A 109,903-nucleotide genomic window follows, 5' to 3' on the forward strand; every position below is an offset into this window, starting at 1 on the left:
CGGCAAAACGCTCCGGCCACCCGTCCCATAATCGCCCTCAGCGAAGGCAACGACCCCCGCATCACAAAAGGGGCCATCAACGCGCAGAGGGCCAATCTGGCCGATATCATTCTGGTTGGCCCGTACGCCGAGGTCGAAGCAGCCCTGAAAGATCAAGGGGCTGCTGCCTCTCGGGGCGTTGAGATCCATGACCCCAAGACTTCGGACCTGACCGAAGAGTTTGCCGAGGCCTTTTTCGAACTGCGCCGGCATAAAGGCGTCGATCGGGCCAAGGCCCGTGCCGCCGTTGAAACACCCCCCGTCTATGCCGCCATGCTGGTGCGCAGCGGACGTGCCACCGGCACCGTAGGAGGGGCCGTTCACACGACCGGCGAAATCGTCCGTGCGGCGATCCAGGTGATTGGCATGGCCCCCGATGCAGGAATGGTGTCGTCTTTCTTCCTGATGTACCCGCCGGAAAACGCTCAGCCCGGGGCGCGGGCGATGCTGTATTCCGATTGCGGGCTGGTCATCAATCCGACCGCGAGCGAGCTGAGCAAGATCGCCATCGCATCCGCCACATCGGCCCGGACGCTGCTGCAGGTCGATCCAAAGATCGCGATGCTCAGCTTTTCCACCAAGGGCAGCGCCAAGCATCCCGACGTGGACAAGGTGATCGAGGCCACTGAGGCGCTGCGCCAAGCCGCGCCGGACCTGAATGTCGACGGTGAATTGCAATTTGACGCCGCCTTTGTACCTTCGGTTGGCGAGCGAAAATCGCCGGGATCGTCTGTCGCCGGGCAGGCCAACGTGATGATCTTTCCCAACCTTGATGCTGGTAACATCGGCTACAAGATCACCCAAAGGTTGGGGGGCTACACCGCTATCGGTCCGGTTTTACAGGGACTGGCCAAACCCGCCAACGACCTGTCCCGCGGATGCAGCGCCGAGGATGTGACCCAGATGATCGCCGTGACCGCGCTACAGGCAAATGGACTGTAACACTGAATTTACGCACCGCCACCGGAACGATGTTCTAAAATACCGAGGAAACTGACAATATCCTCCCGCAATAACCAACTGGACCCGCAAATGACCCATCAGCAGCCGATCCTTGATACGTCACCGAAAGTCTCGGACGAAATCCGCAGGACCACCTGCTACATGTGCGCTTGTCGATGCGGCATCAACGTCCACATGAAAGACGGCAAGGTTGCCTATATCGAAGGCAATCGCGACCACCCGGTGAACAAGGGTGTCCTGTGCGCCAAGGGGTCTGCCGGGATCATGCAGGTCAACGCCCCCTCGCGCCTGCACAAGCCACTGAAACGGGTCGGCCCGCGTGGCTCGGGTGAATTTGAGGAGATCAGCTGGGACGAAGCGCTGGAACTGGCGGTCAGCTGGCTGGAGCCAATCCGCAAAGACAACCCGGAAAAGCTTGCCTTTTTCACCGGCCGGGACCAAAGCCAGAGCTTCACCAGCTTCTGGGCGCAAAATTTCGGAACCTGCAACTATGCGGCGCATGGTGGCTTCTGTTCGGTCAACATGGCTGCGGGCGGCATTTATACGATGGGTGGCGCATTTTGGGAATTCGGCCAGCCTGATTGGGATCACACCAAGCTGTTCATGCTGTTTGGCGTGGCCGAAGACCACGACTCCAACCCGATCAAAATGGGTATTGGCAAGATCAAGGCGCGCGGTGCGCGCGTTATCGGCGTCAACCCCATCCGCAGCGGATACAATGCCGTCGCCGATGATTGGGTCGGCATCACACCGGGAACTGACGGGCTGTTCATCCTGTCGTTGATCCATGTGCTAATGAAAGCCGGAAAGATCGATCTCGACTATCTCAGCCGCTACACCAATGCCCCGGTTTTGGTGGACGCGTCCGAAGGCGCCGGAAAGGGCTTGTTCCTGCGCGACGATGACGGAAAGCCCCTGGTCATCGACCGGAATACAGGCAAGCTGACGGCTTTCGACACGCCTGGCGTTCGCCCGGATTTGTCGGCGGTCTACGAAAACGACGGTGTCGTTCATCGCCCTGTATTTCACTTGATGGCGGAAAAATACCTGTCCGAGGAACACGCGCCCGAAGCTGTTGCCGAAAAATGCGGTATCCCCGCCAATCGCATTCGCGCGATTGCAGCGGAACTGGCGCGCGTCGCCTTTGACGAGGCGTTTGAGCTCGATCACGAATGGACCGATTTCCGGGGCGAGAAACACACCAAGATGGTTGGCCGCCCTGTTGCAATGCATTCGATGCGCGGCGTTTCGGCTCATGCCAATGGTTTCCAGACCTGCCGCGCGTTGCACGTGCTGCAAATCATCCTGGGCACGGTCGAGGTTCCCGGCGGCTTCCGCTTCAAGCCCCCCTACCCCAAACCGGTCGAGGCGCATCCGACACCGCATTGCAAGGTGACGCCCAATTCTCCGCTGGATGGGCCGCACCTAGGGTTTGTCCGCGGCCCGGAACACCTTGCACTGAAGGAAGATGGCAGCCCCGCGCGGATCGACAAGGCGTTCACCTGGGAAAACCCGATGTCCAGTCACGGGCTGATGCATATGGTGATCTCGAACGCACATGCGGGCGACCCGTACAAGATCGATACGCTGTTCATGTACATGGCCAACATGTCGTGGAACTCGACCATGAACACCAAGGGTGTTATCGAGATGCTGACGGACAAAGATGAAAACGGCGATTACGTGATCCCGCGCATCATCTATTCGGACGCCTATTCTTCCGAGATGGTGGCCTACGCGGACCTCATCCTTCCGGACACGACCTACCTCGAACGCCACGACTGTATTTCGCTGCTGGATCGCCCGATTTGCGAGGCGGATGCGGCCGCTGACGCAATCCGCTGGCCTGTGATCGAACCGGACCGCGACGTGCGCGGGTTTCAATCAGTATTGATCGATCTCGCTAACCGCATGAAACTTCCGGGTTTCACCCATGAAGACGGCAGCACAAAATGGGTCGATTACGCCGACTACATCGTCAATCACGAACGCAAACCGGGTATTGGCCCGCTGGCCGGATTCCGCGGTGAAAACGCCGACAAGGAAGGGCGCGGAGAGGTCAACCCGGATCAGTTGAACCGCTATATCGAAAACGGTGGCTTCTACGTGGCGCATATCCCGCAAGGCGCGGATTACTACAAACCGTGGAATGCAGCCTATCAGGAATGGGCCGTGGGCATGGGGCTCTATGACAGCCCGCAGCCATACCTATTCCAACTCTACTCCGAACCGATGCGCAAGTTTCAGCTGGCAGCCGAAGGCCATGGCGACCGACAGCCGCCTGATCATTTGCGCCAGCGGATCAAAGACACGATGGACCCGCTTCCGATCTGGTACGAAACCGATCAGCACGGCAACGACGGCTTCACGGTCAACGCGCTGACCCAGCGCCCGATGGCGATGTATCACAGCTGGGGCACGCAAAACGCCTGGCTGCGGCAGTTGCACGGGCGAAACCCGCTCTATGTTCCGACCTGGCTGATGCGCAAGCACGGCCTGAACGACGGAGATTGGGCCAAAATCACATCCCCTCATGGTGAGATTACGGTCCCTGTGATGGAAATGGCCGCGCTGAACGACAACACCGTCTGGACATGGAACGCCATCGGCAAACGCAAAGGCGCCTGGGCCCTGCAAGAGGACGCGCCCGAGGCCACCAAGGGTTTCCTGCTCAACCACCTGATCCACGAATTGCTTCCGCCAAAAGGCGACGGGCTACGTTGGGCCAATTCCGACCCCATTACTGGTCAGGCCGCATGGTTTGACCTGAAGGTGAAAATCGAAAAGGCCGACGCGCCCGCCGATGCCCAAAGCCAGCCTCATTTTGACCCGATCAAATCACCGGTAGGAACCGGCCCTGCGAATTTGGCGTGGAAGGTGGGCAAATGACCCGGATCCGCACTTCATCTGGCCACAAATATCCCGGGGGTGAATTGAGCCGCAGGCTCAAGAGGGGGCTGGCCCCCTCACCCGTCCTCAACAGCACAGGTACCCTGACATGACCCAGCTACCGAACTCCACCGAGCGCAAGATGGGTCTGGTGATCGACCTGGACACCTGCGTTGGTTGCCATGCCTGCGTGATTTCCTGCAAAGGCTGGAACACGGAAAATTATGGAGCGCCGCTGTCCGATCAGGATGCCTATGGCGCCAATCCTTCGGGCACTTTCCTGAACCGCGTGCATTCCTACGAGGTGCAACCGGCGGAAGGGCACGCGCAACTGATCCATTTCCCTAAATCCTGCCTGCATTGCGAAGAAGCGCCCTGTGTTACCGTGTGCCCGACCGGGGCCAGCTACAAGCGGGTCGAAGATGGCATCGTGCTGGTCAATGAAAGCGACTGTATCGGGTGCGGCCTGTGCGCCTGGTCCTGCCCCTATGGCGCGCGTGAACTGGACAAGGCCGAGGGGGTGATGAAGAAATGCACACTCTGCGTCGACCGGATCTATAACGAGAACCTGCCCGAGGTGGACCGGATCCCCTCCTGTGTCCGAACCTGTCCGGCGGGCGCGCGGCACTTTGGCGATCTGGGCGATCCGGACAGCGACGTCAGCAAGCTTGTTGCGGACCGCGGCGGAATGGACCTGATGCCCGAAATGGGCACCAAACCCGTCAATAAATATCTGCCGCCGCGCCCGAAAGACACGGTGGAAGATCAGATCGACATCCTGGCCCCCCTGTTGGCACCTGTCGCTGAAGAGCCCAAGGGCTTCCTCGGCTGGCTCGACAAGACGTTGGAGAAACTCTGATGCATCCTGCACCCTCCGTCATCCTCTTCACCACCCTGTCCGGTCTGGGCTTCGGTCTGCTCTTCTTCCTTGGTCTTGGCTTTCCGGCTGTCTCGGGTTGGGTGGCCTTTGTGTTCTTCGCCATTGCTTACGGCCTGGCCGTCGGAGGGCTGATGGCCTCGACCTTCCATCTCGGCCACCCGGAACGGGCCTGGAAGGCTTTTACTCAATGGAAAACGAGCTGGCTCAGCCGTGAGGGCTGGTGTGCCGTGCTCGCCCTGGTCGTCATGGGGCTTTACGCGATTGGCGTGGTGTTTCTGGATCGGCAATGGAGCCTGCTGGGTTGGATCGGAGCGTTGATGTCACTGGCGACCGTGTTCACGACTTCGATGATCTACACGCAACTCAAGACCATCCCGCGCTGGAATATGAACCTGACCCCCGCCATGTTCCTGAGCTTCAGCCTGGCAGGTGGTGCGTTGCTGGCTGGCCAGACACGGGTTGCCATTCCGCTTCTGCTGATCGCCGCTTTGGTTCAAATCCTGTATTGGAAGAAAGGCGACAAAGCGCTGGAAGCATCCGAAACGAATCTGGGCACAGCCACAGGTTTGGGTAACCGGGGTACCGTCAGAGCGTTCGAGCCACCGCATACCGGTACCAACTATCTACTGCGTGAGTTTGTTCATGTGGTCGGGCGCAAACATGCCGATAAGCTAAGGGTGATCTCGTTTGTATTGGCCTTTGTCCTTCCGGTTCTGTTGCTCGTCCTGCCATTCAACCATTTCCTGGCCCTGCTGGCAGTGGCATCGCATCTGGCAGGTGTCGCGGCCTCTCGCTGGCTGTTCTTTGCGCAGGCCGAACATGTCGTGGGGCTTTATTACGGCAAACGCTGAGGGGGCTCTGCCCCCGCCGCGGCAAGCCGCGGCTCCCCCGGGATATTTTTGGCCGGATGAAGTTTGGATCCTGAAAACCAAGAAGGCGGCACTCGGTAGTCGAGGCCGCCTTTTCCGGTTTCTGAAGGCCGGGTTAGATGAGGCCCGCGTGTGCCATTGCCGCATCAATCGCGGCTTTTGTGTTGTCTTCCAGCTCAGTCAGAGGTGAGCGGACTTCGGTGCTGCAGAGACCCAGTTTGCTGAGCGCGTATTTGGCGCCGACCAACCCGGGTTCTATAAAGATCGCTTCGTGCAGCGGCATCAGCTTGTCCTGGTATTCCAGTGCCTTTGCATAATCGCCCGACAATGTGGCCTGCTGGAATTCGGCGCATAGCCTGGGAGCCACGTTTGCGGTGACTGAAATGCATCCGACACCGCCATGGGCGTTAAAACCCAGTGCAGTGGCGTCTTCACCGGATAGCTGGCAGAAGTCCTTGCCACAGATCGCACGCTGCTGGCTGACGCGCGCCAGATCGCCCGTCGCATCCTTGACCCCGACAATACGCGGCAACCGGGCCAGTTCGCCCATGGTGGCCGGGGTCATGTCGATGACCGATCGCCCGGGAATGTTGTAGATGATGATCGGAATATCCGCAGCCTCGTGCAGGGCTTGGAAATGCGCGATCAGGCCGCGTTGAGTCGGTTTGTTGTAGTAAGGCGTGACAACCAGCGCCGCATCGGCACCAACTTTTTCGGCGAACTGAACGAACCGGACGGCTTCGACCGTGTTGTTCGACCCGGCACCGGCAATAACCGGAACACGGCCAGCAGCCGTTTTGACCACTTCTTCGATGACCGTTTCGTGTTCGTCGTGGCTGAGCGTCGGGCTTTCGCCGGTGGTTCCAACAGGCACCAGCCCGGTCGAGCCTTCGGAGATCTGCCATTCGACCAGATGTTTTAGCGTCTTCAGGTCCAACTCGCCGTTGTTGAACGGAGTGACGAGGGCTGGCATCGAGCCTTTGAACATGACACGCTCCTTAAGGTGCATAGTGCGGTTTTTGCGCCTCGGCCTCTCACGTTTCCAGCTTTGTGAGTTGATCCCGCCGGCGCAAGGTTTATCCTCACAGGCTCTATCCTCGGTTGGTTGGGAAATGCAAGGGATGACACGCTTTCTGGTACTGTTGACTGGTGTGATTCTATACGCAGTGACGACACCGCAAGCCGCACGCGCGGATGCGGCCGGTGATTTGCGCGTCGGGCTTTATGAAATGCGCAAGGGCGACTGGAACGCGGCGCTGCGCGTATCGGGCCAGCGCGGCTCGGTCTCGCGCGATGTCATCGTCTGGCACTGGTTGCGTGAGGGGTTTGGTAGCTCGGGCGATGTGCTGGTGTTTCTCGAACGACGCCCGGACTGGCCCGGGCTGGATTGGCTGCGCCGCAAGAGTGAGCCGGTCTTTACCGGGGCCGATCCCGACAGAGTTCTGAAGTTTTACGCTGGCTTGCCCCCTCAGACTGCTGAAGGCGCGCTGAACTATGCGGTGGCCCTTAAGGCCAAAGGGCGCATTGGCGAGGCGGAAGCCGATATCGTGACAGCCTGGCGTACCATGCCGATGGGGTCGGGGTTGCAAAAGGACTATCTGGAGAACTTTGCCAAACTGCTGAAGCCGCACCATGCCGCGCGGCTGGACCGGATGCTGTGGGATGGCCATTTGGTCAGCGCAGAACAGATGCTGCCCCTGGTCAGCACCAACGAGCGCAAGTTGGCCGAAGCGCGGATCGCATTGCAGAAACGCCAGCCAGGCGTAGACGGCAAGGTGGCGGCGGTGCCGAAGCCGCTGGCAGATTCGCCGGGGCTGGCATTCGACCGTTTTGTCTGGCGGGACAAGAAAGAACTGGATGACAGCGCCGTCGACCTGATGCTGGCACGGTCAAACGGACCGGAAGCCCTGGGCGAGCCTGACAAATGGGCCGAGGGTCGCCGCCGTCTGGCCCGGCTCGAGATGCGATCGGGGCGGGCAGCGCGCGCTTATGACGTAGCGGCCAAGCACCATATGACCCCCGAAATGGGATATTCCTATGCGGATCTGGAGTGGCTGGCCGGGTTTCTGGCTCTGCGCAAACTGAATGACCCCGCCACAGCCGTGCGGCACTTCCAGAATTTTTCGAATGCCGTGCAATCGCCGATCTCGAAAGGGCGCGGCGGCTATTGGCTGGGGCGGGCTTACGCCGAGCTTGGGGACGCAGACAAAGCCTATGAGGCCTACGCCATGGGCGCGGATCATCAGACCTCTTTTTATGGTTTGCTGGCGGCGGAACGGATCGGACGGCCATTTGACAAGGAACTGGCCAATCCGCGTCGCGCCCCGCATTGGCGTCAGGCAGATTTCGCCGATTCCAGCGTTCTGGAAGCCGGGCTGCTGTTGCTCAAGGCCGGCGAAGACAACTTGTCCGAGAGGTTCCTGACCCATCTTGTCGAAGGTCTTGACCCTGTGCAGGCCAATCAGTTGGGCGACCTTGCGATTGAGCTGAAACAGCCGCATCTGGCCGTGATGATCGCCAAGCGGGCAGCGACCACGGGCACCGTTTTGCCTGCGGCCTATTACCCGGTTCATCCAGTGGCCGACATGCGTCTGCCAATGGCCAAGGAAATGACGCTGGCCATCGCGCGGCGCGAAAGCGAATTTGATCCGGTTGTCGTCAGCGGCGCGGGGGCGCGCGGCCTGATGCAAGTGATGCCTGCAACAGCCAAGCTGGTGGCCGGAGAACTGGGGATACTCAGCGGCCATCAGACCGGTCGGTTGACGTCGGACTGGCAATACAATGCCAAGCTTGGCGCCAACTATCTTTCGGGCCTTGCAACCGAGTTCAACGGGAATGTCGTCATGATGGCGGCCGGATACAATGCCGGTCCAAAGCGCCCGATCTCGTGGATGGAACGCTATGGTGATCCGCGCACCGGTGAGGTGGATATCGTAGACTGGATTGAGACCATTCCGTTCAATGAGACGCGCAATTATGTGATGCGCGTGACCGAAAGCCTGCCGGTCTACCGCGCCCGTCTGGGGCAGCCCGCCCTGCCGGTTCCGTTTTCACAGGAACTGATCGGATCATCGCTGGCGGCGTTCGCGCCATAAGGTAAACAGACCTGCGGCCACAACAATCGCTGCGCCCGTGACAACTTCGGGGCGCAGTTTTTCACCAAAGATCGAAATCCCCAGAATCGCGCTCCAGACCAGGTGGAAATAGGCGAAGGGTTGGACGGCGCTGGCTTCGGCCATCTCATAACATTTGATCAGCAGCCAGTGCCCCGTTGCCCCGCTGACGCACAGCAACGCCATCCACAGCCAGTCGCTGCGGGCCATTGGCTCCCAGAACCACATTCCAAAAAGGGTCATGGCGATGGCACCAACAACGCCGGTCCAGAAAAAGCTGGTGGCCGTGCTGTCCTGACGTGCGACATAGCGCGTCAGCAGGCCGTAAATCGCAAACAGAAACGCCGAGATCAGCGGTATGACGGCCCAAGGATCAAAAACACCAACGCCCGGCTGCAGAATGATCAGAACACCAATGCAACCGACACCGATCGCAACCCAGCGCCGCCATCCAACCTTTTCACCCAGAACCGGCCCGCTCAGCGCGGCGACAAGCAGGGGATAGCTTATGAAAACGGCCATACTGTCGATCAGACCGAGCACTGTGAAACCGAACACGGCGACGCAGATCTCGGTGGCCAGCAGCAGGCCCCGCAGTATCTGAAGCCCCATCTGGTTCGTCTGCATGGCCGCCCTTAACCCGCCGGAAGATCGCGCCGCCAGTGCAATGACAAAGGCCGCAAAGAACCAATAGCGGATCATCACCACCATGTAGGTGTTATAGGTTCCGGCCAAATGGCGTGAGATACCGTCCTGCAAGGCAAAGACAATCGTCGCGCCCACCATCAGGGCGATACCCGCACCTGCATTGTTTTTCTGCGTCATGCCTTGAGCGCCCGCGTCATGTGCCGCTTGCGGCCATAGCCGGATGTACGGGTGACGGTGAAACCGGCATCCTGAAGCCCGCGTCGAACAAACCCGGCGGCTGTATAGGTCGCTGCCGTGCCATCGGTAGCGGTATGCGCCGCCACTTGCTGCATCAGCTCTGCCCCCCACAATTCAGGGTTCTTGGCAGGAGAGAACCCGTCAAGGAACCAGACGTTGGCCATGCCTGCCCATTGCGGCAGGCTGTTGCGCGCATCGCCGATGATCACTTCGCATTGAAGGGTTTCAAGATTGCAGGCGTGACCTGTCCAATGGGCCAGAAACCGGCTGCTCCACGGGTGTAACTCGGGGAAGGCCTCAAGCGCGCGACGCATATCATCCGTGGCCATGGGAAAGGCTTCGAAACTGGTGAACCGAAGCGGGCCTGTTTGGCCGGATTTCTCCCATTCAGACCAAACCGTCAGCAGGTTCAGACCGGTCCCAAAGCCCAACTCGGCAATATGAAACCCCGGCGCAAAGCGTTCTGGCAGACCATTGCCTGCCAGAAACACATGGCGCGTCTCTTCCAGCCCGTTTTGCAACGAGTAGTAGGGATCGTCGAAACGGTCCGAGACCGGTATCTGATCCTCGGTCCACGTCAATTCGGCATGCTGGTCTGCCATCGGGGAATCCTGTAGCTAAGCGGCGCGACACTGAACAAGGAAAAGGGAATTGGCAATGGTCGATGTGACGGTTCGCGGGGCAGGAATTTTCGGCCTGTCCATCGCCTGGACCAGCGCCCGGCGGGGCGCGAAGGTACAGGTTGTCGATCCTTTTGGGCCGGGCTCCGGGTCCAGCGGCGGCCTGGTGGGGGCCTTGGCCCCGCATGTGCCTGAAAACTGGAATGCCAAGAAAGCTTTTCAGTTCGACAGCCTGATCATGGCCGAACCCTTTTGGCAGCAGGTCGAGGGTACCGGCGGCGTTTCCCCCGGCTATGGCCGTCTGGGCCGTCTTCAACCCATTCCTGACGCCCGCAGCCTTGATCTGGCCCGGCAACGCGAAGGTTCAGCCGATCAGCTTTGGCAGGGGCAGGCAGAATGGCGGGTGATCAAAACATCGCAGGCCGGATCGTGGTGCCCGCCCAGCCCCACCGGCTTTGTCATCCGCGATACACTGACAGCGCGCATGCATCCCCGGCGGGCCTGCGCTGCGTTGGTTGCAGCCCTTGAGGTAATGGGCGTTCACGTTGTCAGTAACGCTGATGATAAAGGACAGGTTGTCCACGCCACGGGCCTAGCAGGATTACTGGAACTTAACGACGCCTACGGAAAGACCGTCGGAAACGGTGTCAAAGGTCAGGCCGCCCTGTTGCGCTTTGATGCAGGAGAGATGCCACAGCTATTCGCAGATGCGGTCCATATCGTGCCACATGCGGACGGAACGCTGGCAATCGGATCAACGTCTGAACGGGATTATGACGACCCGACCAGCACAGACGGTGCTTTGGACGATGTCATAGACCGCGCCACGCGCGCACTGCCGCTTTTGCACGGGGCCGAGGTGATCGAACGTTGGGCCGGGGTGCGTCCCCGCAGCAAAAGTCGCGCCCCGATGTTGGGCCTGCATCCGTTGCAACAGGGCCAGTTCATCGCCAATGGCGGCTTCAAGATCGGATTTGGCATGGCTCCGAAAGTGGCAGAGGTCATGGCCGATCTGATGTTGGAGGGTCGGGATTCGATCCCCGATGACTTTCGCCCCGAAGCCTCACTGTGATAGGGCCACAGCCTTCATGCATTGCCGCCCGTCCGGGCCGCGCACCCACATGTCCTGACCGTTCCGGCACAGCTGGGCAGTCTCGAAATGCATCAACGGTGAGGTCGCACGGAAAGAAAACGACTTGAGTGGTCCGCCAAGATCAACTGCAAACAGCATCAGAAGCTGCGCCAGAAGTGGCCCGTGCACAACCAGCCCTTCATATCCTTCCACATCGCGCGCATAGTCCAGATCGTAGTGAATGCGATGGCCGTTGAAGGTCAGCGCCGAGTAGCGAAACAGCAGGGTGGTATCGAACGCAACCGCGCGGACATCCGTTTCATCCGTGCGCGATCGGGGCGGCGTTTGAGTCATCACACCCGGCGTGGGGTCTTCACGATAAACAAGATCCTGCCATTCGGTCAGACAAAGTTGGCCACTTTGCCGTATCTCGTGCCGCAAAGTGACAAAACCCAACGGGCCGGACCGCCCCTCTTTTGTGCTTTGGTTATCAAGAACCGATGTCCTGTCAGCAGGTATACCCGCGATCAGCGGTGCATGAAATTCCAATTGCCCACCGGCCCACATTCTGCGGGGCAATCCCATATCCGGGATCAGGCCACCCACCTTGGGATGCCCATCCCGCCCCAGCGCAGCAGGCGGTTGCGGCGCCCAGAAATAGAGCTGATGGAAGAATGGCGGCAGAGCTGAACCATTGGCAATTGTTGGCTCAGAGCCTAACGCAACCTGAAGCGATGCGGCACGGGCCGGATCAAGGATATCGCTTTGACGCTGTTCCAACATATGGGCAGTCCAAGCTTAGAAACCGGCCTCGGCCCTGAGTTTCTGCATCAGCATGTGCAGCGAGTTTTCGTATCGCTCGGACAACAACCTACCCTGATCGTCGAACTCATTCGAGCTGTCAGCAAGGTGAATTTCCGGACCCTGCAAGATACGGGGCTGAAAGGGCACCATGCAGGCGCGCAGGATCATCTGTGCCCTTTCCCCGCCGGCGCGGCCACCCGCAGCCGACATTACAGCAACCGGCTTGCTCGCCCATGGATTGCCTTTCGTCCGGCTGACCCAGTCCAGAGCGTTTTTCAGAACACCCGAAGGCCCTTTGTTGTACTCGGGCGTCGAGATGATCACCGCATCCGCCTGCCCGATCTGGTCGGCCAGCATCTGAACAGGTGCCGGTATCCCTTCGGCATCCTCCAGATCGCCATCATAAAGCGGCAGGTTCAGGTCTGCTTCGGTATAGCTGACAGGGTCGAACAACCGGGCCGCTTCGCGCAGCAGTTTGCGGTTCGTCGCGCCCTTGCGCAGGGAGCCGGACAGGCCAAGCAGGGTCGGTTGAGACATCAGGGACAACTCCGTTTCAGTGTTTCCCAATAGTTAGACCGAGATTGACCCTGACCAAACCCCCATTGACGCACAGTCATTGCGCAACAGGGGCCGGGCCAGACCGGTCCTGCGTTTCAGGATCACGCGTTTCCGCTGGGGACCACAACAATCTCAACTCGACGGTTTTGCGCTTTTCCTTGCGGCGTCAGGTTGGACGCGACCGGGTTGTTTTCACCCTGACCGTAGGTTCTGATACGGCTGTAGCTGACACCATTGGCTTGCAGGATATCCGCGACCGCGTTTGCGCGACGCTCGGACAAACCCTGATTATAAGACGCGTCACCATCGCTGTCGGTATGACCGATGATCTGAACGTTCGAGTTGGGATAGTTGACAAGGTTCTGGCCCACTTTCACCAGATCCGCCCGCAGCGCCGGGCGCACGGTCGAGCTGTCTGTGTCAAACGTAATGTCATTCGGGACAGTCACGATCAGCCGGTCACCCGCATTGACGATTGTAATCCCGTCATTCGCCAGTTGTTGGCGCAACTCGGCAGCCTGCTTGTCCAACTGGTTGCCGATCAGACCGCCACCGGCGGCACCAATGGCGGCGCCGGCCAGCGCCCCAAGACCCGGGTTCGAATTATTGGCAATCGCGCCGACACCCGCACCGATAAGGCCGCCCAGAACCGCACCCTGCTTGGTATTTTTGTTGGGGTCGTTCTGAACGGTCAGGGTGCCCGGATCGGTACAGGCCGTCACGGCCATGATTGAACACAAGCCTGTCGCCAGGAAAAACTTTGAAATCGTCATGATATCACCTTCTGCTCCGGTACCCGTTCTTCGGGCTTGATCCATTTCACCCAGTATATCACTGCGCTTGCTCACAGGCTCAAGCAACAATGCGGTGAAATCGGCGAATACCCGCCAAAGGTCATTCATACCGGTTCCGCAAAGGTGCCCGCGAGTTGTTGCTCCTGCCAGAGATCGCGCAAAGATTTACCTTGCCCCAGAAATCCTTCGTCAGTGAATTCACTGGACCAGATGCGATCGGTTCTGAAATGGCGAAAGCCGTTTCGCATCTCGCACCACCCTGCCAGCAACGTACATTCGACATGATAGATCAGCGCCAGTGGGCGCACCACGCGGATGGTTTGTTCGCCTTCACCATCTATATAGGTGATACGGATTTTCCGTTCTGCCCGAATAGCTTCGCGGTAATGCGAAACAGAAACACACCCCTTCTCGGGATCATCCGCCGGAGCCCCCCAGGGTGAAACCTGCAACCAATCGGTCGGGCTATGCAGAGCATCGATCTTCTGACAGATCCGACTGGCGGCGCGCTGCAGGTGGCTGTCACCGGTGCGCGCCAGAAGAGACAGGCCAACCCACAGGGCTTCAACCTCTTCTGCGTCGAAATTCAGCGGCGGTAGATCGTAACCGCGCCGCATCATGTAACCGACACCGGCCTCACCTTCGATGGGTGTTCGCTGGGCCTGCAATTCGGCAATGTCACGATAGACAGTGCGGATGGACACCTCTAGCCGGGTGGCCAGTGCTTCTGCCGTGACCGGCGCACTTGCGGCCCGCAAGATCTGGATGATTTCAAACAAACGGGTCGAACGGCGCATCGCATTCTCCTGACACTCTGCTGACACCCTAGCACACCCCACTGACAACATGCTGTCAGCGGTGACGCGCGATAATGGGTGGATATCACACAAGGAGCCAAGAAATGCCGCACCTCGACAACCACGTCATGATGACACTGAAACTTGGCCAATGGTCACAGGACCACACACTGCGTGCCTTCGAGATTGAAGGTGAGATCGCGCAGGAGCGCCATCGCCGCCAATCGGTTTCGACGAAACGAACAAGACGCATTTCGCTGGGCAACCTGAAGATGCTGTGGGCCAGAATTGCCTGAGATCAGAAATCGGGCTGGGCGCGAAACTTCATCGAATGCCCGCCCTCAGGATGCTTCAGGCGCAATTCTTCGGAATGCAGCATCAATCTGGGAAACTCCCTCGCCGCACCTGTTGCATAGAACGGATCGCCCAGGATCGGGTGACCCAATGCCTGCATATGAACGCGCAGCTGATGAGACCGCCCGGTTTTGGGAAACATACGCACGCGAGAGGTCTCGCCCTCATGTTTCACAACGCGCCAATCGGTGACCGCAGGTTTGCCCGTATCATGACACACCATTTGTCTGGGTCGGTTGGGCCAGTCCACGATCAACGGCAGGTCAACCGTGCCGGTCTTTGGCTCCATCCGCCCCCAGAGACGGGCAATATAGGTTTTCCGGGTCTGCCGCTTTTCGAACTGCATACTCAGATGCCTTTGCGCATGAGGTGTTTGGGCAAAAACCATGACACCTGATGTGTCCCGGTCCAGTCGATGCACAAGCAACGCCTGAGGGAAAGCCGCCTGCACGCGTGTCAGAAGGCAATCAGCCAGATGATCGCCCCGCCCCGGCACGGAAAGCAGGCCCGACGGTTTGTTCACCACAATCAGCTGCGCATCTTCGTGTAGTACGTCCAGCGCGGTTTGCGGGGGGGCATAGGTTTCGCTCATGCGGGCCTGCCTATCTCAGCGCGCACCTTCCCGCAACGTCGTCCTTGCGCGCCCGGTCATGTTCGGTGAACTTCTGCGCAGGAGGACAGGACATGCACCCGACAATTGAACGACTGCAAGAGGTTGTCGCCAAGGGCGATGAGGCGCTGATCCACGATCTGCTGGCCGAAGATGTGCAGTTCCTGCCACCAACCTATTACAGCACGTGGACCGGGCGCGCACCTGTCGCGGCCGTACTTGGCCATGTCGGGCAGGTCTTTTCCGACTTCCGGTATCGCCGGATTATGGGCGCTGGCAACGATTGGGCGCTGGAGTTTCAATGCAAGATTGGAGATCTGGACGGCATTGGCGTCGACCTCATTACGCTGAACGAGGACGGTTTGATCCAAATCTTCGAAGTCGCCATGCGCCCCTACAAAACAGTCGGCGCTTTGCGCGAGGCGATGATGGCGCGCGTGATGACTGACGCTCGTTTTCTGGAATTCAAAAACTCCCTGACGTGACCTGATGATGCGCACCCTGATAGCACCCGACCAGGTTCTACGTGTGCCCTTGTTGCCCGTTCTGGCCACGCAAGCCCTTTTGGTGCGCCGCAACGCCCGGCTTTTGCCAGAGCCAACTGGCCCGCGAGAGGGCCGAACAGGGCGTGGCCCCCGCCTGCGTCTGCTGATCACCGGCGATAGCTCGGCGGCCGGAGTGGGCGCGGGAACTCAGGCGCAGGCCTTGTCGGGGCAGCTTGCGGACCGGTTGGCCAGACATCACACGGTTGAGTGGCAACTTGAGGCCACCACAGGGTACACGACGCTGGATACGATTGACCGCCTGAGGGGCATAAAGGGCGAATTCGATGCGGTGGTCACGGCTTTGGGGGTGAATGACGTCACCCGCGCCGTCTCTTGCCGCACATTTACGGATCGTCAGGCGCAGCTTATCAACATCCTGTCAAACGAACTGGGGGCGCGGCGTATAATCATCACCGGCGTTCCGCAAATGAACAGGTTTCCGGCCCTGCCACATCCATTGGCCTGGGTGCTTGGCCGTCAGGCTGCACGGCTGGATAATGCGTTGCAACAGGTTGTGTCCGTCCATCCCCATGTGCAGCACCTGAGGCTTGATCTGCCCGACGACCCGGCCCTGGCGGCACCGGACGGCTATCACCCAAGCCCCCGGGCCTATGCGCTGTGGGCAGATGCCGCAGCACGCCTGTTGCTTCAGGCCTGAGCCCGCGCCTGCCGGATCAATGGGATCGAGTAAATGACCAAAGCCACCCAGATCAGAGGGAATGCGATCATACGTCCTGTGTCGATCTTCTCACCGAACAGAGTGATGGCTGTAATGAAAATCATAGTCGGCGCAATGTATTGCAGGATGCCCATGGTCGACAGGCGCACCAGCTTGGCTCCGTTCGCATAGACCAGCAATGGCACCGCCGTGACGATACCGGCGCAGGACAACAATGCGGTATCGGACATCGCTGCGCCGAAATGGCCTGTGCCTTGCACGCCCAGCCAGGTGACATAGGCCAGGGCCGGGATCAAAAGGATCAGGACCTCAAGCAGGAAACCTTGGTTTGGTCCAATCGGCAGTGAACGTTTGAAAAACGCGTAGAACCCCCAGCTTACCATCAAACCCAGCGCCGCCCAGGGAAGTCGCCCAGCCTCAAGCACAAGCACAAGAACGCCCAGTGCGGCAAGCCCCACCGCAAACAATTGGGTCCGCGTCAGGGGCTCACGCAGCAAAATCGCGCCCAACGCGATACTGAACAGCGGGTTGATGTAATACCCCAACGCCGCGTCCAGCGCGTGCCCTGTCGAGATCGCCCAAACATAAATCGCCCAGTTCACGGAAATCAGCGCCGCCGTCAAAGCCGCCATGGCCAGCATCCGGGGATTGCCCAGTGCAGCTTTCAAGTCCCGGGTGCGCCCCAGCGCGACCAGCAGCAAACCTGCAACCGGAACAGACCAGATAACCCGATGCGCCACCACCTCGACAGGTCCAATGTGATCCATCGCCTTCATATAAAGCGGCAGGAATCCCCACATGACGTACGCTGTGACAGCCAAAGCCAAACCTTTGGGAGTATCCACATTCTGAGGTGGTAATGGCGTGGGTGTCACGAAGGCTCTCCGGTTGATACCGGTTCCGTTTACGGCAGAACTGAACGGATTGAAAACTCTGAAAACAGTGAAGTGTCACATAACGATTTGTGATAAGTTTGCTGACCGCAGCTGTTGCCGCCAAAATTGCGAGGCTCTGCCTCGCGCTCCGGGATATTTAGAGCCAGGTGAAGCAAGGGATCCGCACTTCATCTGGCCCAAAATATCCCGGGGGTGTTGCCCGGCACGGGCGGCGGGGGCAGCGTCCCCTACCCTGTCTGTCAGACCTTCACCCGTTCGGATTTCGGGTCATACATCGGTTTAAGCGATGCTTCGGCTTTGACCTTCACGCCGCAAACATCGATCTCATAGGTTGAAGCCAGAACGTCTGCGGCCTTTTCACCTTCGCACGGGACATAGCCCATTCCGATGGCACCACCGAGGCTATGACCGTAATTGCCGGAACTCAGGTAGCCGACATATTCGCCATCACGCACGATCGGCTCGTTGTGGAACAACAGCGGTTCAGGGTCGGTCAGACGGAACTGTACCAGACGGCTTTTCGGGCCGCTTTCTTTTCGTGCAATCACCGCCTCACGCCCGATGAAATCACAGCCTTTGTCCACCTTGACGGCAAAGCCAAGACCAGCATCAACCACATGATCCTCACAGGTGATATCGTGGCCGAAGTGCCGGAAACCTTTTTCGATCCGGCAGCTGTCCATCATGTGCATACCACACAGCTTCAGCCCCATGTCCTGACCAGCCTCATGCAGGGTCTCAAAGACGTGGCCCGCCATGTCTGAGGAAATATAGATTTCCCACCCAAGCTCACCTACATAGGTCACGCGATGTGCACGGGCCAGGCCCATTCCGATCTCGATCTGCTGGGCAGTACCAAAGGGGTTGGTCGCGTTTGTGAAGTCGTTGGGCGAGACCTTTTCCAGCAGAGCCCGAGCGTTTGGCCCCATGACAGCGAGAACGCCTTCACCCGCTGTGACATCTGTAATGACCACGTTGAAATCCCCGACATGGCGCATCATCCATGTCTGATCCGCCAAGCGCGTGGCTGCGGGGGTTACGACCAGATAGGCGGTTTCGGTCAGGCGGGTTGCGGTGACATCCGCTTCGATCCCGCCTGTGCGGTTCAAAAACTGCGTATAGACGATCTTGCCGACAGGGACCGAGTAGTCACCCCCGCCGATGTAGTTCATGAACTTTTCGGCATCAGGGCCTTCCACACGAAGCTTGCCGAAGGAAGACATGTCATACATGCCCACATTCTCGCGCACGGCTCGGTGCTCGGCAGCGGAATTCTCGAACCAGTTCTGGCGCTTCCAGCTGTACCGGTATTCGCGCTCCTGCCCTTCATTCGCGTACCAATTGGCCCGTTCCCAACCTGCGATTTCTCCAAAAACGGCGCCCTGTTCTTTCAGGTGATGGTGGAACGGGGTTCGGCGCACACCGCGTGCAGTGGCTTTCTGGCGATAGGGGTAGTGGTCGGCGTAGAGCAATCCCAACGTTTCTTTTGAGCGTTCAAATAGGTACTTCTTATTACCCTGAAACGGCTGCATCCGACCGATATCTACGTCGCCCAGATCAAAGGGCTTTTCACCGGTATCCATCCACTCGGCCAGCGACATGCCCGCGCCACCGGCGGACTGGATACCGATCGAGTTGAACCCGGCCGCGACCCAAAAATTGTCCATCTCGGGCGCCAGACCCAGGTGATAGGCGTCGTCGGGAGTAAAGGATTCGGGGCCGTTGAAGAAGGTGTGAATACCCGCCTCGGACAGCATTGGCATCCGGTTGCACGCCGCTTCGAGGATCGGTTCGAAGTGATCGAAATCCTCGGGCAGTTGGTCGAACTCGAAGTTGTCGGGAATACCGTTCATGGCCCAGGGTTTGGCATTGGGCTCGAATGCGCCCAACATCATTTTGCCCGCGTCTTCCTTGTAGTAGGCGCATTCATCTGGCACCCGCAGAACCGGCATTTGGCTCAACCCTTCAATGGGTTCAGAGACGATATAGAAATGTTCGCAGGCGTGCAGCGGCACATTCACGCCGGCCATCTTGCCTACCTCGCGCCCCCACATTCCCGCGCAATTGACAACCATATCACAGGCGATATGCCCTTGGGATTGCCCGTCATCACTGACCCAGTCGACACCGGTCGCGCGCCGTCCGTGCCGGGAAATCCCGGTCACCTTCACCCGTTCCTTGATCACCCCACCGCGTTGACGCGCACCCTTGGCCAACGCCAAGGCAATATTAGCAGGATCCGCCTGGCCATCGGTTGGCAACCAAACGCCACCTGCCACGCCGTCGAGGTTGATATGCTCATATCGCTCTTTGACTTCGGTCGGAGAAAGCTCTTCGACCGGCACGCCAAAGGCGCGGGCCATTGCCGCATTTCGGTGAAGCTCCTCCAACCGCTCACTGGTCAGGGCGACCGAAACGGACCCGACCTGACGCAGGCCGGTGGCGACACCGGTCTCTTCCTCAAGGCCCAGATAGAGCTCTGCGGAATAGCGCGCCAATTTGGTCATGTTGGAAGACGCGCGCAGTTGCCCGATCAGGCCCGCCGCGTGCCAGGTGGTGCCGCTGGTCAGTTGCTTGCGTTCTAGCAGAACAACATCGGTCCAGCCCTTCTTGGTCAGATGATAGGCGACCGAACATCCGATGACGCCGCCACCGATGATGACCACTCGGGCCTTGCTGGGAAGATCAACCATCCTGAAATCTCCGCTGTGTCAGGTTTGGCGTAAACTGCCACGGAAGATCGACAACAAATGCACCAAAAACGTCACAAGATCAGCAGTTTTCACCGATGTGTCGAGGCCCGCTTTTCCCGCCGAACGACAAAAGGCGTGACCCCGAAGAAGCTTTTGTAAACAGAGGAAAACCCGTTCGGAAAACCACAGGCCAATCCGATTTCGCGAACGCTCATAGTGGTGTTCAGAAGCAGGTTATTGGCCTTCGCCAGCCGCATTTCGCGATAGAATCCGTTGGGCGTGGTGCCAAAGAAGGTTTTGAACTTACGCTCAAGCGAACGGTTCGACAGTTGTAGCGAATCGACGATCTGATTGATCGGCAGAGGGTCTTCGATATTGGCCTGCATGAGCTTGATGCACTGATCCAGCTTCACATCTCCGGTCGCGGTCAACTTTACCCCCGAAAATGGCTGCATCGAGGCGAAATCCCGGATGTTTTCATGCAACATGATGTCCGCCACGGTCATCTTTGCAGGCCCTGAGATATGGCGACCGATCACTGCCAGCGCGATATCTGTTGTCGCCTCCATTCCGGCACAGGTCACAACAGCGCCCTGTTCGGTTGCAATCGACAGCTTGGCTTCAAACCGGGCCCCGCGTTCCCGCAGGAACGAGGCATTCTCCCAATGGGTTGCCAAATCGTCTGAACCCTGTTCGTCGATATACCGGCTGGCCGCTTCCGCCAGCAGAAACACCTTGGCATCGCGGAAAGTATAGTCCGACACCACCCGCCCCAAAGACAAGTCTGGGTGATCCGGGTCAGAATTGCCGATCACGAAAAGATAATTCGCCTTGGGCTGGTTCTGCACGGGTTCCGTTTGCACCACCGCGTCGCTGCTGCTGGAGATCGGGCCACCTCTGAGCGACCGATAGGCAAAAGTGAACGGCGGCTTCGGACACACACGATTTGCCAGCCTGAGAACCTCGACCAATGAGGCCAGTTCAAGCAGCACAAATCCGGGTGCGACCAGAATATCGAAATGTTGCTGTATCGCCTGCGGTGATTCAAAAGCAACTTTCCTCATCGTTGTCACCTTAGACGATCTCGTGCCCGGCAGCACGCAACCGCTTGGCCAGCGCTTCGATGTGGTCCGGGCCAATTTCGCAGCACCCGCCGACAATCGTAGCCCCCTGATCGACCCAACGCATGACGTGATCCGCATAGGCATCGGGACCAAGATCATGGCGTTGATCCAACGCATCCACTGTCGGCGCGTCCTTTAGAAACTCATCCGAAATATGTGTAAAGCCGTTGGCGTAAGCGCCATAGGGCTTGTTCATGCCGGACAGGATGCCCAGAGCAGCCGGGATCGCTTCGGGGCGCGAACAATTGATCAGCAGCGCGTCAGGCGAAAACTCTTCAACCAATGGCGCGACATCCCTGAGCTGTTCGCCGGACCTGAGGCGACTGCCATCGTCGTCATTGACCGTGAATGACAGCCAGACCGGTTTGCCACATCCGGTCGTTCCACGCAGCGCGCCCTCGGCCTCCTGCACCGAGGACACTGTCTCGATCAGAAACAGATCGACGCGCGCAGCCATCAAAGCCACAAGTTCAGCAAACTTTTCCGCCGCGTCTGCCGGGTCCGGGTTCAGGTCGGGTCGGTAAGATGCCAGAAGCGGCCCCAGAGACCCGGCGATCCGCCCCCCGGTCGAAATACGGGCACGTTCGGCCTGTGTCAGGGCAGTGTCGACAAGGGCGGGCATCTGGTCCTCCATCCCCACCCGTACAAGGCGTGAGCGGTGGACTGCATAGGTATTGGTGGTGGCAACCGTGGCACCACAACGGAAATAGTCGCCATGCACCGCGCCGACCAGATCAGGGTGGTCGATCATCACACGCGTGGACCATAGCGGCGTCGCCCGGTCTCCGCTGCGTTTGACCAGTTCCTGTCCGATTGAACCGTCCAACAGAGTGATCTTTGTCATGTCCTTACTCCTTAAGGCAGCAGAACGAGTTTACCCGGAAGGGTCTTTGCCTGAAAATCAGCCTGTGCGCGGGCGATATCCTTCAACGGGTAGGTTCGGGAAACCAGTGGCTTGATCCGTCCGGAAATCATCAACTCCACAAGGCGGCCAAAGACTTCGGGTGCCTGATGCGTGCAGCCGTGAATGGTGATATCGCGCAAATAGATGTCCCGCAGATCAGCCTCGACAATCGGCCCGGCGATTGCCCCCGAAACGGCGTAGTGCCCGCCGGGTTTCAGGGCAAGGATCAGCGATGCCCATGCGGGCCCGCCAACCACATCTATGACCGCGTCGAACATATCCTGCGGCGGCAGCTCATCCCGGCCAAATGTGCCCAACGCGCCTTGGGATTTGACGACCTCTGCCTTCGCTGCCGCTGTCGCACCCCAAACCGACGCCCCGCGCAGCGCAGCAAGCTGCACCGCCGCCAGACCGACGCCGCCTGACGCACCGGTGATCAGAACCTTTTGCCCTGCCGTCACGCCCGCGCGCGTCAGCAGGTTTTCGGCAGTACCAAAGGCACAGGGAATGGCCGCAATTTCCACGTCTGAAAGGGGTGAAGCACTTACGTCATACAGGTCATTTGCTTCAACCAGACAGTATTGGGCAAAAGCCCCATCAATCTCAGACCCAAGCGCCATAAAGCCCTGTGGGTAGCCAGGGCACGGACGCGGTAAATTGATCGGGCAAGTCACACGCTGGCCCTTTTTGAACCCCGTGTTTGACCCGACCTCTTCAACGATCCCGCACAGATCGCCGCCCTGAATGCGGGGAAAGTTCAGTGCACCGCCCCACCCTCCGGCTTCAACATCCTGATCGACGGCATCCGTCCCGCCGGTGACATTCGATGAATACCAGCCGATCCGCGTGTTGATATCCGTGTTATTGACACCTGCCGCGGCGACCCGAACAAGCACCTGCCCCGGCCCAGGGGCCGGGACTGGGATATCGTCGCGCCATTCAAGCGCCTCTGGCCCGCCATGGCCGGTCAGATAGACGCCGGACATGGTCGCCAAACGCGTCACGCCCGCAACCGCTCGTTCTCGGGATCCCAGAGCGGTTGATCCAGCTCTACAACAGCGCGGCATTTCTGACCGTAGATTTCGACCTCAAGCTCAGTTCCGGGATTGGCAAGCTCGGCCCGGATCATGCCCAGCGCGATGGATTTACCAACACGGTAGCCCCACGCGCCGGATGTGGTTTCGCCGACGATCTCATCGCCTTGCCAGATGCAGGACATATACGGCGCGTCACAATCGCCCGCATCAACGGTCAGGGTGACGAAGGACTTTTTCACGCCTTGCTGCTTTTCGTTCAGGATTGCGGCCTTGCCCGGGAAGTCCTGCGGTTTGTCGAGCTTGACGAACCGTTCCAACCCGCCTTCAAGCAGGGAATAGTCGGTCGACAAATCGCCTTTCCAGGCGCGGTACCCCTTTTCGATTCGCAGCGAGTTCAGCGCATACATCCCGAACGGCTTGGCACCGGCATCGATGATCGCGTCGTAGATCGCAGGCATGTGTTCGTTCAGTGCATGCACCTCCCATCCCAGTTCACCGGCAAATGAAACGCGGATCAGATAGGCGGGTTGGCCGGCGACGGTGGCGGACTGATGGGTCAGCCATCCCGACGTCAGATCGGCGTCGGCCATAGACGACAGGATCTCACGCGATTTCGGGCCGGTCACAATCAGAGTGTCGCGTGTGGTGGTGACATCTTCGATTGAGACCCCGGCAGGCAGTGCCTTCATCAAGATATCACGATCATGCCATTGCGCAGTTGCCGCCGTGATCATGATAAACTCTTCTTCTCCCAGCCGGATGCAGGACATTTCGGTCAGGATGCGGCCACGGTCGTCCGAGATATAGATGAGGTTCATCCGGCCAACCTTTGGCAGCCCGCCGGTTGCGAGGCCGCGCAGAGCTTCGGCAGCGCCGTCACCCTTGACCATGAACCGCGAGAAGCCCGGCAGGTCCAACACGCCACAATGATCGCGCACGGCCTCACATTCTTCCTTGATCCGCTGTTCCCACGGACCGGACCGTCCCCAGGTGTGGGTCGCGTCGAGCGAGGTGTCATCACCGGGCTGTGCAAACCAGTTGGCGCGTTCCCAGCCGTTATAGGCCCCCATGACACCGCCGTGCGCGATCACCTTGTCATGCACGGGCGACAGCTTCTTGTTTCGTGCGGCAGGCCATTCATGGTGCGGGAAGTGCATGGCATATTCGTTGCCATAAACTTCCATGCCTTTCTGGTTGCAATAATCCTGATCGGTGTAATCGGTATAGCGGCGCGGATCGACGGCCCACATATCCCATTCGGTCGCGCCATCAACGACCCACTCGGCCAGAACCTTGCCTGCGCCACCGCCCTGCGCGATGCCGAAGGTGAAAGTATGCGCCTCGAACGCGTTTTTCACACCGGGCATCGGGCCGATCAAAGGCAGCCCGTCAGGCGCGTAGGGGATCGGCCCGTTGATGACGCGTCCAACGCCCGAGGTTGCCATCAGCGGCACCCGCTCCATCGCATCGGTGACGATATCTTCGATGCGGTCCAGATCGTCATTCCACAGCTGAAAGCTGAAATCATCCGGCATCGGATCGTCTTCGGTCATCCAGTGGCCCTTGCAGTTGGGCTCGTAAGGACCAAGGTTGAAGCCATTCTTTTCCTGCCGCAGGTAGTACGAAACATCCACATCACGCAGCAGCGGCAGTTTGGCACCGCTTTGCTTGGTCCATGCTTCGATCTCGGGGATTTCATCGGTCAGCAGGTACTGGTGGCTCATGACCATTGCCGGAACGGTGCGGCCACCGAAGGGCTTGAACCATTCGCCCACGCGCTGCGCATAGTACCCGGCTGCGTTCACAACATAGTCACAGGCTATATCGCCTTTGTCCGTGTGCACGGTCCAGGTGTCGTCATTATGCTGCGTCACGCCAGTCGCCGGGCAGAAACGGATGATCTTCTGCCCCATATCGCGCGCGCCCTTGGCCAGCGCCTGGGTCAGCTGCGCCGGATCGATATCACCATCCGTCGGGTCGTAGAGAACACCCTCAAGATCGTGCGTTTCCAGGAAGGGATAGCGCTCTTTCGCCTCTTCCGGGGTCCACATTTCCATCGGGATACCCTGATAGCGGCCCATCGCCATGGCGCGCTCGAACTCCTGCACACGTTCTTTCGAATGCGCCAGTCGGATCGAACCGGTCTGGTGGTAGTTCATCGGGTAATCGACTTCCTCACCCAGACGCGCATACAGCTCGGTCGAGTAGCGCTGCATGTTCATGATCGCCCATGAGGTCGAAAAGGTCGGAACGTTCCCTGCAGCATGCCAGGTCGACCCGGCAGTCAGTTCGTTCTTTTCCAGCAGAACACAATCGGTCCAGCCTTTCTTGGCAAGGTGATACAGCGAGGAAGCCCCCACCACACCGCCTCCGATAATGACCACGCGGGCTTTTGTTGGAAAATCACTCATGCGTTTTGATCCTTGTTACTGCGCCTCTTGAGGCAGATCGTCCGTAATGTCGTAATAGTCGCCCTTGTCAGCCACGAAGATGTGCTTTGAGAGCTTTAAACCTGTGGGTGCGTCCAGCGCGCCCATGGAAATCGAAATCGTGTCCTCTTGGTTGTGTTGCCAGAAGAGGAACGAGCCACAGCTGCTGCAAAATCCGCGCCGGGCGATGTCAGACGCGCGATACCAGCTGAGCGTGTCGCTGGCCGAGAAACTCAGGTTGTCCTGACGGGTCGAAGCCGAAGCCCAGACATGGCCCGACTGTTTGCGGCATTGTCCGCAATGGCAGACCGAAGGCGGCGACATGTCTCCGTTGATCGTGAACGCGACCGAGCCGCAAAGGCAGGATCCCTTGTGCATCTGACTACCCCCTTATTGCGGGTGTGGTGCTGGTTCCCAACAACACACCGTAGATGACAAAACAGGCCGCCATGATCCGGCGCACCCAGATATTGAACACTGCGCTCAGCGCTGCCCTGCCCATCAAGGCACCCAGCGCCGTAAAGCCGGTGTAGCTGAGTGTGGTGATGACCAGCGCGGTCGGCATGATAACCCCCATCTGCTGCCAGATCGGGACCTCGGGCTGAACGAACTGCGAAAACGCGGCCAGGTATCCGGCGACGCTTTTGGGATTGATCGTGGCCACTGCAAGCGCGTGCAGATAGACATGTCGCGCAGGACGCTCGGAGGCTGGTGCAGGTTTTGTCGCATTCATCCAGCCGCGAATCCCCAACCAGATCAAAAATCCCGCACCAATCAACTTGGCGACAAAGAACCCGGTCGACGATGCGGCGATCAGGGCGGTCACACCCAGCGCAGACAGGATCAGAAAGGCGCTGGCCTGCGTGAGAATAGCCAATACGCCTAGCATCGCCTTTGGAAACGGAAGGCTCATCCCGTTCGAGATGCAATTGACCGCGTTCGGACCCGGGGTGGTCACGAAAACCACCCAGAACAACGCGAATATGGTCCAGGCCTCGAACGACATCAATAAACCGGCGGGGCGATAACCCAGATGGCTACAGCGGGCTCATCATAAGGGTTGGCCCATTGATAGGGTTCATGTCGGAATCGAAAGCTGTCACCCGGCCCAACCGTGAACGCGCGTCCCCCGATTGTCAGGTCCAGCTTGCCCGAGATCATGTATCCGACTTCCTGTGTCGGGCGATTGGCCGGTGTCTGCATCTGCGAGTTGGGTTTGAAGGTGGAATGCACCATTTCAAAATCATCGGTCAGATCCGGCGAAAGCAGCTCTTCGATCAACCCTTCCTCGCCCGACCCCATGGGGCGGCGCGAGCCGGCACGCACGACATATCCCTGCTCGTCCGCCGGTGCCGCCGAATGCGCAAACAACATCGACATGGGGACGCCAAGGCATTCCGCGATCTGCCTGAGGTCCGAAATCGACGGCTCGGACATGTCACGCTCAACTTGGCTGAGCCAGCCCACAGACCTGTCCAACCGGATCGCAATATCACTCAGCGTCAATCCTCGCGCCTTGCGCAGCGCGCGGATATCAGCACCGAGTGTCGCACTTTGCGGGGCCTGACTGTTCAAGGATAGCTCCAACGTTCGTGAAAATTTCACCTCTTTTTTCACGATGACTCGATTTCATGAAATTTCCAAGCATTTTTTCACGTGAATCCATATTTCGGATTGGCAATGCCCTGACGGCTCGGTCACTCAGCTAATATGGTAAACATAAATATCGGCGGTGTCCGAGGCGCGCTCCGGCCAAAGCGTAAAGCCTGTTTTTTCCAGAACGCGGGCTGAACCTGGATTGTCACGCCCGACCCCGGCAATGAGACGCACGGCAGGCCCAGGCGTCAATGCGTCCTGCAAGCCTTGCAGCAACTCGGGGGCGTAACCATTCCCCCAAGCGGTTTGAGCAATCAAATAGCCGATGTGAAGGCTTGGAATTGCTTCAGTGTCAGAACTCATGGCCAACACCATGAGGCCGATCAGGTGGTTACCGCGGCTTTGGCGCGCAAGCAGAATATCGCTTTCAGCACGTCTTTCATCAATCCAGTTCGAAATCTCCCGGCCCTGCAACTGCATCGGGGGCGGCAGGTGTTTCAGGACCTCAGGGGTCAGAAGCGCTGCAAGATCATCTTCAAGCCGAACCCGCAATCGCGGATCGGCGAGTTCAACCTTCCAGTTGCGAACCGAGAGGCGCGGAGTTCGGAAATGGCCTGGGACCATGGTTAATCCAATACGGTTCGGGCTTTCCTGTTTTATCAAACCCCGAGCGAAATCGAAAAGAGGAAACCGGTAGACGCACCTTGTACAGACCGAAAATCAATCAGGCTTGCGCGAAGGTCTTTGACAGGATCGCGGACAGGTTATCCGCGTCTTCGGTTGAGAACGCGTCGGGTTGATTGCTGTCGATGTCGAAAACTGCAATCAGCTCGCCCGATGCGTTCCGGACCGGCAGAACCAATTCGGATCGGGTGGACGAGGCGCAGGCGATGTGACCCGGAAACGCATCCACATCAGGCACCAGTTGCACTTCGCCGGTGCGCGCTGCCGCCCCGCAGACGCCGCGTTCGAACGGGATGACGAGGCAGCCATGGCCACCCTGATACGGGCCAATTTTAAGCAAGCCCGGTTCTGTCACCCGGTAAAACCCGGTCCAGTCGAAACGGTCGTCGGAATAGTGGACCTCGCAAGCAACGGTAGCCATCAGGGCAACCTGATCGTTTTCGCCTTCGGTCAATGCTGCAATTGTACTTGCCAGCGCGCTGTAATCGACGGTCATAGGTCCCGAACCCCTTGGAAAACTCGGGGGCGCCGCCCCCGAACCCCCGGAGTATTTCGAAAAAGATGAAGGGTCAAATGCGTTCGATCGCGATAGCTGTTCCTTCACCGCCGCCGATACAGATTGCAGCAACCCCCCGCTTGAGATTTCGTTTCTCGAGCGCGTTCAACAAAGTGACCAGAATACGGGCGCCAGATGCGCCAATAGGATGGCCCAAGGCGCAGGCCCCGCCATTTACGTTTACCCTGTCGCGCGGCAATCCCATTTCGTGCATGAAAGCCATCGGCACAACTGCGAAGGCTTCGTTGACCTCCCACAGGTCGACATCATCCTTGTTCCAACCGATGCGGGACAGAAGCTTTTGCGCCGCCGGAACTGGTGCAGTCGTGAAAAGTCCGGGCGCTTGAGCATGGCTGGCATGTCCCAAAATCCGGGCCCGAACTGTCAGTCCTTGCGCTTCTGCCGTTTCAGCCGATGCCAGAACAAGCGCCGCCGCGCCGTCGGAAATTGACGAGGAATTGGCGGCGGTCACTGTCCCGTCCTTGCGGAAAGCCGGTTTCAGTGTCGGAATTTTCTCGGGACGGGCGGATTTGGGTTGCTCATCAGTGACCTGTACGACCTCACCCTTACGCGTGCGCACTGTGACGGGGACGATCTCGCCCTCGAAAGCACCGCTTTCTTGCGCGGAAAGTGCGTTGGACAAGGATTTCAAGGCATATTCGTCCTGCGCTTCGCGGGTGAACTGATACGCCTCGGCGCAATCTTCGGCAAAGGTTCCCATCAGGCGGCCCTTGTCATAGGCGTCTTCCAGCCCGTCAAGGAACATGTGGTCGATCACCTGACCATGACCGATGCGCGCGCCACCCCGCATTTTCGGCAGCAGGTAGGGCGCGTTGGTCATGCTCTCCATACCTCCGGCGACCATTGTATCTGCATGACCCAATGCGATCTGGTCGAAGGCCATCATCGCCGCCTTCATCCCGGAACCACACATCTTGTTCAGCGTGGTGGCGGGAACCTCCTCACCCAAGCCCGCCGCGAAACCCGCCTGGCGCGCCGGAGCCTGCCCCTGACCTGCGGGCAGGACACATCCCATCAACACCTCCTCAACCGTCTGCGCCCCTGCCTGCTTTAACGCGGCACGAATCGCTGCGCCGCCAAGCTCGGATGCTGCGACACCGTCGAACATGCCCTGAAAACCACCCATTGGTGTTCTGGCAGCACCTGCAATAACAACATCTCTCATCCGGATAATCCTCCTGTCGTCCGGCCCTTGAATACCGAATGGTAAGAATTCGCGTCTAGCGTATTTCTACGACTCATTTTCAGATTGGAGGCAGCCGGACCATGGGGCTGACCAGCACATCAGACGGAACGACACAGATTATCACGGTTCACTCTGACCGGATCGACGCTGCGATGGCCATTCAGTTCAAAGAAGACATGCGCGCAGAGACCGAGGCCTGCGCCGATCGGGTTGTCCTGGACCTTTCAGGCGTCGAGTTCATCGATTCAAGCGGACTGGGCGCAATCGTAGCGTCCATGAAACAACTGGGGCTGAACCGAAGGCTTGATCTGGCAGGCCCGCAGCCCGTGGTGGAAAAGGTCTTTCGCCTGACGCGCATGGATACCGTGTTCAGGTTGTTTGCAACACTGGATGACGCCCTGTCGGAACCAGACAGGTGACAACAGTAGGAGTGCGACAACGTGGAGCCCATTTGTAACGCGACCTGCCTGGAATTGAGCTTTCCCGCAACGGAAACAGAAGCCAGCGCGGGGATTGCGAAACTCAGCGCCGGACTGGCGAAACGAGGGTTGCCGCCGCACAAGGCGGACGATGTCAAGATCGCACTGGCAGAAGCAATCAACAACGTTGTGGAACATGCCTATATGGGCGTGGCCCCGGCCGGGGTTCAGGTGACATGCCGATTGGACAGAAACCAGCTGGACATTCTGATTTCGGACACGGGCCATCCATTGCCCGGCTACGAACCACCAGACGGAACGCCGGCACCACTGGGAACCCGCATTCAGGATTTGCCCGAAGGCGGGTTCGGCTGGTTCCTGATTCATCAACTGACCAGCGATATCTGTTATGAGCGTCGCGACGGGTGCAATCGGCTATCCCTGCGATTTAACTTTGACAAGAACGGGTAATCAGCCGCAATTGGCCACAATAACGCCATTTTCGAAACATTGTCGCGCCGCAAATCGCCGCCATACAGTGACTCGTAGCTCAGATAGCTTCCCTCGGCGCCAATTATCACAGCCCCCACCCAGTGAACGGCGCCGAGGATCTCCCCCCCAACTTGAATTGACTGGACAACCGGCAATCAGAGAATAGCTTTCCCTTGTTTGAAGGAGAAAGAACCCACCATGCGTGATTTGCACAAACCTGGCCGGTCGGAAGTTTTTGCAACGCGGGGGATGTGCGCAACGTCGCACCCGCTAGCCGCTAAAGTGGCAATCGATCTTCTTGAGCGCGGCGGCAACGCCATGGACGCCGCGATAGCAGGCGCGGTTCTGCTTGGCATCTGCGAACCGCAGATGACCGGGTTGGGGGGTGATTGTTTCGTTTTGTTCAGCCGTGCGGGCGAAAACCAGATACGCGCATTGAACGGATCGGGTCGCGCACCGGCCGCCGCGCGGGCGCAGCCCTTGCGGGAAATGGGCCTGTCATCTGTACCGTTGAACGGTCCGGATGCAGTGACTGTTCCCGGTGCCGTGGACGCCTTCTGTCACCTTGCAGAAACCGAAGGGCGATTGGGGCTGGGCGCGATTCTGGAACCCGCAATCCACTATGCCGAGGCTGGCGTTCCGGTGGCCCCTCGGGTTGCTTTTGACTGGAAAACGGGGGCGGCCACATTGCAGGGTGCTGCGCGTGACCATTATCTGATCAATGGGCAGATACCAGCGATCGGGCAGATCTTTCGCGCTCCCGGTCAGGCTGAGGTCTTGCGCAGGATCGCCAGTCAGGGACGCGACGCATTTTATTCAGGAGACATTGCCGAGGATATGATCCAGGCCCTGTCCGCACGCGGAGGTGTCCACACCACCGAAGACTTTCACTGCACCAAGTGCACTGAAACACAGCCCATGCGCGGGGCCTACAAGGGTGTTGATCTGGTCGAACACCCCCCAAACGGCCAAGGTGCGACCGCGATCCTGTTGCTGAACATTCTAAAGCAATTCGATCTGGCCAGTATAGATCCATTTGGAGCGGAACGGGTTCATATCGAGGCTGAAGCCACCAAGCTGGCTTATGACGCGCGCAACCGGTTCATTGCGGATCCCGATCATGTCGCACGGGCCGAGCGGTTTCTTGATTTGGATGTTGCGGTCAGGCTGGCTGCACTGATTGACCCAAAACGCGCAATGCCCGCAGCAGCACCTTTGACGGAAGCCATTCACAAGGACACGATCTATATCACGGTGGTCGATCGCGACCTAATGGCTGTGTCGCTGATCTATTCGATCTTTCATGGCTTTGGATCAGGGATCGCATCCGAGAAATACGGTATCTTGCTTCAGAACAGGGGCGCAGGGTTCACACTTCAGCCGGGTCACCCCAATGAACTGGCTGGCGGCAAGCGCCCGATGCACACGATCATACCGGGGATGTTGACCGAGAATGACCGTGTCACGATGCCATTCGGCGTCATGGGCGGTGCTTATCAACCGACCGGGCACGCGCGTTTCGTTTCGAACCTTAGGGACTTTGGGCTGGAGCTACAGGAAAGCATCAACGCGCCGCGCGCCTTTTTCGATGGGAATGTCCTGAAACTAGAGCGGAGCTATTCCGAAGAGGTAGCGAAACAATTGTCTGAAATTGGACACAATATTGAAATTCCAGAAACGCCAGTTGGAGGAGCGCAAGCGATCCGAATCCGAAAAGACGGTGTTTTGGAAGGTGCCAGCGACCCGCGCAAGGATGGGTGCGCCCTTGGATACTGATCAGCGGCAGTACAATGCCGACCGGTTCGCCAAACCTAATTCAGTTGGAAATGCAGAGGGTAAGCACCGTCTTCGAACGGGCCGAACATGTTGGAGATATCCGGGTGTTCAACCGGCTCTCCAGAATAGTCTGCAACCAGATTTTGTTCTGAAACATAAGCAACATAGAAGGATTGGTCGTTCTCTGCCAACAGGTGGTAGAACGGCTGTTCTTTCCGTGGACGGCTGTCTTCCGGAATGGCCTGATACCATTCTTCTGTGTTCGAAAACTCCGGGTCCACGTCAAAAATCACCCCTCGAAAAGGGTGCTTCTTGTGACGGACCACCTGGCCCAATCCGTATTTCGCGCGTGTCTTTAACATTGTTTCGGCCCCCACCGCATTTACTAACGGTTTTTGGCCCGAAATGCCAATCATTGATGTGAAATTCAGGGAAACAGTCTGTGAACCTAATACTGACAGTGTTCGAAATCGTGGCCCCGGTTTTTCTCTTGGCGGCCATTGGCTTTACGTGGGTCAAACTGGGGTTCGAATACCGGCTGCAATTTGTGACACGCTTTGCAACGACGCTGGCAATGCCCAGTCTGATCTTTGTTGCACTCATGCAAACCGACATTCCGGGCGGAGATTTGTCGCGTTTCACGTCGGCAACTCTGGTCGCAAATCTTCTGCTGGCTGGGGTGTTCTGGTTAATTGTTCGCGGATTGAAACTGGATCAGCGCACGTACCTGTCACCGCTGATTTTCGGCAATACCGGCAATCTTGGCCTTCCGCTATGTATCTTTGCGTTCGGGCAAATTGGTTTGGGTTACGCGGTCATCTTTCTGTCTGTAACCGCGCTGTTTTCTTTCACCTATGGGATCTACCTAGTCGCCGGAAAAGGCGCATGGGGACAGGTCTTACGCCAGCCGATGGCATGGGCGACCATTCTGGGTGCGGTGTTTTTGTGGCAGGGGTGGCAAACTCCGACATTTCTAACCAACACGTTAGAGCTTTTGGGGCAAATGGCTGTTCCGCTGATGTTAGTCACGGTGGGTGTGGCAATCGCCCGCCTGACCTCGCGTAGTCTGGGGCAAGCGCTCTGGCTGTCAGTCCTGAAACTTATCGTCTGCTTTGCGTTGGGCTGGGGGATTGGGGTGTTGTTTGATCTGGACAGTGTCGCCTTTGGCGTTCTGGTATTGCAAATTTGTACACCGGTCGCTGTGACCTCATACTTGTTGGCAGAACGATTTGAAGCCGATTCCGATGCCGTTGCCGGCATGGTCATGGTGTCCACCGTACTTTCCGTGGCGGCGTTACCCATAATTCTTGCCGTTGTTTTATAGCGATTGTGATTTCCTCAGAGCTCAATCTGCGCTAGAATAAACAAAAAAAGGCATGAGGCACATGAGCAGAATTCTTATCGTACTCTTCGGGGTGCTGCTTTTGGCATCCTGTGGCGGCGGGTCAAAACAACCGCCCAGCAAACTGAACGACGCGTGCAGCATTGCGCACGAACGACCGGATTTTATCAAGGCTTTCAAAAGCACCGAGCAGAAATGGGGTGTTCCGGTTCACGTTCAGATGGCCACGATTTATCAGGAAAGCCGATATCGCCACGACGCGCGTACCCCGCACCGTTACGTACTGGGCGTGATCCCGATGGGGCGGCAAAGCAGCGCCTATGGGTTCAGCCAGGCACTGGACGGCACCTGGGATCAATATCAGCGCGAAACCGGCAAGCGCCGGGCCAAGCGGGATCGAATCCGCGATGCCTCGGACTTCATCGGCTGGTATATGAACAAAAGCTATGAGCGCAACGGCATCCACCCCGGCGACACACGCAATCAATACCTGGCCTATCACGAAGGTCACACGGGGTACGCTCGCGGCACCCACAACAGCAAGTCGTGGTTGTTGAGCGTGGCCAATGACGTGGACGCGCGCGCGCAACTGTATCAGGCACAGTTGGCGAACTGCCGGTATTGACCAGCAAAAAGCGGGTCAGCGATTGACTGACCCGCGTCTTTCCTTGTTCGAGAAAAGACCCTGATCAAGACCATTGCTTTCGGTCAACGCACCCAAAAGAACGGTGGTCTGGCTGCCGGCGTTGTCATGGATCACCCATTTGCGCAGCTCGACTGGATTATCGGTGAACATCAGTTCAATCCGGCCTGCTTCAGGGTTCTTGGGGTCTTGCGCGGTGACCACTGTGGCCGTGCCGTCAAAGCTGTGGCCGACAACCATATTGGCCTGATCAAGATTCACGTTGCGTGCCAGCACAATGGATAGAGGCGTGCGCTTCAGCGGGTATTGCTCGGGTGGCTGGTTCGATTTCGGATCGAAGATCTGAACACTGCCTGATCGCGCCAGCACCACAGCGCTGTTGGGCGGGTCATATTCGAACCGCATCTTGCCCGGGCGCTGCATCCACAGCTGTCCGGTGCTCAACGAGCCATCATCGTTCACCTGCGTGAACGTTGTCTGAACCGTTTTCAAACCGTTCAGGTAACCTGAGATTTGCGAAAGCGGCAGTTTTTCCGCCGCCCATGCGGCGGGTGAGGCCAGTGTCAAAGCAAGGGCAAAAGCAATCTGTTTCATACCGTACAGATAGGCTGTCTGCCCTTGTTATTAAATATCCTATTGCTCGGGGACGAGGATTTCGCGTTTCCCGACATGATTTGCTGACGAAACAACACCTTCGTCTTCCATTTGCTCAACAAGACGCGCCGCCTTGTTGTACCCGATGGCGAGTTTTCGCTGAATATAAGAGGTCGAGCATTTGCGATCCTTGATCACAATTGCCACCGCCTGATCGTACAGCGCGTCCTCTCCGGTCGTGTTGCCGCCAGTGTTCAGCCCCAGAACGGCGTCAATGTTGTCGACCTTGTCCTCGGCCGGTCCGTCCAGAACGCTGCCCACGTAATCGGGCGGACCGAATTGTTTCAGGTGGTTGACGATCTCCTCTACCTCTTCATCCGACACAAACGGTCCGTGGCAACGGGTGATTTTGGCGCCACCGGCCATGTAAAGCATGTCGCCCTGCCCCAGCAGTTGTTCGGCGCCCATCTCGCCCAGAATGGTGCGGCTGTCGACTTTCGACGTCACTTGGAACGAAATCCGCGTAGGGAAGTTGGCCTTGATTGTGCCGGTAATCACGTCAACCGAGGGGCGCTGTGTGGCCATGATCAGGTGAATGCCCGAAGCCCGCGCCATTTGCGCCAGACGCTGAATGCAGGCTTCGATTTCCTTGCCCGCGACCATCATCAGATCGGCCATCTCATCGACGATGACGACGATATAGGGCATCGCTTCGGGCGCGAATTGTTCCGTCTCGAACGTTGGTTCACCAGTTTCATCGTCAAACCCGGTCTGCACCGTGCGGCTGAACAACTCGCCCTTGGCCAGCGCGTCCTTCACCCGGCCGTTGTAGCCCGCAATGTTGCGCACGCCCATCTTGGACATCTTGCGATAGCGGTCTTCCATTTCGCCCACGACCCATTTCAGGGCGACAACCGCCTTCTTTGGATCGGTCACAACGGGTGACAGCAGATGCGGGATGCCATCGTAAACCGACAGTTCCAGCATCTTGGGGTCGATCATGATCAGACGGCATTCATCCGGCGTCAGCTTGTAAAGCAGCGACAGGATCATCGTGTTGATCGCCACCGACTTACCCGAACCCGTGGTCCCGGCGATAAGCAGGTGAGGCATCTTGGCCAGGTTCGCCACAACGGATTCACCGCCGATATCCTTGCCCAACGCCAGCGGCAACGCCTGGTTGCCATCGCCAAAGTCTCGGCTGGCGAGGATTTCGCGCAGAACCACCATCTCGCGGTTTTCGTTCGGCAGTTCGATCCCGATCACCGAGCGGCCCGGCAGGGTCGAAACCCGCGCCGACAGCGCCGACATCGAGCGCGCAATATCGTCTGCCAAACCGATCACACGGCTGGCTTTCAGGCCCGGGGCGGGCTCCAGCTCGTACATGGTCACGACCGGGCCGGGGCGTACGCTGACGATCTCACCCTTGACGCCGTAATCGTCCAGAACGTTTTCCAACATCCGTGCGTTTTCTTCCAAGGCCTCATCGCTCAGGTGATGGCGCTGGATACTGGCGGGGTTGGACAACAAGCCCAGAGGCGGAAGTTCGAAGTCAGAGTGCCGTTCCTCGAAGGACAATGCTGGTTGCGCTTCGGCCTGCGCACGACGAGACGGCAACGGTGTCCGGCGCACGGGCTGCGCCACCACAGGCTTGCGCGGTTCAGCCACGGGGATCTTCATCGCCTGACGCGGTTGCGGCGCGGCGTTGGTGACATCCTCAAAAACCGACTCATCATCGATATCCAACTCGGACGCGTAGTCGTACTGTTCTGTCCCGGCCTCATAACCCATCAAAGCAGGCTCTTGCGCCTCTGGAGTGTCACCAGCGGATACCTGCGGCTCGGGGCGCAGCCCATACGCTGTCATCGGCGGTTCGGGGGGCAGTTCGGACGAGGGATGCTGGTTCAGGATCAGCGGATCGGGACGGCGTCCACGACCCTTGGTCAGCGGCAGGTCGGGATCCGGCTCGGGTGTCATTTCGCCCACGGCAACCTTGCGATTTCGCACGGCGGCCGAGATTTTGGAGCGGATGCGATCTTCGCCGGGCATGTCGTCAAAGCCCGCGATCGGATCAGGATCCACCAACTCAGGCTCGGGCATTGGATCAGGGCGCCGGATAAGTGACGGCATTCGTGCCAACAGGCCTGATTTGACCGGAGGTTCAGGGCGCCCCAATTCAGGTTCTTCAAAAACAGTGTCGGCATAGACCAGTTCGTCGTCAAACATCGCCTCAGCCGCTTCAGCGCGGGCGAGCTTGCGTTCTTCCCACTGCGCCCGGCGATCCCGCGCCGCTTGCGCGGCCGAGGCCGCACCACGCCCCATCAGCGTCATCAGCATGTCATAAGACATCACAAGGCCCAGGATGAAGGCGCGGAAGCCGCGTTTCACGTCAGCCTTGGTGAAGCCCAGCACAAAAACACCCAGCGTGGTCATGCCGACGGCCATGGCCAGCGACATCATTTTGACCAGAAAATGCGAAGAGATCGGCACCAGCGTCAGCAACGCGCCCATGACCGTGTCGCCGAACAAACCGCCCAAACCGTAGCTATGCGTTGCACGCCACTCGGCACCGGGAACAAGGGTTGCGGCATAGACCGAGGCTACAGCGATCCAGATCGGGGCAAAGATCAGGCGGGCAATGGCCCGGTCTTCACCGAAATGGCCCGCAAAACGCAGACCCCATCCGACCAGAACAAGCGCGATGCCCCAGCTTCCCCAGCCCACGATCATGAACAAGGGGGCTGCAATAGACGCGCCGACCCGTCCCATCCAGTTTTGCACCGGCGCGTCGGTCGAAACCATCCAATTAGGATCATCGGGCGTATAGGACCAGATCATCGCAGCCGCGGCCAAGCCCAACAGGATCAGCGCGATACCGATCAGTTCCTTACTGCGTCGCTCCAGGGCTGCCTGTGTTGTGCTGTCCAGCAATGGGTCGCGGTTTCGCGCGTTATATGATGCCATTTTGCCCTCGTACCTCACGTATAGATGCAGTCGCGGAGTGTGATCAAACCGCGCTGCAACTCTGTTTTTGGGGCTACCAATGCAACCCGGATAAAGCCTTCGCCCGGGTTATTTCCCGGATCACCTTGTGAAAGATATGCGCCCGGAAGAACCCGAACCCCGGTTTCCTTCCAAACCTTCAATGCTGCGTCCTCGCCATTCTCGACCGGCAACCACAGAAAGAACCCGGCCTCTGGCGACATGTAGCCCTGCACGCCCGCAAACACCTTATCGGCAATGGCGTATTTCTCCTGATAGAGTGCGCGGTTTTGCTCGACATGTGTCTCTTCCGCCCAGACGCGCGCGGCGGCGGCTTGCAAGGGCAAAGGCAGTGGGGATCCGGCATAGGTGCGCAGTTTTTTCACCTGGTTGATGGACTTTCGTCCACCTGCAATCAGGCCCGAGCGCAAACCGGCCAGATTCGAGCGTTTGGACAGGGAATTAAACAGCGTGATCCGTTCGGGATCAGCCCCCAGATCCTGCGCAACGGTCAGAACCCCCGTCGGGGCTTGGTCACGGTAAATCTCGGAATAGCATTCGTCGGCGAAGATGCGGAAATCATAAGCCTCGGCCAGACGGATCAGGTCAGCCCAATAGTCGCGCGACGCGACTGCACCCTGCGGGTTGGCCGGGGAACAGATATAAGCCACCGCGGTTCGGTTCAGCACATCTTCGGGCAGGCCGGAATAATCCGGCAGATGACCTGTCGCGGCGGTTGCAGGAACAAAATAGGGTTGCGCACCCACCGAAATCGACGCGACCATGTAGACCTGATAAAACGGGTTCGGGCACAGGATGATCGGTTGTTTGCCGTTCTTCTGTTCCGGGCACAGCGCCATGGCCGCATTATACAGCCCCTCACGTGTGCCGTTCAGCGCCATGACGTTGGCGTCAGGGTCCATTTCGACCCCATAGCGCCGCTTGATCCAGCCCGAGATTGCACCGCGCAGGTCTTCCGAGCCTTCGTTCGGCGGATAGCCCTGAAACCCGGCCGCGTTTTCCATGATGACATCCGTCACCCAGGCCGGAAAATCATGCGTGGGCGCGCCAATCGTCATATGAACGACGTCACCGCCCGGTTGATGGTGATCCAACAGGGCGCGCAAACGCGGGAATGCATATTCCGGTAGGTTCGAAAACCGCTCGGGAAAATCCATGTTACTGCCTCAATATCGGGGTCATTTGCGCCCCGTTTTTTTGGCAGATTACAGTCCGCATACCTCTTCGTCCAGACAAAGAGGTTCCGAATCAGTGGATTGTGGCATTCAGGCCAATGCCGATTCTGCCGCTGACCCCAACCTCAACAGGGCCTCTTCCGAGTTCGGATACCCCATCATCATCAGCCCGCAACTGGGCGTTCCGGTGGGCAGGGTCAGCGCCGCAAGCCCCATCAGGTTGCCGATCCGCGTATTGCGAAGGGCCAGCAGGTTTTCAGTCACGTAATAGTCGTGATCGGTCATCAACCGGTCCAGATTGGGCGGTAAAATCGGTGCTGTGGGTGCCAGAACCGCATCGAACCCGGCAGTTGCCGCATCCCAGGCACTGCGGCACGCCTTGAGCTTGGCCCAGGCCGCGACATAATCGGGGCCGGAATATCCCATACCAATGCGGAACCGTTCCAGGATTTCGGGATACATTGCCTCTGGGTTGGCCTCGATCACATCGCGCCACAACCCGTAGGCCTCGGTCGTGTAAACGATGCTGGACAGGGTCATCGCCTCGTTCAGCTCGGGCACGTCCAATGGAACAATCTCAGCGCCTGCATCCGCAAGTTTCGCAATGGCCTCGTCATAGGCTCTTCGCGGGGCATCGCGCAGGTCGTCCTTGGCAATGTTCTGCAAATCAGCAAAACGACGGCCTTTCAGCGAAGCGCCTCTCAGGTCCGCAGGTGCCCCGCCCTCTAACAGGGCCAGCATATGTGCTGCATCTTCAACGGATCGCGCCAATGGCCCAACAGTGTCAAACCGCAGGCAGAGCGGTACCACGCCTTCAAGGCTCAGCCGCCCGGCCGTGGTTTTCAACCCTACCAGATCATTCCATGCCGCTGGAATTCGCACCGAACCGCCGGTATCGGAACCGATCCCGCAAGCCGCCAGCCCCCAGGCAACCGACGCGCCCGCACCAGATGAAGACCCGCCCGGCACCGCCGTTTCATCATGGATACAAGGGGGCGTTTCGGTGATCGGGTTCAAGCCAAGGCCGGAAAAGGCCAGTTCGCTCATATGCGTCTTACCCAGACAGACCGTCCCCATCTGCGTTGCGTTGCGTACCACAAGCGCATCCGCATCAGGCACCCGGTCTTTCAAAAGTGCCGACCCGGCCTCGGTCGCGGTGCCGGCAGTGTCGAACAGGTCTTTCCAGCTGATCGGAACCCCATCCAGCAACGATCGCCGCAATCCCATTTTCGCACGTTGCTGCGCGGCTTCGGCTTCGGCGCGGGCGCGGTCATGGGTGACGCGGGCATAGATGCGGTCGCGGTGCGGATGGGCGTCTATTGCGGACAGGTAGGTTTCCGTCAATTCAACCGGATCGATCTGGCCCATCCCAATGCCACGGCCCAAATCACACGCCGTCATGGTCAACCAATCCTGCATCCTGCCCCCTCCTGTTTTTTGGCTTGAAAGAACGGTAGCGACAGGACTGCACATGGACAATCCCGAAAGGGCGCGCATATTGCAGGGCATGACACAGGCATCTGACATTCTGATCGTGGGCGGCGGGTTGAACGGCCCGGCTTTGGCATTGGCTCTGGCACAAACCGGACATTCGGTCACAGTGATTGATGCGCTGGATGAGAAGGTCCGCAAGAATGCGGCGTTCGACGGGAGAGCCTATGCCCTGGCCTTGGCATCACAGCGCTTGTTGGCTGCCATCGGCGTCTGGGACCGTGTTGCGGAACACGCACAACCGATGCTGGAAATCAAGGTCACGGACGGTCACGCAGGTACAGGCCCGTCACCGTTTTTCATGCATTTCGACCATGCCGAAATAGAAGAAGGTCCGATGGGGTATATGGTCGAAGACCGTCACCTGCGCCGCGCCTTTATGGACGCTATGGCCGAAGAGCCCCGCATCACTCAGCTGAGTGGCAAGACTGTTGTGTCGCAACAAGCCGACACCACTGGAGTAACCGTGACGCTGGACGATGGTTCGACGATGAACAGCAGACTGCTGATCGGGTGCGACGGTCGCCGCAGCGGCACTGCGGACCGCGCAGGTATCAAGCGCACCGGTTGGGATTATGGCCAGACCGCACTGGTCTGCGCCATTGAACACGAGTTGCCGCATCACGGCATTGCCCATCAGTTCTTCATGCCGCCGGGCCCCTTGGCGATTCTGCCGCTGACCGGCAATCGCAGTTCCATTGTATGGAGCGAACGCACCGAGGCCGCGCACCAGATCAACGCCCTGCCTGAGGATGAGTATCTGCAAGTGCTACGCCCGCGGTTTGGCGATTTCCTCGGTGACATCCACCTGGCTGGTGATCGTTTCACCTATCCTTTGAACCTGACCATCGCCAATTCCTTTATCGCTGATCGTCTGGCACTGGTCGGGGATGCTGCCCACGGGATGCACCCGATTGCCGGTCAGGGCCTGAACGCCGGTTTGCGTGACGTCGGCGCGTTGGCAGAGGTTCTAACCTTGGCAGGACGGCGCGGCGAAGACATCGGATCGCTTATGGTGCTGGAACGCTATCAGGAATGGCGCAGGTTCGACACCGCAGCTCTTGCGATGGCAACGGATGTCTTCAACAAGCTGTTCTCGAACGACAACCCGTTGCTGCGCATTGGGCGCGACGTTGGTATGGGAATTGTCGGCGCACTGCCGGGGTTGCGGCGCGGTTTCGTCCGCGAAGCCGCGGGTTTGACCGGGGATTTGCCCAAGCTGCTGCAAGGGCAACCAATTTAGTCCAGCTGCCGTGCCTCGTCGACCAGCATGACCGGAATGCCGTTGCGGATGGGAAAAGCCAGCCCAGCGGCCTGTGACACAAGTTCCTGCCTTTCGGCGTCATAGCGCAGGGTCGTTTGCGTCTGCGGGCAGACCAGAGCTTCGAGCATACGGCGATCAAAGGCGTGTTCAGGGTCAATCATTGCAGTTTCTCCTCATTCGATCCGCCTCGCATTGCGAATTCTATCAATGTCATCAGCGTCTCGCGCCGTGTGCGCAGGCAAGGGGCCTCTAACAGGGCCTGTTTATCTTCCGGGTCAAAGTCCAACAGCATGGACAGTGAGTTTACCAGCAATTCATCCTCGGCATCTTTCAGCGAATCCCAGTCAGTGGACAATTGCCGGGACGAAAAGAAGCGTTCCAGCAAAGCCAGGAACTTGGTGCGATTGAACCTGTCGTCGTGTTCGGCCTTGCCAAGATCCCTGTCAAAGCCGTCCCACGAGACTTCGCATCGCCGGTATGGCGTGAAAGCGTCCAGCTCTGACACCACCCGGAACCGGGACACACCGGTCAGCGTGATCAGATAACGGCCATCTTCCGTTTCGGAAAACTGGGTCACGCGCCCGACACATCCGATGCGGTGCAGTTTGTTCTCATCATGGGCCGAAGGATTTGGCTGGACCATCGCGATCAGCCGTTCCTTGGTCTTGAGGGCATCGTCCAGCATCTGCAAATAGCGGGGCTCGAAGATGTGAAGCGGCAAGCGCGAGCGGGGCAACAACAGCGCCCCGGGCAAGGGGAAAACGGATACGGTGTCCGGCAAGTCGGCGGGATGCATCATGTCCCAATTCTAGCTCTGATCAGAAATTAGGCAAATATCATCGAGCTGAGTTTGCGGCGACCGTTCAGAACGATCGGGTCATTGGGCTTGAGCGCGTCAAAGATCGTGAAAAGCTGGGTCTTGGCGGCGCCGTCATCCCACTCACGATCCCGACGGAACAATTCCAGCAATTGCGCCACGGCTTCTTCCACTTCGCCGTTCGCGTGCAAGGCCTGCGCCAGATCAAACCGGGCCTGAAGATTTTCGGGGTCTGCTTCAACGGCCGCTGTCAGATCCGCCACCGGACCTGCATCAGCCGCCTGCTTGGCCAGCTGCAATTGCGCATGCGCAGCCTCGACCTCGGCCGAGTTGGATATTTCGGCGGGTGCACCGTTCAGGATGGCCTCGGCATGTTCCAGATCGCCAGTGGCGATATGTGCCCGCACCAGCCCGCCATATGCTGCCGCGTGGTTCGGGTCTTCGCCAAGAATGGCGGCAAAAGTCTGCGCAGCATCTGCCGCTGCGCCGTCGCTCAGCATTTCTTCGGCGGCTATTACGGCATCTTCCAATTGGCCACCCGGGCTTTCCCCACCTGACGCCTCGATCACGCGGTCCACGAAAGCCTTGATCTCGGACCCCGGCAGCGCGCCCTGAAAACCGTCCACGGGTTGCCCTTTGAAAAACGCGTAGACCGTTGGAATTGACTGGATGCGCATCTGCGAGGCGATCATCTGTGCCTCGTCCACGTTGATCTTGACCATCTTCACCGCGCCTTTGGCGGCGGTAACCGCGTCTTCCAGCATCGGGCCCAGCGTCTTGCACGGGCCGCACCAGGGTGCCCAGAAGTCAACGATAACAGGCGTTTCCTGCGAGGCTTCGATCACATCGACCATGAAAGTGGCCTCGGTCCCGTCCTTGATCAGATCGGTGGCTGGGGCGGCTGCGCCGTTCAGGATGTCCATGGCAATCACTCTTTCGTTCGAACTTGCGCTCTATATGCAATCGCTTGTCGCAGAAACCAAGGGCAGAGTTTCAGTTCAAATGTCGAAAGTCGCAAAGACCGGCGCATGATCGCTGGGCTTTTCCCACCCACGCGCGTCGCGCAAAATGCGACTGGAATGGCCCGCGTTTGAAATATCGGGCGTGGCCCAGACATGATCCAGCCGCCGCCCCTTGTCTGCCGCATCCCAGTCGCGGGCCCGGTAGGACCACCAGCTGAAAAGCTGCCCTTCGGGAATATCCTGCCGGGTGATATCGACCCAACCACCTGCGTCCTGGGTCTCGGCCAGATGTTCCACTTCAATCGGAGTGTGCGAGACGACCTTGAGCAATTGTTTGTGCGACCAGACGTCATCCTCACGAGGGGCAATGTTCAGATCGCCGACGAGGATGGATTTTTCCGGCTTTTCCGCGTGGAACCAATCGCGCATGTCCGTCAGATAGTCGAGCTTTTGGCCAAATTTCTCATTCACTTCACGATCCGGCACATCACCGCCAGCGGGGACATAGAAGTTGTGGATCGTCACACCATTCTCCAACCGACCGGCTATGTGGCGCGCGTGACCGAGATCAGCGAAATCCTTGTCGCCCACCTCTTCAATTGGCAGGCGGGACAGGATGGCGACGCCATTATATCCTTTCTGACCACGGGCAATCATGTGGGTATAGCCCAGCGCCGCGAACCCTTCGGTCGGAATCTTTTCAACCGGAGACTTGCATTCCTGCAAACACAGAACATCCGGCGCTTCTTCTTCCAACAGTTTCAGCACGATTGGTTCGCGCAGTCGGACCGAGTTGATGTTCCAGGTGGCAAGTGTGAAGGGCATGGTCAGGGAATCCTCTGTCGCGGTTGGGCGGAGGTTAGCGTGGTGTAGTTTGGGGCACCACGAGAAAAGGACGCCGAACAGACGCGGAATGTTTATTGTCAGCTTTGCGGACTTTTCAGTCATTCAGTCGAAACGTGTGAAGGCAGAAGAATGGATCAAGTCGTAAGATGGGCAATTTGCTCGCAGTCACAATGGGTGTTGCAAGAGCGATCCTGGCTGAACCTATTCGGGTACACGTAACCATCGAACTGAAGCTTGTCACACGAACCGCAAATAGTGGCCTCAGCAAAGCGCAGAGCTTAAGCGACACTTTCAATCCAAATATTACTCGACCTGTGACCAATTCGTGTCTGGATCATAAGCAGAAATTTCAGATGCAATACTGAGTGTCTCCGGGCCAAAATCTGCCTCGTAGACTATGCCGTTTTCGCCTACCAGAAAGGAATGAATACCAGTTTCTCCGTAGTCTGCCGGTATTGCCAGCAAGGCATGTCCTGCAACAAAGTGATCCCCGACGAAATAGGGGTAGGCACCCCCTGGAGCGTTAGGGCCCTGCTCTTGCAGGATTGTGTAATAATAGCCAAGAAACGGTTCGGCTTCATAGTCAACCTGACCGTCACTCCACCCCGAAGCTGCGGCGCGGGCAAGCGCTGCACCGACAAAGCTGTCTTTTCCAGGCCAGAAGAGACCGTTCTGCTCTTCCGGATCGGAAATGATCGTCTGAGCGAATTCCATAACGCCATTCCCGTTATGGTCCACAAGCCGGAAAGCTGCCTGCAGGTCAACATAGGCCTCAAGCAATTCGATCACTTCCAACTCATTCAAGCCTATTTCACGAGCTGAAAGTTCCTCGATCCCAGCCTCCAGGTCAAAGCGCCAACCGTCATCTGTACGCAGAATTGGGATAGGAAAAGGCCAACCGTCTTCACCTAGAAGAAGTACAACGCCATCGTCCTCAGGCCGGAAACGATACCCCTCGGCATACATGCCAAGCACTTCCTGCCTTCTTTCTTGATCTTCCGTCGGATCACCCGTTCCAACCAGATCCTCGGCTTCAGGCCCGAAAATTTCGATCAGCTTGCTCTGATCATTAGCCTTCAACGCATCAACAAAAGCATCCAGTGCGGTTTGCGGCGTATCAAATCTGGCTCCTTCAGAGAGGGCCGGGCTTGTGGTCGCGGCAAGCAACAAAATTGAAAATAATGATCTACGCATCTTACCGTCTCCGCTTGCCTTTAGCGGCGTGTCCACGCTTGGACGCGCTTTGAGTTCTGCCGCCGGACGCCGTTTTCTTCATCGCTTGCCCTTTGGATGCCGCGGGCTTGCGCTGCGTCGATGCGGCTTTCTTCGCCTGCGGCTTCTTGGCGGTCTGCGGTCTTTGTGCGACTGGCTTTTTCGCTGAATCTGGACGTTTGGTGCGATCAATGGCTTGTTGCTTTGCGGCAGCCTTGTCCCGATTAGCGTTGTTCCGGTTCGCCAAGGCACCGCCTGCTACAGCCCCTGCACCCGCACCGACTGCGGCTGCAGCCGCCCCGCGGTCCCGGCTAATATCTGCAGCACCGGATTCTCGGCTCAACTTTGCACGCAGCTCATCCGTGCGACCGTCAGGACGGTTAACCGGCAAGTCGCTACGGCCACCTTCGGGTCTTTTGTGGTCCGCTATTTTGTTTCGGGCCTCCTGTTGCCGGTCAGGATCGGGGTTCCATCCGATATCCGTTCGGTCACCTAAATCTATATCATTGCCGATATTGACGTTGCCATCCACGTCTATGTCGATGTCTGGATTTCTATAAATCGGACCGCCGCCCCAGCCACCGCAATTTCGGCACCCCCAGTAGTCGTTCCAATCATCGTCGTCGTCAAAAATTTCGTCGATCAGGGCAACAGCGCCAAAAGTCAGTAGTGCGGCGCCCACAACATCCCCGGTTGACGGGCCAGTATAAATCGTCTCGGGATTGTATTGTGGAACGTATACCGTCTCGGGTTCTGTCGGTGTAATTACTACGTTGTCGTCGTCAGACACTTCGACAGTTTGCTCGGGCCCTGAAACAAGAGCGCCGCTGTTAATTGCCTGATCCCGCATGACCTGCACCGCATCCATCACATCGTCGGACTGGGCCAACATGGCAGTGCCAACTGTCTCGGTCCAGTCGATATGGGTGGCCATCTGACCAACAACTTGGGGGAACGCCGTTGCCAACACACTGACAGAAGGATCCCATCCCATTGCATCGATTTCCGGTTCCAGTTCAACAGGGTCGCGGTCGGCGTTATCGAGCAAATACCGTTCAGCCTTAACAATTTCCAATGGCTGGGTTGCCGCGACAAATATCTGTATGAGTAACGTGTCGGGATAAAGAGCAACCGGGGCGACCAATGTCTGCAACTCAGCGTCAGTTAGCAGACTGGACGAGGTCGCCGAGGTGTCATCTTTTGCCGCTACATCTTCAGACGACTCTTGCGTTAACGCTGAAGTAGATACGCAAATACCGAATGCAATTAATAGAAACCTAAACATATTGCGATCCTTCGATTTCTTGAAGGATCACCTAAGACTGCGATTCTGGCAACCGATCAGTCAATAAAACGGTTGTGGGATAATAATCGACACCCAATCAAGATTGAGCGAGTGTCCGCTTTGGGCGGCGGGTTCAATGGGTCGACGCAACACTTCACTTTGAGAGCAAAGATGGAGTGTTGGGATGGGATACCGTCGTCGGATTTATTTCACGGAGCAGCAGAAGGCTGAGATTTGGGATCGCTGGCAGCGTGGAGAGTCGATGCGCTCGATCGGACGGCTGTTCGATCGCGGCTCATCGTCGATCTATCCACTGCTTGCGAGAACGGGCGGTATTCGTCCGCCGGAGCGGCGAAGGTCACGACTGGCGAAGACCCTTGCGGAGCGGGAGGAGGTGTCGCGCAGTCTGAGCGCCGGGCTATCCCTGCGGTGCATTGCGAGGCAGCTTCACCGGGCGCCGTCTACAATCAGCCGAGAGGTACGGCGCAACGGCGGCCGGCATATCTACCGAGCCGCCAGTGCTGACCAAGCGGCCTGGGATCGGGCGCGTCGCTCAAGGCCTTGCAAGCTGGCGAACAGGCCGTGGCTCTGTCAGACAATAGCAAAGAAGCTTGTGTGCAAGTGGTCCCCCCAGCAGATCGCGGGGTGGCTGAAGCGCGAGCATCCCGATGATGAGGACGCGCGGGTGTCGCACGAAACGATCTATCGAAGCCTGTTTATCCAGGCGCGGGGCGTTCTGAAGAAAGAGCTTCTGACGCACCTCCGGGCGACCCGCGCCATCCGCCGCTCTCGGCACGCCAGCCTGAAGCGGGACGGCCTCGGTCAAATCAAGGATGCGATTTCCATCCGGGAACGCCCTGCCGCCATCGAGGACCGCGCTATCCCCGGCCACTGGGAAGGCGATCTCATCGCGGGCTCGAAGAACAGCTTCATTGCCACGCTGGTCGAGCGCCGGACCCGCTACGTCATGCTCGCCAAGGTGAGTGGCAAAGAAACACAGACCGTCGTGTCGGCCCTCGCCAAACAGGTCCAGCATCTGCCGAGAGAGCTTCGGCTCTCGCTGACCTGGGACCGTGGCAAAGAGCTGGCCGATCACAAGAGCCTATCGTTGGCCACCGAGCTCGACATCTACTTTTGCGATCCGCACAGCCCGTGGCAACGCGGCACCAACGAGAACACCAACCGTCTTCTTCGACAGTACTTCCCGAAAGGCACCGACCTTTCCGTGCACACCCAAGAGCATCTTGATGCCGTCGCCCGTGAACTCAACGAGCGGCCCAGAAAGACCTTGAATTACTTCTCACCCGCAGAGAAGTTCGAAGAATGTGTTGCGTCGATCGGTTGAATCGGCAGCTCAAAGCGGACTTCAACTCGCCACCCCTGACAAAAAAAGCCGGGCCATTCGGCCCGGCAGTCCAACAGGGAGGTGCATGTCATAACCCGGACATGCGCGGGTTGGGAGTAACCTAATTATGAGTACAGGGTATCACTTTGATCCAAGTCAATCCACACCCAGTTAAGACACTAGCCTATATCCACCGGATTCTGTGACCAAAAGGCGCGCATTTGACGGATCGGGCTCAATCTTCTGACGCAGGCGGTAGATGTGGGTTTCCAGCGTATGCGTTGTAACACCAGCATTATATCCCCAAACTTCGTGAAGCAGCACATCCCGCGCCACCACGCCGTCGGTCGAGCGGTACAGGAATTTGAGGATGTTGGTTTCCTTCTCGGTCAGGCGGATTTTTCTGTCCTCTTCCGTGATCAGCATCTTCATCGCCGGTTTGAACGTATAGGGGCCAAGTACAAATACAGCGTCCTCGGATTGTTCGTGCTGGCGAAGCTGCGCACGGATACGTGCCAGAAGCACCGGGAACTTGAATGGTTTCGAAACATAGTCATTCGCGCCGGCATCCAGGCCCAGGATCGTATCGGCATCGCTGTCATGACCGGTCAGCATCAGGATCGGGCTTTTGACACCCTGTTTGCGCATGAGGCGGCACAGTTCGCGCCCGTCGGTATCCGGCAGACCCACATCAAGAATGACCAGGTCATAGATCGCTTCGCGCGCGCGCTCCATGGCAGAGTGACCGTCTGACGCCTCGAACACGTCAAAGTCTTCGGTCATGACAAGTTGCTCGCTGAGCGCCTCGCGCAGGTCCTCGTCATCGTCCACCAGCAGGATTTTCTTGAGTTGAGCCATTTCCCGGTCCTCCAAACGCTTTTCCATCACTTGCGCGTGGAATATGCAATCAACAAGATTTGCTGCAACCGTTTCACGCCTTCGTGTCAGAGTTCGCGGAAATGTTTCACATTTCCTTTCGAAAGGGCTAGGAGAAAGATTGAGCGTTATAGGGTAACATTGATGAGTCTCATCCCCGATATCACGGAACTTCTCGCCCGGGCTCGGGCTGATCTGCGCATGGGCGTTCCCGTTGCGCTGACCGATGACAGTGGCTTCAGCGTGCTTGCGGTTTCTGCAGAAACGCTCAGCCCACAGCGTCTGGCCGACCTGAAAAAACTAGGGAATCCGGTGGTGGCCATAACTGGGCGACGTGCTGAAACCCTGAAAGCGCGGGCGTACGACGGGGATCTGGCGCGGGTTTCGATCCCGGCGGATGCAGATATCGCATGGGTACAGGCGGTTGCTGATCCTTCCGACGATCTGAACGCGCCCATGAAGGGCCCGTTGATGACCGAGCGGCACGGCAATGCCAATCTGCACCGTATCGCAATTGCATTGGCCAAATCCGCGCGCATCCTTCCCGCTGTGGTCGTGGTACCTGTCGAGGACGGCAGGGCATTTGCCGCTTCGCACGGTTTGACCTGCATTGATCACACGCGCGCCACGCCTCATCTTGCGGATCGCAGTACTTTGCACGAAGTCGTCGCGGCCCGCCTTCCGATGGAGGTGTCCGAAGCCGGTCGGTTACACGTATTCCGCCCTGAAGACGGTGGTGAAGAGCACTACGCCGTCGAGATCGGGCGCCCGGACCGCGACAAGCCTGTGCTAGCCCGATTGCATTCTGCCTGTTTCACCGGCGATCTGATGGGAAGCCTGAAATGTGACTGCGGCCCGCAACTCCGCGGTGCCTTGGAACAGATGGGGGCGGAAGGCGCAGGCGTTCTTCTGTACCTGAATCAGGAAGGGCGCGGTATCGGTCTGGCGAACAAGATGCGCGCTTATTTCCTTCAGGATCAGGGTTTTGACACCGTTGAGGCGAACCACAGGCTGGGTTTTGAGGATGATGAGCGTGATTTTCGGCTTGGGTCGGACATATTGAAGTCGCTGGGTTTCAACTCTGTCCGCTTGCTGACCAACAACCCGGCCAAAATCGCCATGATGGAACGGACAGGTATCGCAGTAACCGAGCGTGTCCCTCTGAAGGTTGGCGAAACCTCTCACAACCGGGGATACCTGGCGACCAAGGCCAAGAAGTCAGGGCATCTGCTTTGACCCCAAACGATCTTGTTCTAACCCCACGAGGCATCCGGTTTCTTGGCAGGGTGTTTCCCTGTTCCGTGGGCAAAGGCGGGTTGAGCAACGCAAAACGCGAAGGCGATGGCGCGACCCCCACCGGATATCATCGAATCGTCGGCATGCTATACCGGGCCGACCGAATGGCCGCCCCCAGCAAATGGGCCCGTGCCATTGGCCCACGAGACTTGTGGTCTGACGACGTGTCTGAAAGCAGATACAACCACATGGTCAGCGCACCCTATGCATTCAGCCATGAAAAGCTGCGCCGCGCCGACCCGTTATATGACCTGATTCTGTTAACCGACTGGAACTGGCCAAACGCCGTTCCGGGCAGAGGGTCAGCGATTTTTCTGCACCAATGGCGCAGACCCGGTTATCCTACAGAAGGCTGCGTTGCCTTTCGCCGGGACCATCTGCACTGGATATCACAGCGCATTGCACCCGGATCATGGCTGATCATTCCTGAGGTTTAACCCGTTCGCCAAAGATGGCCGAGCCAACACGGACGTGGGTTGCGCCCAAAGCGATGGCCTGTTCGAAATCGTGACTCATCCCCATAGACAATCCATCAAGCCCGTTACGTGCAGCGATTTTGGCCAATAGCGCAAAGTGCAAAGCAGGCTCTTCATCGACCGGAGGAATGCACATCAATCCACGCACGGGCAGATCCAACGACCTGCACTCGGCAATGAAACTGTCCGCGTCCGCAGGAAGGATACCGGCCTTTTGGTCTTCCTCACCGGTGTTGACCTGAATGAACAGGTTCGGGCAGTTTCCCATTTCCTGTGCCAAACGCGCCAGTGTGTTGGCCAGTTTGGGTCGATCTACCGAATGGATCGCATTGCACAGTTCCATTGCGTGACGAGCCTTGTTGGTCTGCAACGGGCCAATGAGGTGCAGATCAATACCCTCGAACTGTTCTTTGAAAGCGGGCCACTTGCTTGCCGCCTCCTGCACGCGATTCTCGCCAAAACATCTGTGCCCTTGCTCTAGAACTGCCTGCACCCTGTCATTCGGCTGCACTTTGGACACGGCAATCAGTTTGACGGAACCCGCCGGTCGGTTCGACTTTGTTTCGGCTTTGGCGATACGTGCGGTGACGTCTTGCAACGACATGGGACCCTCATCCTGTTTTGCGCAGAAAAACACCAAGTCGACACAAAAGAAAAGGGCGAGTCCGAAGACCCGCCCTTAAACCTTGCGGTTCAGATCAGCTTAGAAGTTGAACTGAGCACCGAAGTCAGCAACGAAGGTCGAGTCTGTGCAGCTGTCACAGTCGTTGACACCGATACCACCGCGCAGCGATGCACCGCCGCCCAGGTCGTAGATCGCGCCAAGAGCAACCTGCTGAGTATCAGCAGACGCGTTACCGTCGCCGTAAGCGAAGATCAGGGTTGTTGCGGCGCCAACGTTGTAGGTTGCCGACAGACCCCATGCGGTGCCGTCAGTTGCTGCAACCTGAGTTGCGTCGTCTGCAACAAACAGAGTACCGCCGAAGTCACCCCATTCACCACCCAGGGTCAGAACGGTCAGGCTCGGATCGCTTACACCAGCAACACCAGCGTCGGTCTGGCCGTAGGCCAAAGCAGCTGTGATGTTGTTGAAGGTGTAGGTTGCGCTGATGTCCCAACGGTCAGCGTCAACAGGTGCACCGTTCACAGCTGCAGTCGCTTGGTCGTACGATGCGCCAAACGAGAAGTCACCAACCGAGTACTGGAAGAACACGGCGTTCGAACCCGAACCGGTCGACGAGTAACCCAGGAAGCTGTAGTTAACGCCCGAGTACTGACCTGCGAACAGTTCCAGACCTACTTCGTTGCCGTAGTAGTTTGCCAGGTTGTCGAAGGCACCTGCAACGTTACCGGCGTCAACACGCAGGCCACCGTAGATGACCGAGAAGCGTGCGCCGTTCAGACCGGCAGAGTTTGCTTCGCCGTTGCCGCTGTTTTCGTCAGCTTGCAGACGAACGCGGCCTTCGAAACGAACGCCACCGTCGGTTTCTGCAATGCCGTCGATGTTCAGACGGAAGCGCGAAACCAGGATCGCGTCGTCAGTTTGAACAACAGCAGTACCAACGCCTGTCGCGGTACCGGTTGTCTGGATGTTTACAACGGTACCGCTACGATCTTCAACGTAACCAATACCAAAGCGGCCATAACCGCTGAAGTTAACTTCAGCTGCTGCAACGCCTGCGGTCGCAATCAGCGCCGTCGATGCGAAGAGAACTTTTTTCATCTTGTTTCCCTCGGTTTCAAAAGAGTTATCTACTCGACATATGCCTCGGCACATGTCTCAGCACGGACACCGTTTCGCTCTTTTTGCCCCCTTTGCGCAAGCTTGGCATAAAGACGTCGGCGTCATTGAGGTCAAATTGGTGCAAGGATGCCACAGTCAGTTTTCGCCCCGATGCAGCTGATACACTTACATTTCAGAAGAATGGGCTTGTTGCAGCGGGGGTCCTTGGCTAGGAGTATCCCCTGAATACTGTAGAACAAGTGAAACAGGACCTGTTTGCAATGCGCCTGCCGACGATTTTGGGAATGATCCTGCTGACCGCTGCTCTTTCGGCATGTGGGCAGAATCGAAACGCTTCGACAACATACTCCCCCAACATCGCTGGCGGCAATTCGGACGAACAAGAGCTGAATGACCCCGATCGGGCAACTATCTGGGATATCTTTGACCGCAGCACCGCCGAACAGACCACAAACGTAAACCGGTATCTGTGGGCGGCTTCACTGGATGTACTGAGCTTCCTGCCTGTGCAGGAGGTTGATCCGTTTACTGGCGTAATCGTAACGGGTTACGGCACACCTCCGGGCGGCGGCCGATCCTACCGGGCTACTGTTCATATCAGCGATCCGGCGCTTGCCGCGCGCTCTTTGTCGGTTGCGCTGCAATCGAGCGGAGGGGCCCCGGTAAGCGCTGCAACATCCCGCGCAGTCGAGGATGCGATTCTGTCCCGCGCCCGACAGCTACGCATAGCGGACAACAAGTTCTAGCAACCCGCCGAAAATCACAATATTACCACGCCGGGTTCCTACCCGGCGTTTTCATTCACGAAGGACCGCAAAATGTCGCGCTACTCGGCCACCGAAATCGAAGCAAAATGGCAAGAGGCCTGGGACAAGGCCGGGATCTTCACCGCCAACCACAAGGCGGACAAGCCGAAATACTATGTGCTTGAGATGTTTCCGTACCCGTCTGGCCGAATCCATATGGGGCATGTGCGCAACTATACGATGGGTGACGTCATCGCGCGGCACAAGCTGGCGACGGGCCACAACGTGCTGCACCCGATGGGCTGGGACGCATTCGGGATGCCTGCGGAAAATGCCGCGATGGCTATCGGGGGTCATCCGAAGGACTGGACCTACAGCAACATCGCCGACATGCGCGATCAGATGAAACCACTTGGCCTGTCCATCGACTGGTCTCGAGAGTTCGCGACCTGCGACCCCGAGTATTACGGCCAACAACAGGCGCTGTTCCTCGATATGCTTGATGCCGGGCTGGTCTATCGCAAAAACGCTGTGGTGAACTGGGACCCGGTCGATATGACCGTTCTGGCCAACGAGCAGGTTGAAAATGGTCGTGGCTGGCGTTCGGGCGCACTGGTAGAGCGGCGCGAACTGACCCAGTGGTTCTTCAAGATCTCGGACTATTCCGAAGAATTGCTGGACGCGCTGGAGACTTTGGACAACTGGCCCGCCAAGGTGCGCCTGATGCAGGAGAACTGGATCGGCAAGTCGCGCGGTCTGCAATTCGGCTTTGAACGCACTGATGGCGGAGAGCCGATCACCGTTTATACAACCCGCCCCGACACGCTTCTGGGCGCATCTTTCGTTGGCATCTCGCCCGATCACCCGATCGCAAAACAGCTTGAGGCCGAAAACCCCGAAGTGGCTGAATTTGTGGCCGAATGTCGCAAAGGTGGCACCACGGAAGAGGCCATCGAAACTGGCGAAAAGCTGGGTTTTGACACAGGCATCAAGGTCAAGCACCCGCTGGACCCGAGCTGGGAACTGCCGGTCTGGATCGCCAATTTCATCCTGATGGATTACGGCACTGGCGCAATCTTTGCCTGCCCTGCGCATGACCAGCGCGACCTCGACTTCTGCCGCAAGTACGGCCTGCCTGTGGTCGACACATTCTTTGCGCTGCATGACGACACGCCGGTCGACAAAATTGCATTCGTCCCGCCGAAAACCGAGAAAGTTCGCTGGGTGAACCATTTTGCAGGTTTGACCGAGGCGACAGGTGACGAGGCGATCAACGCCACCGTCGATTTTGCTGAAAAAGCGGGTTGGGGCGAGGGTGTCACCAAATACCGTCTGCGCGACTGGGGCCTCAGCCGTCAGCGCTATTGGGGGTGTCCGATTCCCGTCGTGCATTGCGAAAGCTGCGGTGTGGTGCCCGAGAAGAAAGAAAACCTGCCGGTCCGCCTGCCCGACGATGTGACATTCGACAAACCCGGCAACCCGCTGGATCGACACCCGACCTGGCGCGATTGCGCCTGCCCGTCTTGTGGCGCACCGGCCAAGCGCGAGACCGACACGATGGATACCTTCGTCGATTCGTCGTGGTATTTCGCGCGCTTTACCGCTCCGCGTGCGGAAACACCCACCGATCTGGCCGAGGCCGAATACTGGATGAATGTCGACCAATATATCGGCGGCATTGAACACGCGATTCTGCACCTGCTGTATTCACGCTTCTTCGCGCGGGCGATGAACCTCACCGGTCACTTGCCCCAAAAGGCCATCGAGCCGTTCGACGCGCTGTTCACACAAGGCATGGTGACGCATGAGATCTACCAGACGCGCGACGCCAACGGCCGCCCGGTCTATCACCTGCCCGAGGATGTGACCGACGGCAAACTGGCCGATGGTACTGAGGTCGAAATCATCCCTTCGGCCAAGATGTCGAAATCCAAGAAAAACGTGGTCGATCCAGTCAGCATCATTTCAGCCTTTGGGGCCGACACGGCCCGCTGGTTCGTGCTGTCCGATTCGCCACCCGAGCGAGACGTGGAATGGACGGCGGCAGGGGCCGAAGCCGCCTATAAGCATCTGAATCGCGTTTGGAACCTATGCGACAGGATCGGCGCTATGGACGCCGATGTAGCGGGCGAAGGCGATGAGGACTTGTTGCGCGAGATGCACAAAACCATCCGCGACGTGACATTGGGTGTCGAAAGCTTTGGTTTCAACGCCGCCATCGCCAAGCTTTATGCTTTCACCAATACACTGGCAAAATCCAAGGCCGGTGCGGCGGCTCAGAAACAAGCGATCAAAACTCTGGCCCAGTTGATGTCACCGATGACACCACATCTGGCGGAAGATATCTGGGCGCATCAGGGCGGTGAGGGCCTAGTGGCTGTCGCCCCGTGGCCCGTCGCGGATGAGGCGATGCTGGTTGATGACACCGTCACCCTGCCCATCCAGATCAACGGCAAGCGTCGCGCGGAAATCAGCGTTCCGAAAGATATGGACAAAGCCGAGGTTGAAAATATCGCGCTCAGCACCGAAGCTGTCCAAAAGGCGCTGGATGGCAACGCGCCGAAGAAAGTTATCGTTGTTCCGGGCCGGATCGTGAATGTCGTTGTTTGATCGCAGAACATTGCTTGTGATGCCGCTGGTACTGGCTGCCTGCGGCTTTCAACCGGTTTATGCTCCGGGCGGGTCGGGTTCTGCCTTGTTCGGCCGGGTGGCGGTGTCTGCGCCAAATACCGTCGAAAGCTATCTTCTGGTTCAGAACCTTGAACAGCAACTGGGCCGCAGCGCGGGCTCTGTCAGCGATTACACTCTGGATGTTCAGGTCTCGACCGAAATCCGCGGCGCGGCCATAACCACGACGAACGAGACAACGCGGTACACGATTGATGGACGGGCGCAATACGCGTTGAAATCCAACGAAACCGGGCAAGTCGCGGCGTCCGGCACCGTAACCGATTTTGTGGGCTATTCTGCTTCGGGTTCCACCGTGTCGACGCTGGCTGACGAACGCGATGCGAAAGAACGCCTGATGGTAATCCTGTCCGGGCATATCGTGAACCGCCTGTATTCTACGCCGGGCTTGTCCAAATGAAGTTGAGCCCGCGCGAGGCTGACGGGTATTTCGCCAAGCCGGATGCGGACAAGACCGGGCTGCTGATCTATGGTGCGGATGCCATGCGGGTGGCGCTTAAGCGGCAACAGGTTCTGGCCGCACTGCTTGGTCCCGGTGCGGAAGAGGAAATGCGCCTGACCCGCCTGCCGGGCGGTGATTTGCGCGGCGATCCGGCGTCTCTGCTGGACGCTGTCAAGGCAGTTGGGTTTTTCCCTGGCCCGCGCGCGGTGTTTGTGGAAGACGCCACTGAAACAGCCGCGCCTGCGATTCTGGCCGCGCTTGAAGATTGGGTCCCCGGCGACGCTCAGATCATCGTGACGGCTGGTCAGCTGAAACCAAACTCGAAAATCCGCAAAGCGTTCGAGGGGCATCCTGCGGCCTATGCGATAGGCATTTATGACGACCCGCCATCGCGCGCAGAGGTCGAGCGGGTTCTGACCGAAGCGCATCTGAAAAGCATTCCCCGCGATGTCGTGTCTGCCATCAGCGAACTGGCCAACAGTCTCAGCCCCGGTGACTTCACCCAAACCGTTGAGAAACTGTCGCTTTACAAGCGTGGTGACAACTCTGAGCTGACCATGGAAGACATCGAAGCCTGCGCCCCGCGTTCGACCGAGGCGGCGCTTGACGACGTGCTGAACGTGGTGGCCGAAGGCCGCACCGGTGAGATCGGGCCGCTGATCCGGCGGTTGCAGGCGCAAGGCACCAACGGGGTAACCCTGTGCATTGGGGCAACCCGGCATTTCCGCACACTTTATGCTTGCGCCTCGGATCCGGGTGGTGCTGCGCAGGGTATCGGTAAGTTGCGTCCGCCAGTTTACGGGAAACGCCGTGACCGTATTCTGCGTCAGGCACAGGGCTGGGGGGCGCCCAAGCTGCAAACTGCTCTGACCGTTCTGACGGATATCGACCTCTCCCTGCGATCCGCCGGACAGACAGCCCCTTCAATGGCACTGGTCGAGCGCGCAATGATTCGTCTGGCGATGCTTGCGCGGTCGCGCTGAGTTATCTGACCTGATCCAGCCTGTCGGCAGCGGCCCGACCGGCCCAGCGACCCGTGGCAAGACAGGCCGTCAAAAGATAGCCCCCGGTTGGCGCTTCCCAATCCAGCATCTCACCTGCGCAAAATACACCCGGAATGGTTTTCAGCATCAACCCGTCATCCAGCGCGGATCGTTTCACGCCGCCTGCCGTCGAAATGGCCTCATCCATCGGTCGCAGCCCCGCGTGCAGGATTGGCAGTTTCTTGAGAGCCTCCACTTCGCCGGGCAGCGGCAACTGACTGCGTTTTGCCATCTCGTGAAACACGGCAATCTTCTGCGGTGACAGGTTCAACGATTTTCTCATCCATTGCGAAAGCGTGGTTTTCGACTTCCTGGACGACCATCTCGCCCGCAAGGATTGAAGGTCCAGATCAGGTGCCAGATCGACATAAAGTGGCTGCCCTTTGCGCAAAGCAGGGGTGAGGGTGTAAAGCCCGCCTCCCTCCAGCCCGGTTGCCGAGATTGCGGCCTCACCGCGGCTACCCAGGTCACCGGCCATCCACCGAACCGATTTCAGCGCCGCCCCGAAATGTGGCTGCATATGAGGGCTCCAGTCCACAGACAGGGCTGAATTCGCAGGTTCGAACCATGCCAGTTCCACGCCCCTGCCGGACAAGATTTGCGCCCACTGACCATCCGACCCAAGGCGGGCCCAGCTTGCCCCGCCCAGCGCCAGCACGGTTACAGAAGCAATCAGGTTTTGCGGCCCGTCCGGGGTCTCAAATACCAGCACATCAGCTTCCCAACCTTTCCATCGCCAACGGGTTTTGATCTCAACCCCGGCTGCGTCCAGTCGCGCAAGCCATGCGCGCAACAAGGGCGACGCCTTCATGGTCTCGGGAAAAACCCGCCCGGTGGAGCCCGTGAATAATCTCTGGCCCATTCCACGCGCCCAGTGCTGCACGGCTTGCGCATCAAAGGCGGTGATCATCGGGCGCAACCAGTCCGCCGCACCGGCATAAGACCGCATCAGTGTCTCAGGCGGTTCGTCCTTTGTCAGGTTCAGCCCCGATTTACCTGCCATCAGAAGTTTGCGCGCAACCGAAGGCTTGGCTTCGGCAACCAGTACCGAATGCCCGGCCTCAGCCAGTTGCTCGGCCGCCATCAACCCTGCGGGGCCTGCTCCGATCACCACTGCCTGCACCATTCGCACCCTCTTGCCTTCGCCATCCATCGGCGCAAGTTTCAAACCATTATGACGAACACCGATCCGATCTGCCCGCTCTGCGACCGCTCAATCCCCAGCGGGGGTGGCAGCCTGCATCATCTGATCCCAAAACTCAAAGGAGGCAAGGGCGGACCCACCGTTCTTCTGCACCAGATTTGCCACAAAGAGGTCCATGCCACCCTGACCGAGGCCGAACTGGCGCGCAGTTACAACACGGTCGCAGCCTTGCGCGCGCATCCCAGGCTTGAGAAATTCCTGATCTGGGTGCGTAAACGCCCACCCGGATTTCGGTCGAAAGTTCCGGGCAAGCGACGCAACAGGTGATCAGCCAGGCAGGACCGGATCGCCAAAGGCGTCTTTCAAAGGTGCGGCCAACCCCTCGACTTCTATTCCCTGGTAATCCGGTACGGGCGCAAACTGCGCACCCGCAAGATGCTGGAACTCCAATGTCGTATACGGTCGCTTCCACAACCATTCGCGATTCTCGACGGCCCACAAATCGGGGTTTGGAGGGGTTTCGTCGGTAAAGGCGTAGAAATGCAGATCAAAGCCATGGGGGGCCACCTCCTGCATCGACAGCAAGGACATACCTTGCGCGCGCCAAAACGCGTCTTCACCTGCGATATCACCGGTCCGAAGGGTTATCTGACCGATCCGGGCCTGCGCAAACGGAGCGTCCCGGTCCGCCGCCTGCGCCGGTTTGTTACCTTCGAAATCATGTTGCAGCAATTCGATGACAAACCCTTCGGGATCAGCCAGATGGCACATATACCCGATATCCAAAAACTGGCTCGGCGTGCTTACCGCAGTACCCAGCGCGCGCAGATGCGCTGCCGCAAGATCGACATCAGGAACGGTAATTCCGATCTTCCAATATCTTTGGCCCCGGTCATGGGTGTATCCGCCACCAACCGGCAAAAGCAGAAGGTCCGCATCTTCCGAATTGTAGCCGACGCGGTAACCTGATCCCTGCCGGTCAACCCGCATACCCAGAACGTCGCGATAGAATACGGCCAGTCTTTCCGGGTCAGCGACCCGCAACCGAACGGCCGAAATCCTCATGAACACATCCTTGCGATGTCCGCGGCGACAACGGGGTCAGCGTTCACGCTGTCTGTCACAAAGTCACGCGCGGTTTGCATCAGGTGATCGGGCTCGACGATCCGGTCAACCAGACCAAAGTCATACGCCTCTTGCGCGGTGATCTTCTGACCTGCCATCAGGATCAATTTGGTTCTGGCCGGGCCCACCAAAGCCGCCAGCCGTTTCGGATCGGACGGTTGCGGCAGGAACCCCAGCTTCATCACCGGATAGAAGAACTTGGCTGTTGGCACCGCAATGCGAAGGTCACAGGCCAAAGCCATGCCATTGGCCCCGCCAGCCAAAGTTCCGTTCAACGCGGCAATGGTCAGACAGGGCAATGCGGCGATGGCACCGGACAGTCTTTCCCAGACGTCAGAGGTGGCCAGACCGGCGCGCGCCTCGTCCAGATCGGCCCCCGCGCTGAACACTTTGCCCGCGCCCGTCAGGATCAGCGCCCGCGCACTGGTTGCGGCCTCGGCAATCCCGACCAGTTCATTCAGCATCGCTCTGGTCAGGGCGTTTGCCTTTTCTGGATTGTTGATCGTAACGACCCACAGGCCATCCTCTTTCCTCAGGTCGATCATATCAACCCGACCCTTTTTCGGATGTCTTCCAGACGCAGCGAGATTTCCGTTCCCAAATACTCATCCGCGTCCTTGGAACACATCCACAACAAGGCACGTGCTGGCCAGTCTGCGGGAATATGCGCGTCCCAATCCAGTTGACTGACCGGATTGATACCGCTTGCCTTGATGGACCGCTGCATATCCGTGGCAACCGTCCCCGGCGACAGCCCCATGGCGCGAATGCCGTGTTGGGCTTCTTCCAGATGCAGGCATTCCGTCAGCATTTTTGCCCCGGCCTTTGACGCGCAATAATGGCTCCACGCCTCAACCGGGTTGGACGCCGCGCCGGACGAGACGGTCAGAATGCTTCCGCCCCCGGCGGCCCGCATCACCGGCAATGCCGCACGCATCCCGTAGAAAACACCTTTGAGGTTGATGTCGATGGCTTTGCTCCAGGCCTCAGGATCGGCGTTGGTAAGATGAAAGATCGGATCAATCACACCGGCATTGCCAATCAGAACATCCAGCCCACCGAACCGATCCACACATGTGGCCACAGCTTGCTCGACCTGCGCGAAATCGCTGACATCGCAGGCCAGCGCGATAGCCTGATCACCCAGTTCAGCGACCAAGGCGTCAATCTGATTTCGGCTGCGGGCCACTAATGCGACATTGGCCCCGGCTGCGGCAAAAACGCGCCCCGCTTCGGCCCCTATGCCACGGCTGGCCCCGGTTATCAGAACTGTTTTCCCCTGCATTCGCCTCTCCTCACGCATTGTTATCGATCCCGGCAACAGCCGTAACGCGGAAACGGGGAAATGGTCCAGCCCTTGCCCCCTTGACGATAGGTGCCGCAACCCCGACCATGCGCCGCAAATTGATCAAGAAGGGTTACCTTATGTCCGTTTTCTTCCACCGCAGCTGCGGTGCTGTCCTGGCTTACGCCGTTGCGACCCAGGGCGCGTTCGCCGACCTTACTGCAAATGATGTCTGGTCCGACTGGCAAAGCTATTTCACTTCAATGGGCTACACCGTTACAGGTGACGAAAACATCGCCGGTGACGTCACCACTATTTCGAACATGACACTTTCTTTGACCTTTCCGGAAGAAGACGGGCAGTTCCAGATGGTCATGCCTGAAATGACGCTGACCGAAAATGGTGACGGAACGGTTTCCATCGGACTGCCCGAAAGCTTTCCCATGGATGTCACGGGAAAAGCCGATGATGAAGAGTTTGCAGCCAAAGTGATTTATTCGCACAGCCAACTGAACATGGTTGTTTCGGGTACACCCGAAGACATGACCTATGACTACTCTGCTGACAAACTGGGCATTTCACTGGATTCGATTGAAGTCGATGGCGAACCGCTGCCGAACGAGGTTTTCAGCATCGCGGTCGAGGCAGGTGATCTGGCCGGTCGTTCGCGGATGCAAATCGGCGAACACCGAAACATCACCCAGACATTCAACAGCGATACACTGACCTATGACCTGAACTTTCAGGATCCGGAAAACGGTGAAAGCGGGCTGATCAATGGCCAACTGGGCCAACTGGCCTTTGAAGGCGAAAACGTGATCCCGCTGGATTTTGACATGTCTGATCCGCAGGCGTTTTACCAAGCGGGTTTCGCCTTTGATGGCACGTTTACCTATGCATCCGGCAGCACCGATCTGAGCGGGACCAGCGAAGGCCAGGCGTTCTCGATGAACAGCACCTCGGAAGGTGGGCGCTTTGCCGCCAGCATCGACGCCGAGCGTATCGCCTATGACATCGCGCAGAACAGCACCAAACTGGCGGTTACAACGGCAGACCTGCCATTCCCGATCGAGCTTTCCATGGCCAGTGCAGGGTTGAATTTCGAATTCCCGATCCAGCAATCGGACGAAATACAGCCCTTCGCCTTTGGCTTCAACATGACCGATTTCACCATGTCTGATGTCCTGTGGGGCATTTTTGACCCGGCAGGCGCGCTGCCCCGCGATCCGGCGACAATTGCGCTGGACACGACCGGCACGGCAAAAGTTCTAATGAACATCTTCGATCCAGAAATCGACGTCGAGTCGGACGAAGCTCCGGGTGAGCTGCATTCGCTGAAAATCAGCCAGCTTCTGGTTTCGTTGGTTGGCGCCAAACTGACCGGCGATGGCGATTTTGCCTTCGACAATTCGAACACAGAAGAGTTTGGGGGAATGCCCAGCCCAAGCGGCGTGGCAAACCTGCAACTTGTTGGCGCCAATCAGCTGATCGATACACTGATCGGCATGGGCCTCATTTCGGACGACGATGCACTGGGCGCGCGGATGATGATGGGTCTGATGGCGGTCCCCGGCGATGAGCCTGACACCCTGAACTCGACCATCGAATTCACCGAAGACGGCCAGATTTTGGCGAATGGCCAGCGTATCAAGTGATACTTATCTGAAAGGGCCGCGCAGTGCGGCCCTTTCCATTCCTGGGAACCTTGTGCAAAACTTGGTAGCGGCATGGATTAATCACGATCCACACAGCACAATCCGGTCACAGGTCTTGCGGGGCGGGCAGTGCGAGGCTAGGTCCTTGGCAATCAACCCGGAGACCTCATGACCCGCACACCAGAAGAAATCAGCCAACAATTGCTCGATGTTGCTCGCCGGGCAGGCGCAGAGGCAGCAGATGCCATCGTTCTCGAAGGGTCCTCGGTCTCGGTCGATGTGCGGGGCGGCGCACTGGAACATGCGGAACGCTCGGAAGGCGCTGATCTGGGTTTGCGCGTGTTTCTGGGTAAACGCTCAGCCATTGTGTCTAGCTCTGACAGCCGCCCGGAAACCCTTGCGGCGATGGCCGAACGCGCCGTGGCCATGGCAAAAGAGGCGCCCGAGGACCCCTATTCCGGGCTGGCGGACAAAAGCCAACTGGCCAGTGACTGGGATATTAAGTCACTGGAATTGCTGGACTCTGACCCGGCCCCGTCCGCGGAAAGCCTGATGCAGGATGCGCTGGCCGCCGAGGCCGCAGCACTGGCGGTAAAAGGCGTCACGCAGGTGTCGGATGCTGCTGCAAGCTACGGAACGCACCGGGTGCATCTGGCGGCTACAAACGGGTTTTCCGGTGGGTATGAGCGCAGCAGCCGATCCATCTCATGCGTTGCGATCTCGGGTGAAGGCACCGGGATGGAGCGCGACTATGACGGTGACAGCCGGACGTTTCAATCCGACCTGCGCGACGCGGCTGAGATTGGGCGCACCGCTGGGGAACGCGCTGTGCAACAGGTTGGAGCGCGCAAACCGGCGACCGGCAGTTTCCCGGTGTTGTTTGATGAACGTATCTCGTCTTCGCTGATCGGGCATCTGCTGGCCGCCAGCAATGGGGCCGCTATTGCGCGGGGCGCGTCTTGGCTCAAGGATTGTCTTGGGCAGGATGTTCTGCCCGCGCATCTGTCGCTGATCGAAGATCCGCACCGCCCGCGCATCTCAGGCTCGCGCCCATTTGATGCTGAAGGCTTGCCGACGCAGCGCCGGGTGATTGTGGAAAACGGTGTCCTGACGGGGTGGACGCTGGATCTGTCGAGTGGCCGCAAGCTGGGCATGGACTCCACGGGCAACGCTGCGCGCGGTGTGTCCGGCCCACCCTCGCCCAGCAACTGGAACCTGGGCCTGACGCAAGGGGCCCGCAGTCGCGAAGATCTGCTGCGCGATATGGGCACCGGTTTGCTGGTCACTTCCATGATCGGATCGACGATCAACCCCAATACAGGCGACTATTCCCGTGGTGCATCAGGGTTTTGGGTCGAAAACGGTGTGATCACGCATCCTGTCAACGAATGCACCATCGCAGGTAATCTGCGTGATATGTTGCGGCGGATCATTCCCGCCAATGACGCGCGCACATATTTGTCGCGCGTGGTCCCGTCGCTGTTGATCGAAGGAATGACACTTGCCGGCAACTGATCTGCCCCTTCTGATTGAGGCCGCGATTGAGGCCGGCAAGATCGCTACACGCTACTCCGGAACGCAAGCACTGCGTTGGGACAAACCCGGTGGTGCCGGTCCGGTGACCGAGGCCGATCTGGCCGTCAACGCGATGCTGGAAGAAAAGCTGTGCGCTGCGCGGCCAGGCTATGGCTGGCTCAGCGAGGAATCCGAGGATTCGCCCGAGCGCTTGGACCGCAGCAACACCTTTATCGTCGATCCGATTGACGGCACCCGCAGCTTTACCGAAGGCGCGCGCACCTGGGCGCATTCGCTGGCTGTTGCCGTGGATGGCATTGTGACTGCCGCTGTAATCTACCTGCCGATGCGCGACTTGCTTTATGCTGCGGCGCAGGGTCAGGGCGCCACTCTCAACGGGCAAAAGATCACGACGTCAAAAACGCCTGAGCTATTGCAATCTCAGGTTCTGGCCGCCAAACCAAATCTGGACACACAGCACTGGCGCAATCAGAATGTTCCAGCCTTCCACCGCGCATACCGTCCTTCGCTTGCCTATCGCATGGCGCTGGTCGCACAGGGGCGGTTCGATGCCATGCTGACCCTTCGCCCCAGCTGGGAATGGGATATTGCCGCTGGCGATCTGATCATCCGAGAGGCAGGCGGCGTCTGTTCAGACCGTTTGGGTCAACCGCTGATCTTCAACAATGCCCACCCCAGACTGAATGGCGTAATCGCCGCCAGCACCGCGATCCACGGGCAACTGTGGGCTCAGCTGGACCCGATCGGGCCCGGAATCGGCGCATGAGCAAACCGCGCTCATTAAGCCTTGCCGCTTATCGGGTGCTGTCCTGGAGAATGCGGAACGGCGTTGGTGTAAAAACCGACCTGCCACGCCCCGAAGGCGAGGTCGTGTGGATGCACGTCGCCACGTCAGACCGCCTGCGGGCGGTGAGTGATTTTTGCCGCCGGTTGCTTCAGTCCCGATCCGAGCTGCACTTTCTGCTGACCGCCCCGCCGGACGCGGATCTGTCTGCCTGGCCGGAATGCAGTTTTCCCCTGATCAACCTGCCTCAGGAGCAGAGCGGGGCCGCGCGTGACTTTATCGAATACTGGCGCCCAGGTATCGGGATTTGGGTTGGTGGTGATCTGATGCCCAACATCATAACCCGAGCTGATGAACAGGCCGTACCCTTGGTGTTGTTCGACGCCCAATTTACCGTTGCACTGTCCCGGAACGCGCGCTGGCTGCCAGACATAACCAGAGTGACCTTTAGCTGCTTTCGCAAGATACTGACTGCAAATTCTGAAACCGCCCGGCACATCCGGAGACTTGGCATCCCGTTTTCAACAGTCGAAGAATCGCCACCTTTGCGCATCAGCCCAAATCCAAGACCTTGGCCAGAAGACGAGCTGATCGAAACCAACCACACGCTGGCAGGGCGGCCTGTTTGGCTGGCTGCCTGGGTGCAGGACAAAGAGTTCATTTCGGTTCTGACAGCACATCGTCAGGCATTGCGCCTGTTGCACCGGCTGGTTCTGGTACTTCACGTCGCCGACGTTCACGAGGCTGCCCCCCTAAAACGGCGGCTGGAGACGATGGATTTACGCTGTGTCAACTGGGACAATGGTGGCTTGATCGAAGACAGCACGCAGGTCGTTCTGACTGCCGACCCCGAAAATCTGGGGTTGTGGCACCGGGTGTCGGCAGTGACGTTCATGGCCAGTTCACTGGAACGCGGCGCAGGTGGTCAGGACCCGTCCGACGCAATCGCGCTGGGGTCCGCCATAATTTCTGGACCATTCGTGCATCGCCATCACGAGCTTTACGCCCACCTTCAACAGGCCCGCGCCGCCAAGGAGGTCAAGTCAGCAACCGAGTTGGGCGATGCCGTCGTACAGCTTCTGGCACCAGACCGCGCCGCTGACATGGCTTTGGCTGGATGGCAGATAATCACCGAAGGTGCGCCGCAGGCAGACACCCTCATCGAAATGGTGCAGGATATTCTGGACCAGCGGAGCGCAGATCATGCGGGCACCTGATTTCTGGAACACACCTCCGGACCAGCCGGATCTGAGGGCGCGGCTGCTGGCCCCGCTGGGCCGCTTATATGCCGTAGCGACAGCCCGCAGGATTGCCTCGAAATCAGGGGAAAATCCCGGTGTTCCCGTGATCTGCATCGGCAATCTGAATGCAGGTGGAACCGGGAAAACGCCCACCGTCATCTGGACCCTCGAACAACTGGGTAATGCCTGGCACAAGCCCCATGTCGTGACACGAGGACATGGCGGGTCACTGGAAGGCCCGGTGCAGGTCGATCCGGGCAGGCACTCCGCCGCCGAGGTGGGGGACGAGCCGCTGTTGCTGGCGATGTTTGCCGAGGTCTGGGTTGCCAAGGATCGGGCGGCAGGCGCGCGTGCAGCGGCCGCAGCGGGGGCAACGGTGATCGTTCTGGATGATGGCTTTCAGAACCCTTCGGTCGCCAAGGATTTCTCGATTATCGTTGTGGACGCCCAGCGCGGATTTGGAAACGGCTTATGCCTGCCAGCCGGTCCATTGCGAGAGCCCGTCGATACCGGCCTGCAACGGGCCGATCTTGTACTGTCCTTGGGGGAAGAGGCGGCGCAAAAGGTATTTGCCGACAACTGGAAACGCCGGTTGACCGTTCCTCATGTCACCGGGGCGGTCGAACCCCTGCAAACCGGTATGGATTGGTCAGAAACGCGTGCGTTGGCGTTCGCAGGCATCGGCTATCCCGAAAAGTTCTTCCAAACCCTGCGGCGGCTGGGTGTTGATCTGGTACGCGCCGAGGCGTTGGACGATCACCAACCGTTGACACAGGCCCTGATGACCCGACTGGAAAACGAGGCGCGTTTGCTGGGCGCTCAGATGGTCACCACCGAAAAAGACGCCGTTCGCCTGCCCCCCGCTTTCCGAAGCAAGGTGATCACTTTGCCGGTTCGGCTTCAGATTTCAGACGCCGACAGGGTCAGGGACATGCTTTTGAAAGCCGCCCCTTCACCAAAGTAAACCAGGCTGGCCCCCGGCGGGGCCAGCTGGGGTCGAGTCAGCTGCCGAGCTCAGCTTCAATCAGCTTTTTGAAGTCCGCGTAGGACTGATTGTCGACTTTCTTGCCATTCACGATGAAGGACGGGGTCGCCTGAATTCCATCGCGTTCAGCGTTTTCCTGATACCATGCGGCCAATGTTCGCGCCTTGGTGCCATCCTGCAAACAGGCCTCAAGCTGGTCGCCATCAATACCTGCCAGACGACCGATCTTGCGCAGTTCATCGACGATCTCGGCCGGACCTCCTGCGCGCGTCCATTCTGCCTGACCTTCATAGATCAGATCGGTGATGCCAAAGAATTTCTCGGGACCGGCGCAGCGGGCCACCATCGACGCCCACAGACCGTAGCGATCAAAATAGACCTCACGATAGGTGAACTTGACCTTACCAGTATCAATGAAATCCTTCTTGAGCTGTTTATACGCGCTCTTGTGGAAATTCGCGCAATGCGGGCAGGTGTAGGATGCGTATTCGATGATTTCGACAGGCGCGCCCTCGGCGCCCTGAACCATGTCAATGATGGTGGATGTATCCAGGTCCGCCTCTTGCGCCTCGGCGGCACTGACCAGCGGAAAACTTGTATTGGAATTTGACAGCGACACCCAATAGCCGCCAGCGGCCACGGCGACGGCCGCACAGATTACGGTTGCAATACGGCTCATTCTCAGCCCTTTCTCAGCGTTTCTGTTTGGATAAAACGTTGCGCCCAAGACGTTCAAGGGCCGCGCGCAAATCTTCATCATTTACACTGCGTGACACTTTGTCTGCCTCGGCAGCAATTTCAGGTGCAATCTCGGGTTTTGCTTGCTTCGGTTTATGGTCGAAACTGGCCTGCCCCTCGGCAAATCCGGTCGGAGCGGTCTGAGTAATGCGGACACGGCTGATGGCATTGTAACCGTAAACCGCGTTCACTTTACCACGCAGCTGTTCCTTCTGCATTTCCAGCATCGGGGCCTGCGGACCTGTGGTCAGAACGGTCAGAGTCGCGCCGAAACCACCTTTGCCATAGCCGACACTGACTGGGCGCGCGATGGCGGCGGTATCCTGACCCACGATCTCGGCCCAATGGGTCAACAGACGTGACACAGCAAAGCCCCGGCTTTCCCCGGCGCGCCTGATCTGGTCATTCAGCAAAGACGCGGTGCGCTTGAACCCGCGGGTTGACGAACGTCTGCGTTGCATCTGGTTTCCAACTCCTGCACCGCTATTGTAGTAGGCAGAACACCGGGTGCCAGCGAAACCTGACAGGGAGACGAATAAAACTTGCGTGATTCCTTTGAATTCACCGTCAGCGCTGCGCTTCTGGAGTGGTATGACCACAACGCTCGCGCCATGCCATGGCGCACAGGACCGGCAGAGCGCGCCGCCGGGGTGCGCCCTGACCCTTATCGGGTCTGGTTATCCGAAGTGATGTTGCAACAGACGACTGTAGCAGCGGTGCGGGATTACTTTCTGCGCTTCATGACACGTTGGCCTACGGTTCAGGCGTTGGCAGCCGCGCCGGATGAGCAGGTCATGGGGGAATGGGCCGGCCTTGGGTATTACGCACGTGCGCGCAACCTCTTGAAGTGCGCCCGCGTTGTGACGCGGGATCACAATGGTCAGTTCCCCGAAACTTATGATGCGCTGCTGAATTTACCCGGAATCGGCCCTTATACAGCTGCGGCAATCTCGGCCATTGCCTTTGATCAACCTGAAACGGTTCTGGACGGCAATGTCGAACGCGTCATGGCCCGATTTTACGACATTGATGCGCCGCTGCCCGGCTCGAAACCCCTGCTGAAGAAAAAAGCTTCAGCGCTGACACCTTCTAATCGGCCCGGTGATTACGCTCAGGCGGTCATGGACTTGGGGGCCACAATTTGTACACCGAAATCCCCGGCATGTGGCATTTGCCCGCTGCGTGATCCATGCCAAGCGCGGTTTGCGGGAACACAGGCCGATCTTCCCCGAAAAACACCGAAAAAGCCCAAACCCACCCGTCACGGTCACGTTTACATCGCGCGCATGTCAGATGGGGCCTTGCTGCTGGAGCGCCGACCGGACAAAGGTCTGCTGGGCGGAATGCTGGGCTGGCCCGGATCGGATTGGGCTGACGATCCGGTCGAGCACCCCCCGCTTGCGGCAGATTGGAAGATGGTGCCGGGCGAGGTGCGCCACACTTTTACGCATTTTCATCTGATTTTAAGAATCTGGACCGCAGAAACCACCGGTCAGTATGTTCCTGATCATCTGATCGCAGTGGGAAAGCACAGCTTCAAACCCAGCGACCTGCCCACGGTGATGCGCAAAGCCTATGATCTGTGGAAAGGGCAATAACACCGCTGTGCATTCCCTGGCCTCGCGGCTAGGCTGTCCCCATCTAGTAGGAGCACCAGAGATGAGCGCAACAGTCTCGTTGGCACGCTGGCAACCGGCATCACCCTTCTGGGTGTCCCTGCTGTTGATCCCACTGATCTGGTTCACTGCTTTCGCGGGCGGATGGTGGGTTCTGCTGATCCCGATCTCGACCTGGTGGGTCTTTGCCGTGCTGGACCGGATCACCGGGCTCAACGTGGGAAATGCGGACCCTGAGACGCCAGACGATGCTCTGCAACGGTATATCCTGCTGACCAAGCTTTGGGCACCCCTTCAGTTCCTTACCCTGTTTGGCCTGATCTGGTACGCGAGCCACGGCAGTCAACTTTCGACGCCTGAGAAAATCGGCCTGTTCTTTGGCATGGGTGTTATCTCGGGTACGGTCGGTATCAATTACAGCCACGAGCTGATGCATCAGAAAAGCCGTTGGGAACGCTGGCTGGGCGATATCCTTCTTGCCATGGTGCTCTATTCTCATTTCCGGTCCGAGCATTTGCTGGTCCATCACCGTCATGTGGGAACGCCACGCGATCCGGTGACGGCGCGATACAACGAAGGGTTTCACCGCTTTTACCCTAGGGTGTTGCGGCAAAGTCTGATCTCGGCCTTCAACGCCGAGCGCGGAAAACTGGCCCGCAAGGACCGCCCCTGGACCGACCGCTCCAACCCGTTCTGGCGGTACTGGGCGTTGCAAGGGGGGATGCTGGCACTGGCGGCCCTGATCGGAGGATGGTCCGGTCTGGCCCTGTTTCTGTTGCAGGCCGGTGTCGCGATCTGGCAGCTGGAACTGGTCAACTACGTTGAACATTACGGGTTGACCCGGAAATATCTGGGCGACGGGCGGTATGAGCACGTCCTGCCCCGGCATTCCTGGAATGCCTCGCAGAAAGCTTCAAACTGGTTGCTGATCAATCTTCAGCGCCATTCGGATCACCACTACAAGCCAAACCGCCGGTTCCCGCTGCTTCAACACCACACACCCGAAACGGCACCGCAACTGCCCTATGGCTATCCCGTCATGACTGTGGCTGCGATGATCCCGCCGCTGTGGCGACGGGTCATGAACCCGCGGGTCCGGGAATGGCGGCGCCAGTACTACCCCGAGATCACCGATTGGCACGCCTATAACAAGGCCCTGAACCCCGCACCTGATGCGTAACCGATGCACCGCCCGGCCCATCAGGCTCGGCGCTTTGGGTACTGTTCTGGCGGGGCGTAAGGTCTTCAGCCTTTCATCACCCAGATATCCATCGGTGTTTCCACGCCGCGCACGGATTGATCGGTAAGCTCTGCAAAACCAGTCATGGCGACAGACGCAGACTGGTTTTCCTCTGCAATCCGCGCGCGCACAGCGTCACTGACCACGATACGCGCCTGCAAAGCACGCGTCAGCGCCTCGAGCTTGGCTGCGACGTTGACGGCATTCCCGATGACCGCGAATTCAAGCCGGTTCGCACCAATGTCGCCCAGCACGACCGAGCCATAGTGCACCCCAATCCCGACGCGGATTTCAGGCTCTCCCGCCCGGCGGCGGTCCAGATTCCATCGGTCGATCACGCTGACCATCGCGCGCGCACATCCCAGCGCGTTGCTTGCGTCCAACGGCGTGGGCACCGGGGTACCAAAGGTCGCCATCAGCCCATCCCCCAGATACTTGTCCAGGGTCCCGTGGTGGCGAAAAACCTCGGTTTCCATGCGGGCGTGAAAGCCCCGCAGCACTTCGATCACGTCATAAGGGTCACGACCGGCGGCGTATTTCGTGAACCCGACGATGTCGATGAACAGAACGGCCACATTCTCTTTTCGGACCTGTTTCAGCGGCTCGTCATTCTGGCTCAGCTCCTCTACCACGTTGGGCGAGAAATAGCGTGACAGGTTGGCCCGTTCCCGTTCCAGCCCTGCATTGCTCATCAATAGCCGGTTCAGTCGTTGCATCGAAAGGCCCAAAGTCACGGCCACCATCATGAAAACGATCGCCTGCTGGATGCGCTGAGGCGCCATGAAACTGTTCGGATCCAGAAGCTCGGCAACATCCGGGTAGTCTTGCAAAGCGGTCGCAACTTTTTCGCTGATCCCGGGAATGGGCGTTGCGACCCACCAGGCAACGATCCACCCGATCGTCCACATCATCGCCGTCCAGGTCCCTATGGCGATCACGGTCCGCCAGGAATAGGCCAATGTGCCTGCCGCCAGAATGATGAAGAAGTACTGAAAGTTGTCGAACCGGTATTGCATGGCCAATGGCCTGACATCATCGCTGAAGGGATTGGGTACGATCATCCCAAGTGTCATGATCAGCAGGTCGACGAAAATCAAAAACAACTCGCCCCGCGATTGCCCGACACGACCTGCACGGCGGATCAACCACCCGTTGCCGCAGATCAGCAGCAGAATGAAGTGATACCAAAGCACCTCCCATTGCGGGTTCAGAAAAACCAGCAGCACCGCAGTCAGCGCCATCGCTACCCATCGCGCACGCACAGCCAATTCCAGACCCTCGCGCTTGTGCCGTTCCAACGCGGCCTCGGTATATTTGTTGTCCAGATCAAACGCATCGGGCTGGGTGAAAAACAGGCTTCGGCGGGGCTGTGCGGTCGTCTCGGTCATGGCCGTGGTCTTTCTTGCGGAGGCTAGGCAGCCTTATGCAATCACTGTTGAAGGCAAAACAAAAGACCCCGCCGGTTGATCGGCGGGGCAAGGCATAGTGCCATGTGTCAGGCCACAGGCACCGGCGGTGTTCGTGAATTCAGTTGTGCATCTCTGCGCGGATCTGTTGCCGCAAGATGTCAATCGGTACGGTCTTGCCGTCCCGCTTGAAGCACCAGTATGTCCAGCCGTTGCAGGACGGGGCGTTTTCCAGATGCGCGCCGACCTGATGGATTGACCCTTTGACATTGTCACCCACCAGCGTTCCATCCGCACGCACCTTTGCCTTGTGGCGCTGGTTCATGGAATAAAGCTCTTCACCCGGGCGCAACATCCCGCGTTCGACCAGTTGGCCGAATGGCACGCGTGGCTCGGCACGTTTGCTGGCACTGACTTCCAGAGCTTCGCGATCAAACTTGCGGACCTTGGCGATGCGTTTTTCAGCCACCTTGCGATAGCTTTCCTCTCGCTCGATACCAATAAACTCGCGCCCCAGCATCTTGGCGACGGCCCCGGTGGTGCCGGTGCCAAAGAACGGATCCAGCACCACATCGCCGGGGTTGGTCGAGCCAATCAGCACGCGGTGCAACAGCGATTCCGGTTTTTGCGTCGGATGCGCCTTGTCGCCGTTTTCATCCTTGAGCCGCTCATGCCCGGTGCAGATCGGCAGCACCCAGTCGCTGCGCATTTGCACACCCTCGTTCAGGGCTTTCAGCGCCTCATAGTTGAAGGTGTATTTCGCGCCTTCGCGCTTAGACGCCCAGATCATCGTCTCATGCGCGTTGGTGAACCGTTTGCCGCGGAAATTCGGCATCGGGTTCGACTTACGCCACACAACGTCGTTCAGAATCCAGTATCCGGCATCCTGCAGCGCTGACCCCACGCGGAAAATGTTGTGATAAGACCCGATCACCCAGATCGCACCATTGGGTTTCAGCAGACGATGCGCCGCCTTCAGCCATTCGCGTGTAAACTGGTCATACGCCCCGAAGCTTGCGAACTGATCCCAGTGATCATCCACCGCATCGACCTGCGAATTATCCGGGCGATGCAACTGACCTTTCAATTGCAGGTTATACGGCGGATCCGCAAAAATCAGATCCACTGACGCCTCGGGCAGACTGTTCATCACATCGATGCAGTCCCCGGATAGAATCGTGTTTAAAGGGAGCGCTCTTGCGCCCTTTTTGGTGGTTGTTGTCATATCACTGCCTCAAGTGTCCACGGCGCTTTTGCGCTCATTTGGTTGAGACAAGGATGAGTCAAAGTCGATTCGCCGTCAAATTCTTTTTTGAATCAGCAACTTACGATTTACTCTTGATACAAGATATTGTGCACCGGTTTGAACGAACGCCTATGGTGTGGGGTCACGCCAAGATTTCGCAGCGCTTCCTTGTGTTGTTTTGACGGATAGCCTGCGTTGGTTTCCCACCCATAACCCGGATGCTGTTGCGCTAAATCCACCATCACCTGATCGCGCCAGTTTTTCGCCAGGATCGAAGCAGCCGCGATCGACACCGATCGTGCATCGCCCTTCACAACGGCCTGTGATGGAATTCTCAGACCCTGCGGAATCAGGTTGCCATCGATCAGCAGGAAATCAGGTGCCGGGGTCAACGCCTCCACCGCGCGCATCATCGCCAAGTGCGACGCCCTCAGGATATTGACCTCATCAATTTCGGCGACAGAGGCTTCGGCCACCGCGAACTCAGCAGCGTCCCGAATCTCGGCGTCCAGCACGGCCCGGCGTTTTGCGGTCAGCTTTTTTGAGTCATTCAACCCTTCGGGAAAGTGCTTCGGGTTCAGAATCACGGCGGCAGCCACAACCGGCCCGGCCAATGGGCCGCGCCCGACCTCATCCACACCGGCGATACGGATGTGGCCCATGTCCAGCAGCGCCTGCTCAAGTTCGAAGTTTGGCATTGTCATGCCCTTGGCAAACCGCGTTTCGCGTAGCACCGCAAGAAGAAAAGAGAGGGCGGCCCACACCACCCTCTCTCTCACGGCACTTCTTTGGCGCCGTTCCTGCTCAACCCGAACTACTGATAAACGACGCGGTATCCCTTCTGGCGCAGGCATGCAGGTTCATAGGCCCGCCTGACCTTTTTGCCATTCCAGAAACCGACCTTGCACTCTTGCGGCAGGCTATTGGCATGTTTGTAATGTTTCTCGAGGCATTTCGGCCCAAGCAGCGGATGGTCCTGCGAATACCCATCATAGGTGCGCAGGCAGCGCTGGGGCAGGTCGTAACGCGCCACATGCGGCGGCAACGGACGCACCGGCTGCGTCACATGTGGTGTATGGGTATAGGTCTGTTGACGCGTCGCCCGATCCTTTTTCTTTTCCTTGTTATAGTAATGAACGCCGGCACCAATAATAGCGATGGCCGCCAGCCCCCCAAGAATGTCCTTTGCGTCGGCCGCCTTCGCCTGAGAAGCCGACACACCGGTAATCGCAACCGCGGTCGCAATGATCAAAGCGATGAATTTCTTATGCATGATGCCTGTCCTTTCGGATGTTCGTGCGACCGTATGACGGACCGCGTGCTGATTGCCCTGAAAGTGGGGGCACCTGCCCCAGACAAGCAATAACGGCCCGGTGTTATCGGATATCAGAGGCAGCAAACCCCTTGGGTTATTGAATATCGCGGCAACTCATGCGCAGGATGCGGCCTATGAAACAGATCCTCTCTTCTCTGACCTTTGCGGCCCTGTTATCGCTTGGTTCTGCTGCGACAGCGGCAGATTGTTATGCGGACTACAAAGCCAAGAAGGACAACCCGCTGCGTTTGCATTACGGCGTCATGCAGGTCACAAGTTGCGACAAGGGGCAGGCCCGGGCAGAAATCGCCCAGCGCCTGAACGCGTCGGGTTGGACCTTGCTTGAAGTGCAGTCCGTTTTCGGGCCGGAAGGGTTGGATCAGAGGAAAGGCAATGCCGGACAATTCTATCTCCGTTTCTGATGCACGCCGGTCGGGTGTCCGTCTGGTTGTGCTGGGCATCGCGGCCATTGTCGTCATTCTGATCACCGCTGCCGTTTTCCTGTTCTGGACCTTGCCGGACGCAAATGCGTTCAACGCACGTGTCGAGCGGCTGTTTGTCGAGGCCGATCTGACGTCACAGACCGAGATTCGCCTGCTTGAAATTCTGGCCCAGTCTGGCACCGCCTTTGCTGACACCCTGTCCAGTTACCGGATGGTAATCTATGTGCTGCTGGTTTTTGCCAGTGCGATGATGATCTCGGCACTGGTCTTTCTGGTGATGCTGGTCTTGTTGAACCGGCGCATGGCACAGATCGAACGCACCGGCATTCAGGTAACGTCGCTGCTGATCAGTCGCGAAGAAAACACTGTCTACCTTAACAACATGGATTTCAAACTGACGCCCGCCGCGATGGAAACCTTGTCGATTCTGGCGGAATCCCGGTTGGATGACGAGGTATTGTCCGGCGCCCAGATCGAGGCCATGATTTCCGGTCGCGATGCCGCCGATTGTGACGAAGCCGCGGGCGCAACACGGATCAAGCGGTTGCGCGACGCGCTTGGCAACCAGATGGTCAGCGAACTGCTGGTCAAGAATATTGCCAAGAAGGGGTATATGCTGTCGATCGAGAAGGACGTCATTCAAATGGTCTGACGTTTTGGCGCGTCGCTCGCGCCCGGTAAATTCCCGTTGCAGCCTCTTGGAATGTCAGGTGGAAAGCCCCATTCTAAACAAACCCCAGGCAGAGGAGGTCGCTTATGAACGTCCACGCCGCGCCACAGATGAATGGATATGGAATCTCAGTTGAGCCGCTGGAAGGCAAGATTGCCATTTACCGGAACGACATTCTTCTGGCTGAAAGCACAAACGCAAAGGTGATGTATGAAACGCGTTTGCCGCCAACGATTTACGTTCCCCGCGCAGATGTCTGTGTGGATCTGAGCGAAGAAACAGACCTGCAAACATTCTGCCCGTTCAAAGGCACCGCCACTTACCACGACATCCAACTGGCCTCGGGGCCTCTGACCAATTCCGTCTGGGCTTACGAACAAGCCCTGCCGGAAAGCGCGGACATCCGGGGCTGTATCGGGTTTGTGTCCGGCGCCTACACCCGGATTGACCTGGGCGACAATCGCCTGCGCGAGCCTGACGACGGCAATATCAGCGGACCACTGATCGACTGGCTGATGCGCGGTGCTTCCGCCGCGACCACGCCCGAAAGCTTTACCAAGGCATTGGCCGAGAAGATGCTGGAGCACGGCATCGCCATCCAGCGGCTGAGCATTCTGGCATGGTCCTTGCACCCCCTGATCGCGGGCAAACACTATATCTGGGAAAAGGATCAGGACGAGATTCTGACCCGCGCCCCGACCTACGAAATCTATGATCACCCGGCTTTCATCAACAGCCCGTTGCGCCATGTCTCGAACGGGTTGGGCGGCGTACGGCAAAGGCTGAACGATGATAACCCGCATAACAGCTTCCCAATCATGGAGGAGTTGCGGGCAAAGGGTGCCACCGACTATGTCGCGATGCCGTTGCCCTTCTCTGACGGGCGAACGAACGTTCTGACCCTGACCTGTGACCATCCCAACGGGTTCACCACCGAGAATCTGGGCCTTGTATTCGAATGCTCTTCGGTAATCGCACGCTTTTACGAAGTGTTCATGCAACGCGAGAATGCGCAGGTTTTGCTGGAAACATATGTTGGAAAACGCTCTGGCGCACGCGTTCTAGGGGGCGAGATCCGGCGCGGTGACGGGGATGAAATCGACGCTGCAATCATGTTCTGTGACCTCCGCAACTCGACAAGCCTCGAAGAGAAACTGGGGCGGGGCACATATATTAGTGTTTTGAACGAGTTTTTTGAAACCGTCTCGGGTATCGTTCACGAAAACGAAGGCGAAGTTTTGAAATTCATTGGTGACGCTGTTCTGGCGGTATTCCCGGCAGCTGATGAAAACGCCAGCGCGGCCCGTGCCAACGCCCAGCGCTCGGCAATCAAAATCGTCGAAACGTTGGGAGAGTTGCGTAAAGCAGGTACCGGCATACATTGCGACTGTTCGATTGGTGTGGCCTATGGGCGCGTCACCTATGGCAATGTAGGCTCTCGTGAACGACTTGATTTTACGGTTATTGGACAAGCGGCCAACATAGCAGCGCGGTTGGGCGAATATGGGAAAACCGAAGGCCATCGAATAGTCGTATCCGAAGATATCGTGCCTGCCTGTTCCAACGCCTTGCCATTGGGCGCGGTCAACCTGCACAACGTGACTCGACCCGTTATATGCTACGCATTGCAAACCACAGCCGACGAGATTTTGAACGGTTAACTTTTGGTTTGTGCAGGTCAAACGAGAGATGTCGGGTACTAGATTGCGATCCGGGCTTTTGCCCCGCGTCTTCTGATTACACAGCCCCAAGCAAGATCAAAGCGGTCTGCGCTGACGAGATCGTACTTTGAAGACCCGCGATTTGACTTCTGGCCAGATAGGTGTCGGTGAGTTTCTCAACCGCCTTCTGGTCGGAAAACTGTGCCAGATCATCCGATCCAGTCAGACGGAATAACCGGCTTTTGAACTCGACCAATTGCTTGTCGATATCCAGTTGGGCGAATGATGGTGGTAGCCCAAGCGCCGTTTCCATCATTTTGCGCAGCGGTGGCAATCCCATAAGATCGAACCATTTCGTATCTGTACTGCTTCCGCTTTTCGCCAGATCAGACAGCTCGCGCTGGGCATAAAGCGAAATGCGCATCGTCTCATCTGACTGTCCGACCGCGATCTCAAACCGCGCTGAAAGGCTGGCCTGAGCTATCTCTTCCATATTTGTGACCAGCACCGTTTTTCGAACAGCTCCCGGACCAAACCCGAAAGCATCCGAAAATTCCCGGTACCGTTTATCCGCCAAACGATTGGACAAAGCGTCATCCGCCCGTGTTCCGTCCTCCAGGATTTTCCGGATAAAGAACCGGTTATCCACATCCCCCTCCAACCCAAAGGCACCTAAAGCGACCTGCAACAATCTGCGGTCAGAAACCAACTGTTCGGCGGTCTTCACTTTCCCAATGTTGTCCAGGAAATACTTCGTCTCCCTCTCATTCACTGCCGAAGACGAGAAACTTTGAAACTGTCCTTGGTGAGTACGTTGCAGAAACCGCCAGCCGACGATCCCGCCAGTCGGAATGACAGGTTGAAAGCTCATTGCTGATAGGCCATCAACCGTTCTTCGCGCGGGAGAAGCGAGCGAAGTGACTTGAGGCATTTATAGTATTGCTCGGCCACCAGCGCGTCTGTCGCCTCGGACAATACACGACGGCTATCTGTATCCGTAAAAACCTGGCTCAGCTCTTCTACGCTGCGCAACAGGTGTTGACGCGCCCGAGCCGGATCCATGTCTCCGGACAGAACAAGTTGCGCGGCATAGCAGACACGGCGCACCGGAGTATTTACTTCATCCGGATGTATCGCATCGCGCAGTCGCAGGACATTGGCCTGCGGCGTCATGATTGAAAACCGGCCACGGCGGTCGCCGTTTTCAATCACGACACCATTGATCAGCACTCTTTCCTTCGGGGCGAGTTTCAAAACCAGCCCGCTCATCAGGTTGCCCTCATCTGGCGCAATCCGCGCAAAATCGCCGTGTTTATTTCAAGCAATGGTTCGATGGACGCGCCGTCCGCTAAAATGCGGCTGCTGTGCAGTTCCGTAAACTCGGCAAGGTAGAAAATCCTGGCGCGAATATCGTTCGGCAAAGCGTTTGCCGAATCCGCGACACCTGTCGCCAACACCCCCCATAACCGGCGGTTCTCGTGCACGGCCTGAACAAACGCCGAGAAGTCCGTTGCCTTGCGCGCCGTGGCCGCCTTGAGACGCCGTGTAATTCTGGAAATTGCCTCATATTCAGTGTCACGGGGCGTTCGCGTCGGCGCGGCGGCTTGCGCATAGGTGTATTGAGCGAGGGTTTGCGGGGTCACTTGAAATCCTTCCAAAAAGCCGTCGTCAGATAGTCACGACCGGGGCGCGAAAACCGCGCCCCGGACCGCGTTGCGTATTAGCGGAACAGCGACAGGATCGACTGCGGCGCCTGGTTGGCGATCGAAAGCGACTGTGTTGCCAACTGCTGCTGCACCTGAAGGGCCTGCAAACGCGCCGAGGTTTCTTCCATGTCAGCGTCGACCAGCGCACCGATACCGGATTTGAACGAGTCAGAGAGGTTCGAAATGAACTCTTTCTGGGTCTCGATACGACCCTGCGCCGAGCCAAAGGCGGCCGAGGCATCAATCGAAGTATCGATAAGCGATTCGACAGCCGCCAACGCAGCGGTTGCCCCCGCACCTGTCGACACATCAATACCTGCCAGCGCGCCCAAACCACCGGCACCCGCATTCACGAACTGAGCCGAAAACGAGATGTCAGATCCTGTGCCGTTTGTAACCGACAACGTACCCGCAGTGCCGGAGTCGTAATCGACAGTCAGGCCGGTAATTCCCAGCTCTTCGATCTTCGATTTCAATCCGACAGCAACAAGGTCACCTGTCGTCGTCGCAGCAGCATCTTCCGCGGAAACGGTATAGGAAACAACCTGATCGTTAATGGCGACGACAACCTTGTCTCCGGCCGCGAAAGCGCCGCTGGATTCATCGGTCACCAACGCCGTCGCGGCCGTTGCACCATTGTCAATGGTTGCCCCCACGCGGTCATTGCCGGTCGATGCGCCGGTAGAGCCGTCGAAAACCTGTTTGGTGACATATCCACCGGTCGACAGGTTCTGCCCCGAGACTGAAATTGACGACGCAGTCACTGCCCCGGTGTTGTCCCGATCCAGCGATGCGAGGATCGATGCAGAGCCGGTCGAGCCGTCAACAAGGTTCAGACCGTTGAACTGGGCCGCGCTGACAACCGATGCGATCTGATCCTTCAGTGCGGTCACATCGTCATTGATCTTACCGCGATCAACGTTGTCTTCCTGCGCCGCGACGATCTTGCTTTTCATCTGGGTCAAGAGGTCGGTGACAGTTTCAGACGCATTTCGCGCAACCGCAACAGTCGATTCGCCCAGCGCGAGGCTGTCTTTGATCGCGTTAAAGCCCTTGACGTCGGACTCCATCACTTTCGAGATCGCCCAAACCGCCGAGTTGTCCTTGGCTGTCGCGACGTCCTTACCGGTCGAAATCGCGTTCTGGGTCATCGCCAGGTTCTTGTTGACCGACTTGAGAGTTTGCAGCGCAACCATCGCGCCATTGTTTGTCAGAATGCTGGACATAGCTTTTATCCTTTTGCCTTCGGGCGATTTTCGCCCATGTTCACCCCACAATATCTGCGGGCATTGGTGTCTTTCTGACTTGTGCGACGCGCCGCGTGGCTGTTCGCGCCACCTGATGTTTCCAGGTGCAGCATCACTTTTGAGCCCGATCCCCTAACGGAGTGCTAAAACGCCCGAACCAGGTGTTTCAGATTTGAATCAAACCCAGGCCTATGCGCGTTTTTCCAGCTTTGCCGTATTTCGAACGGAAAACTCACTTCGTTGCCCATCCGCGCCGTACGTGCTGAATTCCTGCCGAACCCGTCGCAGTTCAGCCATGCGGCTGGCGACGGCCCGAATCCCGTCGGCGGCACTGTTCAGCAATGCCTGATTGCGTTCGACTTTCTGCTGCACCCGAACCAATGCATCGCTGTCCAGCACCTGAAGGTCGTTGATCGCGCCGATCAGTTTTTCTTTTTCCGGCACCATATGCGTCAGTCGATCCAGATCACCCTGGACAAGCGCCGCACGCTCCAGATCCAGAACTTCTTCCAGAGATTTGATCAGTGCCATGTCGACTTCAGATGCCATCGGTTTTCTCCATCAGTGATTTCAGCAGAATTTCTGACAAACCCACCCCGCCAGCCCGGGCCAGTTCGCGTGCCTGATGCTGAACAAGAAACGTAGAGAACTGGTCTTCACCGGCTCCTCCTCCAAAAGACTGGCGCGTCTTGCCCAATCCGGCCGACTTCATCATTTCGCTCAGGAATGCGGCCTCCAACTCGATGGCCGCGTCTTTCAGTCGGGTCTGGGCCAATGGCGTTTGAGCCACCTGGGGAATTGCTGAGACGTGCATGGTTTTCTCCGAAAATTCTTCGAACTTTCTCGATCAAAGGTGAAAGCGGTTAAAATAAACGTAACTTCCTGCGGGCAGAGTTCTGATCAATCACACGGAGCCAGAGCAAAATGCCCAACCCACTAACGCTGGCAGCCGCAGCGCCAACAGCAACTGCGAAACCCAGTTCGCCCGCCAAAGATCCGGGTCGTACTGCCGGGTCGGACAGTTTCGAGGACATCCTTGAACAGGGAAACCAAACACATCCTCTCCCCGGCACCACGGCTTTGGCCACTTCTATCGAAACCACCGACGAAACTGCCGAGATTGAGGTTGAGGCCGTTCTGTCAAACACGGCTGAGGCATCTGTCGAGGTGATTTCACCTCGGGCACCAGAGTTGGCAAACAACATTTCGTCGCAGACCGAGATGGCCGGGACATCCGAAACGCCTGGGGCAGATACGGTGCATCCCGCGCCGTTTGTTCCTGCCGCAGCGGATATCCCCGCAACGGGTACGACAGAACCGGAACAAACCGTTGCGCCAATGGGTTTGCCCCGTCAGACCGACATTCAACCCTTTGTGCCCGGGCAACCAATCGAAGAGCAGGTTCACACCGCTTCGACCCAGGTCACGCCAGCCCAAAAACCCTCAGAGGCTTTGCCTGTGCTGAACCAGCCAACCCGATCAAAGGACCAGACAGCCGGGTTGAAAGCCGAACCCCTCCTTGAAAGCGCAAAGACGGCGCCCGAGACAGCGGAAGTCGCTGCCACGCCCAATCCGACAAGTCCAAACCGCGCGACACCCGTTGCGCAGCTTCAGCTGATCCTCAACTCAATCGAAGCGGAACAGGCGGCACCGGTTCATGAGGTTGACTCTGTGCCCATCGCCTTAGACGAACCCGTTCAGCAAGCCCCCCGCGAGGTGGCACAACACTCGGCGATGCCCTCTCCGTTCGCCCGTGCTGAAATTGCCCGTGCCATAGCCGGGCAATTGGCGGCAACGATTCAGACCCCGCCGGGAACCGGTATCATGGAAATCTCGCTAAGCCCCGAAGAATTGGGGCGCGTATCCATTGTGCTGAATGGTCGGGATGACGGGCTCCTGATGACAATCGCCACCGAACGCCCGGACACGATGGAGCTTATGCGCCGCCACCTGTCCGTTCTTACGGAGGAGTTTCAGAAACTGGGCTATGGAAACCTGAACATCGATCTAGGGACTCCGTCGGATTCAGGTGCGCGGAGTCAGTGGGCAGATGAATTCGACGCTCAGGCCGCGCCAGAATCCGAACCGGTTCAGAGCGTGCACCTCGCGCAAGCCACGCCGCTTCCACAAACTCCTGCTCCGGTCAGGGGCATCGATATGAGATATTGAAAAATGATCACTCCCGTCACCGCCACACAGGCTGCCGCCTCTCAGCAAACTGCCGGTCCGTCCCGGAGTTCTGCGATCACCTCGGATTTCGAAACGTTTCTGCTGATGCTGACCGCGCAGGCCCAGAATCAGGACCCGCTGGAGCCGATGGATTCAACCGAATACGCATCGCAACTTGCGCAATTTTCGATGGTTGAACAACAGGTTCAAACCAATGACCTGCTTTCCGCCCTGACCAGCACGCTTGGCAGTGTCAATCTGAACGACCTTGCAAGCTGGGTCGGAATGGACGTCCGATCTGCCTCGGGTTTCCATTTCAACGGCCAGCCGGTGACCCTGTTCTCGAACGCGGATTCTGACGCGGACGCAACCAGACTGGTGATCCGTGATCATGAAGGCACAGTCGTCGACACGGTTTCTGTTCCCACAACAGCGACGGAGTTTGCTTGGGCAGGTGTGAGTTCCTCAGGCGATCCGATGGCCGCTGGCAACTACACCGCGACGCTGGAAAGCTACAAAAATGACCGGCTGATTTCCGAGAAACCGGTCGCTGCCTATAACCGCGTCGTCGAAGCGCAGGTGGGAGAGGATGCTGTTCTGCTGACCCTGCAAGGTGGTCAAGTGATTTCCGCAGATCTGATCACTGCGGTCCGAACGGGCGCTTGATCTGTCAGGCAGTACGGGCCAAAGGTTGGCAACTCGACTCGCCAGAAGAAGTGAAAAGACATCTGCCCGACCTGCCTGCCCCCCCTCATGATCTGGTTGAACACCTCAGCACTATGGGGTTGGTCAACATGTACGCGCACTTCGAAATCCTGTATGGTGGTCGGACCAACAGGGTGTGGAAAGTGCTGGGGGACAACGGCGACAAAGTACTGAAGCTCTACAGCCCGACCTTACGCAACCCCTTGTTTCGAAATGATGCAAAGCTGGAAGCTCTCTGCCTCAAGGCGCTTGGTCCGACCGGATTTGTACCAAGGCTGCGCGCCGCAGGACAGCACAAGAACGCGCATTGGGTGTTTTACGACCACGCACCCGGAACACCTTGGCGGAAAGGGTCGGACAAGGTTGGTGAACTGCTGCGCAGGTTGCACTCGCTACCCAACACCATTCCAGCGCCCGCCGGGTGTAACGGCAGCGCGGACCTGATGGCCCATGGGCACAGAATTCTGCAAGGGTGCAGGTCAGAAACCCGAAACGAACTGGCAAAACTGCAACCTTCGATATCCGTCCCCCCCACGACCAAGACTTGCCTGATCCATGGCGACCCGGTCGCAGGAAATATTCTGGTCGCGTCCCGCGGCCTGACCTTGATCGACTGGCAATGCCCGGCCTTTGGCGACCCGTGCGAAGACCTTGCGCTGTTTCTGTCCCCGGCAATGCAAAGGTTGTACCGGGGCTCACCATTGTCGGACGCCGAAGAAGTTCAGTTTCTGTCCGCCTATCGCAGACCCGAGATTGTTGCCCGTTATCAACGGCTCAAGCCATGGTATGCTTGGCGCATGGCCGCTTATTGCCTGTGGCGCGCAGAAAACGGTGCACCCGACTATTCCGAAGGGTTGAAACTGGAAATCGAAACCCTGAAACCGATTGAGTTTACCTGAGGTCGGAAAGCGCAAAGAGGGCGTATGCCGGTGGCATCAATGCGCGACGCCAGCGGCCCATCGGAAACCGTTCAGGAGTTTGCCTCATCGGGGCTGGCAAGTGGGCCTCTTTGCCCAATGCCAGCCACGCCAATGCGCGCCCGCTGTAAGTCCCCATAGCGACGCCGTTGCCATGATACGCAAATCCGGCAAACATGCCTGGCTGCTTGGGCACGGCACCGACATAAGGCATCAGGCTTCGCGAAAGGCACACCATCCCCGACCAGATATGAGTCGCCTCAACCGCTGCCCAGGCCGGGAACATGCGCTTGAAGTCCTGTTGAACCTTTGCCCGGATCGCGGCCTCGGACCGGGGCGACGACAACAAGCCGCCTCTCATTCCGAACAAAAAGCGCCCATCCGGCATCAGGCGAAAATAGTGCAGAAGATTGCGCGTGTCGTAACATATCTGGTCCGAGTTCCAGCCCTGCGCCAATAGTTCTGCCTGGCTAAGTGGGCGTGTTACCATAACCGTTGATTGCGCAGGTAAGTAGCGTCCGGACATCCAATCGGGGATGTCTTCGCTGGAATACCCGTTGGTACAAATCAGCACGACCTGTGCGTTAACCTGCCCCGCGCTTGTTTGCAGCCTGAAGCCGGACGTCGTTTTTTCAATGTTCAGAACGGGGTTGTTCTGGAAGAAATTCGCTCCCGAAGCTGCCGCAGCGCTTGCCAGCCCGAACAGGTATTTCCGGGGATTGAGCCCGAAGCCAACCGGCAGAGTATACCCACCGAAAAATGCACCACCCATACCGAGCGCTGGTAATTCAGCAGCTTGGTGCAGAATGCCGGTCTCGTCCGCGTATCGGCGCAGGACATCCATCGCATGCCGCGAATGGGCCAGTTGAGTCTCACCGTTGGAATGCGTATCGGCATCTATCCGATGCCGCGCCAGCAGATCGGCAACCAGCTGGACCGCATCCTGTTCAGCCGTCTCATAGGCTTGCGCCGCTTCGCGGCCATAGCGGCGCACCATAGACTTTTGCCCAAGCTTCGATCCGCCAAGACAGCAGAAACCGCCATTGCGACCTGATGCACCCCACCCCGGTGGGCCTGCCTCGAACACAGCTACCGAGGTCGCGTTCTCCGCCAGATGCAAAGCCGCTGAGACCCCTGTAAAGCCGCCACCGACGATGGCAACATCAACGTTCAGGTCGCCCTGAAGCTCTGGCCAGTTCGGGTTTGCAATGGTTTCGTCCCACCAGCAACCACCACGAGGACCTGCGCCATAGGTGTATTCGGGAAATATCCGTTTCATTCGGTGCGCGCAGCGGCCTGCTCGTCCTGCCGTTGGCGCATCATCGCGCTTTTGGTCACAAGTGAGGCCGTGATCACCCCAACCGTCACGACCGCGATCATAATCGTCGACAGCGCGTTTATCTCGGGGCTGACGCCCAGCCGCACGGCCGAAAAGATCTTGATCGGCAGGGTCGTCGCCGACGGGCCCGATGTGAACGACGCGATAACCAGATCATCCAGCGACAATGTGAAAGCCAGCAGCCAGCCCGAGATTACCGCAGGCGCGATGATCGGCAGGGTGACCAGACCAAAGGCCTGCGCGGGTGAACAACCCAGATCCAAAGCGGCTTCTTCCAGCGATTTGTCGAATGTCACAAGCCGTGACGAGACGACAACCGAGACAAAACACATCGAAAATGTTGTGTGAGCCAGAACGATGGTCAGGATACCCCGGTCCAGCCCGATCCCGATAAACAGCAACAACAGCGACAGGCCGGTGATCACCTCGGGCATCACAAGTGGCGCGTAGATCATGCCGGAAAACAGTGTCCGGCCAAAGAATCGCTTGCCCCGAACCAGCACATAAGCGGCCGCAGTCCCCAGAATCGTTGCCAGTGTCGAAGAAAACACCGCAACCCGGACCGTGACCCACGCGGCATCCAGAAATGCCTCGTTCTGAACCAGTTCGCCATACCATTTGGTCGAAAACCCGGCCCAGACCGTGACCAGCTTGCTTTCGTTAAAGCTGAAGATGATCAGGATGATCATCGGAATATACAGGAACGCAAAACCCAGCGTCAGCGAAACCGTATTGAACCAGCTTAATCTGTTCATCCGTCAGCCTCCGCCTGTTTCTGCTGGTTGCGCTGGAACAGCACGATGGGAACGACCAGAATAAGCAACAGCACGATCGCGACAGCACTTGCCACGGGCCAGTCTCGGTTCGAGAAAAATTCTTCCCACAGAACCTTGCCGATCATCAACGTGCCGGACCCACCCAGTAGTGACGGGATCACAAACTCACCGATCACGGGGATCATCACCAGAAAACAACCTGCGATGATGCCCGGTCTGGACAGTGGAATGGTGACCAGCCAGAAGGCTTGTGCCCTCGAGCAGCCCAAATCCTCGGCCGCCTCGATCAGCGAACCATCCATGCGTTCCAATGACGAATAAATCGGCAGGATCATGAACGGAAGATAAGTGTAGACAATACCGATATAGACGGCGGTCGAGGTGTTCAGGATCGTCAAAGGCGTCGAAATGATGCCCGTCCACAGAAGCAGTTGGTTAAGGTACCCTTCATTCGACAGAATGCCCATCCACGCATAGACCCGGATCAGGAATGACGTCCAGAAAGGCAGGATCACCAGCATCATCAGCGTTGGCCGCCATTCCTCGGGCGCACGGGCCATGCCATAGGCGATGGGGTAGCCAACCAGCAAAGTCAGGAAGGTTGAGATCAAAGCGATCTTGACGCTGGACAGATACGCTTTCCAGTACAGGTCGTCCTCGGTCAGCCAGATGAAGTTTTCAAGATCAAGCTGGCTGAAGAACTCTTTGATCCCCGACCAACCAGCTGAAAAATCCAGTGTCGGTGTATAGGGCGGGATCGCAAGCGCGGTATCCGACAGCGAAATCTTCAGAACGATGAAGAATGGCACCATGAACAGCGCCAACAGCCAGACATAAGGTATGGCGATCAGAACAGCGCGGCGCATCAGTCGGCCAGCAGAACCGCAGCCGTGGCCGTCCAGGACAGCCAGACCGGGTCTTCCCAGGTGAATGAACGGCGCGAGATGCGGCGGGTGTTGGCCGTCTGTGCCTTGATGATTGTGCCGTTTGCCAACTCAACGTGGTAAGTGGACAGATTGCCCAGATACGCGATGTCATGAACCTTGCCTTGCACCGCATTCACTGCATCTGCCGGACGCTCGGCCGAGATTGTCACTTTTTCCGGCCGAATCGCCAAATGGCACAACTGACCATTTTCAAAGTTCTTCGCTGACGCGGCAGTCAGCGGCGCTTGCCCTTCGGCCCAGTCTACCTGATAGGTTTCCTGTCCGACAGATGTCGCGCGCCCTTCGATGATGTTCACGTCCCCGATGAAATCAGCGACATAGACCGAGGCGGGGTTCTCATAAATCCGGTCCGGAGTGGCAACCTGCATAAGCTGACCCTGATCCATCACCGCCACACGGCTGGCGACTGTCATGGCCTCTTCCTGATCGTGCGTAACGATCACGAATGTGGTGCCGGTTTTTTCCTGAATATCCATCAGTTCGAATTGGGTATCCTGGCGCAACTTCTTGTCCAGCGCGCCCAGCGGTTCATCCAGCAGCAAAAGCTTGGGCGCTTTGGCAAGTGAGCGCGCCAGCGCCACACGCTGCCTCTGCCCACCCGATATCTGATGCGGTTTGCGGCGGGCGAACTGTTCAAGCCGGGTCAGGCGCAGCATCTCTTCGACCCGGTCTTCCAGATCGTGTTTGGGCATTCTGTCCCGGCGCAAGCCAAAGGCGATGTTTTCCCAGACGCTAAGATGAGGAAAAAGGGCATAGGACTGGAACATCATGTTCACGGCCCGCTTGTTGGGCGGGATCGGGTCGATATCCTTCCCCCCAAGCAGGATTTGGCCTTCGGTCGGTGTTTCGAACCCGGCCAGCATCCGCATCATCGTCGTTTTTCCACATCCCGACGGACCAAGCAGGGCAAAGAACTCTCGCTCGAAGATATCCAAAGACAGGTTGTCGATGGCAGTAAACTCACCAAAACGCTTGGTCACGTTTCGGAACTGGATCAAGGGTTTCGCCTGCGGGTCATCCCATGGCGCAAAGACGTCAGAATTCACTACGGCCCTCGTTCGAATAGCTGGAAAGAGAGGCAAGGCGGCGGCGCCGCCCTGCCGGTGCAATTCGGATCAGGTGCCCGATTTGACCTTGGTCCACAGACGCGTCACGACCCGCTGTGTTTTCGCCGGATAAGGTGTCGTGATGTACAGGTTCTGCATCGTGGCATCATCCGGATAGATGGCCGGATCGCCAATCACGTCCTCTTCCAGAAATTCCTGAGACGCTTTGTTGCCATTGGCGTAATACACATAGTTCGATGCCGCCGCCATGTTGTTGGCGTCCAGAATGAAGTTGAGGAACGTGTGTGCGCCTTCGGGATTTGGAGCATCGACAGGAATTGCCATCTGGTCGAACCACATCAGCGACCCTTCGGCGAAGGGGTGGTATTCGATCTCCACTCCGTTATCTGCTTCGGCGGCACGGTCGCGCGCCTGAAGGATGTCACCCGACCAGCCCACAGCAACGCAGATGTCGCCATTTGCCAGTGCATTGATATATTCCGAGCTGTGGAATTTCTGGATATGCGGGCGGACCGCCGTCAGAACCGCTTCGGTCTTGCCGATTACGTCCGTGTCGTGGCTGTCGGGGTTTTCACCAAGGTATTGCAGCACCATGGGAATGATCTCGGCCGGGGCATCCAGGAAATGCACACCGCAAGTGGCCAGCTTTTCCATGTTCTCGGGTTTCAAAACCAGATCCATGCTGTTCAGGGCAATGTCGTCGCCCAGAACTTCTTTGACCTTACCGACATTCACGCCGATCCCGGTGGTTCCCCACATGTAGTTGATCGAATACGCGTTGTCCGGGTCATAACCGGCAGTTCGCTCTTCGATTACATCCCAAAGGTTTCCGGCGTTCGAAAGCTTGCTTTTGTCCAGCTGCTGAAACGCGCCGGCCTGGATCTGGCGCTGAAGGAATGTACCTGACGGCACCACCACATCATAGCCCGAGCCACCAGCCAGCATCTTGGTTTCCAGAACCTCGTTGCTGTCAAACACGTCATAGATCAGGGTTAGACCTGTTTCTGCTTCGAACTTGCTCAGCAGTTCTTCGTCGATGTAGTCGGACCAGTTGTAAACACGCACCTCTTCGGCAAATGCCGCCGAAGTCCCCAATGCGATGACCGCCGTCATAGTCAGCGTTTTGATTGTCATATTCTTCTCCCTGCAAGTGTACGGGTATTTTCCCGTTTTTTTGGATTTGATCAAGTTTTGCGTTTTCCCTCGATCCAGCGTATGGTTTCACGTGGCCAGTCACCTGACAAGTCAGGCTTAGTCGAAATGGGAAGAACCAATTGGATTTGATCAAAAATAAGGCATATGCGCCGTCGACCGAAGGGGGCAAACAACCCGCGCATGAGCAGGTTTACCAAACACTCAGATCACAGATTCTGTTCGGTGAACTGGTCCCAGGTCAGCCCGTCACAATCCAGGGCCTGACTGATTCGCTGGGTGTTGGGATGACTCCGGTCCGCGAAGCGATTCGCCGGTTGATCTCGGATGGGGGGTTGGTTTTCCAGGGCAATCGGCGCGTCAGTGTACCGCTGCTGAACTCGAACGATATTGAAGAGATGATCTTCGCCAGAATTTCAATAGAATCAGAGCTTTCCAGACGTGCAACCGCCAACCTGAAGGCGCAGGACATTGATCACCTGGAACGCCTGGACAGGCATTTGGATCGCATGATCACCGATGGTGATGTCGGTGGCTATCTGCGTTTGAACCAAGCATTTCACGAAACGCTGTATTCTTACGCAAACGCGCCGATCCTCAGTGATCTGGCCGAAAGACTTTGGTTGCGGTTTGGCCCCTCTTTGCGTGTTGTCTGCGGGCGCTTCGGCACACAGAGCCTTCCGGATCGGCACAAGGACATTATTGCCGCTTTGCGCGCCGGTGACGCAGAAATGACCGCAAAGGCAACCGCCCAGGACATCGAACAGGGTATGGACCTGATGGCGGAGGCATTGACGTCTGTCTGATCTAACTTGATTCGATTGACAGGAAAAAATTTGATCATATTGTGTTCGCCAACTGCGTTCTTGTAGGAGATTCTCCGATGTCTACCATCACCAACCACATGCCGACCGCCGAATTGCAGGCGCTGGATGCCGCGCATCACATTCACCCTTTCTCGGCCAATGGTGCGCTGGGGAAGGAAGGGGCGCGCGTGATCACACGTGCCAATGGCGTTTATCTGACCGACAGCGAAGGCGAGGAAATTCTGGATGCAATGGCGGGCCTGTGGTGCGTCAATATCGGATATGGGCGTGATGAGCTGGCCGATGTTGCCGCGCGCCAGATGCGCGAGCTGCCCTATTACAACACCTTCTTCAAAACGACCCACGTCCCCGCGATTGCTTTGGCCGCCAAGATTGCCGAACTGGCCCCGGGCGACCTGAACCATGTCTTTTTCGCAGCAGGCGGGTCCGAGGCAAACGATACCAATATCCGCCTCGTGCGCACCTACTGGGCCCAGAAGGGCCAGCCAGACAAGAACATCATCATCAGCCGCAAGAACGCCTATCACGGCTCATCCGTGGGCTCGGCCTCGCTGGGTGGTATGGCCGGGATGCACGCGCAGGGCGGCATTCCGATCCCGAATATCCACCACATCAACCAACCCAACTGGTGGGCCGAAGGCGGTGACATGTCGCCCGAAGAATTCGGTCTGGCCCGCGCGCGCGAGCTGGAAGAGGCGATTGAAGAGTTGGGCGAAGACCGGGTCGCCGCCTTTATCGCTGAGCCGGTTCAGGGTGCAGGCGGCGTGATCGTCGCGCCCGATACGTACTGGCCGGAAATTCAGCGTATCTGCGACAAGTACGATATCCTGCTGATAGCCGACGAGGTCATCTGCGGATTTGGCCGGACAGGCAACTGGTTCGGATCGGAAACCGTTGGCATCAAGCCGCATATCATGACGATCGCAAAGGGCCTTAGCTCGGGCTATGCGCCCATCGGCGGGTCCATCGTGAACGACGAAATCGCCGAAGTGATCGGCGGTACCGAATTCAACCACGGCTATACCTATTCCGGCCACCCGGTCGCGGCTGCCGTGGCGTTGGAGAACCTGCGCATCCTCGAAGAAGAGAAGATCGTTGAGCATGTGCGCGATGTTGCCGCCCCCTATCTGAAAGAGAAATGGGAGGCACTGGCAGATCATCCGCTGGTGGGTGAGGCCAAGATCGTTGGCATGATGGCCTCCATCGCGCTGACCCCGGACAAAGCCAGCCGCGCCAAATTCGCATCCGAACCCGGCACGGTCGGCTATATCTGCCGTGATCGGTGCTTTGCCAATAACCTGATCATGCGCCATGTCGGCGACCGGATGATCATCTCACCCCCGCTGATCCTGACACCTGCGGATATCGACGAGATGTTCGTGCGGATCTACAAGTCGCTGGACGAAGCACAGGCCGAGATCATTGCGCAAGGGCTGATGAAAGCCGCATCTTGATTTAGCGATTTATGCGTCTTCAAAGGCGGCCCATTCGGGCCGCCTTTTCTTTACCGTAACCTCTCCAGCAGGTTTGGCGTGGGGTATCCGTCCGGGACCAGCCCCTGCGCCAGTTGATACGCCCGAACGGCGTTGATCGTATTTGGCCCGGTGCGCCCGTCGACACCCTTTGTGTCAAAGCCCGCATCCGTCAGACGGGTCTGAAGTTCCTTTTTCTCGGCAAAACTCAGCACCAAGTCGCCGCGCGGCCAGCCGGATTGAAACGGTGCGCCCCCTACAAGCCGGTCAGACAGATGCCCGATGCCGATCACATATGCGTCGGCCCCGTTATACGCCTCGATCACGTTGAAATTGTCAAAAATCATCAGCGCGACGCCCTGACTTCCGGCCGGAAGCAGGATCGCGGCCTTCCCATGATCCGGCACGGCGGTGCCATCCCGCGCCACGACACCCCGTGCGGCCCATTCGGACGGCGTCAGCGTAAAATCACGACGGGCTGAGGCGTAATCGAAATCGGTGGGCAGACGCACCTCCACGCCCCACGGCTGACCCCTGGTCCAACCATGCCGCGCCAGATAAGACGCCGCCGAAGCCAGCGCATCCGTCGGGTCATCCGACCAGATGTCCCGCCGGCCATCACCGTCAAAATCCACCGCGTGATCCAGATATGACGTGGGCATGAATTGTGTATGCCCCATTGCGCCCGCCCAACTGCCAAGCATGTTGCCGGCGCTGATATCGCCAGCCTGCACAATCCGCAGGGCAGCGACCAACTGCGTTTCAAAGAATTGTGCCCGCCGCGCATCAAAGGCTAGCGTTGCCAATGAACGAAGCGTTGGACTGCTGCCGCGATAAGACCCGAAAGAGGTTTCAAGCCCCCAGATGGCAGCGACCACCTCTTTTTCGACACCGTATTCAGCCTCGATCCGGTTCAACACCTGCCGATGCCGCTGCAGGGCGGCGCGCCCGTTCGACAGGCGCGTTTCCGACACTGCGGTTTCAAGATACTCCCAGATGGGTTTCGAAAACTCAGCCTGATTGCGATCCCGTTCCAGGACATCTTCGTCATAGCTCATCCCCGAAAACACCTGAGTCAGTGTTCCCTGCGAAATGCCCTGCCGCCGCGCGCGTCCCTGAAAGGCGCCAAGCCAGGACTGAAACCTTGCCGTTGTCGCAGAAGCCACGGGCAAGGCCTCAATCAACGGGCGCGGGACCGGACGGATCGAAACGGTCACATCCGCCGAAGCCAGTTGCAGCGCTGCGCGTGAAATCCCGCTGTCTGCCCATCTGGTGTTTTCTGTTGTTTCCGCCTGCACTATGGATGCCCACAATGCGACGGTCATGACGCCGCCTACGCATTTTCGCATTCCGTTTTTTCCTGATTACTGCTCGACCACAGGGTAGCGCAGAATCAGAAATTCACAAAGTGCTCAGACGTTCGCCTCTCGCTCCTGCGCAGCACGCTCTGCCCGAATGCGTTCCAATGCCTCGCGCAGCAGGGGCACGCGGTTCGGCCTGAAACTTTGTTCCGTCACTGACATGTCCTGTAAGCGATCCAACCGGAAAACGCGAAAATCCTGTCGCAGGTGGCACCAGCCCAACAACACGTTCGAGTGATCCAGATAGACGATGCTCAAAGGGTTGACGCGCCTGTGCGTAGCGTCGCCTTTCGCGTCCGTATAGAAAAACTCGACCGCGCGCTCATCCCACGTCGCCTGCCGCAGAGTGGCCACGTCAATCGTGGGCTCAGGCGGGCGGTTGAACCGCGTAGCAGCCAGAACCGCGTGGCTGAGCCGATGGGACTGGCGTTGCGGTAAGCGTCCCTGAAGTTTCCGCAGGGCCGTACCCGCTGCGCCCGACAAAGCCGGATCGCCGATCACCTGAACTTCGCGCAGGCCCAGAACCAACGCTTCAAGCTCATCGTCAGTGAACCCCAATGGGGGTAGGGTTGCGTCCTCGATCAGCGTAAAGCCAAACCCCGCTTCGCCATCGATCACGGCACCCAGTCCGCGCAATGCATCAATATCCCGATGAATTGTTCGGGCCGAAACACCCAGATCCTGCGCCAACTGTTCGGATGTTCTGGGCGAAGGGCCAGAACGCAGGGCTTGCATCAGTTGGAACAATCGGGCGGTGCGGGACATGATGTATAATAGCTTATCCCTAATGACAGAAACTGTCATTAGGTCCCGATACTCAGTCAGCACACAATGACACGGAGCCTCATAATGCTGACCCTTCTCACCTTCCCCTCCGCCTTCGGCCTGTTCAGTGCCAGCCCCTTCTGCGTCAAGACAGCATTGATGCTTCAGCAGTCCGGCCAGACCTGGCAACGCTCGGACATGCTTGACCCCCGCAATATGCCTCACCAGAAGTTGCCCGTTTTGCGAACACCGGAACGTCTGGTCCCGGACAGCGACCTGATCCGCGATTGGTTGGAACAGCAGGGCGCGGATTTCGACAAAGGGTTGACGGATGTCGAAAAGGCGCAGTCCCGCGCACTGGTGCGCATGGCCGAAGAGCATCTGTATTTTCACATCGTTCTGGATCGTTGGGGCAATGACGAAGTCTGGCCGATCTTGCGTGATACGTTCTTTACCGGAATTCCGGCGTTGATCCGGAAACCGGCATCCAATGCGATCCGGAAATCCGTTCTGAAGGGGATTACGTCACAGGGAATCGGGCGGTTTTCGCTGTCCGAACGGCTGGACCGTATCGAACGTGACCTCGAGGCGATCTCGGCCTATCTGTGGCAATCCTCTTTCCTGCTTGGGGACCGGCCGACATCTGCGGACATGAGCGTTGGTCCAATGCTTGCCGCAATGCGCGCCACACCTGCGGACACCCCCCTGACCCGCCGGATCAAACAGGATAACCTGCTGAACAGCTACGTGGACCGGTTGGAACAGGCGATACCAATTGCATGAAACCCTTTGAGAATCCTTTGGTCGCTTCGGCCTTTGAAGCCCTGCCCCCGCATTCCCGTGCGGGGGCTCTGGCCTTGCGGGCGCTTGTGTTTGACACGGCAGCCTCTCTGCCTGCTGTCCCCTCGGTGCAAGAGGAACTGCGCTGGGGTCAGCCCGCCTATCTTGCGCCCAAAGGGTCAACGATCCGGCTGGGCGCCCACAAATCGGCACGTTTCGCCTTGTTTGTGCACTGTCAGAGCCGGTTGATAAGCGATTTCACTTCCGCCTTTCCGGCCGAGGACCGGATCGATGGGACCCGTGCCGTTCTGTTTGATGACACCGCACAAATCGATCCAACACGCCACGGATGGCTGATTGCCCGCGCGTTGACCTATCACCTCTGACGGCGCTTGCGTTCGACCTTGCGCTTGATCTTGTCTTTCTTGCGCTTGGTGCTGATCGCTTTGCGCCGGGATGATCGCCCTTTTGGCCCATGTCCACGCGGCAGGGCCTGGTCGTCAATGGACAGCAGCTCCAGCTCCAACCCACCGGTCACAGGTGTCGCTTCGGTCAGTCGAACGGTGACACGTTGGCCGATGGCGATAATCAGCCCCGTGTCCGCCCCCATAAGTGTCCCGGCCTCGCGGTCGAAATGGAAGAACTCGCGCCCCAATGATCGCACCGGAACCAAGCCATCCGCGCCGGTTTCGTCCATTTTGACAAATGCACCAAACCGGGCAATGCCGCTGATCCGGCCCGTGAATTCATTGCCGACACGCTCGCTCAGATACGCGGCCAGATAGCGATCAGTCGTGTCCCGTTCAGCCATCATGGATCGGCGTTCGGTATCTGAAATATGAGTCGCCGTTTCTTCGAGCCGGGTAATCTCGTCTTCGGTCAAACCGTCCGTGCCCCAACCGTGGGCTGAGATCAGCGACCGATGCACGACCAAGTCGGCATAGCGCCGGATCGGCGAGGTGAAATGCGCGTAGTTCCGCAGCGCCAGCCCGAAATGGCCGAAGTTTTCAGGGTTGTAATAGGCCTGTGCCATCGACCGCAGGGTGGTCAAGTTGATCAGTTCCGCATCCTCGGTCCCGGCGGCGGCGTTCAGCAGCGCATTCAGGTGTCGGGTTTGCAGCACCTGCCCCTTAGCGAGGTTTAATCCGGCGGCCTGCGCCGTTTCCCGCAGGCTTTCCAGTTTCTCGGGCGCGGGTTCCTCGTGCACGCGAAACAGCAGCGGACGGCGCTTGGCGATAAGTGTCTCGGCAGCCGAGACGTTGGCGAGGATCATGAACTCTTCGATCAACCGATGCGCATCCAACCGGTCGCGGAACGCCACGCTTTCAACATGACCCGTCTCGCTGAGCACGATCTTACGCTCGGGCAGGTCCAGTTCCAGTGGCTGTCGCACAGCCCGCGCTTTCTTTAGCGCGGCATAGGCGGCGTAAAGCGGTTTCAAGACCGTCTCCAGCAATGGCCCAGTGCGGTCGTTCGGGTTGCCGTCGATGGCCTCCTGCACTTCGGCATAGTTCAGTGACGCAACCGAACGCATCAACCCCCGCACAAAACGATGACCAATCTTGTTACCGTCCGCGTCAATCTGCATCCGCACAGCGACACAGGCGCGCGGGACGCCTTCATGCAGGGAACACAGATCACCCGACAGCCGATCAGGCAGCATCGGCACCACACGGTCAGGGAAATAACTTGAATTGCCCCGCTTGCGCGCCTCGCGGTCCAGGGCCGAGCCGGGCAGCACATAAGCAGCAACATCGGCGATAGCGACCCAGATCACATGTCCACCAGGGTTCTTGGGGTCTTCATCCGCGTGCGCGTAACAGGCATCATCACGATCGCGCGCATCCGAAGGGTCGATGGTCAGCAGCGGCGTGTCCCTCAGGTCCTCGCGGCCCTTCAGGCCAACGGGTTTGGCATTGTCTGCCTCGGCAATGACCTTGTCGGGAAAGTCATCCGGGATACCGTGTTGGTGGATCGCGATCAGCGAAACAGCCTTGGGCGCGGTCGGATCACCCAACCGTTCAACAATGCGCGCACGCGGCAGGCCCATGCGATTTTTCGGCCCGGCCTGTTCGGCCTCGACTAATTCGCCGTCTTTGGCACCATGCACCGCGCCATCGGCAACCAGCCATTCAGTCTGGCCTGCCTTGTCGATAGGGACGATTCTGCCCCCTTCGGCCCCTTTACGGAATATGCCCACGATCTTGCGCGGGTTGGTCCCGATTCGGCGGATCAGGCGGGCTTCGTAATTGTGATCTTCTTCGTGCACGACGGTCAGGCGGGCCAGAATGCGGTCACCCTCACCCAGGGCCGGGTCGCTGGCCCGCGCGATGACGAGAACGATGGGCTCGACGCCTTCGCCATGCCATTCCAGTGGGCGGGCAAACAGATCACCATCGGCATTCGGGGCCTTCACCTGCAAGACACTGACAGGTGGGAGACGGTCTGGATCGCGATAGCTGCGCTTGCGTTTTTCAAGATGTCCTTCGGCCTCAAGCTCTTTGAGGATGCGCTTGAGGTCAATGCGATCCGCGCCCTTGATACCAAAGGCTTTGGCGATGTCGCGTTTCGAGGTCAGGGTGGGGTTCGCCGAGATCCAGTCAAGGACCTCCTGCTTGGTGGGGATGCGAGTCATGCTTCCGGCGTAGCACGCGTTTGCGACCGCGTCATGACCAAAAAACCTCAGGGTTTCAGATCAGCAACCGTATCCACATCGCGCAGTTGGTCCAGCAGGGTCACACGGCAGTTTGGGATTGAGGCAAGTGTGTCGGCCAATGCATGTTCTGTCGACCAGCGCACATCGTGGAACAGACCTGCGGGCAGCGCGCCATAACGCTGCGCACCGACCAGCCAATAGCCGCCATCCGGCGCGGGGCCGAACACCATCTGGGATCGCCCAAGCGCACCAAAAGCACGGGCAATATGTGCACGCGAAATACCCGGAATATCCGCACCAATCAGGCAAACCGGCCCCTTGGGCATTCCGCGCAACATCCGCTTCATCCGGCCACCTAGGTCACCGGACCCCTGCGGCGCGCGTGGCAGGTCAACGGGCCAGACACGGCTTACAAGGCCTTCTGCATCGGGCGACACGGCCAGCACAATCTGCCAACGGGGATCACGTAGCCTGCGGATCAAGGCGCGGGTCTGATGCCGAAACCACCACGCGGCACCAACCATGCCGATATCACGCCCCAGCCGCGTCTTGACACGACCCGGTCTGGGTTCCTTAACCATGATCACCAATGTGCGTTGCATGGATTAGGCGAAATAATCCGTCAGGATACTGGTATAGATCGATTTGAGCTGCTCGATCTGCGCGACCTCAACGCACTCGTCCACCTGATGCATCGTGCGCCCGACCAAGCCGAACTCCACCACCGGGCAATGGTCTTTGACAAAGCGCGCATCCGAGGTGCCGCCGGTTGTCGACAGCTCAGGCGTAACGCCGGTTTCGGCTTCGACCGCTTTGGCCACCAGATCCGACAAAGGCCCCGGCGGGGTCAGAAAACTTTCACCCGAAATACTGATCGTGACACCGATTTCGACACCGTACTGAGCTGCCACCTGATCCGCCTCTGACTGCAACCAGTCACTCAGGCTGGCTCCGGAATGCAGATCGTTAAAGCGGATATTGACCGCGCCGCTGCATTGCGCCGGGATCACGTTGGTCGCGGCGTTTCCAGTGTCGATGGTGACAACAGCCAGTGTGGAGGCGTCGAAATGGTCCGTGCCCTGATCCAGTTCATGACTGGCAAGCCGATCCATCAGCCGCGCCATTGCTGGCAGCGGGTTTTTGGCCCGATGGGGATAAGCCGAATGCCCCTGCACACCTGTAATCTTAAACCACGCAGTCATTGAGCCCCGACGGCCGATCTTGATCATCTCACCCATTTTGTTCGGGCATGTTGGCTCACCTACCAGACAGACCGACATACGCTCACCCGCGCCTTTCATGTAATCGAGAAGCGCAGTGGTGCCGTCCAACGCATCGCCTTCCTCATCACCGGTAATCGTCAGGACAATTGCCCCATCCGGAGGAGTGTCACGCACGAAATCCATTGCGGCAGCCGCAAAAGCCGCAACTCCGGATTTCATATCGGTAGTGCCGCGCCCAAACATCACCCCATCCCGCACTTCGGCCCCGAAGGGCGGCGCAGTCCAGGCAGCTTCGTCGCCGACAGGGACGACGTCCGTGTGACCATTGAATCCGAAACTGCGCGCATGACCTTTCTGCCCCCAACGCGCGAAAAGGTTGCTGATGCCGCCGCGATCAACGCGCGTGCATTCGAAACCTGCCTCCGACAGCACCGCCTCAAGCAAAACAAGTGCTCCGCCTTCTGAGGGTGTGACCGAAGGGCAACGGATCAGTTCGGCTGTCAATTGGACGGGATCAGTCATGCGGGGGCCTCTGGAACTGTGTCTGACGCGGGTTCGCGCACAGATTCAACGATTTGGCCGGTTTTCCAACCCCAATCCGTAAAAAAACGGTCATCCGAATATTTAGATATCAAAGCGACACCCCAATAAAACATGACACTTTACCCTGCGACCACCTTGCCGCCCGCCACAAATTCGCGTTACAGGGCCGCGAAACAGGTGAATTGAATATGAAGCGCGCCTTCTTCGCACTGATCTGCCTGACTTTCGCCGTCATCGCACAGCAAAGCCTGGCACAGTCCCTTTCGGTCACAACCGTGACCCGCCCGCCATTTTCCTATGTCGAGGATGGCGACGAAACCGGCTTCTCTATGGATTTGCTGGCGGCTTTGGCCGAGGCTCTGAACTGGGACTACACGGTCAACCGCGTCGAGGCGTTTTCTGACATGTTGGGTGCCGTGCAGAGCGGATCTGCAAACCTTGCCATCGCCAATATCTCGATCACCGCCCTGCGTGAAACGCAAATGGATTTCTCTCAGCCGATCTTCGAAGCGGGTCTTCAGATCATGGTACCCTCGGACGCGGTACGAAAACCATCGCTGTTGCAGGCCCTGCTCTCGAAAGAACTGTTCATCGCCATAGGGCTGGCCTTTGCCATTCTCCTCGGTGGCGGCATGTTGATGTGGAGCTTTGAACGCCGCGCCCAACCCTATTTCGACCGCGACTTGAACGAAGCGTGGTTCCCATCGTTCTGGTGGGCGCTGAACTTGGTTGTGAATGGCGGGTTCGAAGAGCGGATGCCGCGCACTCCGTTCGGTCGAATGTTGGGTGTCGTGCTGGTGGTGTCATCCTTGTTCATCGTTTCAGTGTTCACCGCCCGTATCACCTCGGTCATGACTGTGGACGCCATTACCGGCAGCGTGAATTCGGTGAACGACCTGTACGGCAAGACTGTCGGGACAATATCAGGGTCGACTGCGGCCAGTTTTCTGAACCGGCGCGAGATCGAGTTTACCAGCTATCCGGGGCTGAATGAGATGCTGGACGCTTTCAAGGCCGAAGATCTGGATGCCGTCGTATTCGACGCGCCGATCCTGTCCTATTTTGCGGCCCATGAAGGGCGGCGCATTGCGTCGATGACAGGTGGTGTTTTCCTGCGCGAAAACTACGGCATCGCTTTCCCGACCGGATCACCTCTGGTCGAGGATGTAAACCAGGCATTGCTTGGCTTGCGCGAAGACGGAACCTATGACGAAATCTATCGCAAGTGGTTCGGATCGCGGAACTAGGCCTGCGCCTCGTCTCCGAAAAACGGTGTCATCTGCGCGACGATCACTGCGTTTTCATCCAACGCTCTTTGCATCAGCGCACGTTCGTCCGCCTCGATATCGTGACCTTGCGCTTCACGTTCGGCCAATGTGCCGTATCCGGTGACATCCAGCGGTGCGGTGTCGGCCTGCTTCAGGATCGCGACCGTCTCACGCACGGCCTCGGCCTCATCCACGCCGCTGGCATAGCACATCAGCGCCGCGCCGGTCGCCCCATCGGGCAGCCCGTCGCCCTCCTTGCGGCCAATCTGGACCAGAAGGGTATAGACTTGCTGACGCGAGGGTTTCTTTTGCTTCTCCATGCACCGGGCCATAGCCCCGCGCCGGTTCGCGGTCAAGCAGCCAACAATTGCAGGAGCCCCGCCTTGCCCCCATAGTACCCGGAATAAACCGATCCCGGATACAAAGGACGCCTTCATGCCCTACCCAGATTTCATAGCGAGTTTTCCCAGCCTCGACGTACCGTTCCCCGACGACGTGGTGCAAACGGCCGTGATCCGGTCGGATGCAGGATTGGTGGCGTTCTTCACGTTTCTTCAGGATTTCGAATTGCCCTTACATTCTCACAAAGCTCAATGGGGCACAGTGGTCGAGGGTAAGATTGAGTTGACCATCGACGGGCAGACCCGGACCTACCGCCCGGGCGACAGTTATTCGATCCCGTCAGGCGTGGAACATGGCGGCAAAATCAAGGCTGGTACGCGGGTCATCGATGTTTTCGAGGAACCGGACCGATATCCGATCAAGGGATAAGCTGGGTGAGAGACTCAGTGAACGCGGGTCTCGGCCTCCCTCATTGATTGAAGGCCTCCGGCCTGAAAAGCTGTTGAGGTGAATCCGGCGGCGACGGTGAAACCGATAGTGCTGAAATAAATACAGGAAGCACAGAAGTGGAAGCCATGCAGGGTGAGAACCGCTAAGCACCGCTTCAAGGCTGGCCAAGGCCACGAGCTTGGTATCTGGTTCAGCCGACCTGACCCAAAAAACAAAAGGCCGGAGCAGTTATGCCCCGGCCTTGCGCGTTAATCAGAACGATCAGTCCCGCAGCAATTCGTTGATGCCCGTTTTCGAGCGGGTCTTTTCGTCAACCCGCTTCACGATCACCGCGCAATAGAGGCTGACATTGTTCTTCGACGGCATGGAACCCGCGACCACAACCGAATAGGGTGGAACCTCGCCATACATGACTTCTCCGGTTTCGCGGTCCACGATCTTGGTGGATTTACCAATGAACACGCCCATTCCCAGAACCGAGCCTTCGCGGACGATACATCCCTCGACCACTTCCGAGCGCGCGCCGATAAAGCAATTGTCTTCAATGATGGTTGGGCCAGCCTGCATCGGCTCAAGCACTCCGCCAATGCCAACGCCACCCGACAGGTGCACATTTTTGCCGATCTGCGCGCAGGATCCGACAGTGGCCCAGGTATCAACCATCGTGCCTTCGTCAACGTAGGCCCCAAGGTTCAAGAAAGACGGCATTAGCACCACGCCCGGTGCAATAAATGCCGACTTGCGAACCACGCAGTTTGGAACCGCGCGGAACCCGGCAGATCGCCACTGGTTTTCACCCCAACCGGCGAACTTGCTGTCTACCTTGTCCCACCAGCCGCCGTCCTGCGGACCGCCCGGCTGGATTTCCATGTCCTTGATACGGAAGCCCAGCAGAACCGCCTTTTTGGCCCATTGATTTACGTGCCAGTCACCGGTTTCCAGCTTTTCCGCCACGCGCAGCGAGCCACTGTCCAGCGCATTCAGCGTATCCTCGATCGCCTCGCGCTGCTCGCCTGCGGTGGCGGGCGTGATTGTCTCGCGTGCCTCCCAGGCGGCTTCGATGGCGGCTTCCAGTTGCGCGTTGGACATGGGGTGTCTCCCTACAGAATCTGTTCACGTTGATTTGGCCTATACGCAAGCCGGACCCATGGCGCAATGCGACGTAGACGGGCCCAATTGCGTCTGAGGCAGAGGGTCATCAGCTGGCGCGCCGAATATGGCGGGTCAGGATCGCCGTTGCTGTGGCCATTTCCTTGCGCTTCAAAGCCCGCACAATGGCCGCATGATCCGTGTCAGCCCGTTGCACCCATTTCAACCGCCATTGCGCGAACAGATGGCGTGCGCTTGCAATATGCAGATCGTCGATTGCGTGCAAAAGCCGAGGCAGCCCGCAAGGCGTCAGAATGGCGCGATGGAACGTTCTGTTCAGAGCCTCCCATTGTGGCATCGACTGCGCCTCGTCACAGGCGATGCGTGCGTTTTCGATCTTTTCCAACGCGACCGGAGACATGTTTTGCATCGATTGCTGCAACGCCAGCGTTTCCAACGCCACGCGCATTTCGATCACCTCCCGAACCTCTGCCGGGTCCAGCGCCGTAACCCGCATTCCCTTGCGTGGTTCATGCCGGGCCAATCCATGCGCCTCAAGCCGCAACAAGGCTTCACGCACCGGAACATGGCTGGTATTGAAGGTTCGGGCAATATGATCCTGCCGTAGCTTTTCACCGGCTGCCAGCTCTCCGGTGATGATCCGCTGGCTGAGGCTTTGGTAAATCGTGTCGGAAATCATTGCAGTCATGGATTATAGATAAAATCCACCATCCACATCCACAACCCGATAATTCACCCAGCGAACGGGTCCGGCGCGATATTTGCACCGCACACCAGAACACCCACGCGTTCACCCTGTTCAGGTCGGTACGCACCCGAGGTCAAGGCGGCCAATGCGGTCGCGCCGGCAGGTTCTACCAGAATGCGATGCGCGCGCCAAAGCGCCTGTTGTGCCGCCGCGATGGCATCGTCTGACACCAGAACCGAACTCATACCCTGCGCCAGTTCAAAACAGATTTCGCCGATCCGCCGCGCGCCCAGCGCGTTTGCGGCGATGCCCGACACGGAAACATCAACCGGCTCACCAGCGCACAACGCTGCATTCAACGCACAGGACGTTTCCGGCTCGACCGCCACAACCTTGCGCGCGCCACCGAACCAGGCCAGCGCCCCGGCGATCAGCCCGCCGCCGCCAACAGCGACCAGTACCGTATCCGCCTGCAAGCCCTGGGCATCCCATTCGGCAAAACAGGTCCCTTGCCCCGCCACCGTGGCCGGGGCGTCATAAGCATGGATCTGCATTGCACCCGTCATTGCCTCATGCTCTTGCGCTGCGGTCAGCGCGTTCGCGTATTCACCCGAAACAACGCTCAGGTCGGCACCGGTTTGCCGGATCAGTGCGATCTTGGACGGACCCGCCAGTTCCGGCACAAATATCTTTGCAGGATACCCCAGCGTCTGCGCTGCATAAGCTGCCGCCGCACCATGATTGCCACCGGATGCGGCGACCACACCCGCAGCCGGCACATCCGAGCTGAGCAGCGTATTGAACGCACCCCGCGCCTTGAAACTGCCAGTATGCTGCATGTGCTCGAGTTTCAGTTCAACCGGATAGCCGGGAATGTTGCTTTCCATAACCGGGGTCACCTGCGCATATCCCGCGATGCGGTCCCGTGCTGCCGATATTTCACTTTTCCAATTCATTCTCGTCTTTCCGTGACTGGCACTCTGCCCGCGAACCCTATAGCTGTTTGTCAAACACGCAAGCAGGGATCGATCACCGATGAGAGAAGACCGTCACAGTCCGTTTCGCGATGCGCAGACCGACCGCTCGACCGCGAAAGAGGTTCCGGACACACCGCAAACACGCTCTCCGGCCTACCGTCTGGCTTTCGCGGATGACGAGTTTCTGTGCCGGGACGAGCTGCGCCCTGTACGCTTGCAGCTTGAGTTGCTGAAACCCGAAATGATTATGACCGAGCGCGAGATCACGTCGACCATCGTCATGTTCGGCGGCGCCCGCATTCCCGAACCCTCGCAAAAGCACACCGCGCGGACAGAAACCCTGGCCGGTCTGTCGAAATATTATGATGAGGCACGCGAATTCGCGCGACTGATGACCGTGAAATCGAAAGAAACCGGATGCCGCGAGAATGTGATCGTCACTGGCGGCGGCCCCGGTGTAATGGAAGCTGGCAATCGCGGTGCACACGAAGCAGGCGGGTGCTCGATCGGGCTGAACATCGTGCTTCCGCACGAACAGGCACCAAACAGTTTCGTGACGCCAGATCTCAGCTTTAATTTCCACTATTTTGCGATCCGCAAAATGCACTTCCTGATGCGCGCCCGCGCCATCACCATCTTTCCCGGTGGGTTTGGGACGCTGGATGAACTGTTCGAATCCCTGACCCTGATCCAGACCGGCAGAATGGATCGCGTGCCTTTCCTGCTGTTTGGCCGCGCGTTTTGGGAAAAGGTTATCAACTGGGACGCACTGGCAGATGCCGGTACGATCTCGGACGAGGATCTGGACCTGTTCCGCTTTGTCGATACCGCGCAGGAGGCGGCCGAGATCATCGAGAACTGGGAACCCGCCCCGCCCCGCGACGAAATTCCGGGGCGCTGAGCGATGAAACCCCCAAAGACAGGCGAAATGCTCCACCTGCGTGGCAACGCGTTGTCAAAAGGCGAACCCGTCGCCCTTCCACTGACGCAAAGCAGCATGTTCCATCTGCCCGGTGCGCCGGACGGTCACCCGACCTATGGCCGTGTCGATAACCCCACCTGGGTACATCTTGAGCATGTTTTGTCGCATCTGGAAGACGCACCTTGCCTCAGCTTCCCGTCCGGCATGGCCGCGATTTCTGCGGCTCTGTTTGCAACGGTGCAAGCCGGGTCGCGCCTTCTGATCCCTTCGGACGGGTACTATGTCACCCGTCTGCTGGCGGACCGGTTCCTTTCGCGTCTTGGCGTGACAGTTGAAGAGCGCCCGACCACAGCGTTTGCCGCAGGTGGATTTGATGAGTTTGACGTTGTGTTCGCCGAAAGCCCTTCGAACCCCGGTCTGGACATGATTGACCTGAAAGTTATAGCCGAACAGGTGCGGTCTGCTGGCGGGGTGACGATTGCCGACAATACGACGATGACACCGCTGGGTCAGCGCCCGTTGGATTTGGGCATCGACGTGGTCGTGTCGTCCGACACCAAGGCGATGGGCGGGCATTCCGACATGCTGATGGGTCACGTGGCCAGCCGCAACAGTGACATCATGGAACGGGTCGAGGAATGGCGGAGAGTTTCCGGCTCGATCCCCGGACCGCATGAGGCATGGCTGTTGCATCGCGGGTTGGAAACGCTGGATGTCCGGTTTGACCGGATGTGCAATTCGGCTCAGGTAATGGCAGAACGGTTGGCAGGTCACCCAGCGGTCAAGCAGGTCCGCTATCCTGGGCTGGCCGATGATCCATCACACACACTGGCGCAGGCACAAACGGCACGGTTCGGATTTCTGCTATCCTTGACTTTGGAAAGCGAAGACAAGGCCGAAGCCTTCATCAACACTTGCCCGCTTTTGCGCCCCGCCACCTCCTTCGGTGGTGTTCACAGCTCGGCCGAGCGCCGCGCGCGCTGGGGCGATAGTGTCGACCCGGCCTTCATCCGCCTGTCCGTTGGATGCGAACCGGTGGACGAACTGTGGAAGGCGATCGAGGCCAGCCTGAACGCGCTGTGATTACTTCTTTGCGGCACGCAGGTCCTTGAAAACGTAGATCGGCAGTACCACGCTGGCGATCAACGCCCCCAGCCAGACAAGCAGCGTCGCCGCCAGCAGGTTCGAGATACCGCCAACTGTCAGCCCCGACGCGATGAGATCGGTCACCAACAGGCCCACAAATGTCACGACCAGAGCGATCCCGCCTTTCAATGCGGGCGCTTTCTTTTCGCCAAGCTTCAGTATCAATGGCTCGGCGATCACCTGAACGACGGTGAAAACGATCACAACCACGATAAATGAGATCGGTTTGATCGCGAAACCGGACAGTATCAGCGAAGCCAGCAACAGCCCAATGGCATTGCCGGCCAGCAGGGCCAAAGCGGATTTAATTCTGCGCGACATGGGATGGCCTCCGTCAATCTACAATCAGAAATATGAAGATATTAGCAGACTTCTGAGTTTTTTCGAGACAATTCAATCGCCTCTTCCTTTTGACCCGTTGAAAACACGTGGTAGAACACATTCATCAAGATCAGACCTGTCCCTGACCCGTGAGTGTGAGATGAGCGACGATCCCTATTCCGTCCTTGGCGTATCGAAAGACGCCAGTGCCGACGAAATCAAGAAAGCCTACAGGCGTATTGCCAAGGAGTGCCACCCGGACCTGAAACCCGGCGATGCCAAGGCCGAGGCCAAATTCAAGGCCGCAGCTGCTGCGTATGACTTGCTGAAAGATCCTGAAACCCGCGCCCGTTACGACAATGGCGAAATCGACGCATCGGGTCAGGAACGCCCGCAACAACACTATTACCGGGACTATGCTGAGGCCGCTGGAAACCCCTATCGCGGGAGTCAGGCGGACCCGGACGACATGTCGGACATCTTTGCCGAATTCATGCGCGGCCGCGGTGGATTTGGCGGCCAGCAAAGGCATGAGTTTCATGCGCCGGGGCATAACCTGAATTATTCCCTGCAAATCAGCTTTCTGGATGCCGTGTTTGGCGCCAGCCAGAAATTGACCCTACCAGACGGCAACCGGATCGAGGTCAAGATCCCCGCCGGTATAACCGAAGGTCAGACCATCCGCCTGCGCGGCAAGGGTGCTCCGGGTTATGGCGAAGGCCCTCCGGGGGATGCGTTGGTGACCGTCACGGTCGCCAAACATCCGGTGTTTGACCGTCAGGGCGACGACATCCATATCACGCTGCCGATCAGCATCGATGAGGCCATTCTGGGCGGGAAAGTCGCCGCCCCCACCATCGATGGCGGTGTGAACGTCAATGTTCCGGCGGGCACAAGCAGCGGCAAAACCCTTCGCCTGCGCGGCAAGGGGGTGAAGAAACGCGGTTCGTCCCTGCGCGGCGACCAACTGATCGAATTGACTGTCTCGATGCCCGACAAGATCGATGATGATCTCAGGCAGTTCATGGAGACATGGCGCGAAACGCACCGCTACGATCCGCGGAAAGGAATGCCGTCATGACCCTGACCGAAAAGGAACTGATCGAAACCGTCTCGCGCCTGACCTCGGACCGCCTGACCGAGTATCTTGCGGCCGAAATCGTGATCCCTGAACAATCAGCGCAGGGGCTGGTCTATCACAGTATCGACGTTGCCCGGCTGGAACTGGCTTGCGAGTTGCACGAGCAATACGACATGGAGGCCGATGCGCTGTCGATGATGATCTCATTGATTGATCAGATGCATGGGCTGCGCGCTGAACTGCGTGAGGTTCTGAACGCAGTCGAGGCGCAACCCGAGCCGGTGCGCAAACAACTGATCGAGGTCATTGGCACAGCGCGGTTCCGTCGCAGATAACAGGGTTTTGGGCGCAATGATTTTGGCGTAGAAGGCCGCCTTGATCCTTTGTCAGGTAGCTTCCATGACCCAGCCCAGATCCGAATTGCTGATGCCTGCGGGCAATCTGCGCAAACTTAAGCTCGCCATCCTCTATGGGGCAGACGCCGTGTACTTGGGCACGCCGGATATGTCGCTGCGCACCAAGTCCGAGTTTTCGCTGGACGAGGTGATTGAAGGGGTCGAGTTCTGTCACAGCCATGGCCGACGCGCCTACCTGACCCTGAACCTGTTCTCGCACAACAAAGACATCCCGAAGCTGGACGAATATATCGACACGGTGCGCAAGGTGCAGCCCGACGGGTTGATCATCGCCGATCCAGGCGTGTTCCAATACGTCCGCGAGCGCGCGCCCGAACTGCCGCTGCATATCTCGACCCAGGCCAATATCTGTTCGTGGCTGTCGGTGAAGTTCTGGCAGGATCAGGGGGCCGAGCTGGTGGTTCTGGCGCGTGAGGTTTCCTATCCCGAACTGGTCGAGATCCGTGAGAAATGCCCTGATATTAAGCTAGAAGCCTTCGTGCACGGCACCATGTGCATGACCTACTCGGGCCGCTGTCTGCTGTCGAATTTCATGGCCGAACGCGGGGCCAACCAGGGCAACTGTGCCAATTCCTGTCGCTGGAACTATGGTCTGAAACTGCGCCTCAAGGATGGCACACATCAGGAGCTGCGTATCACCGAGGAAAACGCCGACCTGTTCGAATTCCTGCTGGAAGAAGGCTGCCGCCCCGGTGACCTGATGCCCATCGAAGAGGATGATCGCGGCTCGTACATCCTCAACTCACGCGACCTCTGCATCATGCCGAAGCTGGATGAGTACCTGAAAATCGGTGTCGACAGCCTCAAGGTCGAAGGGCGCGGCAAATCGGAATACTACGCCGCGATCGTCGCGCGAGCCTATCGTATGGCGATAGATGACTATTTCGCGGACCCCGAAAACTGGGACCCCAAGCCTTACATGCGTGAGCTCGAAACCGTCGGGAATCGCGGCTATACGCTGGCCTTCCACGAAGGGCGGCTGACCAATTACGCCCATGATTACGAACACACCGCATCCATCGCGCAATGGGAATATGCCGGGATCGTCACCGAAGTGACCGAGGATGCCTTTCTGGTCGAGGTGAAGAACAAGCTGGAACCGGGTGATGTGCTGGATTTCGTCTCGCCAGTTGCGCGCGACACGGTTCTGCTGCGGGTTTATGATTTCGAACGCGCCCATGATGGCGCACGGCTGGACGTCGTGCATGGCAGCACAAAAACCATCATTCGGATGCCTTTCACCCTGTTTGATCACGAGGATATCGACAATCTGCGCGCCCGTTTTCCGGTCTATTCAGTGCTGCGCAAGGAACGCGCCCTGACCGACGAACACTGGAGCCGCATTCGCTTTGACAAGCTCGTGCAGGGATTGGAAACCACCGGTCGCGACAACCCAACTGCCTATGCACGCCGTCGCGATGATCTGGTTGAAAAGATTGGCCAAGACGGCAACGAACGCCGGTTCAAGACAAACCGCATCGGCACGGAAGGATGCTGCGGCAAGGGCTGCAACGGATGCCTGATCTTCTGGCAAGATGACAAATACGCGTTGGCCCGCGAGGTGCTGTCCAAACGGAAGCAAGGCGAACAGCTCAGCCGCCGTGAGGCGACAGAACTCAAGCTGCCGGGTGAACCGGCTTAGTTTCCCGCCCGATATTCTTCGGGAACAAAGAACGTATAGTCACGATCCGCCACTTGTTCGTGACAGACATGGCAATATGCAACTTCGCTGGCACGGGCGCCCATGGTATCGCCATACAAGGACCCGTCTGGCAGCACCATGATATAACGCCAGTCAGCGGTGTTCGGGCTGGTACCCTCTGGCAGTTTTTCCATTATGAACATGGCGCCGGGGTGTATGTGACC

113 protein-coding genes (1 of these 113 cut by a window edge) are annotated in these 109,903 nt (G+C 58.3%); 47 read left to right on the forward strand and 66 right to left on the reverse strand.

Annotated features, from left to right (window positions below; translation table 11 throughout):
* The 4 genes from pta to ACR0LL_RS16290 all read left to right on the forward strand — a co-directional run.
* The coding region (gene pta / locus ACR0LL_RS16275) for a phosphate acetyltransferase (RefSeq protein WP_480588247.1) at positions 1-981 on the forward strand (981 nt) is incomplete at its 5' end.
* 90 nt (positions 982-1,071) lie between these two features.
* Positions 1,072-3,891 (forward strand): molybdopterin oxidoreductase family protein, encoded by a 2,820-nt coding sequence (locus ACR0LL_RS16280; protein ID WP_480588248.1) that lies wholly within the window; start codon positions 1,072-1,074, stop codon positions 3,889-3,891.
* 109 nt (positions 3,892-4,000) lie between these two features.
* Positions 4,001-4,750: a 4Fe-4S dicluster domain-containing protein gene (locus ACR0LL_RS16285; RefSeq protein ID WP_480588250.1), complete on the forward strand. Its 750-nt coding sequence runs from the start codon at positions 4,001-4,003 to the stop codon at positions 4,748-4,750.
* The gene (locus ACR0LL_RS16290; RefSeq protein ID WP_480588251.1) at positions 4,750-5,622 is read left to right on the forward strand and encodes a dimethyl sulfoxide reductase anchor subunit family protein; all 873 of its coding nucleotides are present in this window, start codon (positions 4,750-4,752) and stop codon (positions 5,620-5,622) included. The genes ACR0LL_RS16285 and ACR0LL_RS16290 overlap by 1 nt, the downstream gene beginning before the upstream one ends.
* 133 nt (positions 5,623-5,755) lie before the next feature.
* Here ACR0LL_RS16290 and dapA read toward each other — a convergent pair whose 3' ends face one another.
* Positions 5,756-6,628 carry a 4-hydroxy-tetrahydrodipicolinate synthase gene (dapA, locus tag ACR0LL_RS16295; protein WP_267363596.1) on the reverse strand — a complete coding sequence of 291 codons (873 nt, stop codon included), beginning with the start codon at positions 6,626-6,628 and terminating at the stop codon, positions 5,756-5,758.
* A 133-nt stretch (positions 6,629-6,761) separates the two neighbouring features.
* Between dapA and ACR0LL_RS16300 the strand changes: the two genes are divergently transcribed.
* Positions 6,762-8,735 (forward strand): lytic transglycosylase domain-containing protein, encoded by a 1,974-nt coding sequence (locus ACR0LL_RS16300; RefSeq protein ID WP_480588253.1) that lies wholly within the window; start codon positions 6,762-6,764, stop codon positions 8,733-8,735.
* Here ACR0LL_RS16300 and ACR0LL_RS16305 read toward each other — a convergent pair.
* Both ACR0LL_RS16305 and mnmC2 read right to left on the reverse strand, forming a co-directional pair.
* Positions 8,709-9,578 (reverse strand): DMT family transporter, encoded by an 870-nt coding sequence (locus ACR0LL_RS16305; RefSeq protein WP_480484082.1) that lies wholly within the window; start codon positions 9,576-9,578, stop codon positions 8,709-8,711. The genes ACR0LL_RS16300 and ACR0LL_RS16305 overlap by 27 nt on opposite strands.
* Entirely contained in the window at positions 9,575-10,240 is a 666-nt protein-coding gene (gene mnmC2, locus ACR0LL_RS16310; protein ID WP_480588255.1) for a tRNA (5-methylaminomethyl-2-thiouridine)(34)-methyltransferase MnmC2, read from the reverse strand. The genes ACR0LL_RS16305 and mnmC2 overlap by 4 nt, the downstream gene beginning before the upstream one ends.
* Positions 10,241-10,295: 55 nt before the next feature.
* On the opposite strand from mnmC2, the gene ACR0LL_RS16315 reads away from it, so the two are divergent.
* Positions 10,296-11,330 carry an NAD(P)/FAD-dependent oxidoreductase gene (locus ACR0LL_RS16315; RefSeq protein ID WP_480588257.1) on the forward strand — a complete coding sequence of 345 codons (1,035 nt, stop codon included), beginning with the start codon at positions 10,296-10,298 and terminating at the stop codon, positions 11,328-11,330.
* Here the strand turns inward: ACR0LL_RS16315 and ACR0LL_RS16320 are convergent.
* From ACR0LL_RS16320 to ACR0LL_RS16335, 4 genes are all read right to left on the reverse strand, one after another.
* Positions 11,322-12,113, reverse strand: coding sequence for an HTD2 family dehydratase (locus tag ACR0LL_RS16320; RefSeq protein WP_480588259.1), 792 nt, complete (start codon positions 12,111-12,113; stop codon positions 11,322-11,324). The genes ACR0LL_RS16315 and ACR0LL_RS16320 overlap by 9 nt on opposite strands.
* 15 nt (positions 12,114-12,128) lie before the next feature.
* Complete coding sequence (locus ACR0LL_RS16325) at positions 12,129-12,671, reverse strand: NADPH-dependent FMN reductase (RefSeq protein ID WP_480488644.1); 543 nt, start codon at positions 12,669-12,671, stop codon at positions 12,129-12,131.
* Positions 12,672-12,793: 122 nt separating this feature from the next.
* Complete coding sequence (locus ACR0LL_RS16330) at positions 12,794-13,465, reverse strand: YiaD family glycine zipper/OmpA-like lipoprotein (RefSeq protein WP_480484182.1); 672 nt, start codon at positions 13,463-13,465, stop codon at positions 12,794-12,796.
* A 125-nt stretch (positions 13,466-13,590) separates the two neighbouring features.
* Positions 13,591-14,283: a helix-turn-helix transcriptional regulator gene (locus tag ACR0LL_RS16335; RefSeq protein ID WP_480506394.1), complete on the reverse strand. Its 693-nt coding sequence runs from the start codon at positions 14,281-14,283 to the stop codon at positions 13,591-13,593.
* Positions 14,284-14,387: 104 nt separating this feature from the next.
* Between ACR0LL_RS16335 and ACR0LL_RS16340 the strand changes: the two genes are divergently transcribed.
* Complete coding sequence (locus ACR0LL_RS16340; RefSeq protein WP_480588261.1) at positions 14,388-14,579, forward strand: hypothetical protein; 192 nt, start codon at positions 14,388-14,390, stop codon at positions 14,577-14,579.
* Between the two features lie 2 nt (positions 14,580-14,581).
* Here ACR0LL_RS16340 and ACR0LL_RS16345 read toward each other — a convergent pair whose 3' ends face one another.
* Complete coding sequence (locus ACR0LL_RS16345) at positions 14,582-15,229, reverse strand: RluA family pseudouridine synthase (RefSeq protein WP_480588263.1); 648 nt, start codon at positions 15,227-15,229, stop codon at positions 14,582-14,584.
* Positions 15,230-15,321: 92 nt separating this feature from the next.
* Between ACR0LL_RS16345 and ACR0LL_RS16350 the strand changes: the two genes are divergently transcribed.
* The gene (locus ACR0LL_RS16350; RefSeq protein WP_480588264.1) at positions 15,322-15,732 is read left to right on the forward strand and encodes a nuclear transport factor 2 family protein; all 411 of its coding nucleotides are present in this window, start codon (positions 15,322-15,324) and stop codon (positions 15,730-15,732) included.
* A gap of 7 nt (positions 15,733-15,739) precedes the next feature.
* Positions 15,740-16,450: an SGNH/GDSL hydrolase family protein gene (locus ACR0LL_RS16355; protein WP_480588266.1), complete on the forward strand. Its 711-nt coding sequence runs from the start codon at positions 15,740-15,742 to the stop codon at positions 16,448-16,450.
* On the opposite strand, the gene rarD is transcribed toward ACR0LL_RS16355, so the two are convergent.
* From rarD to ACR0LL_RS16415, 12 genes are all read right to left on the reverse strand, one after another.
* A complete protein-coding gene (rarD, locus tag ACR0LL_RS16360) occupies positions 16,441-17,346 on the reverse strand; it encodes an EamA family transporter RarD (protein WP_267363579.1) in 906 nt (301 codons plus the stop codon). The two genes, ACR0LL_RS16355 and rarD, sit on opposite strands and share 10 nt — an antisense overlap.
* A gap of 260 nt (positions 17,347-17,606) precedes the next feature.
* Positions 17,607-20,060 carry a GcvT family protein gene (locus ACR0LL_RS16365; protein WP_480588267.1) on the reverse strand — a complete coding sequence of 818 codons (2,454 nt, stop codon included), beginning with the start codon at positions 20,058-20,060 and terminating at the stop codon, positions 17,607-17,609.
* Positions 20,061-20,149: 89 nt separating this feature from the next.
* Positions 20,150-21,124 carry a GlxA family transcriptional regulator gene (locus tag ACR0LL_RS16370; protein ID WP_480588269.1) on the reverse strand — a complete coding sequence of 325 codons (975 nt, stop codon included), beginning with the start codon at positions 21,122-21,124 and terminating at the stop codon, positions 20,150-20,152.
* A gap of 10 nt (positions 21,125-21,134) precedes the next feature.
* Positions 21,135-22,028, reverse strand: a complete 894-nt coding sequence (locus tag ACR0LL_RS16375; RefSeq protein ID WP_480588271.1) for a homocysteine S-methyltransferase family protein — start codon at positions 22,026-22,028, stop codon at positions 21,135-21,137.
* A gap of 11 nt (positions 22,029-22,039) precedes the next feature.
* Positions 22,040-23,074 (reverse strand): alcohol dehydrogenase catalytic domain-containing protein, encoded by a 1,035-nt coding sequence (locus ACR0LL_RS16380; RefSeq protein WP_480588398.1) that lies wholly within the window; start codon positions 23,072-23,074, stop codon positions 22,040-22,042.
* 14 nt (positions 23,075-23,088) lie between these two features.
* A complete protein-coding gene (locus tag ACR0LL_RS16385; RefSeq protein WP_480588273.1) occupies positions 23,089-25,536 on the reverse strand; it encodes a GcvT family protein in 2,448 nt (815 codons plus the stop codon).
* Positions 25,537-25,551: 15 nt separating this feature from the next.
* Positions 25,552-25,932 carry a GFA family protein gene (locus tag ACR0LL_RS16390; protein WP_480588275.1) on the reverse strand — a complete coding sequence of 127 codons (381 nt, stop codon included), beginning with the start codon at positions 25,930-25,932 and terminating at the stop codon, positions 25,552-25,554.
* Between the two features lie 4 nt (positions 25,933-25,936).
* Positions 25,937-26,560: a LysE family translocator gene (locus ACR0LL_RS16395; RefSeq protein ID WP_480588277.1), complete on the reverse strand. Its 624-nt coding sequence runs from the start codon at positions 26,558-26,560 to the stop codon at positions 25,937-25,939.
* On the reverse strand, positions 26,560-27,129 hold the full coding sequence (locus tag ACR0LL_RS16400; protein WP_267365885.1) for a helix-turn-helix domain-containing protein: 570 nt from the start codon (positions 27,127-27,129) through the stop codon (positions 26,560-26,562). The genes ACR0LL_RS16395 and ACR0LL_RS16400 overlap by 1 nt, the downstream gene beginning before the upstream one ends.
* A gap of 126 nt (positions 27,130-27,255) precedes the next feature.
* The gene (locus ACR0LL_RS16405; RefSeq protein WP_480588279.1) at positions 27,256-27,774 is read right to left on the reverse strand and encodes a GNAT family N-acetyltransferase; all 519 of its coding nucleotides are present in this window, start codon (positions 27,772-27,774) and stop codon (positions 27,256-27,258) included.
* Positions 27,775-27,874: 100 nt separating this feature from the next.
* Positions 27,875-28,330 carry a GAF domain-containing protein gene (locus tag ACR0LL_RS16410; RefSeq protein ID WP_480588281.1) on the reverse strand — a complete coding sequence of 152 codons (456 nt, stop codon included), beginning with the start codon at positions 28,328-28,330 and terminating at the stop codon, positions 27,875-27,877.
* Positions 28,331-28,403: 73 nt separating this feature from the next.
* Positions 28,404-29,576, reverse strand: a complete 1,173-nt coding sequence (locus ACR0LL_RS16415; protein ID WP_480588283.1) for an acetyl-CoA C-acyltransferase — start codon at positions 29,574-29,576, stop codon at positions 28,404-28,406.
* 101 nt (positions 29,577-29,677) lie between these two features.
* Between ACR0LL_RS16415 and ACR0LL_RS16420 the strand changes: the two genes are divergently transcribed.
* The 3 genes from ACR0LL_RS16420 to ACR0LL_RS16430 all read left to right on the forward strand — a co-directional run bounded on the left by ACR0LL_RS16420 (position 29,678) and on the right by ACR0LL_RS16430 (position 32,284).
* Complete coding sequence (locus ACR0LL_RS16420) at positions 29,678-30,016, forward strand: STAS domain-containing protein (RefSeq protein ID WP_480484099.1); 339 nt, start codon at positions 29,678-29,680, stop codon at positions 30,014-30,016.
* A gap of 21 nt (positions 30,017-30,037) precedes the next feature.
* A complete protein-coding gene (locus tag ACR0LL_RS16425) occupies positions 30,038-30,487 on the forward strand; it encodes an ATP-binding protein (protein ID WP_480588285.1) in 450 nt (149 codons plus the stop codon).
* Positions 30,488-30,706: 219 nt separating this feature from the next.
* Positions 30,707-32,284 (forward strand): gamma-glutamyltransferase family protein, encoded by a 1,578-nt coding sequence (locus ACR0LL_RS16430; RefSeq protein ID WP_480588287.1) that lies wholly within the window; start codon positions 30,707-30,709, stop codon positions 32,282-32,284.
* 35 nt (positions 32,285-32,319) lie between these two features.
* Here the strand turns inward: ACR0LL_RS16430 and hspQ are convergent, their stop codons facing one another.
* Complete coding sequence (hspQ, locus tag ACR0LL_RS16435; RefSeq protein ID WP_209598336.1) at positions 32,320-32,646, reverse strand: heat shock protein HspQ; 327 nt, start codon at positions 32,644-32,646, stop codon at positions 32,320-32,322.
* An 80-nt stretch (positions 32,647-32,726) separates the two neighbouring features.
* Here hspQ and ACR0LL_RS16440 point away from each other — a divergent pair, with 80 nt between their 5' ends.
* Together ACR0LL_RS16440 and ACR0LL_RS16445 are read left to right on the forward strand one after the other, a co-directional pair.
* The gene (locus ACR0LL_RS16440; RefSeq protein ID WP_480588289.1) at positions 32,727-33,608 is read left to right on the forward strand and encodes an AEC family transporter; all 882 of its coding nucleotides are present in this window, start codon (positions 32,727-32,729) and stop codon (positions 33,606-33,608) included.
* Between the two features lie 61 nt (positions 33,609-33,669).
* Positions 33,670-34,251, forward strand: a complete 582-nt coding sequence (locus tag ACR0LL_RS16445) for a transglycosylase SLT domain-containing protein (protein WP_209504968.1) — start codon at positions 33,670-33,672, stop codon at positions 34,249-34,251.
* Positions 34,252-34,266: 15 nt separating this feature from the next.
* Here the strand turns inward: ACR0LL_RS16445 and ACR0LL_RS16450 are convergent, their stop codons facing one another.
* From ACR0LL_RS16450 to ACR0LL_RS16465, 4 genes are all read right to left on the reverse strand, one after another.
* Complete coding sequence (locus tag ACR0LL_RS16450) at positions 34,267-34,863, reverse strand: LolA family protein (RefSeq protein ID WP_267365658.1); 597 nt, start codon at positions 34,861-34,863, stop codon at positions 34,267-34,269.
* A gap of 39 nt (positions 34,864-34,902) precedes the next feature.
* Entirely contained in the window at positions 34,903-37,827 is a 2,925-nt protein-coding gene (locus tag ACR0LL_RS16455; protein ID WP_480588291.1) for a DNA translocase FtsK, read from the reverse strand.
* A gap of 14 nt (positions 37,828-37,841) precedes the next feature.
* On the reverse strand, positions 37,842-39,023 hold the full coding sequence (locus ACR0LL_RS16460) for an aminotransferase class I/II-fold pyridoxal phosphate-dependent enzyme (protein WP_480588293.1): 1,182 nt from the start codon (positions 39,021-39,023) through the stop codon (positions 37,842-37,844).
* A 108-nt stretch (positions 39,024-39,131) separates the two neighbouring features.
* Positions 39,132-40,460 (reverse strand): amidase, encoded by a 1,329-nt coding sequence (locus tag ACR0LL_RS16465; protein WP_480588295.1) that lies wholly within the window; start codon positions 40,458-40,460, stop codon positions 39,132-39,134.
* A 52-nt stretch (positions 40,461-40,512) separates the two neighbouring features.
* Between ACR0LL_RS16465 and ACR0LL_RS16470 the strand changes: the two genes are divergently transcribed.
* Positions 40,513-41,775 (forward strand): FAD-dependent monooxygenase, encoded by a 1,263-nt coding sequence (locus tag ACR0LL_RS16470; protein ID WP_480588297.1) that lies wholly within the window; start codon positions 40,513-40,515, stop codon positions 41,773-41,775.
* On the opposite strand, the gene ACR0LL_RS16475 is transcribed toward ACR0LL_RS16470, so the two are convergent.
* From ACR0LL_RS16475 to ACR0LL_RS16500, 6 genes are all read right to left on the reverse strand, one after another.
* Entirely contained in the window at positions 41,772-41,957 is a 186-nt protein-coding gene (locus ACR0LL_RS16475; protein WP_480588299.1) for a Trm112 family protein, read from the reverse strand. The two genes, ACR0LL_RS16470 and ACR0LL_RS16475, sit on opposite strands and share 4 nt — an antisense overlap.
* Positions 41,954-42,595, reverse strand: a complete 642-nt coding sequence (locus ACR0LL_RS16480) for an LON peptidase substrate-binding domain-containing protein (RefSeq protein ID WP_480506416.1) — start codon at positions 42,593-42,595, stop codon at positions 41,954-41,956. Before ACR0LL_RS16480 ends, ACR0LL_RS16475 begins: the two co-directional genes overlap by 4 nt.
* 26 nt (positions 42,596-42,621) lie before the next feature.
* Positions 42,622-43,536: a thioredoxin gene (gene trxA / locus ACR0LL_RS16485; RefSeq protein WP_480588301.1), complete on the reverse strand. Its 915-nt coding sequence runs from the start codon at positions 43,534-43,536 to the stop codon at positions 42,622-42,624.
* Between the two features lie 75 nt (positions 43,537-43,611).
* On the reverse strand, positions 43,612-44,400 hold the full coding sequence (locus ACR0LL_RS16490) for an exodeoxyribonuclease III (protein WP_267364327.1): 789 nt from the start codon (positions 44,398-44,400) through the stop codon (positions 43,612-43,614).
* 324 nt (positions 44,401-44,724) lie between these two features.
* Positions 44,725-45,651 (reverse strand): DUF2950 family protein, encoded by a 927-nt coding sequence (locus ACR0LL_RS16495; protein ID WP_480588303.1) that lies wholly within the window; start codon positions 45,649-45,651, stop codon positions 44,725-44,727.
* The gene (locus ACR0LL_RS16500) at positions 45,617-46,918 is read right to left on the reverse strand and encodes a DUF3300 domain-containing protein (RefSeq protein WP_480588305.1); all 1,302 of its coding nucleotides are present in this window, start codon (positions 46,916-46,918) and stop codon (positions 45,617-45,619) included. Before ACR0LL_RS16500 ends, ACR0LL_RS16495 begins: the two co-directional genes overlap by 35 nt.
* A 184-nt stretch (positions 46,919-47,102) precedes the next feature.
* Between ACR0LL_RS16500 and ACR0LL_RS16505 the strand changes: the two genes are divergently transcribed.
* Positions 47,103-48,263: an IS30 family transposase gene (locus ACR0LL_RS16505; RefSeq protein WP_480588307.1), complete on the forward strand. Its 1,161-nt coding sequence runs from the start codon at positions 47,103-47,105 to the stop codon at positions 48,261-48,263.
* A gap of 171 nt (positions 48,264-48,434) precedes the next feature.
* Here the strand turns inward: ACR0LL_RS16505 and ACR0LL_RS16510 are convergent, their stop codons facing one another.
* Positions 48,435-49,121, reverse strand: a complete 687-nt coding sequence (locus tag ACR0LL_RS16510; RefSeq protein ID WP_171724917.1) for a response regulator transcription factor — start codon at positions 49,119-49,121, stop codon at positions 48,435-48,437.
* A gap of 162 nt (positions 49,122-49,283) precedes the next feature.
* Here ACR0LL_RS16510 and ribA point away from each other — a divergent pair, with 162 nt between their 5' ends.
* Positions 49,284-50,375 (forward strand): GTP cyclohydrolase II, encoded by a 1,092-nt coding sequence (ribA, locus tag ACR0LL_RS16515; protein WP_267364329.1) that lies wholly within the window; start codon positions 49,284-49,286, stop codon positions 50,373-50,375.
* Positions 50,372-50,872 (forward strand): L,D-transpeptidase family protein, encoded by a 501-nt coding sequence (locus ACR0LL_RS16520; RefSeq protein ID WP_480484110.1) that lies wholly within the window; start codon positions 50,372-50,374, stop codon positions 50,870-50,872. The genes ribA and ACR0LL_RS16520 overlap by 4 nt, the downstream gene beginning before the upstream one ends.
* Here ACR0LL_RS16520 and ACR0LL_RS16525 read toward each other — a convergent pair.
* Positions 50,856-51,515: a YggS family pyridoxal phosphate-dependent enzyme gene (locus ACR0LL_RS16525; protein ID WP_480588308.1), complete on the reverse strand. Its 660-nt coding sequence runs from the start codon at positions 51,513-51,515 to the stop codon at positions 50,856-50,858. The genes ACR0LL_RS16520 and ACR0LL_RS16525 overlap by 17 nt on opposite strands.
* 99 nt (positions 51,516-51,614) lie before the next feature.
* Positions 51,615-52,634: a porin gene (locus ACR0LL_RS16530; protein WP_480588310.1), complete on the reverse strand. Its 1,020-nt coding sequence runs from the start codon at positions 52,632-52,634 to the stop codon at positions 51,615-51,617.
* A 281-nt stretch (positions 52,635-52,915) separates the two neighbouring features.
* Here ACR0LL_RS16530 and ACR0LL_RS16535 point away from each other — a divergent pair, with 281 nt between their 5' ends.
* The 4 genes from ACR0LL_RS16535 (at position 52,916) to holA (ending at position 57,514) form a co-directional block, all read left to right on the forward strand.
* Entirely contained in the window at positions 52,916-53,401 is a 486-nt protein-coding gene (locus ACR0LL_RS16535) for a DUF3576 domain-containing protein (protein WP_480484184.1), read from the forward strand.
* 72 nt (positions 53,402-53,473) lie between these two features.
* Positions 53,474-56,011, forward strand: a complete 2,538-nt coding sequence (gene leuS, locus ACR0LL_RS16540) for a leucine--tRNA ligase (protein WP_480588312.1) — start codon at positions 53,474-53,476, stop codon at positions 56,009-56,011.
* The gene (lptE, locus tag ACR0LL_RS16545) at positions 55,998-56,489 is read left to right on the forward strand and encodes an LPS assembly lipoprotein LptE (protein ID WP_480588313.1); all 492 of its coding nucleotides are present in this window, start codon (positions 55,998-56,000) and stop codon (positions 56,487-56,489) included. The genes leuS and lptE overlap by 14 nt, the downstream gene beginning before the upstream one ends.
* Positions 56,486-57,514: a DNA polymerase III subunit delta gene (gene holA / locus ACR0LL_RS16550; RefSeq protein WP_480588315.1), complete on the forward strand. Its 1,029-nt coding sequence runs from the start codon at positions 56,486-56,488 to the stop codon at positions 57,512-57,514. The genes lptE and holA overlap by 4 nt, the downstream gene beginning before the upstream one ends.
* Position 57,515: 1 nt before the next feature.
* On the opposite strand, the gene ACR0LL_RS16555 is transcribed toward holA, so the two are convergent.
* Positions 57,516-58,700: a TIGR03862 family flavoprotein gene (locus ACR0LL_RS16555; RefSeq protein WP_480588316.1), complete on the reverse strand. Its 1,185-nt coding sequence runs from the start codon at positions 58,698-58,700 to the stop codon at positions 57,516-57,518.
* A 48-nt stretch (positions 58,701-58,748) separates the two neighbouring features.
* On the opposite strand from ACR0LL_RS16555, the gene ACR0LL_RS16560 reads away from it, so the two are divergent.
* A complete protein-coding gene (locus ACR0LL_RS16560; protein WP_480588317.1) occupies positions 58,749-59,045 on the forward strand; it encodes an HNH endonuclease in 297 nt (98 codons plus the stop codon).
* Here ACR0LL_RS16560 and ACR0LL_RS16565 read toward each other — a convergent pair whose 3' ends face one another.
* From ACR0LL_RS16565 to ACR0LL_RS16575, 3 genes are read right to left on the reverse strand one after another with little or no spacing between them, the layout of a single operon-like run.
* Positions 59,046-59,783, reverse strand: a complete 738-nt coding sequence (locus ACR0LL_RS16565; RefSeq protein ID WP_480588319.1) for a VOC family protein — start codon at positions 59,781-59,783, stop codon at positions 59,046-59,048. It abuts the gene before it with no gap.
* Positions 59,780-60,388, reverse strand: coding sequence for an enoyl-CoA hydratase/isomerase family protein (locus tag ACR0LL_RS16570; RefSeq protein WP_480588321.1), 609 nt, complete (start codon positions 60,386-60,388; stop codon positions 59,780-59,782). The genes ACR0LL_RS16565 and ACR0LL_RS16570 overlap by 4 nt, the downstream gene beginning before the upstream one ends.
* Positions 60,385-61,128, reverse strand: a complete 744-nt coding sequence (locus tag ACR0LL_RS16575; protein WP_480588322.1) for an SDR family oxidoreductase — start codon at positions 61,126-61,128, stop codon at positions 60,385-60,387. The genes ACR0LL_RS16570 and ACR0LL_RS16575 overlap by 4 nt, the downstream gene beginning before the upstream one ends.
* A 107-nt stretch (positions 61,129-61,235) precedes the next feature.
* Between ACR0LL_RS16575 and ACR0LL_RS16580 the strand changes: the two genes are divergently transcribed.
* From ACR0LL_RS16580 to lpxK, 5 genes are all read left to right on the forward strand, one after another.
* Complete coding sequence (locus ACR0LL_RS16580; RefSeq protein WP_480588324.1) at positions 61,236-62,783, forward strand: DUF2125 domain-containing protein; 1,548 nt, start codon at positions 61,236-61,238, stop codon at positions 62,781-62,783.
* A gap of 168 nt (positions 62,784-62,951) precedes the next feature.
* A complete protein-coding gene (locus ACR0LL_RS16585) occupies positions 62,952-64,298 on the forward strand; it encodes a TldD/PmbA family protein (RefSeq protein WP_480588325.1) in 1,347 nt (448 codons plus the stop codon).
* Positions 64,285-65,085 (forward strand): inositol monophosphatase family protein, encoded by an 801-nt coding sequence (locus tag ACR0LL_RS16590; RefSeq protein WP_480588327.1) that lies wholly within the window; start codon positions 64,285-64,287, stop codon positions 65,083-65,085. Before ACR0LL_RS16585 ends, ACR0LL_RS16590 begins: the two co-directional genes overlap by 14 nt.
* Complete coding sequence (locus tag ACR0LL_RS16595; RefSeq protein WP_480588329.1) at positions 65,082-66,320, forward strand: 3-deoxy-D-manno-octulosonic acid transferase; 1,239 nt, start codon at positions 65,082-65,084, stop codon at positions 66,318-66,320. The genes ACR0LL_RS16590 and ACR0LL_RS16595 overlap by 4 nt, the downstream gene beginning before the upstream one ends.
* Positions 66,307-67,308 (forward strand): tetraacyldisaccharide 4'-kinase, encoded by a 1,002-nt coding sequence (gene lpxK, locus ACR0LL_RS16600; protein WP_480588331.1) that lies wholly within the window; start codon positions 66,307-66,309, stop codon positions 67,306-67,308. Before ACR0LL_RS16595 ends, lpxK begins: the two co-directional genes overlap by 14 nt.
* 37 nt (positions 67,309-67,345) lie before the next feature.
* On the opposite strand, the gene ACR0LL_RS16605 is transcribed toward lpxK, so the two are convergent.
* Both ACR0LL_RS16605 and ACR0LL_RS16610 read right to left on the reverse strand, forming a co-directional pair.
* The gene (locus ACR0LL_RS16605; protein WP_267365070.1) at positions 67,346-68,008 is read right to left on the reverse strand and encodes a DsbA family protein; all 663 of its coding nucleotides are present in this window, start codon (positions 68,006-68,008) and stop codon (positions 67,346-67,348) included.
* Between the two features lie 13 nt (positions 68,009-68,021).
* Positions 68,022-68,528 carry a DUF721 domain-containing protein gene (locus ACR0LL_RS16610; protein WP_480484125.1) on the reverse strand — a complete coding sequence of 169 codons (507 nt, stop codon included), beginning with the start codon at positions 68,526-68,528 and terminating at the stop codon, positions 68,022-68,024.
* Between the two features lie 81 nt (positions 68,529-68,609).
* Between ACR0LL_RS16610 and mutY the strand changes: the two genes are divergently transcribed.
* Together mutY and ACR0LL_RS16620 are read left to right on the forward strand one after the other, a co-directional pair.
* Positions 68,610-69,665 (forward strand): A/G-specific adenine glycosylase, encoded by a 1,056-nt coding sequence (mutY, locus tag ACR0LL_RS16615; protein WP_480588333.1) that lies wholly within the window; start codon positions 68,610-68,612, stop codon positions 69,663-69,665.
* 61 nt (positions 69,666-69,726) lie between these two features.
* Positions 69,727-70,863 (forward strand): alkane 1-monooxygenase, encoded by a 1,137-nt coding sequence (locus ACR0LL_RS16620; protein WP_480588335.1) that lies wholly within the window; start codon positions 69,727-69,729, stop codon positions 70,861-70,863.
* A 65-nt stretch (positions 70,864-70,928) separates the two neighbouring features.
* Here ACR0LL_RS16620 and ACR0LL_RS16625 read toward each other — a convergent pair whose 3' ends face one another.
* The 4 genes from ACR0LL_RS16625 to ACR0LL_RS16640 all read right to left on the reverse strand — a co-directional run bounded on the left by ACR0LL_RS16625 (position 70,929) and on the right by ACR0LL_RS16640 (position 74,848).
* Positions 70,929-72,311, reverse strand: a complete 1,383-nt coding sequence (locus ACR0LL_RS16625; RefSeq protein ID WP_480588337.1) for an adenylate/guanylate cyclase domain-containing protein — start codon at positions 72,309-72,311, stop codon at positions 70,929-70,931.
* Between the two features lie 139 nt (positions 72,312-72,450).
* Positions 72,451-73,554, reverse strand: coding sequence for a DNA methyltransferase (locus ACR0LL_RS16630; RefSeq protein ID WP_480588339.1), 1,104 nt, complete (start codon positions 73,552-73,554; stop codon positions 72,451-72,453).
* Positions 73,555-73,661: 107 nt separating this feature from the next.
* A complete protein-coding gene (locus tag ACR0LL_RS16635) occupies positions 73,662-74,279 on the reverse strand; it encodes a ribonuclease HII (protein ID WP_480588340.1) in 618 nt (205 codons plus the stop codon).
* A gap of 110 nt (positions 74,280-74,389) precedes the next feature.
* Positions 74,390-74,848 carry a hypothetical protein gene (locus tag ACR0LL_RS16640; protein WP_480488575.1) on the reverse strand — a complete coding sequence of 153 codons (459 nt, stop codon included), beginning with the start codon at positions 74,846-74,848 and terminating at the stop codon, positions 74,390-74,392.
* Positions 74,849-75,024: 176 nt separating this feature from the next.
* Here ACR0LL_RS16640 and ACR0LL_RS16645 point away from each other — a divergent pair, with 176 nt between their 5' ends.
* From ACR0LL_RS16645 to ACR0LL_RS16655, 3 genes are all read left to right on the forward strand, one after another.
* Positions 75,025-75,312 carry a hypothetical protein gene (locus tag ACR0LL_RS16645; protein WP_480484131.1) on the forward strand — a complete coding sequence of 96 codons (288 nt, stop codon included), beginning with the start codon at positions 75,025-75,027 and terminating at the stop codon, positions 75,310-75,312.
* On the forward strand, positions 75,284-75,985 hold the full coding sequence (locus tag ACR0LL_RS16650; RefSeq protein WP_267365085.1) for a winged helix-turn-helix domain-containing protein: 702 nt from the start codon (positions 75,284-75,286) through the stop codon (positions 75,983-75,985). The genes ACR0LL_RS16645 and ACR0LL_RS16650 overlap by 29 nt, the downstream gene beginning before the upstream one ends.
* 104 nt (positions 75,986-76,089) lie before the next feature.
* Positions 76,090-77,664: a DUF427 domain-containing protein gene (locus tag ACR0LL_RS16655; protein ID WP_480588342.1), complete on the forward strand. Its 1,575-nt coding sequence runs from the start codon at positions 76,090-76,092 to the stop codon at positions 77,662-77,664.
* 76 nt (positions 77,665-77,740) lie between these two features.
* Here ACR0LL_RS16655 and ACR0LL_RS16660 read toward each other — a convergent pair whose 3' ends face one another.
* The 6 genes from ACR0LL_RS16660 to ACR0LL_RS16685 form a co-directional block, all read right to left on the reverse strand.
* On the reverse strand, positions 77,741-78,391 hold the full coding sequence (locus tag ACR0LL_RS16660) for a DUF1217 domain-containing protein (RefSeq protein ID WP_480588344.1): 651 nt from the start codon (positions 78,389-78,391) through the stop codon (positions 77,741-77,743).
* Positions 78,392-78,531: 140 nt separating this feature from the next.
* Positions 78,532-78,933 carry a flagellar biosynthesis repressor FlbT gene (gene flbT / locus ACR0LL_RS16665; RefSeq protein WP_267366588.1) on the reverse strand — a complete coding sequence of 134 codons (402 nt, stop codon included), beginning with the start codon at positions 78,931-78,933 and terminating at the stop codon, positions 78,532-78,534.
* On the reverse strand, positions 78,933-79,307 hold the full coding sequence (gene flaF, locus ACR0LL_RS16670) for a flagellar biosynthesis regulator FlaF (protein WP_267366590.1): 375 nt from the start codon (positions 79,305-79,307) through the stop codon (positions 78,933-78,935). The genes flbT and flaF overlap by 1 nt, the downstream gene beginning before the upstream one ends.
* A 77-nt stretch (positions 79,308-79,384) precedes the next feature.
* The gene (locus ACR0LL_RS16675; RefSeq protein WP_209505009.1) at positions 79,385-80,596 is read right to left on the reverse strand and encodes a flagellin N-terminal helical domain-containing protein; all 1,212 of its coding nucleotides are present in this window, start codon (positions 80,594-80,596) and stop codon (positions 79,385-79,387) included.
* 210 nt (positions 80,597-80,806) lie between these two features.
* The gene (locus ACR0LL_RS16680; RefSeq protein WP_480588346.1) at positions 80,807-81,166 is read right to left on the reverse strand and encodes a flagellar biosynthesis protein FlgN; all 360 of its coding nucleotides are present in this window, start codon (positions 81,164-81,166) and stop codon (positions 80,807-80,809) included.
* On the reverse strand, positions 81,156-81,431 hold the full coding sequence (locus ACR0LL_RS16685; protein WP_480588347.1) for a rod-binding protein: 276 nt from the start codon (positions 81,429-81,431) through the stop codon (positions 81,156-81,158). The genes ACR0LL_RS16680 and ACR0LL_RS16685 overlap by 11 nt, the downstream gene beginning before the upstream one ends.
* Before the next feature lie 110 nt (positions 81,432-81,541).
* Between ACR0LL_RS16685 and fliK the strand changes: the two genes are divergently transcribed.
* The 3 genes from fliK to ACR0LL_RS16700 are packed head-to-tail and all read left to right on the forward strand — an operon-like array spanning position 81,542 to position 84,390.
* The gene (gene fliK / locus ACR0LL_RS16690; protein ID WP_480588349.1) at positions 81,542-82,786 is read left to right on the forward strand and encodes a flagellar hook-length control protein FliK; all 1,245 of its coding nucleotides are present in this window, start codon (positions 81,542-81,544) and stop codon (positions 82,784-82,786) included.
* A gap of 3 nt (positions 82,787-82,789) precedes the next feature.
* Positions 82,790-83,452 (forward strand): flagellar hook capping FlgD N-terminal domain-containing protein, encoded by a 663-nt coding sequence (locus ACR0LL_RS16695; RefSeq protein ID WP_480588350.1) that lies wholly within the window; start codon positions 82,790-82,792, stop codon positions 83,450-83,452.
* Positions 83,453-83,502: 50 nt separating this feature from the next.
* Positions 83,503-84,390, forward strand: coding sequence for a phosphotransferase (locus ACR0LL_RS16700; RefSeq protein ID WP_480588352.1), 888 nt, complete (start codon positions 83,503-83,505; stop codon positions 84,388-84,390).
* Here the strand turns inward: ACR0LL_RS16700 and ACR0LL_RS16705 are convergent.
* From ACR0LL_RS16705 to ACR0LL_RS16725, 5 genes are all read right to left on the reverse strand, one after another.
* Positions 84,383-85,687, reverse strand: coding sequence for an NAD(P)/FAD-dependent oxidoreductase (locus ACR0LL_RS16705; protein ID WP_480588354.1), 1,305 nt, complete (start codon positions 85,685-85,687; stop codon positions 84,383-84,385). The genes ACR0LL_RS16700 and ACR0LL_RS16705 overlap by 8 nt on opposite strands.
* Positions 85,684-86,502 carry an ABC transporter permease gene (locus ACR0LL_RS16710; RefSeq protein WP_480588356.1) on the reverse strand — a complete coding sequence of 273 codons (819 nt, stop codon included), beginning with the start codon at positions 86,500-86,502 and terminating at the stop codon, positions 85,684-85,686. The genes ACR0LL_RS16705 and ACR0LL_RS16710 overlap by 4 nt, the downstream gene beginning before the upstream one ends.
* Entirely contained in the window at positions 86,499-87,389 is an 891-nt protein-coding gene (locus ACR0LL_RS16715; protein ID WP_480484141.1) for an ABC transporter permease subunit, read from the reverse strand. Before ACR0LL_RS16715 ends, ACR0LL_RS16710 begins: the two co-directional genes overlap by 4 nt.
* Entirely contained in the window at positions 87,389-88,516 is a 1,128-nt protein-coding gene (locus tag ACR0LL_RS16720) for an ABC transporter ATP-binding protein (protein ID WP_480588357.1), read from the reverse strand. Before ACR0LL_RS16720 ends, ACR0LL_RS16715 begins: the two co-directional genes overlap by 1 nt.
* A 69-nt stretch (positions 88,517-88,585) precedes the next feature.
* On the reverse strand, positions 88,586-89,671 hold the full coding sequence (locus ACR0LL_RS16725; protein ID WP_480588359.1) for a polyamine ABC transporter substrate-binding protein: 1,086 nt from the start codon (positions 89,669-89,671) through the stop codon (positions 88,586-88,588).
* A gap of 140 nt (positions 89,672-89,811) precedes the next feature.
* Here ACR0LL_RS16725 and ACR0LL_RS16730 point away from each other — a divergent pair, with 140 nt between their 5' ends.
* Together ACR0LL_RS16730 and ACR0LL_RS16735 are read left to right on the forward strand one after the other, a co-directional pair.
* Positions 89,812-90,495: a GntR family transcriptional regulator gene (locus tag ACR0LL_RS16730; protein ID WP_267363697.1), complete on the forward strand. Its 684-nt coding sequence runs from the start codon at positions 89,812-89,814 to the stop codon at positions 90,493-90,495.
* Positions 90,496-90,572: 77 nt separating this feature from the next.
* Entirely contained in the window at positions 90,573-91,970 is a 1,398-nt protein-coding gene (locus tag ACR0LL_RS16735; protein WP_480588361.1) for an aspartate aminotransferase family protein, read from the forward strand.
* A 50-nt stretch (positions 91,971-92,020) separates the two neighbouring features.
* On the opposite strand, the gene ACR0LL_RS16740 is transcribed toward ACR0LL_RS16735, so the two are convergent.
* The gene (locus tag ACR0LL_RS16740) at positions 92,021-93,313 is read right to left on the reverse strand and encodes a lytic murein transglycosylase (RefSeq protein WP_480588362.1); all 1,293 of its coding nucleotides are present in this window, start codon (positions 93,311-93,313) and stop codon (positions 92,021-92,023) included.
* Between the two features lie 87 nt (positions 93,314-93,400).
* Positions 93,401-94,114, reverse strand: coding sequence for a helix-turn-helix transcriptional regulator (locus ACR0LL_RS16745; protein ID WP_480484146.1), 714 nt, complete (start codon positions 94,112-94,114; stop codon positions 93,401-93,403).
* 84 nt (positions 94,115-94,198) lie between these two features.
* Between ACR0LL_RS16745 and ACR0LL_RS16750 the strand changes: the two genes are divergently transcribed.
* Both ACR0LL_RS16750 and ACR0LL_RS16755 read left to right on the forward strand, forming a co-directional pair.
* Complete coding sequence (locus ACR0LL_RS16750; protein WP_480588364.1) at positions 94,199-94,897, forward strand: glutathione S-transferase family protein; 699 nt, start codon at positions 94,199-94,201, stop codon at positions 94,895-94,897.
* Positions 94,894-95,280, forward strand: coding sequence for a DUF1801 domain-containing protein (locus ACR0LL_RS16755; RefSeq protein ID WP_480546613.1), 387 nt, complete (start codon positions 94,894-94,896; stop codon positions 95,278-95,280). Before ACR0LL_RS16750 ends, ACR0LL_RS16755 begins: the two co-directional genes overlap by 4 nt.
* On the opposite strand, the gene rnr is transcribed toward ACR0LL_RS16755, so the two are convergent.
* From rnr to dapE, 3 genes are read right to left on the reverse strand one after another with little or no spacing between them, the layout of a single operon-like run.
* A complete protein-coding gene (gene rnr, locus ACR0LL_RS16760; protein WP_480588366.1) occupies positions 95,271-97,529 on the reverse strand; it encodes a ribonuclease R in 2,259 nt (752 codons plus the stop codon). The two genes, ACR0LL_RS16755 and rnr, sit on opposite strands and share 10 nt — an antisense overlap.
* A 47-nt stretch (positions 97,530-97,576) precedes the next feature.
* Entirely contained in the window at positions 97,577-98,152 is a 576-nt protein-coding gene (locus tag ACR0LL_RS16765) for a TIGR04282 family arsenosugar biosynthesis glycosyltransferase (RefSeq protein WP_480588368.1), read from the reverse strand.
* Positions 98,153-98,155: 3 nt separating this feature from the next.
* On the reverse strand, positions 98,156-99,295 hold the full coding sequence (dapE, locus tag ACR0LL_RS16770) for a succinyl-diaminopimelate desuccinylase (protein WP_480588370.1): 1,140 nt from the start codon (positions 99,293-99,295) through the stop codon (positions 98,156-98,158).
* A gap of 209 nt (positions 99,296-99,504) precedes the next feature.
* Between dapE and ACR0LL_RS16775 the strand changes: the two genes are divergently transcribed.
* Positions 99,505-100,563: a transporter substrate-binding domain-containing protein gene (locus ACR0LL_RS16775; RefSeq protein ID WP_480588372.1), complete on the forward strand. Its 1,059-nt coding sequence runs from the start codon at positions 99,505-99,507 to the stop codon at positions 100,561-100,563.
* Here ACR0LL_RS16775 and ACR0LL_RS16780 read toward each other — a convergent pair.
* A complete protein-coding gene (locus tag ACR0LL_RS16780) occupies positions 100,560-100,904 on the reverse strand; it encodes a hypothetical protein (RefSeq protein ID WP_209598381.1) in 345 nt (114 codons plus the stop codon). The two genes, ACR0LL_RS16775 and ACR0LL_RS16780, sit on opposite strands and share 4 nt — an antisense overlap.
* 115 nt (positions 100,905-101,019) lie before the next feature.
* Between ACR0LL_RS16780 and ACR0LL_RS16785 the strand changes: the two genes are divergently transcribed.
* Positions 101,020-101,355 (forward strand): cupin domain-containing protein, encoded by a 336-nt coding sequence (locus ACR0LL_RS16785; RefSeq protein ID WP_480588373.1) that lies wholly within the window; start codon positions 101,020-101,022, stop codon positions 101,353-101,355.
* Between the two features lie 282 nt (positions 101,356-101,637).
* Here ACR0LL_RS16785 and dapD read toward each other — a convergent pair whose 3' ends face one another.
* The 3 genes from dapD to ACR0LL_RS16800 form a co-directional block, all read right to left on the reverse strand.
* Complete coding sequence (gene dapD, locus ACR0LL_RS16790) at positions 101,638-102,465, reverse strand: 2,3,4,5-tetrahydropyridine-2,6-dicarboxylate N-succinyltransferase (RefSeq protein WP_480588375.1); 828 nt, start codon at positions 102,463-102,465, stop codon at positions 101,638-101,640.
* Positions 102,466-102,574: 109 nt separating this feature from the next.
* On the reverse strand, positions 102,575-103,174 hold the full coding sequence (locus ACR0LL_RS16795) for a GntR family transcriptional regulator (RefSeq protein WP_480588377.1): 600 nt from the start codon (positions 103,172-103,174) through the stop codon (positions 102,575-102,577).
* A gap of 44 nt (positions 103,175-103,218) precedes the next feature.
* Complete coding sequence (locus ACR0LL_RS16800) at positions 103,219-104,130, reverse strand: threonine/serine dehydratase (RefSeq protein ID WP_480588379.1); 912 nt, start codon at positions 104,128-104,130, stop codon at positions 103,219-103,221.
* A 79-nt stretch (positions 104,131-104,209) separates the two neighbouring features.
* On the opposite strand from ACR0LL_RS16800, the gene ACR0LL_RS16805 reads away from it, so the two are divergent.
* Positions 104,210-105,052: an LOG family protein gene (locus ACR0LL_RS16805; RefSeq protein ID WP_267363716.1), complete on the forward strand. Its 843-nt coding sequence runs from the start codon at positions 104,210-104,212 to the stop codon at positions 105,050-105,052.
* 3 nt (positions 105,053-105,055) lie between these two features.
* Complete coding sequence (locus ACR0LL_RS16810) at positions 105,056-106,156, forward strand: cystathionine gamma-lyase (protein ID WP_480588381.1); 1,101 nt, start codon at positions 105,056-105,058, stop codon at positions 106,154-106,156.
* On the opposite strand, the gene ACR0LL_RS16815 is transcribed toward ACR0LL_RS16810, so the two are convergent.
* Positions 106,157-106,540, reverse strand: coding sequence for a hypothetical protein (locus ACR0LL_RS16815; RefSeq protein WP_267363718.1), 384 nt, complete (start codon positions 106,538-106,540; stop codon positions 106,157-106,159).
* A 160-nt stretch (positions 106,541-106,700) separates the two neighbouring features.
* Here ACR0LL_RS16815 and ACR0LL_RS16820 point away from each other — a divergent pair, with 160 nt between their 5' ends.
* The 3 genes from ACR0LL_RS16820 to ACR0LL_RS16830 all read left to right on the forward strand — a co-directional run bounded on the left by ACR0LL_RS16820 (position 106,701) and on the right by ACR0LL_RS16830 (position 109,679).
* Entirely contained in the window at positions 106,701-107,621 is a 921-nt protein-coding gene (locus ACR0LL_RS16820) for a DnaJ C-terminal domain-containing protein (protein WP_480588382.1), read from the forward strand.
* A complete protein-coding gene (locus ACR0LL_RS16825; RefSeq protein WP_480588384.1) occupies positions 107,618-107,956 on the forward strand; it encodes a hypothetical protein in 339 nt (112 codons plus the stop codon). Before ACR0LL_RS16820 ends, ACR0LL_RS16825 begins: the two co-directional genes overlap by 4 nt.
* A gap of 64 nt (positions 107,957-108,020) precedes the next feature.
* Positions 108,021-109,679: a U32 family peptidase gene (locus tag ACR0LL_RS16830; RefSeq protein ID WP_480588385.1), complete on the forward strand. Its 1,659-nt coding sequence runs from the start codon at positions 108,021-108,023 to the stop codon at positions 109,677-109,679.
* Here ACR0LL_RS16830 and ACR0LL_RS16835 read toward each other — a convergent pair.
* Positions 109,676-109,903, reverse strand: the 3' portion of a protein-coding gene (locus ACR0LL_RS16835) for a cytochrome P460 family protein (protein ID WP_480588387.1). It continues 393 nt past the right edge of the window; only the last 228 of its 621 coding nucleotides appear in the window; its start codon lies beyond the right edge, outside the window; its stop codon occupies positions 109,676-109,678. The two genes, ACR0LL_RS16830 and ACR0LL_RS16835, sit on opposite strands and share 4 nt — an antisense overlap.

The sequence above is a fragment of the Ruegeria sp. AI2 genome (genome assembly GCF_056541275.1).

What these genes read in the sequence shown, in the direction of transcription:
- ACR0LL_RS16280 (WP_480588248.1), top strand. Translation starts at nt 1,072, where the DNA reads ATGACCCATCAGCAGCCGATCCTTGATACGTCACCGAAAGTCTCGGAC.
- ACR0LL_RS16285 (WP_480588250.1), top strand. Translation starts at nt 4,001, where the DNA reads ATGACCCAGCTACCGAACTCCACCGAGCGCAAGATGGGTCTGGTGATC.
- ACR0LL_RS16290 (WP_480588251.1), top strand. Translation starts at nt 4,750, where the DNA reads ATGCATCCTGCACCCTCCGTCATCCTCTTCACCACCCTGTCCGGTCTG.
- dapA (WP_267363596.1), bottom strand. Translation starts at nt 6,628, where the DNA reads ATGTTCAAAGGCTCGATGCCAGCCCTCGTCACTCCGTTCAACAACGGC.
- ACR0LL_RS16300 (WP_480588253.1), top strand. Translation starts at nt 6,762, where the DNA reads ATGACACGCTTTCTGGTACTGTTGACTGGTGTGATTCTATACGCAGTG.
- ACR0LL_RS16305 (WP_480484082.1), bottom strand. Translation starts at nt 9,578, where the DNA reads ATGACGCAGAAAAACAATGCAGGTGCGGGTATCGCCCTGATGGTGGGC.
- mnmC2 (WP_480588255.1), bottom strand. Translation starts at nt 10,240, where the DNA reads ATGGCAGACCAGCATGCCGAATTGACGTGGACCGAGGATCAGATACCG.
- ACR0LL_RS16315 (WP_480588257.1), top strand. Translation starts at nt 10,296, where the DNA reads ATGGTCGATGTGACGGTTCGCGGGGCAGGAATTTTCGGCCTGTCCATC.
- ACR0LL_RS16320 (WP_480588259.1), bottom strand. Translation starts at nt 12,113, where the DNA reads ATGTTGGAACAGCGTCAAAGCGATATCCTTGATCCGGCCCGTGCCGCA.
- ACR0LL_RS16325 (WP_480488644.1), bottom strand. Translation starts at nt 12,671, where the DNA reads ATGTCTCAACCGACCCTGCTTGGCCTGTCCGGCTCCCTGCGCAAGGGC.
- ACR0LL_RS16330 (WP_480484182.1), bottom strand. Translation starts at nt 13,465, where the DNA reads ATGACGATTTCAAAGTTTTTCCTGGCGACAGGCTTGTGTTCAATCATG.
- ACR0LL_RS16335 (WP_480506394.1), bottom strand. Translation starts at nt 14,283, where the DNA reads ATGCGCCGTTCGACCCGTTTGTTTGAAATCATCCAGATCTTGCGGGCC.
- ACR0LL_RS16340 (WP_480588261.1), top strand. Translation starts at nt 14,388, where the DNA reads ATGCCGCACCTCGACAACCACGTCATGATGACACTGAAACTTGGCCAA.
- ACR0LL_RS16345 (WP_480588263.1), bottom strand. Translation starts at nt 15,229, where the DNA reads ATGAGCGAAACCTATGCCCCCCCGCAAACCGCGCTGGACGTACTACAC.
- ACR0LL_RS16350 (WP_480588264.1), top strand. Translation starts at nt 15,322, where the DNA reads ATGCACCCGACAATTGAACGACTGCAAGAGGTTGTCGCCAAGGGCGAT.
- ACR0LL_RS16355 (WP_480588266.1), top strand. Translation starts at nt 15,740, where the DNA reads ATGCGCACCCTGATAGCACCCGACCAGGTTCTACGTGTGCCCTTGTTG.
- ACR0LL_RS16365 (WP_480588267.1), bottom strand. Translation starts at nt 20,060, where the DNA reads ATGGTTGATCTTCCCAGCAAGGCCCGAGTGGTCATCATCGGTGGCGGC.
- ACR0LL_RS16370 (WP_480588269.1), bottom strand. Translation starts at nt 21,124, where the DNA reads ATGAGGAAAGTTGCTTTTGAATCACCGCAGGCGATACAGCAACATTTC.
- ACR0LL_RS16375 (WP_480588271.1), bottom strand. Translation starts at nt 22,028, where the DNA reads ATGACAAAGATCACTCTGTTGGACGGTTCAATCGGACAGGAACTGGTC.
- ACR0LL_RS16380 (WP_480588398.1), bottom strand. Translation starts at nt 23,074, where the DNA reads ATGTCCGGCGTCTATCTGACCGGCCATGGCGGGCCAGAGGCGCTTGAA.
- ACR0LL_RS16385 (WP_480588273.1), bottom strand. Translation starts at nt 25,536, where the DNA reads ATGAGTGATTTTCCAACAAAAGCCCGCGTGGTCATTATCGGAGGCGGT.
- ACR0LL_RS16390 (WP_480588275.1), bottom strand. Translation starts at nt 25,932, where the DNA reads ATGCACAAGGGATCCTGCCTTTGCGGCTCGGTCGCGTTCACGATCAAC.
- ACR0LL_RS16395 (WP_480588277.1), bottom strand. Translation starts at nt 26,560, where the DNA reads ATGTCGTTCGAGGCCTGGACCATATTCGCGTTGTTCTGGGTGGTTTTC.
- ACR0LL_RS16405 (WP_480588279.1), bottom strand. Translation starts at nt 27,774, where the DNA reads ATGGTCCCAGGCCATTTCCGAACTCCGCGCCTCTCGGTTCGCAACTGG.
- ACR0LL_RS16410 (WP_480588281.1), bottom strand. Translation starts at nt 28,330, where the DNA reads ATGACCGTCGATTACAGCGCGCTGGCAAGTACAATTGCAGCATTGACC.
- ACR0LL_RS16415 (WP_480588283.1), bottom strand. Translation starts at nt 29,576, where the DNA reads ATGAGAGATGTTGTTATTGCAGGTGCTGCCAGAACACCAATGGGTGGT.
- ACR0LL_RS16420 (WP_480484099.1), top strand. Translation starts at nt 29,678, where the DNA reads ATGGGGCTGACCAGCACATCAGACGGAACGACACAGATTATCACGGTT.
- ACR0LL_RS16430 (WP_480588287.1), top strand. Translation starts at nt 30,707, where the DNA reads ATGCGTGATTTGCACAAACCTGGCCGGTCGGAAGTTTTTGCAACGCGG.
- hspQ (WP_209598336.1), bottom strand. Translation starts at nt 32,646, where the DNA reads ATGTTAAAGACACGCGCGAAATACGGATTGGGCCAGGTGGTCCGTCAC.
- ACR0LL_RS16445 (WP_209504968.1), top strand. Translation starts at nt 33,670, where the DNA reads ATGAGCAGAATTCTTATCGTACTCTTCGGGGTGCTGCTTTTGGCATCC.
- ACR0LL_RS16450 (WP_267365658.1), bottom strand. Translation starts at nt 34,863, where the DNA reads ATGAAACAGATTGCTTTTGCCCTTGCTTTGACACTGGCCTCACCCGCC.
- ACR0LL_RS16455 (WP_480588291.1), bottom strand. Translation starts at nt 37,827, where the DNA reads ATGGCATCATATAACGCGCGAAACCGCGACCCATTGCTGGACAGCACA.
- ACR0LL_RS16460 (WP_480588293.1), bottom strand. Translation starts at nt 39,023, where the DNA reads ATGGATTTTCCCGAGCGGTTTTCGAACCTACCGGAATATGCATTCCCG.
- ACR0LL_RS16465 (WP_480588295.1), bottom strand. Translation starts at nt 40,460, where the DNA reads ATGCAGGATTGGTTGACCATGACGGCGTGTGATTTGGGCCGTGGCATT.
- ACR0LL_RS16470 (WP_480588297.1), top strand. Translation starts at nt 40,513, where the DNA reads ATGGACAATCCCGAAAGGGCGCGCATATTGCAGGGCATGACACAGGCA.
- ACR0LL_RS16475 (WP_480588299.1), bottom strand. Translation starts at nt 41,957, where the DNA reads ATGATTGACCCTGAACACGCCTTTGATCGCCGTATGCTCGAAGCTCTG.
- ACR0LL_RS16480 (WP_480506416.1), bottom strand. Translation starts at nt 42,595, where the DNA reads ATGATGCATCCCGCCGACTTGCCGGACACCGTATCCGTTTTCCCCTTG.
- trxA (WP_480588301.1), bottom strand. Translation starts at nt 43,536, where the DNA reads ATGGACATCCTGAACGGCGCAGCCGCCCCAGCCACCGATCTGATCAAG.
- ACR0LL_RS16490 (WP_267364327.1), bottom strand. Translation starts at nt 44,400, where the DNA reads ATGCCCTTCACACTTGCCACCTGGAACATCAACTCGGTCCGACTGCGC.
- ACR0LL_RS16500 (WP_480588305.1), bottom strand. Translation starts at nt 46,918, where the DNA reads ATGTTTAGGTTTCTATTAATTGCATTCGGTATTTGCGTATCTACTTCA.
- ACR0LL_RS16505 (WP_480588307.1), top strand. Translation starts at nt 47,103, where the DNA reads ATGGGATACCGTCGTCGGATTTATTTCACGGAGCAGCAGAAGGCTGAG.
- ACR0LL_RS16510 (WP_171724917.1), bottom strand. Translation starts at nt 49,121, where the DNA reads ATGGCTCAACTCAAGAAAATCCTGCTGGTGGACGATGACGAGGACCTG.
- ribA (WP_267364329.1), top strand. Translation starts at nt 49,284, where the DNA reads ATGAGTCTCATCCCCGATATCACGGAACTTCTCGCCCGGGCTCGGGCT.
- ACR0LL_RS16525 (WP_480588308.1), bottom strand. Translation starts at nt 51,515, where the DNA reads ATGTCGTTGCAAGACGTCACCGCACGTATCGCCAAAGCCGAAACAAAG.
- ACR0LL_RS16530 (WP_480588310.1), bottom strand. Translation starts at nt 52,634, where the DNA reads ATGAAAAAAGTTCTCTTCGCATCGACGGCGCTGATTGCGACCGCAGGC.
- ACR0LL_RS16535 (WP_480484184.1), top strand. Translation starts at nt 52,916, where the DNA reads ATGCGCCTGCCGACGATTTTGGGAATGATCCTGCTGACCGCTGCTCTT.
- leuS (WP_480588312.1), top strand. Translation starts at nt 53,474, where the DNA reads ATGTCGCGCTACTCGGCCACCGAAATCGAAGCAAAATGGCAAGAGGCC.
- lptE (WP_480588313.1), top strand. Translation starts at nt 55,998, where the DNA reads ATGTCGTTGTTTGATCGCAGAACATTGCTTGTGATGCCGCTGGTACTG.
- holA (WP_480588315.1), top strand. Translation starts at nt 56,486, where the DNA reads ATGAAGTTGAGCCCGCGCGAGGCTGACGGGTATTTCGCCAAGCCGGAT.
- ACR0LL_RS16555 (WP_480588316.1), bottom strand. Translation starts at nt 58,700, where the DNA reads ATGGTGCAGGCAGTGGTGATCGGAGCAGGCCCCGCAGGGTTGATGGCG.
- ACR0LL_RS16560 (WP_480588317.1), top strand. Translation starts at nt 58,749, where the DNA reads ATGACGAACACCGATCCGATCTGCCCGCTCTGCGACCGCTCAATCCCC.
- ACR0LL_RS16565 (WP_480588319.1), bottom strand. Translation starts at nt 59,783, where the DNA reads ATGAGGATTTCGGCCGTTCGGTTGCGGGTCGCTGACCCGGAAAGACTG.
- ACR0LL_RS16570 (WP_480588321.1), bottom strand. Translation starts at nt 60,388, where the DNA reads ATGATCGACCTGAGGAAAGAGGATGGCCTGTGGGTCGTTACGATCAAC.
- ACR0LL_RS16575 (WP_480588322.1), bottom strand. Translation starts at nt 61,128, where the DNA reads ATGCAGGGGAAAACAGTTCTGATAACCGGGGCCAGCCGTGGCATAGGG.
- ACR0LL_RS16580 (WP_480588324.1), top strand. Translation starts at nt 61,236, where the DNA reads ATGCGCCGCAAATTGATCAAGAAGGGTTACCTTATGTCCGTTTTCTTC.
- ACR0LL_RS16585 (WP_480588325.1), top strand. Translation starts at nt 62,952, where the DNA reads ATGACCCGCACACCAGAAGAAATCAGCCAACAATTGCTCGATGTTGCT.
- ACR0LL_RS16595 (WP_480588329.1), top strand. Translation starts at nt 65,082, where the DNA reads ATGAGCAAACCGCGCTCATTAAGCCTTGCCGCTTATCGGGTGCTGTCC.
- lpxK (WP_480588331.1), top strand. Translation starts at nt 66,307, where the DNA reads ATGCGGGCACCTGATTTCTGGAACACACCTCCGGACCAGCCGGATCTG.
- ACR0LL_RS16605 (WP_267365070.1), bottom strand. Translation starts at nt 68,008, where the DNA reads ATGAGCCGTATTGCAACCGTAATCTGTGCGGCCGTCGCCGTGGCCGCT.
- ACR0LL_RS16610 (WP_480484125.1), bottom strand. Translation starts at nt 68,528, where the DNA reads ATGCAACGCAGACGTTCGTCAACCCGCGGGTTCAAGCGCACCGCGTCT.
- ACR0LL_RS16620 (WP_480588335.1), top strand. Translation starts at nt 69,727, where the DNA reads ATGAGCGCAACAGTCTCGTTGGCACGCTGGCAACCGGCATCACCCTTC.
- ACR0LL_RS16625 (WP_480588337.1), bottom strand. Translation starts at nt 72,311, where the DNA reads ATGACCGAGACGACCGCACAGCCCCGCCGAAGCCTGTTTTTCACCCAG.
- ACR0LL_RS16630 (WP_480588339.1), bottom strand. Translation starts at nt 73,554, where the DNA reads ATGACAACAACCACCAAAAAGGGCGCAAGAGCGCTCCCTTTAAACACG.
- ACR0LL_RS16635 (WP_480588340.1), bottom strand. Translation starts at nt 74,279, where the DNA reads ATGACAATGCCAAACTTCGAACTTGAGCAGGCGCTGCTGGACATGGGC.
- ACR0LL_RS16640 (WP_480488575.1), bottom strand. Translation starts at nt 74,848, where the DNA reads ATGCATAAGAAATTCATCGCTTTGATCATTGCGACCGCGGTTGCGATT.
- ACR0LL_RS16645 (WP_480484131.1), top strand. Translation starts at nt 75,025, where the DNA reads ATGAAACAGATCCTCTCTTCTCTGACCTTTGCGGCCCTGTTATCGCTT.
- ACR0LL_RS16650 (WP_267365085.1), top strand. Translation starts at nt 75,284, where the DNA reads ATGCCGGACAATTCTATCTCCGTTTCTGATGCACGCCGGTCGGGTGTC.
- ACR0LL_RS16655 (WP_480588342.1), top strand. Translation starts at nt 76,090, where the DNA reads ATGAACGTCCACGCCGCGCCACAGATGAATGGATATGGAATCTCAGTT.
- flbT (WP_267366588.1), bottom strand. Translation starts at nt 78,933, where the DNA reads ATGAGCGGGCTGGTTTTGAAACTCGCCCCGAAGGAAAGAGTGCTGATC.
- ACR0LL_RS16675 (WP_209505009.1), bottom strand. Translation starts at nt 80,596, where the DNA reads ATGTCCAGCATTCTGACAAACAATGGCGCGATGGTTGCGCTGCAAACT.
- ACR0LL_RS16680 (WP_480588346.1), bottom strand. Translation starts at nt 81,166, where the DNA reads ATGGCATCTGAAGTCGACATGGCACTGATCAAATCTCTGGAAGAAGTT.
- ACR0LL_RS16685 (WP_480588347.1), bottom strand. Translation starts at nt 81,431, where the DNA reads ATGCACGTCTCAGCAATTCCCCAGGTGGCTCAAACGCCATTGGCCCAG.
- fliK (WP_480588349.1), top strand. Translation starts at nt 81,542, where the DNA reads ATGCCCAACCCACTAACGCTGGCAGCCGCAGCGCCAACAGCAACTGCG.
- ACR0LL_RS16695 (WP_480588350.1), top strand. Translation starts at nt 82,790, where the DNA reads ATGATCACTCCCGTCACCGCCACACAGGCTGCCGCCTCTCAGCAAACT.
- ACR0LL_RS16705 (WP_480588354.1), bottom strand. Translation starts at nt 85,687, where the DNA reads ATGAAACGGATATTTCCCGAATACACCTATGGCGCAGGTCCTCGTGGT.
- ACR0LL_RS16710 (WP_480588356.1), bottom strand. Translation starts at nt 86,502, where the DNA reads ATGAACAGATTAAGCTGGTTCAATACGGTTTCGCTGACGCTGGGTTTT.
- ACR0LL_RS16715 (WP_480484141.1), bottom strand. Translation starts at nt 87,389, where the DNA reads ATGCGCCGCGCTGTTCTGATCGCCATACCTTATGTCTGGCTGTTGGCG.
- ACR0LL_RS16725 (WP_480588359.1), bottom strand. Translation starts at nt 89,671, where the DNA reads ATGACAATCAAAACGCTGACTATGACGGCGGTCATCGCATTGGGGACT.
- ACR0LL_RS16735 (WP_480588361.1), top strand. Translation starts at nt 90,573, where the DNA reads ATGTCTACCATCACCAACCACATGCCGACCGCCGAATTGCAGGCGCTG.
- ACR0LL_RS16740 (WP_480588362.1), bottom strand. Translation starts at nt 93,313, where the DNA reads ATGACCGTCGCATTGTGGGCATCCATAGTGCAGGCGGAAACAACAGAA.
- ACR0LL_RS16745 (WP_480484146.1), bottom strand. Translation starts at nt 94,114, where the DNA reads ATGTCCCGCACCGCCCGATTGTTCCAACTGATGCAAGCCCTGCGTTCT.
- ACR0LL_RS16750 (WP_480588364.1), top strand. Translation starts at nt 94,199, where the DNA reads ATGCTGACCCTTCTCACCTTCCCCTCCGCCTTCGGCCTGTTCAGTGCC.
- ACR0LL_RS16755 (WP_480546613.1), top strand. Translation starts at nt 94,894, where the DNA reads ATGAAACCCTTTGAGAATCCTTTGGTCGCTTCGGCCTTTGAAGCCCTG.
- rnr (WP_480588366.1), bottom strand. Translation starts at nt 97,529, where the DNA reads ATGACTCGCATCCCCACCAAGCAGGAGGTCCTTGACTGGATCTCGGCG.
- ACR0LL_RS16765 (WP_480588368.1), bottom strand. Translation starts at nt 98,152, where the DNA reads ATGCAACGCACATTGGTGATCATGGTTAAGGAACCCAGACCGGGTCGT.
- dapE (WP_480588370.1), bottom strand. Translation starts at nt 99,295, where the DNA reads ATGACTGATCCCGTCCAATTGACAGCCGAACTGATCCGTTGCCCTTCG.
- ACR0LL_RS16775 (WP_480588372.1), top strand. Translation starts at nt 99,505, where the DNA reads ATGAAGCGCGCCTTCTTCGCACTGATCTGCCTGACTTTCGCCGTCATC.
- ACR0LL_RS16780 (WP_209598381.1), bottom strand. Translation starts at nt 100,904, where the DNA reads ATGGAGAAGCAAAAGAAACCCTCGCGTCAGCAAGTCTATACCCTTCTG.
- ACR0LL_RS16785 (WP_480588373.1), top strand. Translation starts at nt 101,020, where the DNA reads ATGCCCTACCCAGATTTCATAGCGAGTTTTCCCAGCCTCGACGTACCG.
- dapD (WP_480588375.1), bottom strand. Translation starts at nt 102,465, where the DNA reads ATGTCCAACGCGCAACTGGAAGCCGCCATCGAAGCCGCCTGGGAGGCA.
- ACR0LL_RS16795 (WP_480588377.1), bottom strand. Translation starts at nt 103,174, where the DNA reads ATGACTGCAATGATTTCCGACACGATTTACCAAAGCCTCAGCCAGCGG.
- ACR0LL_RS16800 (WP_480588379.1), bottom strand. Translation starts at nt 104,130, where the DNA reads ATGAATTGGAAAAGTGAAATATCGGCAGCACGGGACCGCATCGCGGGA.
- ACR0LL_RS16805 (WP_267363716.1), top strand. Translation starts at nt 104,210, where the DNA reads ATGAGAGAAGACCGTCACAGTCCGTTTCGCGATGCGCAGACCGACCGC.
- ACR0LL_RS16810 (WP_480588381.1), top strand. Translation starts at nt 105,056, where the DNA reads ATGAAACCCCCAAAGACAGGCGAAATGCTCCACCTGCGTGGCAACGCG.
- ACR0LL_RS16815 (WP_267363718.1), bottom strand. Translation starts at nt 106,540, where the DNA reads ATGTCGCGCAGAATTAAATCCGCTTTGGCCCTGCTGGCCGGCAATGCC.
- ACR0LL_RS16820 (WP_480588382.1), top strand. Translation starts at nt 106,701, where the DNA reads ATGAGCGACGATCCCTATTCCGTCCTTGGCGTATCGAAAGACGCCAGT.
- ACR0LL_RS16825 (WP_480588384.1), top strand. Translation starts at nt 107,618, where the DNA reads ATGACCCTGACCGAAAAGGAACTGATCGAAACCGTCTCGCGCCTGACC.
- ACR0LL_RS16830 (WP_480588385.1), top strand. Translation starts at nt 108,021, where the DNA reads ATGACCCAGCCCAGATCCGAATTGCTGATGCCTGCGGGCAATCTGCGC.